This window comes from Streptomyces sp. NPDC043746, from assembly GCF_056436485.1.
Genome location: NZ_JBWKCM010000023.1, coordinates 1 through 113,796 on the forward strand (window position 1 = coordinate 1; position 113,796 = coordinate 113,796).

General features: G+C 71.7%; 100 protein-coding genes and 1 tRNA gene (1 of these 101 only partly in view). 45 read left to right on the forward strand and 56 right to left on the reverse strand.

Going from position 1 to position 113,796, the window contains the following annotated elements; genetic code table 11:
* From AC0682_RS22875 to kdpF, 6 genes are all read right to left on the reverse strand, one after another.
* A partial coding sequence (locus AC0682_RS22875; RefSeq protein ID WP_478534869.1) for a histidine kinase occupies positions 1-341 on the reverse strand: 341 nt, incomplete at its 3' end.
* A 33-nt stretch (positions 342-374) separates the two neighbouring features.
* Positions 375-1,058 carry a response regulator gene (locus AC0682_RS22880; protein WP_478534870.1) on the reverse strand — a complete coding sequence of 228 codons (684 nt, stop codon included), beginning with the start codon at positions 1,056-1,058 and terminating at the stop codon, positions 375-377.
* Positions 1,059-1,155: 97 nt separating this feature from the next.
* On the reverse strand, positions 1,156-1,827 hold the full coding sequence (locus AC0682_RS22885; RefSeq protein WP_478534871.1) for a potassium-transporting ATPase subunit C: 672 nt from the start codon (positions 1,825-1,827) through the stop codon (positions 1,156-1,158).
* A gap of 6 nt (positions 1,828-1,833) precedes the next feature.
* Entirely contained in the window at positions 1,834-3,933 is a 2,100-nt protein-coding gene (kdpB, locus tag AC0682_RS22890) for a potassium-transporting ATPase subunit KdpB (protein WP_478534872.1), read from the reverse strand.
* Positions 3,930-5,594, reverse strand: coding sequence for a potassium-transporting ATPase subunit KdpA (kdpA, locus tag AC0682_RS22895; RefSeq protein WP_478534873.1), 1,665 nt, complete (start codon positions 5,592-5,594; stop codon positions 3,930-3,932). Before kdpA ends, kdpB begins: the two co-directional genes overlap by 4 nt.
* A gap of 8 nt (positions 5,595-5,602) precedes the next feature.
* Positions 5,603-5,692, reverse strand: a complete 90-nt coding sequence (gene kdpF / locus AC0682_RS22900) for a K(+)-transporting ATPase subunit F (RefSeq protein WP_478534874.1) — start codon at positions 5,690-5,692, stop codon at positions 5,603-5,605.
* Positions 5,693-6,357: 665 nt separating this feature from the next.
* On the opposite strand from kdpF, the gene AC0682_RS22905 reads away from it, so the two are divergent.
* The 4 genes from AC0682_RS22905 to AC0682_RS22920 all read left to right on the forward strand — a co-directional run bounded on the left by AC0682_RS22905 (position 6,358) and on the right by AC0682_RS22920 (position 9,841).
* The gene (locus AC0682_RS22905; RefSeq protein ID WP_478534875.1) at positions 6,358-6,888 is read left to right on the forward strand and encodes a toxin-antitoxin system HicB family antitoxin; all 531 of its coding nucleotides are present in this window, start codon (positions 6,358-6,360) and stop codon (positions 6,886-6,888) included.
* Positions 6,889-7,126: 238 nt separating this feature from the next.
* Positions 7,127-7,969, forward strand: coding sequence for a DUF4097 family beta strand repeat-containing protein (locus tag AC0682_RS22910; RefSeq protein WP_478534876.1), 843 nt, complete (start codon positions 7,127-7,129; stop codon positions 7,967-7,969).
* Positions 7,970-8,051: 82 nt separating this feature from the next.
* Positions 8,052-9,053, forward strand: coding sequence for an ATP-binding cassette domain-containing protein (locus AC0682_RS22915; RefSeq protein WP_478534877.1), 1,002 nt, complete (start codon positions 8,052-8,054; stop codon positions 9,051-9,053).
* Complete coding sequence (locus tag AC0682_RS22920; RefSeq protein ID WP_478534878.1) at positions 9,050-9,841, forward strand: ABC transporter permease; 792 nt, start codon at positions 9,050-9,052, stop codon at positions 9,839-9,841. Before AC0682_RS22915 ends, AC0682_RS22920 begins: the two co-directional genes overlap by 4 nt.
* Before the next feature lie 270 nt (positions 9,842-10,111).
* On the opposite strand, the gene AC0682_RS22925 is transcribed toward AC0682_RS22920, so the two are convergent.
* Positions 10,112-10,960, reverse strand: coding sequence for a helix-turn-helix transcriptional regulator (locus AC0682_RS22925; protein WP_478534879.1), 849 nt, complete (start codon positions 10,958-10,960; stop codon positions 10,112-10,114).
* 247 nt (positions 10,961-11,207) lie between these two features.
* On the opposite strand from AC0682_RS22925, the gene AC0682_RS22930 reads away from it, so the two are divergent.
* The 10 genes from AC0682_RS22930 (at position 11,208) to AC0682_RS22975 (ending at position 19,751) form a co-directional block, all read left to right on the forward strand.
* Complete coding sequence (locus AC0682_RS22930) at positions 11,208-12,116, forward strand: NADP-dependent oxidoreductase (protein ID WP_478534880.1); 909 nt, start codon at positions 11,208-11,210, stop codon at positions 12,114-12,116.
* A gap of 142 nt (positions 12,117-12,258) precedes the next feature.
* Complete coding sequence (locus AC0682_RS22935) at positions 12,259-14,145, forward strand: AMP-dependent synthetase/ligase (RefSeq protein WP_478534881.1); 1,887 nt, start codon at positions 12,259-12,261, stop codon at positions 14,143-14,145.
* A 494-nt stretch (positions 14,146-14,639) separates the two neighbouring features.
* Positions 14,640-14,849, forward strand: a complete 210-nt coding sequence (locus AC0682_RS22940; RefSeq protein WP_189418471.1) for a hypothetical protein — start codon at positions 14,640-14,642, stop codon at positions 14,847-14,849.
* Positions 14,833-15,345, forward strand: coding sequence for a DUF6879 family protein (locus tag AC0682_RS22945; protein WP_478534882.1), 513 nt, complete (start codon positions 14,833-14,835; stop codon positions 15,343-15,345). Before AC0682_RS22940 ends, AC0682_RS22945 begins: the two co-directional genes overlap by 17 nt.
* Positions 15,342-16,175, forward strand: a complete 834-nt coding sequence (locus AC0682_RS22950) for a helix-turn-helix domain-containing protein (RefSeq protein WP_030743091.1) — start codon at positions 15,342-15,344, stop codon at positions 16,173-16,175. The genes AC0682_RS22945 and AC0682_RS22950 overlap by 4 nt, the downstream gene beginning before the upstream one ends.
* A 298-nt stretch (positions 16,176-16,473) precedes the next feature.
* Positions 16,474-16,596 (forward strand): hypothetical protein, encoded by a 123-nt coding sequence (locus AC0682_RS22955; RefSeq protein ID WP_478534883.1) that lies wholly within the window; start codon positions 16,474-16,476, stop codon positions 16,594-16,596.
* A 78-nt stretch (positions 16,597-16,674) separates the two neighbouring features.
* Positions 16,675-16,812, forward strand: a complete 138-nt coding sequence (locus AC0682_RS22960; RefSeq protein ID WP_173456875.1) for a hypothetical protein — start codon at positions 16,675-16,677, stop codon at positions 16,810-16,812.
* 14 nt (positions 16,813-16,826) lie between these two features.
* Positions 16,827-18,014, forward strand: coding sequence for a cupin domain-containing protein (locus AC0682_RS22965; protein WP_478534884.1), 1,188 nt, complete (start codon positions 16,827-16,829; stop codon positions 18,012-18,014).
* Positions 18,011-18,916 carry an aldo/keto reductase gene (locus tag AC0682_RS22970; RefSeq protein WP_478534885.1) on the forward strand — a complete coding sequence of 302 codons (906 nt, stop codon included), beginning with the start codon at positions 18,011-18,013 and terminating at the stop codon, positions 18,914-18,916. The genes AC0682_RS22965 and AC0682_RS22970 overlap by 4 nt, the downstream gene beginning before the upstream one ends.
* Entirely contained in the window at positions 18,897-19,751 is an 855-nt protein-coding gene (locus AC0682_RS22975; RefSeq protein ID WP_478534886.1) for a phosphotransferase, read from the forward strand. Before AC0682_RS22970 ends, AC0682_RS22975 begins: the two co-directional genes overlap by 20 nt.
* Positions 19,752-19,772: 21 nt before the next feature.
* On the opposite strand, the gene AC0682_RS22980 is transcribed toward AC0682_RS22975, so the two are convergent.
* The 4 genes from AC0682_RS22980 to AC0682_RS22995 form a co-directional block, all read right to left on the reverse strand.
* Positions 19,773-20,606, reverse strand: coding sequence for a recombinase family protein (locus AC0682_RS22980; protein ID WP_478534887.1), 834 nt, complete (start codon positions 20,604-20,606; stop codon positions 19,773-19,775).
* Positions 20,607-20,760: 154 nt separating this feature from the next.
* Complete coding sequence (locus AC0682_RS22985) at positions 20,761-21,480, reverse strand: HNH endonuclease signature motif containing protein (RefSeq protein ID WP_478534888.1); 720 nt, start codon at positions 21,478-21,480, stop codon at positions 20,761-20,763.
* 917 nt (positions 21,481-22,397) lie between these two features.
* A complete protein-coding gene (locus AC0682_RS22990; RefSeq protein WP_478534889.1) occupies positions 22,398-22,772 on the reverse strand; it encodes a hypothetical protein in 375 nt (124 codons plus the stop codon).
* 101 nt (positions 22,773-22,873) lie between these two features.
* On the reverse strand, positions 22,874-23,056 hold the full coding sequence (locus AC0682_RS22995) for a helix-turn-helix domain-containing protein (protein WP_478534890.1): 183 nt from the start codon (positions 23,054-23,056) through the stop codon (positions 22,874-22,876).
* 136 nt (positions 23,057-23,192) lie between these two features.
* Here AC0682_RS22995 and AC0682_RS23000 point away from each other — a divergent pair, with 136 nt between their 5' ends.
* Positions 23,193-23,756, forward strand: coding sequence for a hypothetical protein (locus tag AC0682_RS23000; protein WP_478534891.1), 564 nt, complete (start codon positions 23,193-23,195; stop codon positions 23,754-23,756).
* Positions 23,757-23,788: 32 nt separating this feature from the next.
* Positions 23,789-25,066 carry a tyrosine-type recombinase/integrase gene (locus AC0682_RS23005; RefSeq protein ID WP_478534892.1) on the forward strand — a complete coding sequence of 426 codons (1,278 nt, stop codon included), beginning with the start codon at positions 23,789-23,791 and terminating at the stop codon, positions 25,064-25,066.
* 88 nt (positions 25,067-25,154) lie between these two features.
* Here the strand turns inward: AC0682_RS23005 and AC0682_RS23010 are convergent.
* A tRNA-Leu gene (locus AC0682_RS23010) sits at positions 25,155-25,242 on the reverse strand.
* A 174-nt stretch (positions 25,243-25,416) separates the two neighbouring features.
* On the opposite strand from AC0682_RS23010, the gene AC0682_RS23015 reads away from it, so the two are divergent.
* On the forward strand, positions 25,417-26,721 hold the full coding sequence (locus AC0682_RS23015) for a DUF2254 domain-containing protein (RefSeq protein WP_478534893.1): 1,305 nt from the start codon (positions 25,417-25,419) through the stop codon (positions 26,719-26,721).
* Positions 26,722-26,751: 30 nt separating this feature from the next.
* Here the strand turns inward: AC0682_RS23015 and AC0682_RS23020 are convergent, their stop codons facing one another.
* From AC0682_RS23020 to AC0682_RS23095, 16 genes are all read right to left on the reverse strand, one after another.
* A complete protein-coding gene (locus AC0682_RS23020; RefSeq protein ID WP_478534894.1) occupies positions 26,752-27,837 on the reverse strand; it encodes a sugar phosphate isomerase/epimerase family protein in 1,086 nt (361 codons plus the stop codon).
* Positions 27,838-27,913: 76 nt separating this feature from the next.
* Entirely contained in the window at positions 27,914-29,335 is a 1,422-nt protein-coding gene (locus AC0682_RS23025) for an alkaline phosphatase family protein (RefSeq protein WP_478534895.1), read from the reverse strand.
* Positions 29,332-30,507 (reverse strand): metabolite traffic protein EboE, encoded by a 1,176-nt coding sequence (gene eboE, locus AC0682_RS23030; protein ID WP_478534896.1) that lies wholly within the window; start codon positions 30,505-30,507, stop codon positions 29,332-29,334. Before eboE ends, AC0682_RS23025 begins: the two co-directional genes overlap by 4 nt.
* A gap of 4 nt (positions 30,508-30,511) precedes the next feature.
* Positions 30,512-31,360, reverse strand: coding sequence for a TatD family hydrolase (locus tag AC0682_RS23035; RefSeq protein WP_478534897.1), 849 nt, complete (start codon positions 31,358-31,360; stop codon positions 30,512-30,514).
* Positions 31,360-32,055: an EboA domain-containing protein gene (locus AC0682_RS23040; RefSeq protein ID WP_478534898.1), complete on the reverse strand. Its 696-nt coding sequence runs from the start codon at positions 32,053-32,055 to the stop codon at positions 31,360-31,362. The genes AC0682_RS23035 and AC0682_RS23040 overlap by 1 nt, the downstream gene beginning before the upstream one ends.
* Positions 32,049-32,927 carry a sugar phosphate isomerase/epimerase family protein gene (locus tag AC0682_RS23045; RefSeq protein WP_478534899.1) on the reverse strand — a complete coding sequence of 293 codons (879 nt, stop codon included), beginning with the start codon at positions 32,925-32,927 and terminating at the stop codon, positions 32,049-32,051. The genes AC0682_RS23040 and AC0682_RS23045 overlap by 7 nt, the downstream gene beginning before the upstream one ends.
* Complete coding sequence (locus tag AC0682_RS23050; RefSeq protein ID WP_478534900.1) at positions 32,924-34,051, reverse strand: SCO3242 family prenyltransferase; 1,128 nt, start codon at positions 34,049-34,051, stop codon at positions 32,924-32,926. The genes AC0682_RS23045 and AC0682_RS23050 overlap by 4 nt, the downstream gene beginning before the upstream one ends.
* Before the next feature lie 158 nt (positions 34,052-34,209).
* Positions 34,210-35,388 (reverse strand): inositol-3-phosphate synthase, encoded by a 1,179-nt coding sequence (locus AC0682_RS23055; protein WP_478534901.1) that lies wholly within the window; start codon positions 35,386-35,388, stop codon positions 34,210-34,212.
* Between the two features lie 93 nt (positions 35,389-35,481).
* Complete coding sequence (locus AC0682_RS23060; RefSeq protein ID WP_478534902.1) at positions 35,482-39,201, reverse strand: ThuA domain-containing protein; 3,720 nt, start codon at positions 39,199-39,201, stop codon at positions 35,482-35,484.
* 272 nt (positions 39,202-39,473) lie between these two features.
* Positions 39,474-40,478: a sugar phosphate isomerase/epimerase family protein gene (locus AC0682_RS23065; RefSeq protein ID WP_478534903.1), complete on the reverse strand. Its 1,005-nt coding sequence runs from the start codon at positions 40,476-40,478 to the stop codon at positions 39,474-39,476.
* Positions 40,479-40,491: 13 nt separating this feature from the next.
* On the reverse strand, positions 40,492-41,733 hold the full coding sequence (locus AC0682_RS23070) for a Gfo/Idh/MocA family protein (protein ID WP_478534904.1): 1,242 nt from the start codon (positions 41,731-41,733) through the stop codon (positions 40,492-40,494).
* Between the two features lie 71 nt (positions 41,734-41,804).
* Positions 41,805-42,842, reverse strand: coding sequence for a substrate-binding domain-containing protein (locus AC0682_RS23075; RefSeq protein WP_478534905.1), 1,038 nt, complete (start codon positions 42,840-42,842; stop codon positions 41,805-41,807).
* Positions 42,843-42,904: 62 nt separating this feature from the next.
* Positions 42,905-43,957, reverse strand: coding sequence for an ABC transporter permease (locus tag AC0682_RS23080; RefSeq protein WP_478534906.1), 1,053 nt, complete (start codon positions 43,955-43,957; stop codon positions 42,905-42,907).
* Positions 43,954-45,477 carry a sugar ABC transporter ATP-binding protein gene (locus AC0682_RS23085; RefSeq protein WP_478534907.1) on the reverse strand — a complete coding sequence of 508 codons (1,524 nt, stop codon included), beginning with the start codon at positions 45,475-45,477 and terminating at the stop codon, positions 43,954-43,956. Before AC0682_RS23085 ends, AC0682_RS23080 begins: the two co-directional genes overlap by 4 nt.
* A gap of 321 nt (positions 45,478-45,798) precedes the next feature.
* Positions 45,799-46,980: an ROK family transcriptional regulator gene (locus tag AC0682_RS23090; protein ID WP_478534908.1), complete on the reverse strand. Its 1,182-nt coding sequence runs from the start codon at positions 46,978-46,980 to the stop codon at positions 45,799-45,801.
* A gap of 194 nt (positions 46,981-47,174) precedes the next feature.
* The gene (locus AC0682_RS23095) at positions 47,175-48,134 is read right to left on the reverse strand and encodes a beta-ketoacyl-ACP synthase III (protein WP_478534909.1); all 960 of its coding nucleotides are present in this window, start codon (positions 48,132-48,134) and stop codon (positions 47,175-47,177) included.
* A 325-nt stretch (positions 48,135-48,459) separates the two neighbouring features.
* On the opposite strand from AC0682_RS23095, the gene fdhD reads away from it, so the two are divergent.
* Positions 48,460-49,308, forward strand: coding sequence for a formate dehydrogenase accessory sulfurtransferase FdhD (fdhD, locus tag AC0682_RS23100; protein ID WP_478534910.1), 849 nt, complete (start codon positions 48,460-48,462; stop codon positions 49,306-49,308).
* Between the two features lie 56 nt (positions 49,309-49,364).
* On the opposite strand, the gene AC0682_RS23105 is transcribed toward fdhD, so the two are convergent.
* Positions 49,365-50,384, reverse strand: a complete 1,020-nt coding sequence (locus AC0682_RS23105) for a bile acid:sodium symporter family protein (protein WP_478534911.1) — start codon at positions 50,382-50,384, stop codon at positions 49,365-49,367.
* A 265-nt stretch (positions 50,385-50,649) separates the two neighbouring features.
* Between AC0682_RS23105 and AC0682_RS23110 the strand changes: the two genes are divergently transcribed.
* The 4 genes from AC0682_RS23110 (at position 50,650) to AC0682_RS23125 (ending at position 55,282) form a co-directional block, all read left to right on the forward strand.
* Entirely contained in the window at positions 50,650-51,537 is an 888-nt protein-coding gene (locus AC0682_RS23110; protein ID WP_478534912.1) for a LysR substrate-binding domain-containing protein, read from the forward strand.
* A gap of 396 nt (positions 51,538-51,933) precedes the next feature.
* Positions 51,934-53,733 (forward strand): AMP-dependent synthetase/ligase, encoded by a 1,800-nt coding sequence (locus AC0682_RS23115; RefSeq protein ID WP_478534963.1) that lies wholly within the window; start codon positions 51,934-51,936, stop codon positions 53,731-53,733.
* A gap of 144 nt (positions 53,734-53,877) precedes the next feature.
* The gene (locus AC0682_RS23120) at positions 53,878-54,714 is read left to right on the forward strand and encodes an aldo/keto reductase (protein WP_478534913.1); all 837 of its coding nucleotides are present in this window, start codon (positions 53,878-53,880) and stop codon (positions 54,712-54,714) included.
* Between the two features lie 88 nt (positions 54,715-54,802).
* Positions 54,803-55,282, forward strand: a complete 480-nt coding sequence (locus tag AC0682_RS23125; protein WP_478534914.1) for an RICIN domain-containing protein — start codon at positions 54,803-54,805, stop codon at positions 55,280-55,282.
* Positions 55,283-55,306: 24 nt separating this feature from the next.
* Here AC0682_RS23125 and AC0682_RS23130 read toward each other — a convergent pair whose 3' ends face one another.
* Positions 55,307-56,272, reverse strand: a complete 966-nt coding sequence (locus tag AC0682_RS23130; RefSeq protein ID WP_478534915.1) for a class I SAM-dependent methyltransferase — start codon at positions 56,270-56,272, stop codon at positions 55,307-55,309.
* 335 nt (positions 56,273-56,607) lie between these two features.
* On the opposite strand from AC0682_RS23130, the gene AC0682_RS23135 reads away from it, so the two are divergent.
* A complete protein-coding gene (locus AC0682_RS23135) occupies positions 56,608-57,570 on the forward strand; it encodes a LysR family transcriptional regulator (RefSeq protein ID WP_478534916.1) in 963 nt (320 codons plus the stop codon).
* Positions 57,571-57,642: 72 nt separating this feature from the next.
* On the opposite strand, the gene AC0682_RS23140 is transcribed toward AC0682_RS23135, so the two are convergent.
* A complete protein-coding gene (locus AC0682_RS23140) occupies positions 57,643-57,948 on the reverse strand; it encodes a 4a-hydroxytetrahydrobiopterin dehydratase (RefSeq protein ID WP_478534917.1) in 306 nt (101 codons plus the stop codon).
* Positions 57,949-58,012: 64 nt separating this feature from the next.
* On the opposite strand from AC0682_RS23140, the gene AC0682_RS23145 reads away from it, so the two are divergent.
* Entirely contained in the window at positions 58,013-58,849 is an 837-nt protein-coding gene (locus tag AC0682_RS23145; protein WP_478534918.1) for a helix-turn-helix domain-containing protein, read from the forward strand.
* Positions 58,850-59,085: 236 nt separating this feature from the next.
* Here the strand turns inward: AC0682_RS23145 and secD are convergent, their stop codons facing one another.
* The 5 genes from secD to AC0682_RS23170 all read right to left on the reverse strand — a co-directional run bounded on the left by secD (position 59,086) and on the right by AC0682_RS23170 (position 68,085).
* Positions 59,086-61,404 carry a protein translocase subunit SecD gene (gene secD / locus AC0682_RS23150; RefSeq protein ID WP_478534919.1) on the reverse strand — a complete coding sequence of 773 codons (2,319 nt, stop codon included), beginning with the start codon at positions 61,402-61,404 and terminating at the stop codon, positions 59,086-59,088.
* A gap of 35 nt (positions 61,405-61,439) precedes the next feature.
* Complete coding sequence (locus tag AC0682_RS23155) at positions 61,440-62,126, reverse strand: hypothetical protein (protein WP_478534920.1); 687 nt, start codon at positions 62,124-62,126, stop codon at positions 61,440-61,442.
* A 53-nt stretch (positions 62,127-62,179) separates the two neighbouring features.
* Positions 62,180-62,890, reverse strand: coding sequence for a rod shape-determining protein (locus tag AC0682_RS23160; protein ID WP_478534964.1), 711 nt, complete (start codon positions 62,888-62,890; stop codon positions 62,180-62,182).
* Between the two features lie 566 nt (positions 62,891-63,456).
* Entirely contained in the window at positions 63,457-65,805 is a 2,349-nt protein-coding gene (gene ligA, locus AC0682_RS23165; protein ID WP_478534921.1) for an NAD-dependent DNA ligase LigA, read from the reverse strand.
* 123 nt (positions 65,806-65,928) lie between these two features.
* The gene (locus tag AC0682_RS23170; RefSeq protein ID WP_478534965.1) at positions 65,929-68,085 is read right to left on the reverse strand and encodes a phage holin family protein; all 2,157 of its coding nucleotides are present in this window, start codon (positions 68,083-68,085) and stop codon (positions 65,929-65,931) included.
* 288 nt (positions 68,086-68,373) lie between these two features.
* Here AC0682_RS23170 and AC0682_RS23175 point away from each other — a divergent pair, with 288 nt between their 5' ends.
* Both AC0682_RS23175 and AC0682_RS23180 read left to right on the forward strand, forming a co-directional pair.
* Positions 68,374-69,150, forward strand: coding sequence for an MBL fold metallo-hydrolase (locus AC0682_RS23175; protein ID WP_478534922.1), 777 nt, complete (start codon positions 68,374-68,376; stop codon positions 69,148-69,150).
* On the forward strand, positions 69,147-69,785 hold the full coding sequence (locus tag AC0682_RS23180; protein ID WP_478534923.1) for a DedA family protein: 639 nt from the start codon (positions 69,147-69,149) through the stop codon (positions 69,783-69,785). The genes AC0682_RS23175 and AC0682_RS23180 overlap by 4 nt, the downstream gene beginning before the upstream one ends.
* A gap of 45 nt (positions 69,786-69,830) precedes the next feature.
* Here AC0682_RS23180 and AC0682_RS23185 read toward each other — a convergent pair whose 3' ends face one another.
* On the reverse strand, positions 69,831-71,036 hold the full coding sequence (locus tag AC0682_RS23185; RefSeq protein WP_478534924.1) for an aminotransferase class I/II-fold pyridoxal phosphate-dependent enzyme: 1,206 nt from the start codon (positions 71,034-71,036) through the stop codon (positions 69,831-69,833).
* A gap of 223 nt (positions 71,037-71,259) precedes the next feature.
* Here AC0682_RS23185 and AC0682_RS23190 point away from each other — a divergent pair, with 223 nt between their 5' ends.
* Both AC0682_RS23190 and AC0682_RS23195 read left to right on the forward strand, forming a co-directional pair.
* Positions 71,260-72,765 carry a phosphatase PAP2 family protein gene (locus AC0682_RS23190; protein WP_478534925.1) on the forward strand — a complete coding sequence of 502 codons (1,506 nt, stop codon included), beginning with the start codon at positions 71,260-71,262 and terminating at the stop codon, positions 72,763-72,765.
* A 112-nt stretch (positions 72,766-72,877) separates the two neighbouring features.
* The gene (locus tag AC0682_RS23195) at positions 72,878-73,702 is read left to right on the forward strand and encodes a methyltransferase domain-containing protein (RefSeq protein WP_478534926.1); all 825 of its coding nucleotides are present in this window, start codon (positions 72,878-72,880) and stop codon (positions 73,700-73,702) included.
* A gap of 21 nt (positions 73,703-73,723) precedes the next feature.
* Here AC0682_RS23195 and AC0682_RS23200 read toward each other — a convergent pair whose 3' ends face one another.
* Positions 73,724-74,221 carry an N-acetyltransferase family protein gene (locus AC0682_RS23200; protein WP_478534927.1) on the reverse strand — a complete coding sequence of 166 codons (498 nt, stop codon included), beginning with the start codon at positions 74,219-74,221 and terminating at the stop codon, positions 73,724-73,726.
* A gap of 106 nt (positions 74,222-74,327) precedes the next feature.
* Here AC0682_RS23200 and AC0682_RS23205 point away from each other — a divergent pair, with 106 nt between their 5' ends.
* Positions 74,328-74,681 (forward strand): VOC family protein, encoded by a 354-nt coding sequence (locus tag AC0682_RS23205; protein ID WP_478534928.1) that lies wholly within the window; start codon positions 74,328-74,330, stop codon positions 74,679-74,681.
* A gap of 177 nt (positions 74,682-74,858) precedes the next feature.
* Here AC0682_RS23205 and AC0682_RS23210 read toward each other — a convergent pair whose 3' ends face one another.
* The 8 genes from AC0682_RS23210 to AC0682_RS23245 all read right to left on the reverse strand — a co-directional run bounded on the left by AC0682_RS23210 (position 74,859) and on the right by AC0682_RS23245 (position 84,128).
* Positions 74,859-75,455, reverse strand: a complete 597-nt coding sequence (locus AC0682_RS23210) for a GNAT family N-acetyltransferase (protein WP_478534929.1) — start codon at positions 75,453-75,455, stop codon at positions 74,859-74,861.
* Positions 75,456-75,540: 85 nt separating this feature from the next.
* The gene (locus tag AC0682_RS23215; RefSeq protein ID WP_478534930.1) at positions 75,541-75,780 is read right to left on the reverse strand and encodes a lipopolysaccharide assembly protein LapA domain-containing protein; all 240 of its coding nucleotides are present in this window, start codon (positions 75,778-75,780) and stop codon (positions 75,541-75,543) included.
* A 109-nt stretch (positions 75,781-75,889) separates the two neighbouring features.
* Entirely contained in the window at positions 75,890-77,647 is a 1,758-nt protein-coding gene (locus AC0682_RS23220) for a CocE/NonD family hydrolase (protein WP_478534966.1), read from the reverse strand.
* A 186-nt stretch (positions 77,648-77,833) separates the two neighbouring features.
* A complete protein-coding gene (locus AC0682_RS23225; protein ID WP_478534931.1) occupies positions 77,834-78,802 on the reverse strand; it encodes a S66 peptidase family protein in 969 nt (322 codons plus the stop codon).
* On the reverse strand, positions 78,799-80,814 hold the full coding sequence (locus AC0682_RS23230) for a S9 family peptidase (protein WP_478534932.1): 2,016 nt from the start codon (positions 80,812-80,814) through the stop codon (positions 78,799-78,801). The genes AC0682_RS23225 and AC0682_RS23230 overlap by 4 nt, the downstream gene beginning before the upstream one ends.
* A gap of 55 nt (positions 80,815-80,869) precedes the next feature.
* The gene (locus AC0682_RS23235) at positions 80,870-82,213 is read right to left on the reverse strand and encodes a M20/M25/M40 family metallo-hydrolase (protein WP_478534933.1); all 1,344 of its coding nucleotides are present in this window, start codon (positions 82,211-82,213) and stop codon (positions 80,870-80,872) included.
* Positions 82,206-83,039, reverse strand: a complete 834-nt coding sequence (locus AC0682_RS23240; RefSeq protein WP_254811363.1) for a M55 family metallopeptidase — start codon at positions 83,037-83,039, stop codon at positions 82,206-82,208. The genes AC0682_RS23235 and AC0682_RS23240 overlap by 8 nt, the downstream gene beginning before the upstream one ends.
* A gap of 102 nt (positions 83,040-83,141) precedes the next feature.
* Entirely contained in the window at positions 83,142-84,128 is a 987-nt protein-coding gene (locus AC0682_RS23245; protein ID WP_478534934.1) for an aldo/keto reductase, read from the reverse strand.
* Positions 84,129-84,271: 143 nt separating this feature from the next.
* Here AC0682_RS23245 and AC0682_RS23250 point away from each other — a divergent pair, with 143 nt between their 5' ends.
* Positions 84,272-85,183, forward strand: a complete 912-nt coding sequence (locus tag AC0682_RS23250; RefSeq protein ID WP_478534935.1) for a LysR family transcriptional regulator — start codon at positions 84,272-84,274, stop codon at positions 85,181-85,183.
* 350 nt (positions 85,184-85,533) lie between these two features.
* Here AC0682_RS23250 and AC0682_RS23255 read toward each other — a convergent pair whose 3' ends face one another.
* A complete protein-coding gene (locus AC0682_RS23255; RefSeq protein WP_478534936.1) occupies positions 85,534-85,977 on the reverse strand; it encodes an SRPBCC family protein in 444 nt (147 codons plus the stop codon).
* Between the two features lie 149 nt (positions 85,978-86,126).
* On the opposite strand from AC0682_RS23255, the gene AC0682_RS23260 reads away from it, so the two are divergent.
* Entirely contained in the window at positions 86,127-87,164 is a 1,038-nt protein-coding gene (locus AC0682_RS23260) for an Rv2578c family radical SAM protein (protein WP_478534937.1), read from the forward strand.
* A 140-nt stretch (positions 87,165-87,304) separates the two neighbouring features.
* Positions 87,305-88,897, forward strand: a complete 1,593-nt coding sequence (locus tag AC0682_RS23265) for an alpha/beta hydrolase (RefSeq protein WP_478534938.1) — start codon at positions 87,305-87,307, stop codon at positions 88,895-88,897.
* Positions 88,898-88,949: 52 nt separating this feature from the next.
* Here the strand turns inward: AC0682_RS23265 and AC0682_RS23270 are convergent, their stop codons facing one another.
* On the reverse strand, positions 88,950-89,543 hold the full coding sequence (locus tag AC0682_RS23270) for an adenylosuccinate lyase (RefSeq protein WP_478534939.1): 594 nt from the start codon (positions 89,541-89,543) through the stop codon (positions 88,950-88,952).
* 359 nt (positions 89,544-89,902) lie between these two features.
* Here AC0682_RS23270 and AC0682_RS23275 point away from each other — a divergent pair, with 359 nt between their 5' ends.
* From AC0682_RS23275 to pssA, 10 genes are all read left to right on the forward strand, one after another.
* Complete coding sequence (locus tag AC0682_RS23275; protein ID WP_478534940.1) at positions 89,903-91,684, forward strand: 3-hydroxyacyl-CoA dehydrogenase family protein; 1,782 nt, start codon at positions 89,903-89,905, stop codon at positions 91,682-91,684.
* A 91-nt stretch (positions 91,685-91,775) separates the two neighbouring features.
* Positions 91,776-92,591 carry a TetR family transcriptional regulator gene (locus AC0682_RS23280; RefSeq protein ID WP_478534941.1) on the forward strand — a complete coding sequence of 272 codons (816 nt, stop codon included), beginning with the start codon at positions 91,776-91,778 and terminating at the stop codon, positions 92,589-92,591.
* A gap of 113 nt (positions 92,592-92,704) precedes the next feature.
* Entirely contained in the window at positions 92,705-93,505 is an 801-nt protein-coding gene (locus AC0682_RS23285; protein ID WP_478534942.1) for a GNAT family N-acetyltransferase, read from the forward strand.
* Positions 93,506-93,863: 358 nt separating this feature from the next.
* Positions 93,864-95,201 carry a crotonyl-CoA carboxylase/reductase gene (gene ccrA / locus AC0682_RS23290; RefSeq protein WP_478534943.1) on the forward strand — a complete coding sequence of 446 codons (1,338 nt, stop codon included), beginning with the start codon at positions 93,864-93,866 and terminating at the stop codon, positions 95,199-95,201.
* Between the two features lie 9 nt (positions 95,202-95,210).
* Positions 95,211-97,223: a protein meaA gene (locus AC0682_RS23295; RefSeq protein ID WP_478534944.1), complete on the forward strand. Its 2,013-nt coding sequence runs from the start codon at positions 95,211-95,213 to the stop codon at positions 97,221-97,223.
* Entirely contained in the window at positions 97,220-98,194 is a 975-nt protein-coding gene (locus tag AC0682_RS23300; protein WP_478534945.1) for an HpcH/HpaI aldolase/citrate lyase family protein, read from the forward strand. Before AC0682_RS23295 ends, AC0682_RS23300 begins: the two co-directional genes overlap by 4 nt.
* A gap of 2 nt (positions 98,195-98,196) precedes the next feature.
* Positions 98,197-98,700, forward strand: a complete 504-nt coding sequence (locus tag AC0682_RS23305) for a MaoC family dehydratase (RefSeq protein WP_478534946.1) — start codon at positions 98,197-98,199, stop codon at positions 98,698-98,700.
* Between the two features lie 49 nt (positions 98,701-98,749).
* On the forward strand, positions 98,750-99,955 hold the full coding sequence (locus AC0682_RS23310) for an acyl-CoA dehydrogenase family protein (protein ID WP_254811370.1): 1,206 nt from the start codon (positions 98,750-98,752) through the stop codon (positions 99,953-99,955).
* Positions 99,956-100,135: 180 nt separating this feature from the next.
* On the forward strand, positions 100,136-100,783 hold the full coding sequence (locus tag AC0682_RS23315; RefSeq protein ID WP_254811371.1) for a phosphatidylserine decarboxylase: 648 nt from the start codon (positions 100,136-100,138) through the stop codon (positions 100,781-100,783).
* A gap of 22 nt (positions 100,784-100,805) precedes the next feature.
* Complete coding sequence (gene pssA / locus AC0682_RS23320) at positions 100,806-101,633, forward strand: CDP-diacylglycerol--serine O-phosphatidyltransferase (protein ID WP_181006578.1); 828 nt, start codon at positions 100,806-100,808, stop codon at positions 101,631-101,633.
* A gap of 172 nt (positions 101,634-101,805) precedes the next feature.
* On the opposite strand, the gene AC0682_RS23325 is transcribed toward pssA, so the two are convergent.
* The 3 genes from AC0682_RS23325 to AC0682_RS23335 all read right to left on the reverse strand — a co-directional run bounded on the left by AC0682_RS23325 (position 101,806) and on the right by AC0682_RS23335 (position 104,530).
* Complete coding sequence (locus AC0682_RS23325) at positions 101,806-102,558, reverse strand: PIG-L deacetylase family protein (protein WP_478534947.1); 753 nt, start codon at positions 102,556-102,558, stop codon at positions 101,806-101,808.
* Between the two features lie 155 nt (positions 102,559-102,713).
* Positions 102,714-103,337 (reverse strand): DUF1796 family putative cysteine peptidase, encoded by a 624-nt coding sequence (locus AC0682_RS23330; protein WP_478534948.1) that lies wholly within the window; start codon positions 103,335-103,337, stop codon positions 102,714-102,716.
* A gap of 11 nt (positions 103,338-103,348) precedes the next feature.
* Positions 103,349-104,530, reverse strand: coding sequence for a hypothetical protein (locus tag AC0682_RS23335; protein WP_478534949.1), 1,182 nt, complete (start codon positions 104,528-104,530; stop codon positions 103,349-103,351).
* Positions 104,531-104,974: 444 nt separating this feature from the next.
* Here AC0682_RS23335 and AC0682_RS23340 point away from each other — a divergent pair, with 444 nt between their 5' ends.
* Entirely contained in the window at positions 104,975-105,820 is an 846-nt protein-coding gene (locus tag AC0682_RS23340; protein ID WP_478534950.1) for a hypothetical protein, read from the forward strand.
* A 69-nt stretch (positions 105,821-105,889) separates the two neighbouring features.
* The gene (locus AC0682_RS23345; protein WP_478534951.1) at positions 105,890-108,088 is read left to right on the forward strand and encodes a bifunctional serine/threonine-protein kinase/ABC transporter substrate-binding protein; all 2,199 of its coding nucleotides are present in this window, start codon (positions 105,890-105,892) and stop codon (positions 108,086-108,088) included.
* Positions 108,089-108,170: 82 nt separating this feature from the next.
* Here AC0682_RS23345 and AC0682_RS23350 read toward each other — a convergent pair whose 3' ends face one another.
* From AC0682_RS23350 to AC0682_RS23370, 5 genes are read right to left on the reverse strand one after another with little or no spacing between them, the layout of a single operon-like run.
* A complete protein-coding gene (locus tag AC0682_RS23350; RefSeq protein WP_478534952.1) occupies positions 108,171-109,421 on the reverse strand; it encodes an ABC transporter substrate-binding protein in 1,251 nt (416 codons plus the stop codon).
* Complete coding sequence (locus AC0682_RS23355; protein ID WP_478534953.1) at positions 109,418-110,602, reverse strand: branched-chain amino acid ABC transporter permease; 1,185 nt, start codon at positions 110,600-110,602, stop codon at positions 109,418-109,420. Before AC0682_RS23355 ends, AC0682_RS23350 begins: the two co-directional genes overlap by 4 nt.
* Positions 110,595-111,485 (reverse strand): branched-chain amino acid ABC transporter permease, encoded by an 891-nt coding sequence (locus tag AC0682_RS23360; RefSeq protein WP_478534954.1) that lies wholly within the window; start codon positions 111,483-111,485, stop codon positions 110,595-110,597. Before AC0682_RS23360 ends, AC0682_RS23355 begins: the two co-directional genes overlap by 8 nt.
* On the reverse strand, positions 111,482-112,294 hold the full coding sequence (locus AC0682_RS23365; protein ID WP_478534955.1) for an ABC transporter ATP-binding protein: 813 nt from the start codon (positions 112,292-112,294) through the stop codon (positions 111,482-111,484). The genes AC0682_RS23360 and AC0682_RS23365 overlap by 4 nt, the downstream gene beginning before the upstream one ends.
* Positions 112,291-113,088: an ABC transporter ATP-binding protein gene (locus AC0682_RS23370; protein ID WP_478534956.1), complete on the reverse strand. Its 798-nt coding sequence runs from the start codon at positions 113,086-113,088 to the stop codon at positions 112,291-112,293. Before AC0682_RS23370 ends, AC0682_RS23365 begins: the two co-directional genes overlap by 4 nt.
* 322 nt (positions 113,089-113,410) lie before the next feature.
* Between AC0682_RS23370 and AC0682_RS23375 the strand changes: the two genes are divergently transcribed.
* A protein-coding gene (locus tag AC0682_RS23375; protein WP_478534957.1) for a helix-turn-helix domain-containing protein crosses the window boundary here: on the forward strand, positions 113,411-113,796 show its 5' portion. Its footprint extends 1 nt past the window's final position; 386 of the gene's 387 nt are visible here — the first part of the coding sequence; the start codon lies at positions 113,411-113,413; its stop codon straddles the right edge of the window (only 2 of its three bases are visible, at positions 113,795-113,796).

Consider the following 113,796-nt stretch of genomic DNA (forward strand, 5'->3'; position numbering starts at 1 on the left):
TTCAGCAGCTCCTCGACGTCCTGCCAGCGCTTGGCGTTGCGGGCGCCGGGGACGTTGGTGTGGGCCAGCTCGTCGACCAGGGCGACGGCCGGGGCCCGGGCCAGCACCGCGTCCACGTCCATCTCGGTGAACACGGCTCCCCGGTACTCCAGTTCGCGCCGCGCGACGGCCTCCAGCCCGTGCAGCATCACCTGGGTGCGGGGCCGGTGGTGGTGCTCCACCCATCCGATGACCACGTCGGTGCCCCGCTCCCTCCTGCGGTGGGCCTCGGAGAGCATCGCGTACGTCTTGCCGACGCCCGGTGCCGCGCCCAGGTAGATCCGCAGCCTTCCGCGTCCCATGACGATTCCTTGTCCTTCTCGCGGTGGATGAGTTCAGGGCTCGAAGCGGTAGCCCATGCCCGCCTCGGTGATGAGGTAGCGCGGGTGGGCGGGATCGGCTTCGAGCTTGCGGCGCAACTGGGCCATGTAGACCCGCAGGTAGTTGGTGTTCTCCGCATACGTGGGGCCCCAGACCTCCCGCAGGAGGGAGCGCTGGGACACCAGGCGGCCGGGGTTGCTGACGAGTATGTCGAGCAGGTGCCATTCGGTCGGGGTGAGCCGTACGGAGTCGGCACCGCGCCGCACCTTCTTCGCCACCAGGTCGATGGTGAAGGCGTCCGTGGTGACCACGGTGAGGGCTTCGGCCTCGGCGGTCGCCTGCCGACGCCGCGTGGCCGCCCGCAGCCGGGCCAGCAGTTCGTCCATGCTGAAGGGCTTGGTCACGTAGTCGTCGGCTCCGGCGTCCAAGGCCCGCACCTTCTCCCCCGACAGGTGCCGCGCGGACAGGACCAGGATCGGCGCACGGCTCCTCCCCCGCATCATCGTGATCAGCTCGACGCCGTCCATGTCCGGTAGACCCAGATCCAGCAGGATGGCATCCGGCCGGCTGACCGCGGCGAGCCGGAGAGCCGTCTCTCCGTCGAATGCCTCCTCCACTTCGTAGGTACGCGCCTGCAAGTTGATCCTGAGAGCGCGCACCAGCTGCGCGTCGTCCTCCACCACGAGCACCCTGGGCATGAGCTGCGATTCTCCTTCGTCGCGTGCGGGCGGGCGGGCGGGCCGGTGGGGTGGGCGAGTCCCACCCCACCGGAGCCCGTCCCCGCTTTCGGATCCATCAGTTCTGGGTCAGGGCCCTGAGCGCGGTGTTCAGCTGGAGCACGTTCACCCGGGGCTCCCCCATGAAGCCGAGGACCCTGCCGGTGGTGTGATCGGCTACCAGGTTCTCGACCTTCTCGACGTCGAGACCGTTCCTCTCCGCCACCCGGTGGATCTGGAGCTTCGCGTACGCGGGCGAGATGTGCGGGTCCAGACCGGAGCCGGAAGAGGTGACGGCGTCGGCCGGCACGTCCGCGGGCCGCACCTGGTACGTGGCGGTGGAGTTGTCCTCGACCACGGCGCTCTTGGCGTCGGTCACCCACCGGAGCAGTTCCTCGTTGTCGCCGGAGCGGTTGGTGGCTCCGGAAAGGATCAGGGAGTACTGCGTGTTGACGCTGTTGCCGCCGAGGCCGTTGGACGGGCGCGGCTGGAACCACTTCAGGTCCGGGGCGGGGGCCTTCTCCCCCTCCCGGAGCGGAAGGTCGTACCGCTGGCCTATGAGGGAGGAGCCTACGACCTGCCCCTTGCTGTCCGTGATCTCGGAACCGTTGGCCCTGTCGCTGAACAGGGTCTGGGCGATGCCCGTCACGGCGAGCGGGTAGAGCAGCCCGCAGACGAGGGTGAGGACGAGCAGGGCGCGGAGACCTGCCCCGAGGAGGCGCGCGGTGGTGCTGACAGTGGTCTGGGTCATGGCGGATCAGCCGATTCCGGGAAGGAGGGAGAGGGCGAGGTCGATGAGTTTGATGCCGATGAAGGGGGCGACGAGTCCGCCGAGTCCGTAGAGGCCGAGGTTGCGGCGCAGCATCCGGTCGGCGCTCGCGGGCCGGTAGCGGACGCCCTTGAGGGCGAGCGGCACCAGCGCCACGATGATCAGCGCGTTGAAGATGACGGCGGAGAGGATCGCGGACTCCGGGGAGGCGAGCCCCATGACGTTCAGCTCGTCCAGTGACGGATAGGCCACGGCGAACATGGCGGGGATGATCGCGAAGTACTTCGCGACGTCGTTGGCGATGGAGAACGTCGTCAACGCGCCCCGGGTGATCAGGAGTTGCTTGCCGATCTCGACGATCTCGATGAGCTTGGTGGGGTCGGAGTCGAGGTCCACCATGTTCCCGGCCTCCTTGGCGGCGGAGGTGCCGGTGTTCATCGCCACGCCGACGTCCGCCTGGGCGAGGGCCGGGGCGTCGTTGGTGCCGTCGCCGGTCATCGCGACCAGCTTGCCTCCGGCCTGCTCGCGCTTGATGAGGGCCATCTTGTCCTCGGGCGTCGCCTCGGCCAGGAAGTCGTCGACCCCGGCCTCCTCGGCGATGGCCCGCGCTGTCAGCGGGTTGTCGCCGGTGACCATGACCGTACGGATGCCCATCCGGCGCAGCTCCTCGAACCGCTCCCGCATGCCCTCCTTCACCACGTCCTTGAGGTGGATCACGCCCAGGACGCGCGGACCGCACGCCTCCTCCACGGCCACGAGCAGCGGCGTGCCGCCGGCCTGCGCGATCCGGTCCGTGAGCGCCCGGACGCCCTCGGGCACCGTGCCGCCCCGCTCCTTCACCCATGCCGTGACCGACCCGGTCGCCCCCTTGCGGACCTTGCGCCCGGTGAGGTCGACACCCGACATCCGGGTCTGCGCGGTGAACGCGACCCACTGCGCGCCGCTCAGTTCGTCCTGGTCCCGTTCGCGTCGTCCGTACGCCTCCTCGGCCAGCACGACGACCGACCGCCCCTCGGGGGTCTCGTCGGCGAGCGAGGACAGCCGGGCGGCGTCGGCCAGTTCCGTCTCCGCCACGCCCTCGACGGGGACGAACTCGGCCGCCCGGCGGTTGCCCAGGGTGATGGTGCCGGTCTTGTCGAGGAGGAGGGTCGACACGTCGCCCGCCGCCTCGACCGCCCGCCCCGACATCGCCAGGACGTTGCGCTGCACCAGGCGGTCCATACCGGCGATGCCGATGGCCGACAGCAGGGCGCCGATGGTGGTCGGGATCAGGCACACCAGCAGCGCGGTCAGCACGATCAGCGAGGTCTGCTCGTCGGCGCCCGCGTAGACCGCGAACGGCTTCAGCGTGACGACGGCCAGCAGGAAGACGATCGTGAGGGAGGCCAGCAGGATGTTGAGAGCCGTCTCGTTGGGCGTCTTCTGCCGTGCCGCCCCCTCCACCAGGCCGATCATCCGGTCGATGAAGGTCTCACCGGGCTTCGTGGTGATCCTGATGACGATCCGGTCCGAGAGCACCTTCGTACCGCCGGTGACCGCGCTGCGGTCTCCGCCGGACTCGCGGATGACCGGAGCCGATTCACCGGTGATCGCGGATTCGTCGACGGAGGCGACGCCCTCGATGACGTCACCGTCGCCGGGGATGACGTCTCCGGCCTGGCAGACCACCAGGTCCCCGATGCGCAGGTCCGTCCCCGCGATCCGCTCCTCGTTCTTCCCGATGACCCTGCGGGCGACGGTGCCGGTCCTGGCCTTGCGCAGGGTGTCGGCCTGGGCCTTGCCGCGGCCTTCCGCCACGGCCTCCGCCAGGTTGGCGAAGACCGTGGTCAGCCAGAGCCAGGCGGCGATGGCCCAGCCGAACCAGTCCGTCGGGTCGACGAGGGCGAGCACGGTGGTGACCACCGATCCGACCAGGACGACGAACATGACCGGCGACGTGACCATCACCCGCGGGTCGAGCTTGCGCAGCGCGTCGGGGAACGACTTCAGCAGCTGCCCGGGGGCGGGCGTTCTCCTGCCGGCAGACCCCTGCCCACCGGTCGGTGACAGGTCTTCGCGGGGGGCGCGAGTGGGAGTGATGGTGCTCATGAGGCGAGCCCTTCGGCGAACGGCCCCAGCGCGAGGGCGGGGAAGTAGGTGAGTCCGGAGACGATGAGGACCGTGCCGACGAGCAGCCCCGCGTAGAGCGGCTTGTCGGTGCGCAGCGTGCCTGCCGTCTCGGGCACCGGCTTCTGCTCGGCGAGCGATCCGGCCAGGGCCAGGACGAACGCCATCGGCAGGAACCGGCCGAGCAGTATCGCGATGCCGATGGTGGTGTTGAACCACGGCGTGTCGGCGTCGAGCCCGGCGAAGGCGGAGCCGTTGTTGTTGGCGCCGGAGGTGTAGGCGTACAGGATCTCCGAGAAGCCGTGCGCGCCGGTGTTGGTCATCGAGTCGGCGGGGGTCGGCAGGGCCATGGCGACGGCGGTGAAGCCGAGGACCAGGGTCGGGGTGACGAGGATGTAGCAGGCGGCGAGCTTGATCTGGCGGGTGCCGATCTTCCTGCCCAGGTACTCCGGGGTGCGGCCGACCATCAGTCCGGCGATGAACACGGCGATGACCGCCATGATCAGCATGCCGTAGAGACCGGAGCCGACACCACCGGGGGCGATCTCGCCCAGCTGCATGCCCAGCAAGGTGATCCCTCCTCCGAAGCCGGTGTACGAGGAGTGGAACGAGTTGACCGCACCGGTGGAGGTGAGCGTGGTGGCGACGGCGAAGAGGGCCGATCCGGCGATCCCGAAGCGGGTCTCCTTGCCCTCCATGGCGCCGCCGGCGACCTCGAAGGCGGGCCCGCGGTGGGCGAATTCGGTCCACATCATCAGGGCGGTGAACCCGATCCAGATGGCGGCCATCGCGCCGAGGATCGCGTAGCCCTGTTTCGGTGAACCCACCATCCGGCCGAACGTCCGCGTCAGCGCGAACGGAATCAACAGGATGAGAAAGATCTCGAACAGGTTGGACAGAGGGGTGGGATTCTCGAAGGGGTGGGCGGAGTTGGCACTGAAATACCCGCCGCCGTTGGTGCCCAGCTCCTTGATGGCTTCCTGGGAGGCCACCGCGCCCCCGTTCCACTCCTGTGTGCCGCCCAGGAACTGGCCGACCTGGTGGATACCGGAGAAGTTCTGGATCGCCCCGCAGGCGACGAGGACGACGGCCCCGATCACCGATATGGGGAGCAGGATTCGGAAGGTACCGCGCACCAGATCGGTCCAGAAGTTGCCGAGCTCTCCGGTACGGGACCGGGAGAAGCCGCGCACGAGGGCCACCGCCACGGCCATGCCGACCGCCGCGGAGACGAAGTTCTGCACCGCGAGCCCGCCGGTCTGCACGACGTGCCCCATGGCCTGTTCGCCGGAGTACGACTGCCAGTTGGTGTTGGCCACGAAGGACGCGGCGGTGTTGAAGGCCTGGTCGGGGGCGATCGAGGAGAAGCCGAGCGAACCGGGCAGCGAGCCCTGCGCCCGCTGCATCACGTAAAGGAAGAGGACGCTCACGGCCGAGAAGGCCAGCACCGCGCGCAGATAGGCGGGCCACCGCATCTCGGCGGCCGGATCGGCGCCGATGGCCTTGTAGGCCCATTTCTCGGGCCGGTAGTGCTTTCCTGAGGAGTAGACCCGGGCCATGTACTCGCCCAGCGGACGGTACGCGAGGGCGAGCGCGGCTATCAGCGCGAGCAGCTGGAGCATGCCGGCGATCTGTGAACTCATATCGGCACTCAGAACCTCTCCGGGTAGAGGAGAGCCAGCACGAGATAGCCGATCAGGAAGACGGCCACCACGAGGCCGACGACGTTCTCGGTGTTCACAGCTTGGTCACCCCGCGGGCGACGAGAGCCACCAGCGCGAATACCGCGACCGTGGTGGCGACGAAGGCCAAATCGGCCATCGCGAGCTCCTGTGGTGAAGTGGGGAATCGAATCGGCCGTGTGGCCGACATCAGCAAACCCCCACTTCAAGCCGACCCTTGACCATCTTGACGGGGTTCATACGATCGTCGGGCATTCTTGACGTCGGCCTGACGCCACCCCTCACCCAGCGCCATGGTTCATGACCCACCGTGTCCGACCTCCGGCCACCCTCAAGGCCGGGCGGAGGCCGGACAGTGGCGACGGCACCCACCCGCCCCGCCCACGGGCGCCGCGGCGAGCCCGCCCACCGGGCTCTCCGGAGGCTTGCACGGGTCACCACCGTGCGGCGCGTGCGGTGACAGCATTCAGGACGCACTGGTTGCGGCCCCGCCGGGCCTCTCAGGGCTTCGGCACCGTCAGTGACGTCGACTGGCACCACCTGACACCGCATGGCATCAAAGCCCGCGCCACACTCGCACAAGATGGCGCGATGGAGCGGAATACCGTGAGCCGGACCGTCTCCATGCACCCAACCGGCCAAGGCGACCGGAGAAAGCCACCCCGCCCAGCGGGCGACGCCAGCGCGACTTGCAAAGGTGCCACGATGATGCCACTATGACGCCATGGACCTGACGCCCTATGTCGAAACCCTCCGCCGCGAACTGGCGGTCGCCGCCGAGGCCGGCGGGGACGATGCCCGCGAGCTGGCCGAAAGGCTCACCGCCCCCCTGGAGGCGGCAACTCGCCTCACCCTGCTGAACGTGCTTTCCGCGGCGATGGACGAGGTCACCCGCGAGCTCGCTCCCGGCTCGGTCGACGTCCGGCTGCGGGGGCTGGAGCCCGACTTCGTGGTGACCCCGCCGCCCGCCGACCGGGCCCCCACGGAGCCGGCCGAGCCCGTCGAACCGTTCACGGCCCATCCGTCCGCCCCGGCCGCGGAGGGCGACACCGAGGCGCCGGCCCGCATCAACCTCCGCCTGCCCGCCCACCTGAAGGCGCGAGCCGAGGAGGCCGCGAGCCGCGAGGGCCTATCGGTCAACGCCTGGCTCGTGCGGGCCGTGTCGGCCTCCGTCGACGGCGCCGCCCGTGCCCGTCCGCGCCCGGCAGACACGACCCGCAGCACCGGACAGCGCCTCACCGGCTGGGTTCGCTAAGGGCTGCCCCGCAGTCCCGGGCGGGCGCACGACGACAGTTACGGCGCCTCGCCTCGTTGCCGGAACGCCCGAATACATCCAGTATGCGGACGCCCCTCCGCCTTGCGGTGCACCGCATCCGACGCCGCGCGCTGATCCACCAGGGATTGCGGGACAGCCCTCAACCACACCCGCACCACTTCCCCTCCGCCCCACCTCCGGGCGGAGCAGCCCAACGAGCCATGAGGACGGTACAGCCATGCCTTCTTTCGACACCCCCGACCCGATCACGGTCACCGCCTACGTGTACAGCGGCTCCATCACGTTCACCGCGGGCGACCGCTCCGACACCGTCGTCGCCGTGACACCCCGGGACCCGAAGCGGGACCAGGACGTACGGGCGGCCGACCAGACCGAGGTCACCTACACGTCCGGCGCGCTGAACGTGAGGACACCCAAGGCCAACCTCGTCGGGCGCTCCGGCAACGTCGACGTGACGGTGGAGCTGCCCACGGGCTCACACGTCGACACGAGCGGCGCCGGGGTCCAGGTACTGGGCGAGGGCCTGCTCGGGGAGGTGCGGGTGAAGACCTCGGCAGGTGACGTCCGCCTCGACACGACCGGGCCGCTCCATGTGGCGGCCCAGCACGGACTGACCACCGTCGAGCGGGTCGAAGGACCGGCCGAGATCACCACCAGCACCGGGAATCTGCGCGTCGGCGTCGTGGACGGCCCCGCCACCCTCAAGAACGCGCACGGGACCACGACCGTCGGCACCGTGACCGGTGAGCTGCGGGTGAGCAGCTCGCACGGTGGCGTCGACATCGCCCACGCCGGGTCGTCGGTCACCGGGACCACCACCCACGGCCACCTCCGCGTCGCCGACGTCGCTCGCGGCACCGTCCGTCTGGAGACCTCCAACGGTTCCATCGAGATCGGCATCCGCGAGGGAACGGCAGCCTGGCTCGACGTCAGCTCCACCCGCGGGCAGGTACGCAACACGCTCGCTCCGTCCGAAGCGCCCGAGCGGAGCGTGGAGACCGTCGAGGTCCGGGCGCGGACGAACTGGGGCAACATCGACGTACTGCGGGCCAAGGCCTGAGCACCGAAGCCCCAAGCAGCCAGCTCCCCCACTTCTGAACCCACTCCAGCACCCGAGAGGGGCACTCATGCCTTCATCTGTCATGCCCACGTCCAGGCGGGGCGGCGAGGCTCCCTCGTCGACCGCCGTCTCCGCGGTCGGTCTGCGGAAGGCGTACGGCGACAAGACCGTGCTCGACGGGATCGATCTGCGTATCCCGGCCGGGTCCGTGTTCGCCCTGCTCGGGCCGAACGGTGCGGGGAAGACCACCGCCGTGAAGATCCTGTCCACCCTCGTCACCGCCGACGCCGGCGACCTGCGCGTCGGCGGCCACGACCTGGCCGTCGCCCCGCAGGCGGCACGCAGGGCGATCGGCGTCACCGGCCAGTTCTCCGCGGTGGACGGGCTGATCACCGGCGAGGAGAACATGCTGCTCATGGCCGACCTGCACCGTCTGCCCCGGGCCGAGGGGCGACGGGTCACTGCCGGGCTGCTGGAGCGCTTCGATCTGACCGAGGCCGCGAAGAAGCCCGCCCAGAGCTACTCCGGCGGCATGAAACGCCGGCTCGACCTCGCCATGACGCTGGTCGGCGCCCCGCAGATCATCTTCCTCGACGAACCGACAACCGGCCTGGACCCACGCTCCCGCCACACCATGTGGCAGATCATCCGCGGGCTCGTCGCCGAGGGCGTCACCGTCTTCCTCACCACCCAGTACCTGGAGGAGGCCGACGAACTCGCCGACCGCATCGCCGTACTCCACGACGGCAGGATCGCCGCCGAGGGCACAGCGGAGGAACTCAAGCGGCTCGTCCCGGGCGGGCACGTCCGTCTCCGTTTCACCGACCCGATCGCCTACCGGTCCGCCGTCACCGCTCTGCGCGAGGCCGCCCCCGAGGACGAGGCGCTGGCTCTGCGGCTTCCCAGCGACGGCAGCCAGCGCGAACTGCGCTCCCTCCTCGACCGGCTCGACACCGCCGGCATCGAGGCCGACGAACTCACCGTCCACACCCCCGACCTCGACGACGTCTTCTTCGCCCTGACCGACAGGGCTGAACCCCACCAGGCCCACCGGGCCCACCAGTCCAAGGAGACTGCTCGATGAGCGCCCTCACCCTGCTCGCCCGCGACTCGAACACGATGTTGCGCCGCAACCTGCTGCACGTACGGCGCTACCCGTCCCTCACCCTGAACCTGCTGCTCACACCGGTCATGATGCTGCTGCTCTTCGTCTACATCTTCGGCGACGTCATGAGTGCGGGCATAGGGGGCGGTGGCGCCGACCGCTCCGACTACATCGCCTACATCGTCCCCGGCATCCTGCTGATGACCATCGGCTCCACCGTCATCGGAGCCGCCGTGTCCGTCGCCACCGACATGAACGAAGGCATCATCGCCCGCTTCCGCACCATGGCGATCCAGCGCAGCTCCGTGCTGATCGGGCACGTCGTCGGCAGCGTCCTCCAGGTCCTCGCCAGCCTGCTGCTCGTCGGCGCGGTCGGCGTCGCCATCGGCTTCCGCTCCACCGATGCCACGGCCCTCGAGTGGCTGGCCGCGTTCGGGCTGCTCGCGCTGTTCGCCCTGGCCCTCACCTGGATCGCCGTAGGGATGGGCCTGGCAAGCCCGAACGCCGAGGCGGCCAGCAACATGGCCATGCCGCTGATCCTTCTCCCCCTCGTCTCCAGCGCCTTCATCCCCGCCGACACCATGCCCGGCTGGTTCCGGCCGATCGCCGAGTACCAGCCCTTCACCCCGGCCATCGAAACCCTCCGCGGTCTGCTCCTGGGCACCGAGATCGGCCACAACGGCTGGCTCGCGATCGCCTGGTGCCTGGCCCTGTGCGCCCTCGGCCACTTCTGGTCCAAGGCGCTCTTCGACCGCGACCCGAGGTAGCTCGGCGACCCCGTGGACACGGTCGTACGGCAACGCTCCCGCCCGCGGCGAACGGGTGGGAGCGGAGCTGCGTGCGGAGCACGGCCGCACCCTCGGCGTCGCCACCGTGCGGGTGCGGGCGGCCGAAGGCAGGCCGGATCCACGACCGGCGGCCTGCGGTGCGGGCCGACCCGGCCTGTCGCACCTGGTCCAGAAGAGGGGCACGACGGGACACACCGATATGGCCGGAGCTCGGGGTCCGACGCCGTATGCCCCTGTCCGTAAGGCTCCTTACAACTGGGGGCAGGGGGCCGGCGAACCCCTCAGCCGCTTCAACGCGCTCTCCGCGGTGCCGTCGACAGCCGTGAAGACGACCAGCGACTGGCCCTCGTTGCCGGGGAGGGAGAGGGTTTCGTACGCGAGGTCGAACCTCCCGGCCAGCGGGTGGTTGAAGCTCTTGGTGCCGTACGTCTTCTCCCGGACGTCCTGGGCGGCCCACAGGATCCGGAACTCGGGGCTGTGCGCACTGAGTTCGGCGACGAGGTGCCCCAGACGGGAGTGGTGTGCGTGACGTGCGGCGGAGAAGCGCAGGTAGCCGATGGTCTGACGGGCGAGCTGATCCCACTGCGGGTACAGGCTGCGTGCCGAGGTGTCCAGAAAGATGTGACGGGCGATGTTCGGTCCGCCCGCCGACCCACCGGTCAGGCCGGGGACCAGGGCCAGGGCGAGTTCGTTGGCGGCGAGAACCTCCATACCGGGGTCGAGGACGTAGGCGGGCACGGCGCCCACGGCATCCAGCAGCCGACGGACCTCCGCACGGACCCGTCGGGTCTCGGGGTGCGGCGACTCGGTCGGCCTGCGCCGCGGAAGGTGCGCCAGATCGTGCAGGTGGGCCCGCTCGGTCGCGTCCATCCGCAGCACACGGGCCAAGGCATCCAGCACCGCGTCTGAGGGGTTGGTCGCCCGCCCCTGCTCCAGGCGCGTGTAGTAGACGGTACTCACTCCGGCGAGTTCCGCCACCTCCTCGCGGCGGAGTCCCGGCACCCGCCGTCGGCCCAGCACCGAAACGCCCGCGGCCTCAGGCGTGACGTGCGACCGTCGTGAACGAAGAAACCGGCCCAGCTCACGTGCCTGCTCCACGGCTCCTCCGGATCCTCTCGGCACAGCGGGACACCGTCCGCCCGCGCGCCTCCGGCGTCAGTATGCCCTCCCCTGGGCGCGCTGCCCTGTACCCCGTCAGTACCCCCTTACTCACCGCGCACAGGGGGGTACTGACGGGGTACTGGTCGGCCGGGTGCCCCGGGGCCACGGTTGAGCTCAGTGCGCATCGCGCACAGCCGTCGCCGCCAGCGGTGTCGGCTCGTTCCCACCCCTTGGAGCACCGGTCATGCGAGCAGTAACCATCTCCCGCCACGGCGACGAAAGCGTCCTGGAACTGACCGAGCAGCCGGTACCGGCCCCTGCGGACGGGCAGCTCCTGATCCAGGTGCGGGCCGCCGGGGTGAACCCCGTCGACTGGAAGTTCCGGGAGGGAGCGGTCGGCACGGACCGCCTCTTTCCCCTGGGTATGGGCTGGGATGTGGCGGGCACGGTCGCAGCGACGACCACGGCCGACGGCCCGGCTGTCGGTGACGAGGTGTACGGCATGCTCCCCCTGCCGTACGCCGGGGCCTACCAGGAGTTCGCCGTCCTCTCGGTCTCAGCCGTGGCCCCCAAGCCCGTCGAGCTGTCGTTCGCCCAGGCGGCGGCCGTCCCGCTGGCGGCCCTGACCGCCTGGCAGTCGCTCGACGCCGCACAGGTGACCGCAGGTCAGCGCGTCCTGGTCCACGGTGGCGCGGGCGGGGTCGGGCACTTCGCCGTTCAGCTCGCCAAGGCCCGCGGAGCACATGTCACGGCCACCGCTTCACCGCGCAACCTCGGTTTTCTGCGCCGGCTCGGCGTCGACGAGCCCCTGGATCGCACAGCGGACGGCCGGCACGGCATCGAGCCGGTCGACGTCGTCATCGACACCGTCGGCGGCCGGACGCAGCAGGAGTCGTGGCGACTGCTGCGTCCGGGTGGCGTGCTCGTCACTCTGCCGGAACCGATCGACGAGACGTACCGCATCCCGGGTATCACGGGGCTGCGCGTCATCGTCGCTCCGGACGGCGAGGCGCTGCGCCACATCGGACAGCTCATCGACTCGGGAGCGGTCCGGGTCGAGGTCCAGGACGCCCTGCCCCTGGAGAAGGCGGCCGAAGCCCAGCTGATCAGCAGGACCGGCCAGGTCCGCGGCAAGCTCGTGCTCAGCCTCTGACCGGGGATCGGAGAGAGCTCGGCCCCAGCGGGCTGCTCCCAGCCCCTTACGCGCAGGCAGTCTTCCCCATAGTGTGACCACCGCTTGCGAGTTACCCGTCAGTAGACCACTCGAACATGGGCGCCCCGGCCCGGAGGCCAATGTGAGTTCCGCGCAGTCCCTAGTCGACAACCGCCCGGTATCCGTGGCGCATCTCTTTCTCTCACGGGTCGAGGCCACGCCCGGCCAGGAGGCCTACCGCTATCCCGTGGCGGCCGACGACGGCACCGGAGGCGCCGAGCAGTGGCGCTCCCTGACCTGGGCGCAGACCGCCGAACGCGTCCGCGCGATCGCAGCCGGCTTGCTGGCCCTGGGAGTGCGGCCCGAGGAGCGGGTGGCGGTCTCCTCCTCCACCCGGGTGGAGTGGATCCTGGCCGACCTGGGCGCGATGTGCGCGGGGGCCGCGACCACCGCCGTCTACCCCAGTACCCACGCCGACGAGACGGTGTACATCCTCTCCGACTCCGGCAGCCGGGTGATCTTCGTGGAGGACGCGGTCCAACTGGAGAAGGTCGCCTCCGGCCTCGAGCGCCTGCCCGGGCTGGGCCACGCGATCCTCTTCGATGCCGGGGCGGACCTCCCTCGGGTGGAGGGGCTGGAGGTACTCTCCCTCGCCGAGCTGGAGAAGCGGGGTACGGCGTACCTGGACGAGCACCCGGACGCGGTCGAGGAGGCGGTCCGGGCCATCGAGCGGGAACAGCTCGCCACTCTGATCTACACCTCGGGCACCACAGGCCTCCCCAAAGGCGTTCGCCTGGTGCACGACTGCTGGTCGTACCAAGGCGTCGCCCAGGAGGCCAGTGGCCTGCTGCGCTCCGACGACGTGCAGTTCCTGTGGCTGCCGCTCTCCCACGTGTTCGGCAAGGCACTGATCGCCGGCCAGGTCAGCACCGGCCATGTGATGGCGGTGGACGGGCGGATCGACCGGATCATCACCAACCTGCCCGCCGTCCGGCCCACGCTGATGGCGGCGGCGCCCCGGATCTTCGAGAAGGTCTACAACGGCATCGCGGGCCGGGCACGAGCCGAGGGAGGCGCCAAGTACAGGATCTTCCTCTGGGCTGCGAAGGTCGCCCGCGACTACGCCCGGACAGAACAGGAGAGCAGGGCCGCGACCGGACGGCGCGAGGTGCCTCTGCCACTCGTCGTGCGGCACGCCGTCGCCGACAGGCTGGTGTACGGCAAGATCCGCGCGGCCTTCGGGGGCAACCTGCGCGGCAGCGTCTCGGGCAGTGCCGCCCTCGCTCCCGACATCGGCTACTTCTTCGCCGGCGCCGGCGTGCACATCCTGGAGGGCTACGGCCTCACCGAGACCAGCGCGGCCTGCACCGTCAATCCCGTCGACGACTACCGGGTCGGCACGGTCGGCAGACCGCTGCCCGGCACCGAGGTCCGCATAGCCGCGGACGGCGAGGTCCTGTTGCGAGGCCCCGGCGTCATGCGCGGCTACCACAACCTTCCGGAGAAGACCGCGGAGGTGCTGGAGAGCGACGGCTGGCTCCGCACCGGCGATATCGGGGAGGTGGACAAGGACGGCTACATCCGGATCACCGACCGCAAGAAGGACGTGTTCAAGACGTCGGGCGGCAAGTACGTGGCACCCACCGAGATCGAGGGCCGCTTCAAGGCCGTCTGCCCGTTCGTCAGCAACATCCTGGTCGTCGGCGACGGGCGCAACTTCTGCTCCGCCCTGATCGCCCTGGACGAGACCACGATCACGTCATGGGCAGCGTCCCAGGACCTCGGCAACCGCACGTACACCGAGATCGTCTCCTCGCCGCAGGTCCACGAGCTGATCGACGGCTTCGTCCAGCGGGTCAACGGCGACCTGCAGCGGTGGCAGACGATCAAGAAATTCGCCGTACTCCCGCGTGACCTCGATATCGAGCACGGCGAACTCACCCCGAGTCTCAAGGTCAAGCGGCCCGTCGTGGAGCGTGAGTACGCCCACGTCATCGAAGAAATGTATGAGGGGGCCCGCGAGGCCTGACGCGCCGAGGGCCAGATCACGTCCACAAGAACAACGAAGCCGGTCAAAGCGACACTGTGTCGCTTTGACCGGCTTCATTTGGTCGGTTGACCCTGGTGTCCGAGGGGGGACTTGAACTCTCCTCTCGGGCACCAGCCCACAACCGCTCTGACCTGGGAAAATGCCCGTCGACAGGCTTGATTTCGGCGGGCGTTTCTCCTGTTCTTTCCTGCTGTTTCAGGCCCTCTCGGGCCCCTGTTGGTCGTGCGTTGGTCACGTGACCAACCCTCCTCCGAGGCGTCCGTCCCTGGTCAGGCTTCCAGGACGGCGCCACGGGGCTACGCCCAGTCTGCACGGGCACGTGCGCGACCACGTACCGGGGTGGCGCCGGGGTGGCCGACGCCCTGTTTATGCAAGGACACGCATAGTCGCGTTCGCGCATAGACGCGTGACACCGCCCCCTCTAGTGTCGTTGGGCAGGCGGCCCAAACGGGGCCAGAGCAAGGGGGTTTGGCATGTCCGAACGTTCGGCACTCACCCGACTCACGGGCAACGGCAACGGGGAGTGCGGAGAGAAGGACTGCCCGAACGTGTACCGCACGGCTACCGGGTCGTTCGTGGTGCAGGGCGACGTGTCCGACGCCTTCACCCCGCCCTCCGGGGAAGGGCTCGTGGAAATCCCGGAGGCAGTTCTCAGGGAGGCGTTCCGTGCACTTGGATGGTGACGCGTGGAATGGCTGCTTCGATTCCATGGAGCGTGAGGCGTGGCGACTAGAAACGCTGCCCGTCTACACCATGCCCCAGGAAGCGGAGAAGCTGAAGCGCTTTCTCGCCGGGGAGAAATCCCCCGACGATTACACGTCGGCCTGGATGGACGAGGTTCGGCAATGGACCTCGGAAGGAAAGAGCGTCGGCAGGGTGCACGTCGTGACCCGCCCGCTCTCGGACTACCTTCGGTTCGAGTTCGAGTATTACTACCGGCACCACGTGAAGGTGGGCGAGGATATCCGCATCCTCGACCTCACCGACCGAGAGAACCCGGGACTTCCGGATCAGGACTTCTGGATGTTCGATGAGTCCAAGGTGGCCCTGATGAACTACCGGGCGGACGGGACGCAGATAAACCGGGAGCTCTACGAGGGTGATCCCGAACCGTACCGGCAGTGGAAGCGAATTGCCGTGGCCGAGTCGGTTCCATTCCTGGAGTACGTGAGCGGGTGACGTTCGACCCTGAGCAGATGGGCCAGCCGAAACAGGAACTGGCGGCCCTGCTGAAAGAACTACGCAAGCGAGCCGGCCTCACTGGGGACCGGCTCGCTCGGCGTTGCAACATGTCCCAATCGAAGATCAGCCGGATTGAGAACGGGAAAGCTCAGCCGAGCCTACTGGACCTGGAAAGAATCCTACGAGCCGTCGTGGCTCCACCCGAGGTCATCGAGGAGGTCGTCGCCCTCGCGCGGCTGGCCAACACTGAATGGCAAGACTTGCGCTCGCTGCGCCGTAGGGGCCTGGAGAAGAAGCAGACTGAACTTGCAGCCCTCGAATCCTCATCTACGGACTTCCGCTTCTTCCTGCTCTCGATGATTACAGGACTGCTGTCCACCCCTGAGTACATCCGGGCCAGCCTTGCCCATTCCCCGGCCGATGTCACTAAGACGATCGCGAGGAAGCTGGAGCGGCAGGAGGTTCTTTACGACACGAAGAAGCGGTTTACCTTCATCCTGACCGAGCAGGCTGTGAGGTGGCCGCTCCTGCCCCCGGCTGCGATGGCAATGCAGATTGACCGACTGGCCTCGCTTACCCACCTTACGAACGTGAAGCTCGGCGTTATCCCAATCGCGGGATACAAACCCATGGCGCCTATGGACACCTTCACCATCTATGACAACACGCTGGCCACTGTGGAGAACACGACCGGTGTCGTGATCCTGAGAGATCCGAGAGACATCGAAATGCATCTCGAACTGTTCTCCACGCTGGAGGGGTACGCGTTGTTCGGGGAGGAAGCGCGAGCGTTGTTGGCGGAGTGGTCTGCCGCTTGCCGTTCATGATCTTTAGTCCATGACGGGAAAGAACTACACAGCCCCCGCTTTCCAGGTCAATGATTTCCCCCATGGCGGCGACCGAGCGAGACGAAACGAGAAACGACGGCGGACGCATGACCCTGCGGGTGTCATACGACGGCGGCCGGACGTACGGCCCGGTTCGTGAGGTGCAGGTGGACCCGCGCAACGCAGTGATCTTGGGTTCACCGACCAAGTACCCGCCCTGCGGGTGCCCTCGGTGCACAAGCCGCAGCTCGCCGTCTGTGAGTGATCTCCGCCCTGTCGCGGCGGAGCAGAAGACGGCGTGAGTCGCGGCCTGGGCCGCTGGGTGCTGCGCCACTTCGGCCGGTACGCGGGGTCGCTGTACCTGGCCGTGATCCTCGGCGGCTGTGCCGTGGTTCTCGCCGGAGCCCTGGCGATCCGGTAACCGCCGGGCTCGCCGTTGTCCCCCTTTGCTTCCCGCCTGATCCCGGGCGGGAGTCCCCGAGAAGAGAGAGGTAGTCCGATGGTGGAAGAGAACACCGGTTCCGTGGCCCCCGAGGGGGGTGGCCTGCTCATCGCGAAGCGGAAGATCGTGGCCGCGCGCACTCGTGCCGAGCAGGAGTCGGACGTCAGCGGTGGCCGTTCCGACGGCAACGACTGACGGGAGCGCCCACGTTGCTTGATGCAGCCTCGTGGGCGGGGTGTCTGGGCGGGGACAAGTTCCTCGCCCAGACGTACCACCGCTCCTACGCACACATCCCCGGAGCCGCCGACACGGCGGGCCTGTTCTCCTGGGACGACCTGAATCGGATCATCGCCACACAGCGGCTGGAGCCGCCCCGGCTGCGCCTCTCGGTCGACGGCGGGATGGTCCCGATCCACCGCTACGCCATCCCCACCACGAACCGCCGAGCGGTCACCTGGTCCCGCATCCAACCGTCCGACTTCCACGCCCAGCTCAGAGACGGGGCGTCGCTAGTCCTCGACGCGGTGGAGAAGATCCACCCCGCTGTGGGGGCGGCTGCGGAGGGGCTGGCTCGCTTCCTCGGGACTTCCGTGCAGGCCAACGTGTACGCCTCGTGGACCGAGCGGGAGGGCTTCGGCCGGCACTGGGACGACCACGACGTGGTGGTGGTCCAACTGCATGGCTCGAAACGGTGGCGCCTGTGGGGGATGACCCGCGAGGCGCCCACCTTCCGGGACGTGGAGTCGCCGGAGGAGCCGGAAGGCGACCCCGTGGCGGACCTCGTTCTGTCCCCGGGTGACGTGCTCTACCTGCCGCGCGGCTGGTGGCACGCGGTCACCGCTGACCAGGGGACGGAATCCCTTCACCTCACCTTCGGCACGGTCACGCACACGGGCGCTGACCTGATGCTCTGGGTCGTGGATCAGCTCCGGGCGTCCCTCGCGCTCCGCAGGGACATCCCGCGCTTCGGCTCGCTGACGGAACAGGCGGACTTCACCGACGCGCTGCGCCGTGAGGTGGCCGACATGATGGCGGACCCGCGCCTCGTGGAGCGGTGGGCGGAGTCGATCGACACGACCGACCTGGGCCACGCGATTCCGTCCCTGCCCTACGTGGACGGGCTCCCTGCACGGGGCGAGATCACGGTCAAGCTCACCGCTCCGAGGGGCCGCCTGACGGCGAACCGCGAACAGGGCACGGTCACCTTCTCGGCGGCCGGTACCGCGTGGGACTTCGCCGAGTCCGCTGCTCCCGCACTGGGCACGCTGCTGACCAACCAGCCGACCACGCTCGGCGAGATGGCCGACTCCGCCGGACTGGAGGTCAAGGACGTAGCCGAAGTGGTCTCCGTCCTCATCGACGGCCACGCCGTCGCAGTCGTGGGGACGGCGCTGTGACCGCCGCGCTCTCCCTGGGGACATACCGCGTGCGTGCCGTCAGTCAGGCAGCACGCACCGCCCTGGCCGCCGGTAGCCCCTGGGTGGACACGGCACCCAACTACGCCCACGGTCGGGCGCACGAGGAGCTGCGCCCGCTTCTCCGGGAGTACCCGACCGTTCGGGTAGCCACGAAGACGGGGTTCTTCACGGAGGAACAGGGCCGCAATGCCATGGCTGACGGCGTGCTCACCAGGGAAGAGGGGGCCGGTAGGCACAGCCTTGAGCGGGGCTTTGTCCGCTGGCAGACGGAGCGCTCGTTGGCCGCGCTCGGGCGCGTGGACCTGGTGTTCGTGCACAACCCGGAGCACGACGGCCAGGGCCTTGACCGTACGGCTCTGCACGGGCGGGTGCGGGAAGCCTTTACGGCGCTGGAGGAGTTCGCCCGCACGGGCAGGATCGGCGGGTACGGCGTCGCCACTTGGTCGGGTCTGACCTCCGGGGCGTTCAGCGTGCCCGAGTTGCTCGCGCTCGCGCGGCAGGCGGCGGGTTCCGCCGAGCACCACTTCACGGGCTTGCAGATGCCCGTCAGCCTGATCATGGATGCCCCGATCACACAGGCCCTGAACGGCGGCGGACCACTGGTGCAGGCGAAGGACGCGGGGCTGATCACGTTCGGCTCCGCGCCCCTGCACGGGGGCGCCCTCCTCGATGCCATGACGCCCGAACTGGTGAACCTCATCCGCCCTGGCTTGTCGGCCGCAGCCGCTGCCCTGCTGGCCGCTGGCTCGTGCCCTGGCCTCGATGTCGTCCTGACTTCCGCGAGCACCCGTGAACACTGGGACGATGCGGCGAAGGCTCTGGCTGCGCCTCTGACGGCCCAGGAACTCAGGAGGGTGACGGATGAACTCGCCAGTGAATGAGGAGGTGCAGGCCCTGATGGAAGCCGCCCACGGCCGGGCGGCCAAGGCACTGGGTCTCACCTGTACGGGGCCGCTGGCGTGGGGCTTCCTTGGTGTCACCCTCGGACGCCGAGCGGGGGACCGGTGGCTGCGGGTGAGTCGGACGGCGAGGAGGAACGCGGGCAGGAAGCGGGGGGAGGGCATCGTCGGCGCCTCTGAGGTGGTACCTGACGGCGTCCCTCGTCCCCGACTGTACGAGGTGCACGACTGGACTGACGGGGAGTGGGCTTTCGAGGCGGAAGTCCTCGACTACGTGACGCAGCCGATCGTGTCTCCCGACCGGGCCGACATCGACCGTGACCCGGGGTTGCCTGACGAGTGGTGGGCGGACCTTCGCCAAGCTCTTGCCCTGCTCGCTGAAGTGGAGGGTGTGAAGACGACCGTCCGGGATGGGTGGATCGAACGGGCCTTCCCCCAGTTCCTTGGCATCCCGGCCCCCGCCAAGGTGCAGCGGGTGACCGGTCACGGTGACCTGCACTGGGGCAACCTCACCGTTGCGCCCCTGTGCCTGTTGGACTGGGAGCGGTGGGGCTTGGTGCCCTTCGGCTATGACGCGGGGCTCCTCCACGCCAACAGCCTGCTCGTTCCCGACGTAGCCGCTCGCATCCGCAGGGAGTTCGCGCCGACCCTCGACACCCCGGCCGGCCGAATCGGGGAACTCGCAGCGCTGGCGGAGATGCTGCAAGCCGTAGCCCGTGGCTGGTATCCCGACCTTGCACCCCGGCTCGTTGCCCGTGCGGAGGCGCTCACCAGTGTTCGCCCACCCGTTCCGGTGCGCTCCGAGGTGAGCGCCTGACTGCGCCCCTGTACGCCTGTCTCAGGCGCTCTCACCGATGTGCCGGTACAAAGTCGCACGGGAGATCCCCAGCGCCTTGGCGATGGCGGTGACGCTCTCTCCCTTGGCGTGCCGGGCACGGGCTACGGCTAGCTTGTCGTCGTCCACGACGGAGGGGCGTCCACCGTGGTTGCCCTTGCGGGCCGCAGTGTCCAGCCCCTCCAACGTCTTCTCCCGGATGCCTTCCCGCTCCACCTCGGCGGCCACGGCCAGGACGGCGAACACGATGGCTCCCGCCCCGTTCGGGTCGTAGACCCCCTGCAAGGGACCGGAGAGGAGTTCCAGTTGGATGCCGTCCGCTTGCAGGGTGGAGGACAACGTCATGAGCTCTGCCGCGTTGCGGGCAAGGCGCTTCATCTCCACCACCGTGAGGATCACCGGTTGGTTCGGAGCGGCTGTCTTGAACTCCCGCGCGAGAGTGAGGGCCTTCTCCAGTTCCGGCCGCTCCTTCACGCGGGTACTGATCTTCTCCGAGAAGACGCGGTTGCAGTCGGCACGGGCAAGCATGTCCAACTGGGACTGGAGTTCCTGCCCGACCGTGGAGCAACGGGCGTAGCCGATCCGTATCGCTGCGCCCGGCACGGCTTCGGCCACCACGGGCACGGGCTCACCCTGCACCCACCGCTTACCGGGGTTGCGGTCGGCTGGGGTCTTCACGGTGAGTTCCGCCTTCAGAGACGGCACGAGGGCGAAGCGGCCCGTGTGGTAGTTCGCTGCCACCTTGCCCGCTCCCGTACGGCAGGGGCTACCGGCGGGGGCTTCGCACTTCGGGCAGGGGTGACGCTCGACCTGATCGGCCGGGGTGTTCGTGGTCATGACCAGACCGTCTCATAAACGTGTCTCGAAAGCCAGTCGTGAGACGGATCTTTTGAGACGGGTTTCGAGACGCGAGAGTGAGGGCGAAACGGACATGGCCCGGAGTCCGGCGGATCGTCTCACTATCGAAGGTTATTGAGACGCCCTGTCGTGATCACTCGCCGTCACGGGCGGCGACCTCACGCCCGCCGTCGCCACGTTCGACCGGGTAGGTCTTCACGAGATGGCTGAGGAGATCGGGCACACTCAGGCCCTTGCGGTACGCAGCTTGCGCGAACGCGCGACGCTCATCCTTGGTAGTAATGATCCACTCAAACCAGGCGTCAGGATGTGTGTACCCACAGCACACCCGTCGCGTGCATCGGCCAGGGGAGTCCTTCACCTCTGGGTATGTCCACGGAGGGTATGGGTAGCCCTGCAGTTCCTCCGCGCACTCCTCTACCCGCTCCAGGGTCTCCCTCCTCAGTCGCGGCTTCTTCTGATCGCCGTAGTGATTTTCGAACCACTGGAGCCGAGCGGGATCCTGTATCTGTCGCTGCACAAGATCCACCCGCTCCTTCATCCCTTTCACCACCCGCATCGGGAGGGTGTTCCTGGCGAAGCCCGCTTTGGGGTGTAAGTGCTGCATCTTCATGTTGAACTGCCACATGGTAGCGGAGGACTTGTGCTTCCAGCTGTTGCACCTGTCGCAGGCTGGAACCAGGTTCCACCAGATGTCCCGCCCCTTAGTGGCCAGCGGAGTCTCGTGCTCCAGCGTTTGAGACTGCTTCTCTTCGCAGTAGGTACAGAGCCTGTCGTGAGCCGTCAGGACGGCGAGCCACACCCACAGTGGTTGCTCTCCCCTCGTACGACGAACGATGGCTTCCTTGTCCATAAGTACTCGCCCCCTGCAGTCACGCTGATATGCGCGAGGAGGGTAACGGTGGCCACTGACAATCCGGCACCCTCATCGACAGCGGGAGCCTCCCTCAGAACGGGCCCATCGAACGATGCAGGGGTGGGGGTTGACCCCTTGGCGCCGAAGTCGAGGACCGGCATGTCTTAGCAGCTCAGATCCTGCCACGGTTCCAGACCTCGTCAGGGCAGCGGCGAGGTAAGGCAGCGGCTGAGAAGTAGCAGGTGGAAGCGCTGCGCCTAGCCCGGCCGGCACTCGGAGCCTGCACAGGAATGAAGCCTTCGGGGCTTGTCGTAAGTGGCTTCGCTCCGTGGCCGCGTAAGCGGCCCACTCCCCTTGCTGCAAGTCGAAGGGGCTTCGCACTATGGGGGCGCGGCAGCGCCCCACCTGGCTAGCTTCCTGGTCTTCCTGGTGTCGGCCCCCTTCGGGGCCGCCCTGTCGAAGCGGCTTCCGGCTGTGCGGCCGGAGGCCGCCCCTGTTCCTCACCTCTTCGCCGCTGCACGTAAGTACGTAAGTAGCTTCGGGCTGAGCGGCCGAACGGCCGCCCTCTCTGCTCACGCCTTCGCCGTTGCGTCCTCGCTCATGGGGGCGCTGCGCGCCCTGCTTCCCTTCGCCGCTGCACGTAAGAACGTAGGTGGCTTCACGCTGTCGGCCCCTTCGGGGCCGCCCAGACGTAGACGGCTTGACGACGTGGCGGCCGGACGGCCGCCCCTTGGGGTGGCTCCTTGTGAGTGTCGCTTTGACGTACTTCGAGACTTACCAAGAGAGAATAAGAAGGAGCGGCACATCACTCCAGGTCGCAGCGTTGCAGCGACACAGGGCATCTGTCGTTGAGCCCCTGATCGACAGACCTCCTGTGTCGCTGCCCCGATGGACCGACACACCTCACGTGTCGGCTACCGCCTGAAGCGCTTGGCCGGACGGATGCCGTGCTCGTCGCAGGTCTCGTCTCCGATGCCCTTCTGAAACCGGTACTCCGGCAGCACGAGGCACCGGCGGTTCGACTCCGCCTCGATGAGACCCCACTCCTTCGCTCGGCGCACGTGGTTGTTCACGGCGTCCTTGCTGGGCACGATGCCGTCCTTGTCGGCCAGGATCTTGTTCAGCTCACCCGGCGGGAACTCGGCGTGCCCGATCAGGTTCGCCCATCCCATGGCCGCGAACTCGACGCGGTGGCGGTAGTCGAAGCGAGGGTCTCGCGCCCGCTGCTTGTACTCCTCCTGAAGTACGGCGGCGAAGTCGCCCTCCATCTGGATCGGCCTACGTCCCACGCGGACAGTCCCCTTTCTGAGTGGCGCTGGGTGCGCCAGTGACGCCCGCCGGACGGCGGGACATGCGCCTCCCTTCTTGAGGCGGTGAATAGTCGTCGCCGTCAGGCGACCGCTCGGCAGTCCCGCTCGATCCAGCGGTCCACCTCCGAGGGGCGGAAGCGGAGGTGACCGCCGATCTTGCAGGCGGGGATGTTGAGTGCTCGGTGGTTGTTGTAGACCCACGCGGGCGTCACGCCCAGGTACTCGGCCAGGTCGGTGACGCTCATCAGGCGGGTGTTCTGCAAAGGACGGCTCCTCGGTTAGCGGAGGGGGTGGTTCCCCTCGGGCTGCCCATCCTGAGCTATCAGTCTGGCTCCGTCAAACCCGGATGCGTCACACCTTGACTTGCCTGTTGTGGTTGAGTTCCGTACGTTGTCGGCCATGACGAACACCAACGATCACGAGGGCAGCGCTGCGCCCCGTGCAGGCGTCGAATCGGTCCAGCGCATCGGGGCATGGAAGGTCACCATGTGGATGCCGCTCGACTCCACCTCGGGTAACCCCCGCGAAATCCGGATCGAGCCGCACGAGGAAGCCGACCAGCAAGAGGCAGCGCGCGGCATCACCAGCACGATCCTGCGGCAGATCGACACGGCCGCGTTCGCGGAAGAGATGAGGCCGCTGGCAAAGCTCGCCCGCGCTGGCCAACGGGAGGTGGAGAAGTTCCGGCGGGAGCTGGCCGGCCTGCCCAAGGGGGTCACTGACGAGTACCTCGCAGTGATCTCCGCCCTGTACGTGCGCTTCGTCAACTCCGGACGGACTGCACCCGCCCAAGACCTTGAGGCGTGGACCCAGACCAAGCAGGCCACCTTGAAGGGCCACCTTCGAGCGGCGCGACAGCGCGGCTTCCTGACCAAGGTCGAAGGCAAGGCGGGCGGACAGCTCACGGACAAGGCGATCGAGATTTTGAAGAGGACGAGTGTCAGCAACGTGCGACTGCCGTAGCGGACAGGGCAGAACGAGGGGGAACTAGCTAGGTGGCAAAGCGCGGCAACGGGCTCGGTGGGACTCCGGTGGAGATCCCGCGCACGGGCCGACCGAACACCTGGGGCGTGCGGACGCCCCTGCACTTCGACCCGGCGACGGGCAAGAGGGGGCGCTACTGGATAGGCCGGGAGTACAAGACCAAGACGGAGGCGGAACGGGCGCTGCGCAAGTGGCACACCGACCACGAGGCAGGCACCCTCACGCCCCGCTCCGGCATGACCATGGCCGAGCTCATGGAGGGCTGGCTTGCCAAGCATCGGGGCGAGGACACGACCAAGGAGGGGTACGAGCCGAAGATCCGGCTGCACATCAAGCCGCACATAGGCAAGGTCAAGGTGGTGGAGGTGACGGACGAGCGGCTTGATGAGCTGTACCGGCTCTTGGAGGCCACGCCCATCGAGGCGAACGGGAACAAGCCGCTCGGGCCTAAGAGCGTCCGCCACATTCACAACATCATCTCGGCTGCGCTGGACTCGGTGACCGGACCGAGGAAGCTCCTCGCGGTCAACCCGGCCCACACTGCCAACCCGCCGACCGAGCGGCAGATCAAGGCGGCACAGCCGGACTTCCCCACCCTCAATGACCACGAGACGGCGCACTTCCTCAAAGAGATATGGGAGCCGTGCGGCAACCGAGCGTGCGACGACGGGCGGACCCACCACTGTCTTCGGGATGCCCCGCTGTGGACCGCTTACGCGGCCACCTCGTGTCGCCGTAGCGAAGTGCTGGGGTGGAAGTGGTCGCTCATCCACTGGGATGAGTGCGCCATCGAACTGGCCTGGGTCGTGGTCGAGGAGGGCAACAGCTACCGGCTGCGGAAGCTGACCAAGGACGGAGACGACAACGCGATCATCTACGTAGACCAAGGTCTGATGAACGTCCTGAAGTGGCAGAAGGAACGCCAGGACGCGGAGCGGGAACGCCTCGGGGATCTCTGGGTGGACCATGACCTTGTGTTCGCTCGTGACGGCTTCAAGCTGTACCGGGGCGAGGCAGGCGGACCACAGGACCCCGAGAAGGTGTCGGCCCGCTGGCGGACGGCACGCAACCGTCTGCACCTGCCGGACAACTTCCGGCTGCACGACTGGCGGGCATCGAAGATCACGAACGATCTCGACAACCACGAGAACCCGGTAGAGGTCTCGGCCAACGCCCGGCACCACTCGCCGGGCTACACGATGGCGCGGTACGGCAGGCGTCGCGCCGAGGGAGCGAAGAAGCTGGCCGCTTCCAGCGCTGCCCGTATCGGCCTGTCATCCCTGGTCTGACCAGGAAGTTCGCTCGGCTGTTGGTCACGTGGTTGGTCACGCCACAGCCGGAGAAACAGAAAAACCCCAGATCAACTGGGGTCTCTGCTGGTGTCCGAGGGGGGACTTGAACCCCCACGCCCGATAAAGGGCACTAGCACCTCAAGCTAGCGCGTCTGCCATTCCGCCACCCGGACAAGGTGTCCGTCGTTCGCGGTGTGTTCCCCGCGGCGACAGAGAAGACAATACCAGGGGTTCGGAGTGCGTTTCACCTGCGTATCGGTGGCATACCCGGTGGTCAGTGGGGTGCGGCGTGCCGTGGTGGGCGGCCTTGCGGGGTCCGGGGAGGTCTGCGGGCTACCTTCGCGTCCATGAGTGATCGCGGCTACCGTCGGCCCCGTCCGCTGTCCCCCCTGCGCGAGCATCTGCGCGACGCGTTCTGGTTCGCCCCGACCGTGGGGTTCGTCTGTGTGTTCCTGCTGTGGCTGGTCGCGTCCCAGGCCGATGACGAGATCGTCGCCTTCCTCCGGCGCGAGAAGGCCTACGACGAGTTGGAGACCCTCATCTCCTTCGCCCAGGGCGCGAAGACGATCGTCACCCAGGTCAGCTCGGCGATGATGACCTTCATCGGTGTGGTGTTCAGCATCTCGCTGGTCGCGGTGCAGATGGCCAGCGGGCAGCTCACCCCCCGGGTGGTGCGGATCTTCGTCCGCAGCCGGATCAGCAAGGCCACGCTGACGGTGTTCCTGGCGACGTTCCTCTTCTCGCTGCTGGTCCTGGCCTCGTACGAGGGCGAGACCGACCCGCGCCGGGTGGTCTCGGTCCCGCTGTTGCAGAGCCTGCTCACGCTGGTGCTGGTCGGGCTGAGCCTGCTGCTGTTCGTCATCTACGTGGGCTCGACACTGCGGCTCATGCAGGTCGGGCCGGTCGTCGACCGGATCGCGCGGGACTCGTTCCGGGTGCTCGGCCGGATGCCCCGGGGGCCGGGCGGGTCCGAGGGGCTGGGCGCGCAGACCGGACAGGTGGCGTACGAGGGACGTGCCGGCGTGCTGCGGGACGTGAACACGGCGCGGCTGGTCCGGACCGCCCGGCGGCAGGGCGTCGTCCTGCGGCTGATCCCCCGCATCGGGGACTTCGTGGTGCCGGGGACCCCGATGTTCGCCGTCCACGGCGGGACCCCGCCCCCACGGCGCCGGCTGCGGTCGGCGGTCTCCGTCTCGGTGGAGCGCACCCTGCACCAGGATCTGGCGTTCGGGCTGCGCCAGCTCTCCGACATCGCGCTGCGGGCCCTGTCGACGGCCGTGAACGACCCGACCACCGCCGTCCAGTGCCTGGACCGCAGCGTGCAGTACCTCGCGGTCCTGGTGCGGCTGCCGCTCGGCACGGTCCACCACCGGGACCGGGCGGGCACGGTACGGCTGGTGCAGGAGGGGCCGGGGTGGGAGGACCTGGTGGATCTCGCCTTCGAGGAGATCCGGTGGTATGCGGCCGGGAGCCCTCAGGTGTCACGGCGGCTGCTCGCGGGGCTGGACGATCTGCTGCTGCTCGCGCCGGAGGAGCGGCGGAAGCCGCTGGTCCGGCATCGGGCCCTGCTCGTCGAGGCGGTGGAGCGGAGTGTTCCGGTGGCCGCCGACCGGGAGTTCGCCCTGCTGCCGGACCGGCAGGGCATCGGGTAGACCCCGCCGGTCCCGCAGGCGCCCCGCACGTCAGTCGCCGCAGCGGCCCGCGCGGAGGGAGTGCAGGTGCTCGCTGGACTTGCGGGCGAAGGCGAGCGAGTCGACCGGGTTGTCGTGCTCGGCCTGCCAGTGGTGGTAGGTCCGGCCGTGGTGGGTCCGGCTGGTCACCTTGGACAGGAACGTCCTGTAGTCGATGTCCCCCTCGCCCACGTCCGTCATGCGGTAGCCGTCGCGCGTCGTGTCGTCGCGCACGCCGTCCTTGACGTGGAAGAGCGGGTAGCGGTGGGGGTACTTAAGGACGTACTCCAGCGGGTCGAGCGGGGCCCGGGTGCCGTCCACGCGCCTGCTGAACCGGAACTGGGCGCAGTACGCCCAGTAGATGTCCATCTCCAGGTAGACCAGGCCCGGATCGGTCTCGGCGAGCAGGACGTCGTAGAGGCGCACGTTCGGCTTGTCGGTGGCGAAGGAGAACTCCTCGGCGTGGTTGTGCTGGTAGAACTTCATCCCCCGCTCGCGGGCAGCGGCGCCGTAGGTGTTGAAGTCGTCGGCCGCTCGCTTCCAGCCGTCCACCGTGGAGCCGTAGCGGAACGGGCCGGAGGCCGTGCCGATGTGCTTGAGGCCGAGGGCCTGGGCGTCGTCGAGCACCTTCTCCAGGTTCTGGGCGAAGGTGTAGGCGCCGGGGTTGTTGTCGTCGTGGTAGCCGACGTGGCTGCCGATCGGGTTGAGGCCGTGGTCCTTGGCCAGCCGCTTGAGCTGCGCGAGGGTGATGGGGCCGGCCGAGCCCTGGGTGTAGCCGGCCAGTTCGATCTCGTCGTAGCCGTACTTCTCCAGCTCGGCGAAGACGGGGGCGAAGCCGAGCGTGGAGATCTTGTCGCGCAGGCTGTAGAGCTGGATGCCGAGGCGGCCGGGGGGCAGGACGGGCTTCCCCTTGCCGTGGCCGTGCCCGTGCCCGTGGTCCTGGCCGAGGCCGGGGCCCTTGGCAGGTCCCTGGGCCGCGGCGGCCTGGGCGGTCGCCGTGCCGATGATCGTGGCGGCGGTGGCTCCGGCGGCGACGCCGAGGATGTCGCGGCGGCTCAGTCTGCGGGCGAGTTCGGTGTCCTTGGAGGTGCGGCTCATGTTCGCGTGGCTCCCTTGGATGACGTGACGGGACATGGGGTGAGCGGTGCGGTGCCGGGTGCGCGACGGGGGATTGTCAGTGCAGTCCGGCAAGCTGGAGGAGCAGGGACTTCACCTCGGTGGCCCTGACCCGGTCGGTGAACGCGTGGGGGGTGGAGCAGAGGATGAGCGGACCTTCGTCGTCGCTCTCGGGGAGGCGGCCGTGGCTGCCGCGAATAGGTGAGGGGTCCAGGGGGACGACCGCCATGCGGTAGCGCATCCCGAGCTTCTTGCGGGCGACCGCCGAGACGGCCTTGAGCCGTACGTAGGGGTCCTCGGGGTCCATGAAGAGCTCGACGGGGTCGTAGCCGGGCTTGCGGTGGATCTCGACGAGCTGGGCGAAGTCGGGGGCGCGGGCGTCGTCGAGCCAGTAGTAGTACGTGAACCAGGCGTCCTTCTCCGCCACGGCCACCAGCTCTCCGGAGCGGGGGTGGTCCAGGTGGTTCGCCTTCTTGCCCTCGTCGTCCAGGAGCTGGTCGATGCCGGGCAGGTCCGCGAGCGCCTCCCGGACCGCTTCCAGGTCCTCGGGGCGGCGTACGTAGACGTGGGCGAGCTGGTGGTCCGCGACGGCGAAAGCGCGGGAGGCCATCGTGTCCAGGTACTCCATGCCGTCCTGGGTGTGCACCTCCAGCAGCCCCGCGCGGCGCAGCGCCCGGTTGATGTCGACGGGGCGGCTGACGCGGGTGATGCCGTATTCGGAGAGCGCGACGACGGTACGGCCTTCGGCGCGGGCGTCGGCGAGCAGCGGGGCCAGGGCCCGGTCGAGGTCGGCGGCGGCCCGGTGGGAGCGGGGGTCGTCGGGGCCGTGGCGCTGGAGGTCGTAGTCCAGGTGCGGCAGATAGCACAGGGCGAGGGCGGGGGTGCGGGTGGTGATGATGTGGCGGGTGGCGTCGATGATCCATTGGGAGGAGACCAGGTCGGCGCCGGGGCCCCAGAAGTGGAAGAGGGGGAACGTGCCGAGTTTCTCGGTCAGTTCGTCGTGCAGGGCGGGGGGCCGGGTGTAGCAGTCGGGTTCCTTGCGGCCGTCGGCGTAGTAGACCGGGCGTGGGGTGACGGTCCAGTCGGTGTCGGCGCCCATCGCGTACCACCAGCAGATGTTGGCGACGGTGTAGCCGGGGTGGGCGCGGCGGGCGGCGTCCCAGAGCTTGTCGCCCTCGACGAGCCCGTTGTGCTGGCGCCAGAGCAGGACGTCACCCAGTTCGCGGAAGTACCAGCCGTTGGCGACGATGCCGTGTTCGGCGGGCATGGCCCCGGTGAGGAAGGTGGACTGGGCGGCGCAGGTGACGGCGGGCAGGACGGTGGAGAGCGGAGCCTGCGCGCCCTGCTTCCCGAGCGCCGTGAGGTTGGGCATGTGGGCGAGGAGTTGCGGGGTGAGGCCGACGACGTCGAGGACGAGGAGGGGGGTGGGGCCCTGGTGGTCTGCCGTGCCCGGGGTGGTTCCGGGGGCGTCGTTGCTCATGGCAGCTCCTTGAGGCCGAGGTCGACGAGGAGGTCGCGGGCGAGGGTGAGTTCGGCGGCGATCCCGTCCGCGAGCCGGGTGCGGGTGCGGGGGCGCAGTTCGGCGGGGAGCGCCTGCCAGGTGTACGTCTCCACCTCCAGGTGCCGGGTCAGCGGCACGGCTCCCCCGACGAGCCGGGTCAGTGCCGTGCGGAGCACGGGGAGCGTGGAGGTGAGCGGGGGCGCGGGCGGGGCGTGCAGCGGCACGTGGAAGTGGGCGCGCCAGGGGGTGGAGTCGGGGAGCGCCCCGCCGGCGATCGCCTCGTCCAGGTCGTCGGTGCCGCGCAGCCCGGCGGCGGTGCGCATGCGGGTCTGGTGGAGGAAGCGCGGTTCGGCGAAGGCGGCGAGCGCGGTGCGGACCTCGGGCAGGTGGGGGTGTTCGGCGTGCAGGGCGGCGGAGAGCTGGGACTTGACGACCGGGATGCCCGCCGCGGTCAGGGCGTCGAGCGCGGTGTCGGGGTCCTCGAAGGAGGTCGCCAGGTGGCAGGTGTCGACGCAGATGCCGATGCGTTCGTGGCCGACGTCGGTGAGCGGGGCGATGGCGTCGGCGGTGGTCTCCACGGTGCAGCCCGGCTCCGGTTCGAGGCCGACGCGGATGGACTTGCCGGTGAGTTCGGCGAGGGCGTCCAGGCGCTGGGCGAGCGTGGTGAGGGCGGTGCGTGCGGTGCGGGGGGCGCCGGGGTCGGTGGCGTAGGGGGTGCGCCAGGCGAGCGGGAGGGTGGAGATGGTGCCCTCGGTGACGTCGTCGGGGAGGAGGGCGGCCAGGAGGCGGGCCAGGTCGGTGGTGTGGGCGAGGCGGTCGGGTTCGGTCCAGTCCGGCCGGTAGACCCGGTACTTGACCTCGTCGGCGCCGAACCCCTCGTACGGGAAGCCGTTGAGGGTGACCACTTCGAGGCCCCGGCTGTCGAGTTCGGCGCGGAGGGCGCGGAGTTCGGCGGGGTCGTCGGTCAGGGCGCGGGCGGCGTCCCGGGCGAGCCAGAGGCCGATGCCGAGCCGGTCCCGGCCGAGCCGGCGGCGTACGGGCTCGCAGTGGTCGCGGAGCTGGGCGCGGACGCCGTCCAGGGTCTCGGCGGAGTGGACGTTGGTGCAGTACGAGAGGTGGACGACGGACCCGTCCGGGTGGCGGAAGCGCATGGCCTCACTCCCCGCCGCGCAGGATCGAGTTGCCCTCGTGGAGCGCGTCGGGGGCGGGGGTGTCCAGCTGGAGGCGGCCGCTCTGCCCGTAGAAGGCGACGGGGTTGCGCCAGAGGACCTGGTCGACGTCGTCCTCGGTGAATCCGGCCTTCAGCATGGCGTCGGCGACCTTGCGGGTCTTCAGCGGGTCGCTCTTCCCCCAGTCGGCGGCCGAGTTGACGAGCATCTTCTCGGTGCCGTGGTTCTTGAGGATGGCGACCATCCGGTCCTCGTCCATCTTGGTGTCCGGGTAGATGGAGAACCCGGCCCAGCAGCCGCTGTCAGTGGCGGCCTTTACGGTTGTCTCGTTGAGGTGGTCGAGCAGGACGAACTCCGGGGGGAGGTTCGATTCGCGGATGACGTCGATGGTGCGGTGGAGACCGGCGAGCTTGTCGCGGTGCGGGGTGTGGACGAGGGCGGGCAGCCCGTGGTCGGCGGCGAGCTGGAGCTGAGCGGCCAGCGCGTGGTCCTCGGCCGGGGTCATGGAGTCGTAGCCGATCTCCCCGACGGCGACGACGGAGTCCTTGACCAGATAGCGGGGCAGGGCCTCTAGGACGGGGGTGCAGCGGGGGTCGTTCGCCTCCTTGGGGTTGAGGGCGAGTGTGCAGTGGTGGGCGATGCCGTACTGGGAGGCGCGGAAGGGCTCCCAGCCGAGGAGGGCGTCGAAGTAGTCGTAGAAGCTGGCGGGCGAGGTGCGGGGCTGGCCGAGCCAGAAGGAGGGTTCGACGAGGGCGCGGACGCCCGCGTCGTACATCGCCTGATAGTCGTCCGTGGTCCGGGACGTCATATGGATGTGGGGGTCGAAGATGCGCATCAGGACTCCTCCGTGGGGGCGGCGGGGGTGGCCCGTTCGGGTGCCGGGGCGTGCTCGGGCGAGCCCGGTGGGACGGTGCGCCCGGGAGCCGGGGCGGTGAGGGCGAGGACGGTGCGCAGGTCCGGCGGGACCTCACGGCCCGCGGCGGTCCGTTCGGCGGCGAAGTCGGCCAGCATGCGGGCGAGTTCGGCGTCCCCGTGGGCCCGTTCCCCGAGCCGGGCGACGGCCTCCACCGGCACCCCGGTGAACAGGCACTTCAGTAATGCGTGGCGCCAGGCGTGCGGGGGGAGGTGGGCCGCTCCGTACGGGCCGACGGCGGCGGCGACCAGTCGGGGGTCGTTGGTGCGCAGGGCGTCCTCGACGAGCGGCAAGGCGGTGGCGCCGAGGGCGAGGCGGTCCAGGGTCAGCAGGACGGCGCGGCGTTCGGCGGCGGTGCCCTGTTCGTAGAGCCGGGTGAGGGAGGGCAGCGGGGCGCGGGCCTCGATGAGGAGGAGGGAGCGTACGGAGTCGGCGTGCCGATGACCGCAGTGCCGGCCCGCGGCGGCGAAACGCAGCTCCCACGCGGGGGTGGCGGTCCCGTCGGCGGCGGGCCCGTCGGGCGTGGCGTGGTGCGCGGCCTCGGTCAGGGCCTCGTGGAGCCAGGCGCGGGCGGGGGCGTCGAGTTCGGTGTCGAGTTCCTTGCGGGTCTTCAGCACGGTACGCCGCCCTTCTTCCTGCCGCTCCCGCTCCCGGTCAGGGCGTTGCGCAGGAAGGCGAGGGAGGTGCGGGCGAGTTCGGGGCCCGCGTGGGAGTGGCGGGGCAGCTCGACGACGGTGAGGCCCTGGTAGCCGGTGGCGGCGAGGGCGGCGAGCACGGGCGGGAAGTCGATCTCGCCGTCACCGAAGGGGAGGTGCTCGTGGACGCCGCGCCTCATGTCCTCGATCTGGACGTGCCGGAGCCAGGGGGCGGAGTCCCGGACGCACTGCGCGGGGGTGGCCTCCTCCAGGCACTGGCAGTGGCCGATGTCGAGGGTGAGGCCGAGGGACGGCGGATCGCCCAGGAGGCCCCGGAGGTGGTGGAAGTCCGCGAGGGTGGCGAGGAGATGACCGGGTTCGGGCTCGACGGCGAGGGGGATGCCGGTCCGGTCGGCGGCCTTGAGTACGGGGGTGATCGCTTCGGTCAGCCGTTTCCAGGCGGTGTCCGGCGCGGTGCACGGCGGGGTGATGCCGCTGAAGCAGTGGACGGCGTGCGCGCCGAGCCCGGCGGCCACGTCCACCGCCCGGACGAGCAGCGCGGTGCGGGCGGCCCGGGCCTCGGGGTCCGGGTCCAGGAGGGAGGGGCCGTGCTTGCGGCGCGGGTCCAGGACATAGCGGGCCCCGGTCTCGACGGTGACGCGGAGCCCGAGGGAGGTGAGCCGGCGGCCGACGTGGCGGGTCCGCTCGGTGAGGTCCGGGGCCAGGGGGTCCAGGTGCATGTGGTCGAGCGTCAGCCCGACGCCCGCGTAGCCGAGGTCGGCGAGGAGCCCGAGGGCGTCGTCGAGGCGGAGGTCGGTGAGCCCGTTGGTGCCGTAGCCGAGGTGGAGGGTCATGTGGGGCTCACCTTACGGGCGAGGGAACGGGACAGGGGGACGAGCGCCATCACGGCGAGACCGGAGCCGGGCGCTCCGTTGCGGGCGGCGAGCGCCGCCTGGAGCGGGATCATGGCCCGGATGCCCCCGCCGACCGCCCGCTGGGTCAGGGGCGGGGACGGGTTGAGTGCGGCGTGCAGGAGGGGTGGCCCAGCGGTACGGAGGTAGGCGCCGGTGAACGCGGTGAGCAGGAGGTCGGCGGGGGTGAGGTGGTGGGGGCGGGTGGGCCGGTGTGCCCCTGGGCCTCCTGCCCGTACGGACCCGTGCTCCCAGGGCCCTTGGGTCAGTACCGGGCGGTGTGCCCCCGGCCCTCCTGTCCCTGCGAGCCGGTGCTCCCCCGGGCTGTTCGTCCGGGCCGCCCGGTGCTCCCCCGGTCCCCCGGTCCGGGCTGCCCGGTGAGCCGGTATCGAGGTCCGGCCTGCCCCGCCCGCCGTGAGCACGGCCGTGCCGAGCGCCGCCGTCGTGGCCAGGATCGCGAGCGGTACGGCGGTGGAGCCGCCCTGTGCCTCGTGGCGGGAGACCGCGGTGACGCCGTAGGTGTGCGCCCCGAGCGCGAGGGCGGCGGGGAGGGGGCCGCGTACGAACGCGATCCGCGCGGCAACGTTGTCGCCCCCGCCTCGCGCGGTCGCGGCCGTCCCGCTCCCCGCTGCCGTCGCCGTCGCTCCCAGCAGCAGGTCCAGGGAGCGGGCCGCGGCCATCGCCGCCGGGCCCGCCTTCGTGTGCTTCAGGCGGAGGTCGTAGGCCCAGACCGTGGCGGCCAGGCCGGTGGCGACCGCGAGCGCCGGGCGGCCGGCCCGCGCCGCGAGGGCCAGGCCCGCCGCCGTCAGGACCCCGGCCGCGCCCAGGGCGGCGGCCGGGCTGACGCGGCCCGAGGGGATCGGCCGGTGCGGGCGGTCGACGGCGTCCTCCTCGCGGTCCGCCCAGTCGTTGAGCGCCATCCCCGCCTCGTACAGGCAGAGCGAGGCGCCGATCGCGAGTGCCGTGCCCCGGCCGGGACCGCGGCCCACCGCCGCGGCCCCCGCCAGTGCGTCACCCGGCACGGAGAACAGTGCGGAGACCCGGAACAGTTCGCTCCAGGCCCGCACGGCGTCCCCTCTCCCCCGTGCGGGGGACGGCTTGAGCCTGTCCGGTGCGGGCGCAGTCCCACCCGTACCGGACAGGCCGTCTTCAGGAGGGCGACCCGGGGTTCTCCAGGGCACCCGCAGGCCGGCCCCGAGCAGCGGCAGGGCCCGCGGCAGCCGCCTCACGCCATGCCCCGCAGCCGCTCGGCGAAGGCCAGCAGGGTGGCGTACTGCTCCGCGAGCGCGGCCGATGTGCCGCCGTCCGGGTCCTTGAAGTAGAAGCCCAGCTCCGGGCGGGGACCGCTGAGCCCCGCCTCGTGGGCGCGGGCCAGCAGCCGGGCCAGGTCCAGGACGAGCGGGGCGGCCAGGGCCGAGTCGCAGCCCTGCCAGGTGGTCTGGAGGATCATCCGGGAGCCCAGGAAGCCGTCGAAGGCGATGTGGTCCCAGGCCGTCTTCCACTCCCCCATCGCGGGGACGTCGTCGATGTGGACCTCGCCCTCGGGGGCGGTGCCGAAGGTGTCGGCGAGGACGCGTTCCTTTCCCGCGTTCTTGGCGGCGGCCGCCGCCGGGTCGGCCAGGGCCGCCCCGTCCCCGCCGCCCAGCAGGTTCGACCCGGACCAGGCCCGTACGGGCAGGGCGCGCTGGAGGAACATCGGGGCGAGCACGGAGCGGAGCAGCGTCTGGCCGGTCTTGCCGTCGCGTCCCGCGTGGGGAAGTCCGCAGGCGGCGACATCGTCGGCCAGCTCGGGGGCGCGCAGGCCGGTGGAGGGGGTGAAGTTGACGTAGGAGCAGCCTGCCCGGAGGGCGGCGGCGGCGTAGAGGGAGCTGGCGGGGAGCCTCGGGTCGTCGGGGCCGGGGGCGGGTTCGGTGGAGGCGACGTTGACGACGACGGTGCGGGCCAGGTCGTGGCGGTGGGCGAAGTCGGTGAGGTCGGCGGCGAACGCGGCGATGAGCTGCTGGTCGGTGCGGGTGTCGCCGGGGAGCGGTCCGCCGGGGCGGATCTCGGCGTCGGCGGCGTCGAGTTCGGACCGTACGGCGGTGGGGAGGCGGTGGGGCAGTACGCCGGCTTCGGCCAGCGCCTCGGCCCGTTTGGTGAGGGGGCAGTCCAGGGTGTCGTGGCCGCCGAAGACCAGGGAGGTCAGGGGCGGCAGCCCGGTGTCGGCGAAGGGGGGCGTCTCGGTGACCATGCCGGTGGGCGGGTGGAGGCCCGCCGCGATGGCCGCGCACCCCGCGGTGGCGGTCGTGGCGACGGAGCCGCGTGCTCCGATGAACCAGACGCCCGTCCGGTGGCCCGGGCTGTCGGCTCCACGGTGTGAACTCTCCGTGGGCGTTAGGCCTTCACGAGCGGCGTGTGAGGTCACGGGCTGCCTCCCTGGGGGATGAGGGGGTGGAAGACGGCAGGCGGGGGAAGGTCGGGGTGATCCCCCCGCCCGTCGTCGGCAGAGGCGGCCGCCCTACGTCGAGGGCAGCTCCTTCAGTTGGATGTTGCGGAAGGACACCTGGTCGTCGGCTCCGTGGTTCTGGAGGCCGATGTAGCCGTCCTTCAGGCTGCGGGCCGGGTCGGTGTTGGTGAAGTCGTTGATCTTCGCTCCGTTGAGGAAGACCTGCAGACGTTCGCCCTGGACCTTGATCTCGTAGCTGTTCCACTGGCCCGGGGGCCGCAGGACGCGGTCACGGGCCTTGATGTTCGCGGACTTGAAGCCGTAGACGGCTCCTGTGGTGCGGTCGGCGGCATCGGTGGCGTCGATCTGGATCTCGTAGCCGTTGTTCACCGCCGACCAGGGGTCGTCGGACTCCGGGAAGCCCACGAAGACACCGGAGTTGTCGTCGCCGGCCATCTTCCAGTCGAGCTTGAGCGAGTACGCCTTCAGCTCCTTGGCCTGGTAGTAGAGGAGGCCCATGCCGCCCTCGGAGTGCAGGGCGCCGTCACTGACGGTGAACTTGCCGGGGCCCGCCTGCTTCCAGCCTTCCAGCGTCTTGCCGTTGAAGAGGGGCCGGTAGTCCTTGCCGGGCTTGCAGTCGGCCTTCACCTGGCCGGTGGCGTAGCGCAGTCCGCCCGACAGGTGCTGGCGGAAGGCCGGTTCGGCGTAGGACTCCTTGGTGTGGCCGAGGCCGGTGTAGAAGGAGCGGCCGCCCTGGTAGGTCTGGCACCAGGAGATCGGGTGGTCCCCCTTCATGTTGCCGCCGGTGTAGGTGGTCTCGTCGAGGGTCGCCAACACCTTCGCCTGGTCACGGGGGTTGGTGCGGTAGTTGTACCACTCGTCGGTGCGCTCCCACTCCTCGTCCAGGTGCGCGGTGGCCGGATGGTCGTGGTCCTCGACACGGATCGTGGCGGGCTGGATGTGCGGGTGGGAGTCGAAGTAGGCGCCGACCAGGCCGCCGTAGAACTCCCAGTCGTACTCGGTGTCGGCGGCGGCGTGGATGCCGACGTAACCGCCGCCGGTGGCCACGTAGTGCTCGAAGGCCTTCTGCTGCTCGTCGTTGAGGACGTCACCGGTGGTGGAGAGGAACGCGACCGCGTCGTAGCGGGCGAGGTTGCTGGTGGTGAACTGGGCGGCGGACTCGGTGGAGTCGACCGTGATGTTGGTGTCCTTGCCGATCTCCTTCAGCGCGGCGATGCCGGCCGGGATAGAGTCATGGCGGAAGCCGGCGGTCTTGGAGAAGACCAGGACGCGCTTGGCGGTCTTGTCGACGGGGGTGTCGGAGAGTTCGAAGTCGTCGATGTCGTAGAGGGCGCCACTACCGCCCTTGAAGACGAGGAAGAGTTCGGTCTGCTTCTTCGGCGCTCCGCGCAGCGGGATGTCGATGTCCTGGAAGGCGTCCCAGCTGCCGGTCACCGGGACCGGGCCCGAGCCGAGGATCCTGCCGGTGGGCGATCCGGTGCGGACTTCAAGAAAGCCGCCCGAACCGGCCGACGAGATCCGGGCGGTGAGCTTGGTGGTGCCCGCCAGGACGTAGGTCCTGAAGGAGATCCAGTCGTCGTTGTGGATGTCCCCGACGGTCTTGCCGCCGTGGGCGCTGGACTTGCTGGGGGTGGTGACGCCCAAGGAGTCGTCGAAGTGCTCGGCCTGCCGGTGCCGGGGCTGGAGGCGCGCCTGGTCCTTGCCGGTCAGCCTGGCCTGGCCGCCACCGCCGTTGTCGGTGTAGGTGGCCGAAATGCCGCCGTAGATATTGGCGTTGGGGTCGTGTCCGCCTTCCATGGCGGTCTTGATGGTGCCTTCGCAGCCGTGTTCGGTGGTCATGTCGTGGCCGTGGCTGTCGTGGCCCAGGATGAACTTGACCTCGACCTTCGCGCAGTCGATGGCCCCGTCCTCGGGGTCGCTGACGTTCACCTTGAACGGGACGGAGTCACCGAACTCGAAGAGCTGGCCGTCCTGGGGGAGCACCAGCTCCACGGTCGGGGCGGTGTTGCCGACGGTGATGTGGACGCTGGCGGAGCCGGTGCGGCCGGTCGGGTCCTCGGCGGTGAGGGTCGCCACGTACGTGCCGTTCTTCTTGTACGTGTACGTGGGGTCGGCAGCTGTGGAGGTGCCGCCGTCACCGAAGTCCCAGGAGTACGTGAGCGGGTCGCCGTCGCTGTCGGAGGTGCCGGCCGAGGAGAACCTCACCTTCAGGGGCGCGGTGCCGGAGGTCTTGTCGGCAGAGGCCTCGGCAATGGGTGATCGGCCACCGGTGGCGTTCTCGATGCGGTAGAGCGCGGAGTTCTCGTCGCCGCCGAACCAGGCGAGGCCGTAGTCCAGGACGTACAGCGCCCCGTCGGGGCCGAAGGCCATGTCCATGATCTGGGTACCGGACCACGGCACGTCGTTGATGGACCGGACCGTGCCGTCGGCATCGTGCTCGATGCGCTTGATCCACCGGCGGCCGAACTCCCCGGCGAAGAAGTCGCCGTCGTACGCCTCGGGGAACTTGACCGGCGAGTCGAGGTCGGCGTCGTAGCGGTAGACCGGTCCGCCCATCGGGGATTCCGAGCCGGAGCCGAACTCGGGCAGTGAGTCGCCGTCGTACGGGATCCAGGCGGCTTCCGCGGGCGGCAGGTCGACGAGGCCGGTGTTGTGCGGTGACTCGTTCTTGGGGTTGGCGCAGTCGAAGGGGGCGCCGGAGACCTTGGTGGCGAAGTCGTAGTCGATGTACGGCTCGTTGTCACCGACGCAGTACGGCCAGCCGAAGTTGCCGGGCTTCGTGACGCGTGCGAACTCGACCTGGCCGGACGGGCCGCGCTGGGCGTCGGCCGCACCCGCGTCGGGGCCGTAGTCACCGACGTACAGGGTGCCGGTGGCCTGGTCGACGGAGAAGCGGAACGGGTTGCGGAAGCCCATCGCGTAGATCTCGGGGCGGGTCTTCTCCGTGCCGGGCTCGAAGAGGTTGCCCTCGGGGACGGTGTACGAGCCGTCCTCGGCCACCTTGATCCGCAGGATCTTGCCGCGCAGGTCGTTGGTGTTGCCGGAGGTCCGTTGCGCGTCGAACGCCGGGTTGCGGCTGGGGCGTTCGTCGATCGGGGTGAATCCGTCGGAGGCGAAGGGGTTGGTGTCGTCGCCGGTCGAGAGGTAGAGGTTGCCGTCCTTGTCGAAGTCGATGTCACCGCCGACGTGGCAGCAGATGCCGCGCGAGGTGGGGACGTCCAGGACCTGCTTCTCGCTGGCGGTGTCGAGCGTGCCGTCCTCGTTGAGCACGAAGCGGGAGAGCCGGTTGACGCCTTCGAATTTCGCGAAGTCGGCGGCGGTGCCGGTCTCCGGTGCGTCGCCGGGCGGGGTGTCCAACGGGGGTGCGTAGAAGAGGTAGATGGCCCGGTTCTCGGCGAAGTCGGGGTCGACGCCGACGCCTTGCAGGCCTTCCTCGTCGTGCGTGTACACGGGGAGGGTGCCGGAGATCCTGGTGTTGCCGGCGCTGTCGGTGATCCGCAGCTCGCCGCCGCGCGAGGTGTGGAGGACGCTGCGGTCGGGGAGGACGGCGAGCGACATGGGCTCGCCGGTCTCCTCCACGCCCTTGGCGAGGGTGACCTGCTGGAAGTCCTCCGCCGCGGGCGCGTCGTGGCCCGGGTGGCCCGGGTGGGCGGTGGCGCCGGGGGCGGAGCCGAGGGTCAGGGTCGCGGCGGCGAGCAGGCCGCCGGTGAGGAGCGCGAGCGTTCTACGGACGCGGGTCCGGGCCAGGAGCCGCTTTCTGGTTCTGTGCACGTAGGTCCTCCGGAGGGTGCCGGTTGTACGGGCGGATGCAGCCGTGCCGCGCGGGGACTGCCGCGCGTGTGTCACCGGGGTCGGGAGCGGCCCCGGTGACGCGAGTCATGTCGTGTACACGCTGAGGACGGTAGACCTGTTCGTCCGGGACGGAAAGCCCTTGTGCAGGGCTGGGCCGAACTTCTGCTTCCGTCAGGACAAAGGGGCTTCGGGGCAGGGCGCGGCAGCCCCGGGGCACCTCGTGGAGCACCCGGGGCTGCGCTGCCGCGGGCCTACGCGCCGCCGCCGAAGGCCGCGTCGAAGGAGGCCGAGGGCGGGTCGAAGTCGTACCGCTTCAGGTCGGCAAGCGCTTGCGGGGCGCCCGTCAGCCGGTCCATGCCCGCGTCCTCCCACTCCACCGAGACGGGCCCCTCGTAGCCGATGGACCGGAGCATCCGGAACACGTCCTCCCAGGGCACGTCGCCGTGCCCGGCGGAGACGAAGTCCCAGCCGCGCCGGGGGTCGCCCCACGGCAGATGCGAGCCGAGGCGCCCGTTGCGGCCGTCGAGCCGCTTGCGGGCCTCCTTGCAGTCCACGTGGTAGATCCGGTCCCGGAAGTCGTAGAGGAAGCCCACCGGGTCCAGGTCCTGCCAGACGAAGTGGCTCGGGTCGAAGTTCAGCCCGAACGCGGGCCGGTGGTCGACCGCTTCGAGGGCGCGCTTGGTGGTCCAGTAGTCGTACGCGATCTCGCTCGGGTGCACCTCGTGGGCGAAGCGCACCCCCTCCGCGTCGAAGACGTCCAGGACCGGGTTCCAGCGCTCCGCGAAGTCCTCGTAGCCGCGCTCGACCATGTGCGGCGGGACCGGCGGGAACATCGCGACCAGGTGCCAGATCGAGGAGCCGGTGAACCCGACGACGGTGTCGACCCCGAAGGCGGCGGCCGCCCGCGCGGTGTCCGCGATCTCGGCGGCGGCCCGCTGCCGTACGCCTTCGGCCTCCCCGTCGCCCCAGATGCGGGCGGGCAGGATGCCCTGGTGGCGTTCGTCGATCGGATGGTCGCAGACGGCCTGGCCCACCAGGTGGTTGGAGATGGCGAAGCACTTCAGGCCGTACTTGTCGAGCAGTTGGCGCCTGCTCTTCAGATAGCCGGGGTCCGCGAGCGCCTTGTCGACCTCGAAGTGATCGCCCCAGCAGGCGAGTTCGAGCCCGTCGTAACCGAAGTCGCGGGCGTGCTTGCAGACCTCCTCCAGCGGGAGGTCGGCCCACTGGCCGGTGAAGAGGGTGAAGGGGCGGGGCATGGGCGGGAACCTCCTAGGAGGGGACGGCGGTGTGTACGGAGTTCTTGGCGGCGCTCTCCTCGACGGCGGCGAGCACCCGCTGCACCTGGAGGCCGTCCGCGAACGAGGGCCGGGGCTCGGTGCCTTCGGCGATCGTGCGGATCACGTCACGGGCCTGGTGGACGAAGGTGTGCTCGTAGCCGAGGCCGTGGCCCGGCGGCCACCAGGCCTCCAGGTAGGGGTGTTCGGGCTCGGTGACCAGGATGCGGCGGAAGCCGGAGGTGGCGGCGGGCTCGGTGTGGTCGTGGAAGGACAGCTCGTTGAGCCGCTCCAGGTCGAAGGCGAGCGAGCCCAGCTCCCCGTTGACCTCCAGCCGCAGCGCGTTCTTGCGGCCCGCCGCCATCCGGGTGGCCTCGAAGGAGGCGAGCGCCCCGGAGGCGAGGCGACCGGTGAACAACGCGGCGTCGTCCACGGTCACTTCGCCCAGCTCGGCCGTGTCCGCGCGGCCCGAGAGCCCTGCCGAGGCCCCGGCCAGGAGGGGCCGCTGCCGTACGAAGGTCTCGGCCACGGCGGAGACGCCCGTCAGCGACTCCCCCGCCAGGTACTGGGCGAGGTCGACGATGTGCGCCCCCAGGTCGCCCAGGGCGCCCGACCCGGCATGCTCGCGCTTGAGCCGCCAGGTGAGCGGCGAGGACGGGTCGACCAGCCAGTCCTGGAGATAGCTGGCGCGTACGTGGCGCAGGGTGCCGAGGCGGCCGTCGGCGATGAGCTGCCGGGCGTAGGTGACGGCGGGGACCTTGCGGTAGTTGAAGCCCACGATCGCCACCTGGCCCCGGGCCTTCGCCGCCTCGGCGGCACGGACCATCGCCTCCGCCTCCGCCACCGAGTTGGCGAGCGGCTTCTCGCACAGCACGTGTTTGCCCGCCTCCAGGGCGGCGATGGCGATCTCCGCATGGCTGTCGCCCGGGGTGCAGATGTCGACCAGCTGCACGTCGTCCCGGGCTATCAGCGCCCGCCAGTCGGTCTCCGCGGCCGCCCACCCGTGCCGGGCGGCCGCGGCGTCGACCCGCGCCCGGTCGCGTCCGCAGATCGCGGCGAGAGCGGGGCGCAACGGCAGGTCGAAGACGTGTCCGGCGGTGCGCCACCCCTGGGAGTGGGCGGCGCCCATGAACGCGTAGCCGACCATGCCGACCCCGAGCGTCCCGCGCGCCTGCCTCGGGGGCGGCGCCGGTGTCCCGGTCTGCGCTTCCGTCTCCTGCTCTTGCCTACGGGCCATGCGGACTTCCTCCTCGTCGTTGTGCGGTAACGGGCCGGGGGACGCGCTCGCCACATCCCCCTCAGTCCCGGTCAGTTGAAGCCCGTCGGCAGGTACTGGTCGATGTTGTCCTTCGTCACCACCGCCGAGTACAGGGTCAGGGAGGTCGGGATCTCCATCTCGGAGAGGCCGCCGACGCCCTTGCCTTGGCCGAGCGCCCGGGCCAGGTCGATGGCGGACGCGGCCATCGTCGGCGGGTAGAGGACGGTCGCCTTGAGGACCGAGTTGTCGGCCTTGATGGCGTCCATCGCGGACTTGGCACCGGCGCCGCCGACCATGATGAACTCGTCGCGGCCCGCCTGCTGGATGGCGCGGAGCGCACCCACGCCCTGGTCGTCGTCGTGGTTCCACAGGGCGTCGAACTGCTTCTGCGCCTGGAGGAGCTGGGCCATCTTCGCCTGGCCCGACTCCACGGTGAAGTCGGCCGCCTGACGGGCCACCAGCTTGATGTTGGGGTAGTTCTTCAGCGCGTCCTTGAACCCCTGGCTGCGCTGCTTGGTCAGCTCCAGGTTGTCGATCCCGGCCAGCTCGACGACCTTGGCGTCCGCCTTGTCCTTGAGCTGTTCGCCGATGTAGTGACCGGCGTTGAGCCCCATGCCGTAGTTGTCGCCGCCGACCCAGCAGCGGTACGCCTGCGGGGAGGCGAAGATCCGGTCCAGGTTGACGACGGGGATGCCCGCCGTCATCGCCTCCAGGCCGACCTGGGTGAGCGCCTTGCCGTCGGCGGGGAGGATGACGAGGACGTCGACCTTCTTGTTGATGAGGGTCTTGACCTGGCCGATCTGGGCGGCGGTGTCGTTGGAGCCCTCGGTGATCTCCAGCGTCACCTCGGAGTACTTCTCCGCCCGGGACTTGGCGTTGAGATTGATGGCGTTGAGCCAGCCGTGGTCGGCCTGCGGTCCGGCGAAGCCGATGGTGACGGGCTTGCCCGGCTTGTCGTCGGCGGCGGGCTGGCTGTTGCCGGCGGGCTGGGCCCTCTTGGGCTCGTTGCTGGTGCAGGCGGTCAGGAGCGCGCCCGCGGAGAGGGCGGTGGCTCCGAACAGCAGCCCTCTGCGGCTGGTCTCTGGCATGGCGGTGGAACCCTTCATCCGGTGGGTGACGTACGGAGTGCGGCTCTCGGTGAGGCGGTCGGTCAGGTGTCGGCGCCGCGCAGGGTGCGGCGCTGGACCAGGACGGCGGCGACGATGATGGCGCCCTTGGCGATCTGCTGGACGTCACTCTGGAGGTTGTTGAGCGCGAAGATGTTGGTGATGGTGGTGAAGATCAGGACGCCGAGGACCGAGCCGACGATGGTGCCGCGCCCGCCGCTGAGCAGGGTGCCGCCGATGATCGCGGCGGCGATGGCGTCGAGTTCGTACAGGTTGCCGTTGGTGTTCTGGCCGGAGCCGGAGAGCACGATCAGCATGAAGGCGGCGATGCCGCAGCAGAGCCCGGAGAGGACGTAGAGGTAGAGGCGCTGGCGGCGGACGTCGATCCCGGCGAGCCGGGCCGCCTCGGCGTTGCCGCCGACGGCGACCGTGCGACGGCCGAAGGTGGTGCGGTTGAGGATCAGCCAGCCGATGACGGTGACGGCGGCGAACATGATGACCAGCGGCGGGACGCCGAGGATGTAGGAGTTGGGCAGTCCCAGGCTCAGGACCGGGTCGACGGTGACGATCTGGGTCCTGCCGTCGGTGATCATGAGGGCGAGGCCGCGCGCCGAGGCGAGCATGGCGAGCGTCGCGATGAACGGGACCATCCCCCCGTACGCGATGAGCACGCCGTTGACCAGTCCGGCGGCGACACCGACGATCACGGCGGTGAAGGCGATGCCCGCGAAGCCGTACTCCTGGGTGGCCAGCGTGGTCGCCCAGACCGAGGCGAGGGCGACCATCGCGCCGACGGAGAGGTCGATGCCGCCGCTGGTGATGACGAAGGTCATGCCGACGGTGACGACCCCGATGACGGAGGCCTGCGTCAGGATCAGCTGGAGGTTGCCGGTGTCCAGGAACGCGTCGGGCTCGGTGATGCCGCCGACCAGGACCAGGGCGGCGAGGACGCCGAGCAGGGACAGGATCCGGACGTCGAGCCGCAGTCCGAGGCCGGGCTTGCGGCCACCGGTCTTCGCCGGGGGCGGGGCGGCCGGGCCGGTGAGGCCCCGCTTCTCCGGCCCGTTGTGCTGCGCCGACGGGGCGGGCTGTGTCATGGCGTCGGGCTCCCTTCCATCACGAGGTCGAGTACGCGGTGCTCGTCCAGCTCCTGGGCGGGGGCCGCGTGCACGACCCGGCCCTCCCGGAGCACCAGCACCCGGTCGGCGAGGCCCAGCACTTCGGGCACTTCGCTGGAGACGAGCAGGACGGCGAGGCCTTCGTCGGCCAGCCGGCGGATCACGGCGTACAACTCGGCGCGGGCACCGACGTCGACGCCCCGGGTGGGTTCGTCGAGCAGCAGCACCCGACAGCCGCGCAGCAGCCAGCGGGCGAGGACGGCTTTCTGCTGGTTGCCGCCGGAGAGGGTGCGGATCAGGGCCTCCGGGATGTCCGGGCGCAGGGAGAGTTCACGGGTGGCCTCCCGCGCGGACCGCCGCTCGCCGCCCCGGTCGATCCAGCCCAGCCGGGCGAACCGGGACAGGGAAGACACGGAGACGTTGCGGGTGACGGACTCGGTCATCAGCAGGGCCTGGGCCTTGCGCTCCTCGGGGGCGAGCCCGATCCCGGCGGCGACGGCGGCCCGGACGCTGCCGGAGCGCAGCTGCCGGCCCGCGACCGTGACGGTGCCGGTGGTCGCCCTGCGGGCGCCGTAGATCGTCTCCAGGATCTCGGAGCGGCCGGAGCCGACGAGACCGGCGAGGCCGACGATCTCACCGGGCCGTAGTTCGAGGTCGACGGGCGCGAACTCCCCTTCACGGGAAAGCCCTTGGACTCGAAGGACGGGTTCGGCGGTGGCCGCGGCGGCCTCCTCGGGACGCGGCGGGAAGACGTACTCGACATCGCGGCCGGTCATCATGGCAACGATGTCGCGGGTCGGTGTCCCGGCGGCGGGGAGCCCGACCGCGACCGCCCGGCCGTCCTTGAGCACGGTGACCCGGTCACCGATGCGGCGGATCTCCTCCAGCCGGTGCGAGATGTAGACGACGGCGACCCCGTCGGCGGTGAGGCCGTCGACGATCCGGAAGAGGTTGTCGACCTCGTCGGGGTCGAGTGCGGCCGAGGGCTCGTCCATCACGATGAGCCGGACGTCGTGGGAGAGCGCCCGCGCCATGGAGACGATCTGCTGCTGGGCGGCGGAGAGCTGCCCGACGGGACGGGCAGGGTCGATCTCCGGGTGGCCGAGCCGGGCCAGCAACGCCTGCGCGGCGAGACGCCCCTCCCCCGTACGGACGACGAAGCCCGCGCTGGTCGGCTCGTGACCGAGGAAGACGTTCTCGGCGACCGACAGCCCTTCCACCAGGTCGAGTTCCTGGTAGATCGTGGCAACTCCCAGCCGCATGGCGGCGATCGGGGACTTGAGCCGTACGGCTTCGCCGCGCCAGGTGATCTCACCGCCGTCGGGTTGGTGGGCCCCGGCCAGCACCTTGATCAGGGTGGACTTGCCCGCGCCGTTCTGGCCGAGGAGACAGTGGACCTCACCGGCCTGGACCTCCAGGTCGACGCCGTCCAGGGCGCGTACGCCGGGGAAGGACTTGGTGATGCGGGACATGGTGAGCAGGGGCGGTTCCGGTGCCATGACGAATCCCCTCGGCGGATGGGCCTCCCCCGCCCCCGGCTGGTGCCGGGCGTGCGGGGAGGGCCGGTGAGCGGGCGGGGCGCGCAGGGCAGGCGGTGCCGTGGAGCCGGCGGCACCGCGAGCGGCTGCTGCCGCTGACGGGGTACGTGACGCCGACGAGGACGTGACGCGTACCTGACCAGTGCGGTGGTGCGTACGGTGATGGGTGCGGGCGCTTGGGGCGGGGCGGTACGGGTTCGGCGCGGGGCGCTGGGGGCGGTGCGGGGTGCGGTGGTGCGTTCGAGTTCGGCGGTGGCGCGGGGCGCTCTCCGGCCCGGCGGCCTAGGCCGGAGAGAAGAGGTGGTCGCTGATGAGGCGGGCCGCGCCGATCACTCCGGCGGTGGGGCCCAGCTCGCCCAGCACGATGGGGAGGTTGCCGGTGGCCAGGGGCAGGGACTGCCGGTAGACCTGCGTACGGACACTGGCGAGGAGGTTGTGACCGAGGCCGGTGACCCCGCCGCCGATCACCACCAGACCGGGATTGAAGAAGCTGACCAGGCTCGCGATGACCTGGCCGAGCCGGTTGCCGCCTTCGCGGATCAGGTCGAGCGCCGCCGCGTCCCCGGCCGCGGCGGCGGCGGCCACATCGGCGGCGGTGAGACGGCCGGCCGACTCCAGCCGGGCGGCCAGCTCGGGCGAGCGGCCCTCACGGGCGGCGCCCTCCGCGTCGCGGGCCAGGGCGGCCCCGCTGAAGTGGGCTTCCAGGCAGCCCTTGTTGCCGCAGGCGCAGGCCCGGCCGTCGGGGTCCACCCGAATGTGCCCGATGTCCCCGGCGCTGCCCGTCGTCCCCCGGTAGACCTCACCGCCGACGACGATCCCGCAGCCGATCCCCGTACCGATCTTGACGCAGAGGAAGTCGCCCACGGAACGGGCCACGCCCGCGTGCTGCTCCCCCATCGCCATCAGGTTCACGTCGTTGTCGACCCTGACCGGGCAGCCGAGATCCTGGCTGAGCGCCTCACGGACCGGGAACCCGTCCCAGCCGGGCATGATCGGCGGGGCGACCGGCACACCGTCGGGGAAGCGGACGGGGCCGGGGACCCCGATGCCCGCACCGTCGAACCCCTCGGCGAGGCCCGAGGCGCGGAGCTTGGCCGCCATCGCCAGGACCTGCTCGAAGACGGCGATGGGCCCCTCGCGTACGTCCATCGGCTGGTTGAGATGCCCCAGGACCTCCAACTCCGCGTTGGTGACGGCGACATCGATGGACGTGGCTCCGATGTCGACCCCGAGGAGGCGCAGTTCGGGGGCGAGCCGGATGTTGTGCGAGCGGCGCCCGCCGCGGGATGCGGCGAGCCCGTCCGCCACCACGAGACCGGTCTCCAGCAGCCGGTCCACCTCGACGGCGAGCTTGGAACGCGAGAGGTCGACCTGATCGCCCAGCTGAGCACGGGAGTTGGGTCCCCCGTCGCGCAGCAGCCGGAGCAGCCGTGCCTGATGCGCGTTCGCGGGTCGTGCCGTCATGCGTCTCACGTGTCCCTCCCCGCCACATCCGGCCGGTCCGTCGGGCTTTCGAGGGAAACGTAGCAGCGCCTTCCCGGAGTGGGAAGAAGTTGCGCGGGAATCCACCCCAACTTTCTCCACACCCAGGACAAAGCTGGGGCGAGGGCGGTCGGGGCAGGCGAGGGGGAGCGATCAGGGAAGTGCGCCGGGAGCGGTCAGGGACAGCGGATGACCTGCCCGGCGTACGAGAGGTTCCCACCGAAGCCGAAGAGCAGGACCGGCGCTCCGGCGGCGACCTCACCGCGCTCGACGAGCTTGGAGAGTGCCATCGGGATGGAGGCCGCGGAGGTGTTGCCGGAGTCGACCACGTCGCGCGCGATGACCGCGTTGACCGCGCCGATCTTCCGGGCCACCGGCTCGATGATCCGCAGATTGGCCTGGTGCAGGACGACGGCGGCCAGCTCCTCCGGGGCGACCCCCGCCCTCTCGCAGACCTGCCGGGCGATGGGGGGCAGCTGGGTGGTGGCCCAGCGGTAGACGGACTGCCCCTCCTGCGCGAAGCGCGGCGGCGTCCCCTCGATCCGTACGGCGTTGCCCATCTCCGGCACCGACCCCCACAACACCGGCCCGATCCCGGGGCCGCCGGGCGTGTCGGGGGCGGACGCGTCGGCGGTCACGACGGCGGCGCCCGCGCCGTCACCGAGCAGGACACAGGTGGAGCGGTCGGTCCAGTCCGCGATGTCAGCCATCTTGTCGGCGCCGATGACCAGCGCGCGGGTCGCCGCCCCGGCCCGGATGGTGTGGTCCGCCATGGCCAGGGCGTGGGTGAAGCCCGCGCAGACGACGTTGATGTCCAGCACGGCCGGTGACCCCATGGAGAGCCGGGCCGCGACCCGGGCCGCCATGTTCGGGGAGCGGTCGATCGCGGTGGAGGTGGCCACCAGGACCAGATCGATGTCGCAGGGCTGGAGGCCCGCCGAGGCCAGCGCCTTGGCTGCGGCATGCGCGGCCAGCTCGTCGACCGGCTCGTCGGGGCCGCCCACGTGCCGGGTCTTGATCCCTACCCGGCTCGTGATCCACTCGTCGCTCGTGTCGACCATGGCCGCCAGGTCGTCGTTGGTGAGCACCTTGGCGGGCTGGTAGTGGCCGAGCGCCACGACACGTGAGCCGGTCATACGGGTTCCCCTCGTTACGTAGGGCAGGAATCACCCAGTCTTGGTGGCTACCGCCCGGTACGGGGGCACGTGATCCCACAGGAATCCAGCCCGCGCGTTGGAGCATTGGCAACAGGCCCGCGCCCGTGGTGGGGCGCTTTCCCCCGTTACGGGAGAGGCGTGCCCCGGCCAGGGAGAGGTTCGCGTTCCGGCCACGGCGGGATTCCGGCCCGGTGCTGCGACAGGGTGGTGCGGGTGCAGGACAATGGCGGGGCCTGGCTTCGGCTCCACCCACGGCCGAAGCTCCGAGCACCGCATGGTCACCGACAGAATCGGATGCAGCCTCATGGGACGGGTCACCGAGCGCCGCCGCACCCTCCGTATCCGGGAGGGTGTCGTCTCCTCCCGCCCCGACACGCTCGTGGCGGAGGAGCCCCTGGAGATCCGGCTCAACGGGAAGCCGCTGGCCATCACCATGCGCACGCCCGGTGACGACTTCGCACTGGCCGCCGGTTTCCTGGTCAGCGAGGGCGTGATCGCCGACGGGGACGAGGTGCAGTCGATCGTCTACTGCGCCGGGGCGACCGCCGACGGGGTGAACACGTACAACGTGGTGGACGTGAAGCTGGCCCCCGGTGTCGTCGTGCCCGACATCACGCTGGAGCGGAACGTCTACACCACCTCCTCCTGCGGCCTGTGCGGCAAGGCCAGCCTGGACGCGGTCCGGACGAGCACCCGCCATCCGGTCGGTGACACCCCCCCGGTCCGCCTCACCCCCGAGCTGCTCGCCGCCCTACCGGACCGGCTGCGGACCGCGCAGAAGGTGTTCGACCGGACCGGGGGGCTGCACGCGGCGGCGCTCTTCTCCGAGACGGGCGAGCTGCTGGACGTACGGGAGGACGTGGGGCGTCACAACGCGGTCGACAAGCTGGTGGGGCGGGCCCTGACGGACGGACGGCTGCCGCTGTCGCGGGCGCTCCTGCTGGTCTCGGGGCGGGCCTCGTTCGAGCTGGCCCAGAAGGCGGTGATGGCCGGGATCCCGGTGCTCGCGGCGGTCTCGGCGCCGTCCTCGCTGGCCGTGGACCTGGCGGCGGAGAGCGGGCTGACGCTGGTGGGGTTCCTGCGGGGCGGGTCGATGAACGTGTACGCGGGTGAGCACCGGATCGCGCTGGAGGCGGAGGTCGGGCGGGGCTGAGGGCCCCCCGCCCCGGACTCCGCCTCCGGCGCCTCGGACTCGGGGACGCCCGCCTCTCAGCGGGCCGCGGTCGGTGCGGGCTCCCGGTGTGAAGGCCGCTCCGGGTCGCGCGAGCGGCGTTTGGCGATGACCGCGCAGACCATGAGCTGCATCTGGTGGAAGAGCATCAGCGGCAGTACGGCGAGGCTCGCGTGCGCCCCGAAGAGCACGCTCGCCATCGGCAGCCCCGCCGCCAGGCTCTTCTTCGACCCGGCGAACTGGATGGCGATCCGGTCCCCCCGGTCGAAGCCGAGCCGCCGTGCTCCGTACCAGGTCAGGGCGAGCATCACGGCGAGCAGGACCGCCTCGGCCGCGAGCAGGGCGCCGAGCCGGGCGGGGGTGATCCGGCTCCAGATGCCGGCGGCCGTGCCCTCGCTGAACGCGGTGTAGACGACCAGCAGGATCGAGCCACGGTCCACCAGCCCCAGCACCTTCTTGTGCCGGGCCAGGAAACCGCCGACGCAACGGCGCAGGAACTGCCCCGCGAGGAACGGCACGAGCAGCTGGACCGCGATCCTCAGCAGCGAGTCCGCCGAGAACCCGCCCCCCGTGGAGCCGAGGAGGAGCGCGGCGAGCAACGGGGTGAGGAAGATCCCGGTGAGGCTGGAGAAGGACCCGGCGCAGATCGCGGCGGGCACATTGCCCCGGGCGATCGAGGTGAAGGCGATCGAGGACTGGATCGTCGACGGTACGAGACAGAGGAAGAGGAAGCCCGCCTGGAGTTCGGGCGTCAGGACGTACGGCACCAGTCCCCTGCTCGCCAGCCCAAGCACCGGGAAGACCAGGAACGTGCAGGCCAGGACGGTGAGGTGGAGCCGCCAGTGCTTCAGCCCGTCGAGCACCTCGGCCGTGGAGAGCCGGGCCCCGTAGAGGAAGAAGAGCAGGGCGACCGCCCCCGTGGACGCCCCGCCCGCCACCTCGGCCGCGGTGCCGCGCGCGGGCAGCAGGGCGGCGAGGACGACCGTGCCGACCAGCGCCAGGATGTACACGTCGACCGGCAGCCAGGACGGCGGGGCAAGGGTGCGGCGGCGGCTCATGGGCTCCGGTTGCCTCTCTGCGACGCGTGGGCGGCTCGGGCCTCTTCGGCCCTGTCGGCTGCTGCGGCCTCTCGCGGACCATCGGCTGCTGCGGCCCCCTGGCGCGGTCCATCGGCTGCTGCGGCCTCTCGGGCTCGTCGGCGGCTGGGGGCCACCTGTTGCGCCCACCATCCTGCCCCGCACCGGGCGATCGGGAATCCCTCACACTGCTCTGACTGCCATCACGTAACGCGATAAGCAGGGTGGACGCCGTTAGCGTGGGGCCGTGGACACCTCGTACGACCCCACCCAGCTCCGTACCTTCCTCGCCGTCGCCCAGACCCTGAGCTTCACCCAGGCCGCCCGTCGGCTCGGGATCCGGCAGTCCACGGTCAGCCAGCATGTGCGGCGGCTGGAGGAGGCGGCCGGGCGGCAGCTCTTCGCCCGGGACACCCACCGGGTCGATCTGACCGAGGACGGCGAGGCCATGCTCGGTTTCGCGCGGACGATCCTGCGGGCGCACGAGCGCGCCGCCGCCTTCTTCGCGGGCACCCGGCTGCGCGGCCGGCTCCGCTTCGGGGCCTCCGAGGACTTCGTGCTGACCCGGCTGCCGGAGATCCTGGAGTCCTTCCGCCGCGACCACCCGGAAGTCGAACTGGAACTCACCGTGGAGCTGTCCGGAACCCTGCACCGGCAGTTGGAGGCGGGGCGGCTGGACCTGGTGCTGGCCAAGCGGAGGACCGGGGACAGCCATGGCGAGCTGGTGTGGCAGGACGCGCTGGACTGGATCGGCGCCCCGCACCTGCGGATCGACCCGGAACGGCCGGTGCCGCTCATCGTCTTCCCGCCGCCCGGCATCACCCGCGCCCGTGCCCTGGAGGTGCTGGAGGAGCACGGACGGTCCTGGCGGATCGCCTGCACGAGCACGAGCCTGAGCGCCCTGGTGGCGGCGGCACGGGCGGGACTCGGCGTGATGGTGCACTCGCGGGGACTGATCCCGCCGGGGCTCGCACCGGTTCCGGGCCGGGCGGGGCTGCCGGAGCCCGGCGGCGTGGACTTCGTCCTGCTCCACGGGGACCGGCGGGGCGCGGCCCAGGAGGCGGCGGACGCACTGGCCGGGGCGATCCTGGCGGGCGGGGACCGGCTGCACCGGGGGCTCGGCGGCCGGGAGTGACATCCGGGGCCGGGCCGGGTGGATCCGGTGGAGGTGCGAGGTCCTCGGGGCCCGGCCCGGTCGGGGCACGGGGCCTCGGGGCCCGGTCCGATCGAGTCGGAGGGGCCCCGGGGCCGGATCCCGTCGAGATGGGCGGGCGGTCCCGGGGGTGGATCGGGCAGGGAGTGCCGCCGGTCGTCGGATTCGGTGGAGATTTGGCCGCGAGCCGCTTACTCCGCCGTCAGAAGCGCGCCCGAGCCCTGCCCATCTGGCCGGATTTCGACGGTTGACCTCTGCGAATGCCACGTTTTACGCGGAGTTCGGCCACTCCCGCGGGGCCCCCGCTTGGGGTAGCGTCGCGGCGCTGTGCGGAGCGCCCGGAGGAGCAGGCCATTGCGTGAATTCACTGTCCCACCCCTGGCCGCGGCGCCTCTGGCAGGGGGTCTGGCCGATACGGTCTTCGACCACGCGGAGGACGATCCGCAGCGGGTCGCGTTCGGCCGCAAGGGCGCGGGCGGACGGTGGCGGGACGTGACGTCCCAGACGTTCCGCGACGAGGTGCTGGCCCTGGCCAAGGGGCTGATCGCCCAGGGGGTCCGGTTCGGCGACCGGGTCGCGCTCATGTCCCGTACCCGCTACGAGTGGACGCTGTTCGACTTCGCGCTCTGGTCGGTGGGCGCCCAGTCGGTGCCCGTCTACCCGACCTCCTCCGCCGAGCAGGTCTTCTGGATGCTGCACGACGCCGACGTGGTGGCGGTGATGGTCGAGCACGAGGACCACGCGATGACCGTGGGCTCGGTGATCGACCGGCTGCCGCGTCTGAAGCGGCTGTGGCAGCTGGACGCGGGCGCGGTGGACGAGCTGTCCGGCGCGGGCGCGACGGTCGACGACGAGGTGGTGCACCGGCACCGGCGGGCGGTGACGCCCGAGTCCGTGGCGACGGTGATCTACACCTCGGGCACGACGGGCCGCCCCAAGGGGTGCGTGATCACGCATGCGGGCTTGATGTTCGAGAGTGACACGATGGTCGCCCGCTGGGAGCCGGTGTTCCACTCCCGGCCCGGTGACGAGGCGGCCACGCTCCTCTTCCTCCCGCTGGCGCATGTCTTCGGCCGGATGGTGGAGGTCGCGGCGGTACGCGGCCGGGTCCGGCTCGGCCACCAGCCGGAGCTGTCGGCGAACGCGCTGATGCCGGACCTGATGACGTTCCGGCCCACCTTCGTCCTGGCGGTGCCGTACATCTTCGAGAAGATCTTCAACGGTGCCCGGCGCACGGCCGAGGCGGAGGGCAGGGCAGGGCCGTTCGACAAGGCCGTGGACATCGCGGTGAAGTACGCGGAGGCGCTGGAGCTGAAGGCGTTCGGCCTCGGTCCCGGCCCGTCCGCGGGGCTGCGGGTGCAGCACCAGTTCTTCGACAAGGTCGTGTACAAGAAGGTCCGCGACGCGATGGGCGGCCGGGTGCGGCACGCGATGTCGGGCGGATCGGGCATGAACCGCCGGCTCGGCCTGTTCTTCGCGGGCGCCGGGGTGGCCGTCTTCGAGGGGTACGGGCTGACCGAGTCGACCGCCGCCGCCACCGCCAATCCGCCCGAGCGCACCCGCTACGGCACGGTCGGGCAGCCCGTCCCCGGCACCTCGGTGCACATCGCGGACGACGGGGAGGTGTGGCTGCACGGCCCGAACATCTTCTCCGGCTACCTGAACAATCCGACGGCGACCCGGGCCACGCTCCAGGACGGCTGGCTGGCCACCGGGGACCTGGGTTCCCTGGACGAGGACGGCTATCTCACGATCACCGGGCGGAAGAAGGAGATCCTGGTGACGTCCGGCGGCAAGAGCGTGTCCCCGGCCGGCCTGGAGGAGCGCGTACGGGCCCACCCCCTGATCGCCCAGTGCATCGTCGTCGGCAACGACCGCCCGTACATCGCGGCCCTCGTCACCCTCGACCAGGAGTCCGTGGACCACTGGCTCGCCATGCAGGGCCGCGGCGCGCTGCCGCCCGCCGACCTGGTGCGCGACCCGGACCTGGAGATGGAGGTCCGCCGGGCGGTGGTGGCCGCCAACACGACGGTGTCGCAGGCCGAGTCCATCCGTACGTTCCGGATCCTGGCCCACCCGTTCACCGAGGAGCTGGGGCTGCTGACCCCCTCGCTGAAGCTGAAGCGCAAGGCGATCGAGACGGCGTACGCGGTCGAGGTGGACGCGCTCTACCACTGACCGCCGGGTCGACGCGCTCCACCACGGACGGTGCCCGCCACCAGCGATGCCCGGTCATTCCGGATCATGGAAGGGGAATGCCTCGGCGCACCCGCTCGTTGTCGTACGGAGTACGACAACCGACGACGTTAGGATCGACCGCTCGTGAGCCAGGTCCCTTCCCTCACCCTCAACAACGGCCTCGACATGCCGCAGCTCGGTTTCGGCGTCTGGCAGGTGCCGGACGACGAGGCGGCGAAGGCGGTCGCGAAGGCCATCGAGTCCGGGTACCGGTCCATCGACACCGCCGCCGTCTACGAGAACGAGACGGGCACCGGCAAGGCCGTCGCCGCCTCCGGTGTCGCCCGTGACGAGCTGTTCATCACCACGAAGCTGTGGAACAGCGATCAGGGCTACGACAGCACGCTGCGCGCCTTCGACGCCTCGCTCGACAAGCTCGGCCTGGACTACGTCGACCTGTATCTGATCCACTGGCCGGTCCCGGCCAAGGACGCCTACACCGACACCTACCGCGCGTTCGAGAAGATCTACGCCGACGGTCGCGCCAAGGCCATCGGTGTGTCGAACTTCCCGCCCGAGCACCTGAGGCGGCTGCTGGACGAGACCTCCGTGGTCCCCGCCCTCAACCAGATCGAGCTGCACCCGCAGTTCCAGCAGGCCGAGGCGCGCGCCTTCCACGCCGAGCACTCCATCGCCACCGAGGCCTGGTCGCCGCTGGGCCAGGGCAAGGGCCTCCTGGAGGTGCCGACGGTCGTCGCCATCGCCCGGAAGCACGGCCGGACGCCGGCCCAGGTCGTCCTGCGCTGGCATCTGCAGACCGGCAACATCGTGATCCCGAAGTCCGTGACCCCGTCGCGGATCGAGGAGAACATCGACGTGTTCGGATTCGAGCTGGACGCCGACGACCTCGCCGCCTTCGCGGCGCTGGACGAGGGCAAGCGCCTCGGCCCGGACCCGGCGGAGTTCAACCTCGACGCCTGAGCACCAGGCACCCCCGGCGCTCCCACCCTCGCGGTGGTGGGGGCGCCGTCGCCGGTCCACAGCCCCACGTCCTCGGAGTGAGCAGAGCATGAGCAGTGATCCGGCGCCCGTCGTCGAGGCGGGCACGTACCGCCTGCGCAATGTCGGCAGCGGCCTGGTGCTGGAGGTGTACGGCGCGGCCAAGGGCAGCGGTGCCCGGGTGCAGCAGGGCCGGGAGGAGGACGGGACCGCGGCCCACCAGCGGTGGCGGCTCTCCCCGGTCCACGAGGGCGCGTCCCTCTACCACCTGGTCAACGCGCACAGCGGCAAGCGGCTGGACGTCGCGAACGCCGACACGGCGAACGGTGTCCGCATCCAGCAGTGGAAGGCCAACAACTTCGGCGCCCAGGAGTGGCTGATCGAGCAGCATCCCCAGGCTCCGGGGACGGTGACGCTGGTGAGCTTCATCAGCGGGCTCGTCATGGAGGTCGCGGACGGTTCGTCCGAGGAGGGCGGGACGATCCAGCAGTGGGAGGACACCGACTCCCCCTTCCAGTGGTGGCGGCTGGAGCCGGTGCCGACGCCCTGACGGAGGCCTGGGCCGGGTCGTCCCTCAGTCCTCCCGGCGGCCGAGGTGGACCGTACGGGCGGTGAGCAGGTAGACGTCCGGCCGCTGGTGGACACCGGCCGGGTCCTCCGGGTCCAGCAGCCGTTCCAGGACGGCACGGTCCTCGGGGTCGAGGAGTTCACCGAAGACCTCGTACTCCCGGCTCAGCTTGGTGATCACATGCTCGCGGGCGGGCGCGGAGAGCGGGGCCGGGAGGTCCAGCAGGAAGCTGCGGGTGCCCTGCGGGGTCAGCCCGACCGCCTCGATCAGGGCCCTCCAGTCCTCCGTCTCCCGCCTGCTGTCCGGGAGTTCGGTCCGCATCCGGTCGAACCGGGCGGCGGAGGCCACGTCCAGCCGGGCCTCCAGGCCGGGCCGCCCGATGCCGATGTCCCGGGGCAGCCGCCGGGTGGGCAGTCCGCCCTCCAGGAGAGCCACAGTCCCGCCGGGGCGCAGGAGTTCGGCGAACTGGGCGAGGGCGGCGCGCTGGTCGCCCATGTGGTGCAGGGAGTTACCGGCCCAGACGAGGTCGGCCGCGCCCAACCGGTCGGCGTCCTGCGGGAGTTCGGCCTTCATCGTACGGACCCGGTCGCTGATGCCGAGCCGCCGGGCGCGGTCCTCGGTCCGCTCCAGCAGGGCGGGCGCGGGGTCCACGGCGACGACCTCGGCCTCGGGGAAGACCTCGGCCAGCAGACAGGTGACGACACCGGGGCCGCTGCCGATGTCCAGCACCCGGCGCACCCGGGGCGCGGTCGGCAGAGCGGCGATCCAGCGGGCGGCCTCCTCGTACGGGCCGCTGTTCAGCTCGGCCTCCTGCTCCAGCATCGGCCCCATGACGCCCCAGTCGAACTCCGTACCGGCGCCTGCGGCGCTCGATCCGTGCGGGTGAGCGTGGGAGTGGCTGGGGCCGTGGCTGTGGGAACGGGTTCGGGCGTGCGGGTCCTGGTGGCCGTCTCCGGCGTGGCTGCTGCTCATGGCGCCACCTTCGCCGGAGGTCAGCGTCCGGGCAAGTTCTGTTGCCGCTCCGGCAAGTCGCCGCGGTGCTCCTGCGGGCTCAGTCCCCCCGGGCGCCCTCCGAGCGCCGCCCCGAACGCGAACGGGGCGCCGTAGCCGACCTTCCCGTCCGCACGAGGTCCCGCACAGCGTCCCGGGCGACGCCGCGCACGACGTCGCGCACCGCTGAACTGGAGCGGAGCCCTTCGACCCCTACGGGTCGGAGGATACATCGGCGGTACAGCGCGGAAACATTGCTCCAACAGAAGAGTGGCCGACATATTGCTAGGGCGGGCCGGTGGCCATAACTTGCCATTATGGAGCTGGAGTTGCGCCATCTGAGAACCGTCCGAGCCATCGCCGACACCGGCAGCCTGACCAAGGCCGCCGCCACACTGGGCCTCGCCCAGCCCGCTCTCAGCGCCCAGCTGCGGAGGATCGAGAAGGCCCTCGGCGGCGCGCTCTTCGAGCGTGACCACACGGGCGCGCGCGCCACGCCGCTCGGTGAACTGGTGCTGGAGCGGGCCCGGGTGGTGCTGCCCGCGGTGAGCGAACTCCAGGCGGAGGCGGTGCGGTTCGCCAATGCCACCGGGCCGCTGGAGCGCTTCCGGCTCGGCGGGACCCACGGCCCGCTGCTCGGCGGCCTGGTCGACCGGATCGCCACCGCGAACCCGGCCGCGCCGGTCTCGACGTACACCTCGTGGTCGGTGGACGAGATCGCCGCCCTGACCATCGACGGGCGCCTCGACTTCGCGCTGATCGGCACGTGCGGCGAGAGCCCGCCGCCCCTGGCCGAACGGCTGGTCTGGGAGGTGGTGGGGGTGGACCCGGTCTTCGTGATGCTGCCGGACGACCACCCGCTGGCCGGGGAGAAGGAGCTGGAACTCGCCGCGCTGGCGGACCAGTGCTGGGCGGACGTTCCCGGGGACGGCTGTTTCGCCGACTGTTTCGCCACGGCCTGCGCCCGGGCGGGCTTCACCCCGGTATCGGTCTACGAGACGGACACCTCCTCCGTCGTCCATCTGGTGCAGGTCGGGCGGGCGATCGGGCTCTGCCGGGCCACCTTCCCGCCGGTCCCCGGCCTCGTGACCCGGCCGCTCGCCGGTGCGCCGCTCAGCTGGCGCCATCTGCTGGGCTGGCACCCGCACTCCCCCGCCGCGGACGCCGCCGCGGCCGCGGTGGCGGGGCAGACCAGGACGGCGTACGCGGAAGCCGTGTCACGCAGCCCCGGCTACGCGCAGTGGCTGGGGGAGAACCCGCGCTTCGGGCTGGTCAGCTGAGGGCCGGGACGCGGGGTACGCGCAGCCGGAGCCGCACCCGTACGCGTGCGCGTCGCGGCTCCGACGTGCGGGTCACTTCGCGCCGTGGGCCGGCGCGGCGGCCTCCACCCGCGTGGCCAGCTCCAGGTCCTTCTCCGTGACCGCGCCGCCCGCGTCGTGCGTATGGACGGAGAGAGCCACGGTGTTGTAGCCGAGCGTCAGATCGGAGTGGTGGTTCAGTTCCTCCTGGATCCCCGCGATGTGCATGGTCAGCGCGGCGGCGGCGACGTGCGAGGGCAGCCGGTAGGACCGGGTGATCCGGTGGCCCTCCCGCGCCCAGCCGGGCAGCGCCTCCAGCCGGTGTTCGATCTCGGTCCTCGACAGCGGTTCGGCGGACATGGAGCGGCTCCCACGAGTCTCGGATGTCGGTGTACGACCGGTCGTCCGACGTTACGGTCTTCTCATGACCACTGTCTCCCCCGACACGGGCGTGGGGCCACTGCTGCGCGGCTGGCGGGAGCTGCGGCGGATCAGCCAGCTGGATCTGGCGCTGCGCGCGGACTCCTCGGCCCGCCACATCTCCTTCATCGAGACGGGCCGCTCCCGCCCGAGCGAGGAGATGATCCTGCGGCTGGCCGAGCACCTGGACATCCCCGTACGGGAACGCAACGCCCTCCTGGTGGTCGCCGGATACGCGCCCCGCTATCCGCAGACCCCGCTCGACAACCCCGCGATGGCATCGGTGAGGGACGGGCTGGAGCGGCTGCTCGCGGGGTACGAGCCGTATCCGGCGCTCGTCGTCGACGGCACGTACGACGTGGTGGCGGCCAACCGGGGCATCGCGCTGCTCATGGAAGGAATCGCCGAGGAGCTGCTCGTCCCGCCGCTCAACGCCATGCGGATCACCCTCCACCCGGCGGGGCTCGCGCCGCGCATCCTGAATCTGCCGGAGTGGCGGGCGGATCTGCTGGCGCAGATGGAACGGCAGATCGCGCTCGTACGGTCGCCCGAACTGCGCATGCTGTACGAGGAGGTGTCCGCCTACCCGGTGCAGGACCGGGGAGCCGGAGATGGGGGCAAGGGCGGCGTGGGGACCGGGATCGAGGAGCGGGGCCGGGGGCGTACGCCGTCGTTCGCCCTGCCCCTGGTGATCGGGCACGAGGGCCGGGTGCTGTCGTTCATCGCCTCGATCGCCACGTTCAACACGCCCATGGACGTGACCGTGGCGGAGCTGGCCATCGAGACGTTCCTGCCCGCCGACCGGGAGACCGCGGCCTATCTGCGCGAGCGGCTCCCGTAAGGGCTGTCCCGCACTCCCTGGTGGATCAGCGCGCGGCATCAGATGCGGTGCATCGCACGGCGGAGAGACGTCCGCATACAGGACGTATTCGGGCATTCCGCCCCTGCGGTGAGGCGCCGTGGCTGTCTTCGGGCGCCCGCCAGGGATTGCGGGACAGTAGCCGTGGGCGTCGGCCGTAGGCCCCTGCCGTGGCCGTCACGGCAGGGGCCTACGGGGTCGAGCAGAAGTGCACGGGGTCAGACGCGGGCCCCGTTGTCCACCGGTTCGCGTCGGGGTGTGCGGGCGCGCCCCGACCGGGAGGACTTCCCCGGCGTGGGCGGCGGTGCGCTGGTGGTGCGCTCCAGGACGAGCGCGACCGGTACGGCGGTGAAGACCGACGACCAGGAACCCACCACGACCCCGATGAGCAGGGCGAGCGCGAAGTCCGTCAGCGTGTCGCCGCCCAGCACCGCGAGGGCGATCAGGATGAAGAGCGCGCCCATCCCGGTGTTGACCGTACGCGGAACGGTCTGGAGGACCGCCCTGCGCGCAACCGTGGCCAGGGGTGTCTTGCGGTTGCGCCCCCACAGCTCCCGCACCCGGTCGAAGACCACCACCGAGTCGTTGACCGAGTAGCCGATGACGGTGAGCAGGGCGGCCAGGAAGACACCGTCCACGGGCCGCCCCAGCCAGGCGAAGGCCCCCACCAGGATGATCACGTCCTGCACCATCCCGGCCACCGACCCCACGGCGAACGTCCAGCGGAACCGGACCGCCAGATAGGCCAGCTGCACGAGCACGGCGACGCCCAGGGCGATCAACGCGTTGCGCCGCAGCTCGTCACCGAGGCTCGGGCCGATCAGCTCGTCCCGGATCTTCGTCGTCTCACCGCCCTCGGTGGCCAGCGCCTCCCGCAGGGCGTGCTCGCCGTCGTTGTCGAGCTTTCCGCTGCGTACGGAGATGTCGCCGTCGCCCGCCGTGGTGATCTCGGCGTCCCCGAAGCCCGCGGCGGCGAGCGTGGAACGGGCCGTCTCGACGTCGACCGGCCGGCTGGTGGAGTACTCCACCAGCCGGCCCCCGGTGAACTCGACCCCCAGGTCGATCCCGCGCACCACGATCCCCGCCACCGCGACGGCGACCAGGGCGGTGGAGACGACGAGCCAGCGGACCGGCCTGCGGAAGAGCTGCGGATCCTTGCGGGTGAGCCAGGTCCGTACGCTGCCGGGGCTCGCGACGCCGTTGACGCCCCGGTAGTCGCTGACGAAACGGGAGCCCGCCGCGATCTCGGTGAGCGCGCGGGCGATGACCAGCGCGGAGAACATCGAGGCGAGCACACCGATGGCGAGGGTGACACCGAAGCCCTTGACCGGGCCCGAGCCCAGGAAGAACAGCAGCCCTGCGGCGAGGAGCGTGGTGATGTTCGAGTCGGCCACGGCGCTGAACGCCTTCTGGAAGCCGGTGGTCAGCGCAGAGCGCAGAGAACGTGTCGGCTGGGCCTGACACTCCTCTCTGGCCCGTTCGAAGACCAGGACGTTCGCGTCGACCGCCATCCCGATGGCCAGGACGAACCCGGCGAGGCCGGGGAGCGTGAGTGTGACGCCGAGGCCGACGAGTGCGGCGTACGAGATCACTCCGTACGCGGCGAGGGCGACGGCGGCCAGGGCGCCGAAGAGGCGGTAGACGAAGATGATGAAGAGCGCGGTGGCGGCGGCGCCGATGAGCGCCGCCTGGGTGCTGGCGTCGATGGCCTGGGCGCCGAGCGTCGGGCCGACCGTCCGCTGTTCGATGATCTCGACGGGCACGGGCAGGGCGCCGCCCTTGATCAGCAGGGCCAGGTCACGGGCCTCCTTGGCGCTGAAGGAGCCGGTGATCTGGGTGCCGCCGGACGGCAGTCCGGCCTGGCAGCCGACCGAGGGGTCGACCTGGGGCGAGGAGATGACCTTCTCGTCGAGGACGATCGCGACGCGTCGGCGCTCGTCCCCGGCGGGGTGGCAGGCGGCCTCACCGGTCAGCTTCGTCCAGTCCTTGCCCGCGTCCTTGTGGAAGTCGAGCTTCACCGTCCAGCCCGCCGCCTGCTGCGCCTCGAAGTAGGCGGTGGCGTCCTTGACGCCCGCGCCGGAGAGCCGGGAGGGGCCGAGGTCGAGCTGTGCGCCCTGTTCGTCGGGGAGGGTCAGCCGCTTCTCCCCGGTCTCGGGCTTGGCGGCGGGGTCGGTGCCGGGGGGCGCGGCGCCGAGGACCGCGTGGAAGCTGAGCTGGGCGGTGCGGCCGATGACCGCGGCGGCCTGGCGCGGGTCCTGGACGTCGGGCAGTTCGACGATGATGCGGTCCTCGCCGGAGCGGGTGAGGACGGGTTCGGCGACCCCGAGGGAGTCGATGCGCTGGCGCAGGACCTCCAGGGTTCGGTCCGTGGTCTCCCGGTCCGCCTGGACGGTGGCGGAGTCCTTGGCCTGGAGCACCATACGGGTGCCGCCCTGGAGATCCAGGCCGAGTCTGGGTGACATGGTCAGCGAGATGAAGACGGCGACGAGCAGCACGGCGGCAGCCAGGACCGCTCGCACCGTGGTGGCGCGAGTCATGGAGATCCTCCGGTGGGGCGTCGGCCGCCCTCACCTCAGCGAGGACGCGACGCCGGATCGGCAGAACAGCGGGACGGGTGGCCGGTACCGGCCGAACAGCTGGACCGGTGACCGGTCGGGGAACCGGCGGTCGTGCTGTCCGGAGGACCCCGCACACCGGGCTGGGCGCCCCGGCGGCCGGAGGGTGTGGCGGAGGCGGCCACCGTGGACCGCGTCGTACGGCCGTACGGCAGGATCGGGCCGGCCGGGGAGGGCAGGAGCCCTTCGTACGAGGGTGGCGGCGCGTGGCCCGTGAGGTGGGCGCGGCCGATCCCGGCCCGGGGGTCCCGTGTGGTCGGCTCGCCGGCGGCCAGTGACCGCTCATGGAGGGTCTGGGCCTGAGGATGGTGCTTCTGGGACTGAGGCTGCGGGTGCTTCGGGGTCTGGGGCCGGGCGGGGCCGGTCCGGACGGTGGGGTGCTGGTGGCCGCGGGCGTTGCGGCCCCCGGGGCCGGGGACGCTCGGGGCCGTCCGCGTACGCCGGAGATCGTGGTGCGGGCCACCGGGGTGGGCGGTGCGGTCGGTCCGCGGGGCGGGCGCCGGGACACTCGGTGTGTACGCGACCGCCGACGCGAGGCTGCCCAGGGCGCCGACGGGCAGCGCGGCCCCGGCAGCGGGGGCGCCGCCGACCAGGGTGAGCACGGCGAGGACCAGCGCGGCCAGCACCCGTCGGGTCGCCTGCACCGGGCCCGGCGGCACCGGGAGCGCGTTCCCCCGGGGCGTCCCCGGGTGCGGGGTCACCTCGCCGGGCCGGGCAGGAGGGCGGCGGGCGTCGCCCCGTGGCGGAGCACGGAGCTAAGGATCTGTCCGGCGCCCCGGACGACGGTGGTGGACGGGTCGTCCGCCAGCCGCACCGGCGTGCCCAGGCACCGGGCGATCCGGTCGGTGACCTCGGGGCGCAGCGCCCCGCCGCCGGCGAGCACCGGGCCCTTGCGCAGGGCACCACGGATCGCGCCGTGCCGGTCCTGGCGCCACATGGACTGCACCATGTCCAGGACCGTACCGACCAGGGTGGCGGGCAGCGTCGCCGGGTCCAGGTCGCTGAGCCCGGTCTCGGCCTGCCGGGCGTCCGCCATCCTGCCGCCGACGAGGAGCGTCACCTCGGTCAGCTCGGCGCCCATGTCGACGACGAGCAGCGGACCGGCGTCGCGCGGCCCGGCGTACGCGGCGGCGGCCCGGGCGCTGCTGAGGACCAGGACGCGGGTGGGCCCGAGCCCGGCGAGCAGTTCGCGCGCGGCGTCGCGGTGGACGGCTCCGGCGAGGACGGGGTGGCTGAGGACGATCACGCTGTCCGTCCGGTCGGGCCCCAGGGCGGCGTCCGCGAGTCGGCCGAGGAGCCGCCCGCACGAGTCGGGGTCGACGATGCGTCCGCGGCGGACCGGCCGCTCTCCGTCCCCGTCGGGGCCGCTGCCGAGGAGCGGGTCCGCGACCAGGCCGTGGCCGGGCACCCAGGCACGGGTGCGGGAGCTGCCGAGGTCCAGGGCGAGTCCCCGGGCCGCCACGGTCCTGCCGCCGAGCCGGCGGTGTCCGTGGCACACCCGGGGCGCCCCGGGCTCACGCCCGGCCCCGGACCTCCCGACCGCGCTCCCGTCACGAAGCGGTCCGGAACGTCCTCCGAACGGCCGGGGCCTCTCATCGAGGGGCCCGGCATCCCCGAGCGGCCCAGGATCGGGCCCGGGTCCGAGCCCATGTCCGGCCCCGGGTCGCTCACCGCTCGGCCCAGGACCGCCGAGCGGCCTGCGATCCCCGAGCGGTCCGGCCTCCTCGGCGAACCGGCCGGGTGCGGCGCCGAGCGGGCCGCGCGCCTCGCCGGGCCACCCCGGCCGGGGGACGGCACGGCCGCGTCGCTGTCCGTCGTACGGAGAACGCATCGCCCCTCACCCCCGGCCGGCCGTCCCCAGCCGCCCACGCACCCATCGGCCCGCTGACAGCGAGGCACGACCAAGCCCTCACTATGCAATACCGGGTGAGGGAAAGCCACTTCCTCCCCGGTGCGCAGGCACTCCCGGCCTGCTCAGACGTCGACGCCGCCCTCCATGGACCCGACCACCTCCCTGACCTGCGTAGTCGGCACGGCCCGCACCGGCAGGGCCCGCACGACCTCCGCGCCCCCGGCGCCCCGCCCGGCCCCGGCCCCGGTCTCGGCCACCACGCCGTCGGCCCCGGCCGACGCCTCGGCCACGGCGTCCTCGGCCGCCTCCACAGCAACCTCCGCCACCGCAACGGCCCCCGCCCTCTCGCCGGTCTCCCCGGGCGCCACCGTCTCCGTGACCGCCGCGCCCTCCTCCGCCAGGAAGTCCGCCAGCAGCTCCGCGAACTCCTCCGGCCCCGCGATCCGGATGCCCAGCTCCGCCGCCTTGTTCCGCTTCGACCCGGCCTTCTCCCCCGCGACCAGCAGACTGGTGCGCGCGGAGACACTGGAGGACGCCTTCCCGCCTGCCCGCTCGATCAGCTCGTTCATCTGATTGCGCGACAGCTTCTCCAGTGCCCCGGTCATGGCCCCCGTGACCACCACCTTCATCCCCGCCAACGGCAGCTCCGCACCGGCCCCCGCGCCCTGCTGCTCCTCCGTGCCGGGCTCCGGCGGCGGGGTGGCCCCCGGCTCCGACATCGTCACCCCGGCCCGGACGAGCTTCTCGATCAGCGGGGCCAGCTCCGCCAGCTCCTCGACGACCGCAGCGGCCTTCTCCTTGCCGATGCCGTCCACTCTCTGGAGGGACTCGGCGTCGGCGGCGACGATGTGGTCCATGGTCGCGAAGTACCGTGCGATCCGGCGGGACATGGAGCGCCCCGTCCCCCGGACGCCAAGGGCGCAGAAGACCCGGGAGAGCGGGCGGGAGCGGGCGGACTCGATGGCGGCGAGGAGATTGTCGGTGGAGGTCTCCCCCATCCGGTCCAGGGCGAGGAGTTGCTCCCGCTCCAGGGTGAACAGGTCGGCGAAGTCCGTGACCAGGCCTGCCTCTACGAGCTGGACGACCCTGGTCGACCCCAGCCCCTCGATGTCCAGCTGGTCGCGGCCCGCCGCGTACGAGACGGAAGCGACGAGGCGGCAGTGGCGGCCCCGGGTACAGCGCCAGCGCTGCTCGCTCGTGTCGATCTCGGAGCCGCACTGCGGGCAGCTCTCCGGGAATTCGATCGGTGTCTCGTCCCCGGTGCGCAGATGGGCGACGGGGGCCTCGACGCGCGGGATAATGTCGCCCGCCTTGTAGACCATGACCTGGTCGCCCAGGCGCAGATCGCGGCGGGTGATGTCGGCCGGGTTGTGCAGGGTGGCGTACCCGACGGTCGATCCGTCGATCTCGACGGGCTCCAGGACCGCGCGCGGCGCGATGATGCCGGTGCGGCCCACGTTCCACTCGACGGAGAGGAGGCGGGTGATCTTCTCCACGGCGGGCAGCTTGTGGGCGATGGCCCAGCGCGGCGCCCGGGTGCCGGAACCGGCCTCGCGCTGGTCGGCCGCGAGGTCCGCCTTGATCACGACGCCGTCGATACCGAACGGCAGCGCGGCCCGGAGGGCGGCTATCTCCTCCACCCGCGCCCGCACCTCCTCCACGGTGGACACCCGGACCGGCGCCGCCTGCGTGGCCGCGGCCGTGTGCACGCCGAGCCCCGCGACGTACGCGAGGAGTTCGCTGTGGGGCAGCTCGGTGAGGGTCTCGGCGATCTCGCCCGAATCGGCGAGCGGCAGGGCGCCGTAGGCGAAGAACGTCGTCTCCACGCGGTAGGCCCGGTCCTTGGCGCGCAGGGTGCCCGCCGCCCCGTTGCGCGGGTTGGCGAAGGGGGCGCCGCCGTGCTCCGTACGGATCGCGTTGCCCTGCTCGAACTGCTCGTCGGTCATGAGGATCTCGCCGCGCACCTCCAGCGTGACCGGTGCGTCCAGCCGCTCGGGCAGGCCGACGACCGCGGCCGCCGCATGCGTGACGTCCTCGCCGGCCGTGCCGTCGCCCCGGGTGATCAACTGCTCCAGGCGGCCGGCCCGATAGCGGGCGGCGACCGCGAGGCCGTCGAGCTTCGGCTCCACGCTCCAGGCCGCGACCGGTCTGCCGATGCGCCGCTCCAGCGAGGCGGTCCAGCTCACGAACTGCTCGGCCGAGAACACGTTGTCCAGGGAGAGCATCGGCGCCGTGTGCGGAACGTCCCCGACAGCGGCCCCGCCCGCCACCTTCCCGGTCGGTGATGACTCGTGTATCTCACCAGGGTGCTCCGCCTCGTATGCGGCGATCCCCCGCGCCAGCCGGTCGTAGGCGTCGTCGTCGAGGGTGCTCTCGCCCGTGGCGTAGTACGCGGCGGCGGCCCGGGAGGCCTCTTCGACCGCGGCGGCATAGGCGGCGGCATCGGCGAGCACAGCGGCTGAGTTCGTCATGGTGACCATCCTGCCGCCCACCACTGACAACACCCCGGCAGCGCCTTCCCCCACCCCTTCCCGCGCCTCCCTGCCCAGCCGCGGAACGGTCGACTCCACCAACCACGCCAGGGAGCCGGCCGCTCACACCGCCGTCCCCCGCCCCGGAATCGGCTCGTCCGCGCGGGGGGTGCCCGGGGGCCCCTCCGATCGCACCGGCACCTGGGGCCCGGAGAGCTCCGTCAGCCAGCGGTCGAGCACCCGGTGCACCGCCTCCGCGCCCACCAGCCCTCCGCCCGGCATCGGGGGCACGCCCTCGGCGGTCTCGGCGGTCTCGGCGGTCTCGGCGGTCTCGGCGGTCTCGGCGGCCAGGATGTCGAGCGGGTCGGTCATCCCGCGCGGCCAGAGCAGGAAGGGCCGGGACTGCTCGCCGCCCAGGCCGCCGTGCGAGCCGATCTGCTCCTCGAAGGCGTGCACGGTGCCGGAGTCGGGGTCGTACATGGAGTTGACCATGATGTCGGCGACGTGCGGGAAGGTGTCGGTACGCCGCACGGCTGCCGCCGCGCCGGTGCCGAAGGCGGCGATCGGGCCCTCCCCGTCGGCCAGTGCGTCCACCGGGACCTCGGCGCCGCCCGGCCCCAGCACCACGGAGCCGTGTTCCTCGCTGCGTACGAGGAGGAAGCCGATCCCCGGGTGGTTGGCGAGGGTGGAGAGCAGGGCCGGGTTGCGGCGGTCGATCTCCTCGCGGGAGGCGCGCCCCTCGATGTCGGGGAAGGAGATCAGGCCGAGGTTGCCGGAGGCCAGCACGATCGGGTCGGAGCGCCTCGCCGGGTGCTCCGCCTCCGGTTCCTCCGCCTCGGGCGGCCGGTGCAGGGCGATCCGAACGGCGTCGCGCGCCTCGGAGGCGCTGTGGGTGCCCCGGGCCCGCCGCCGTACGGGCAGCCCGCAGCCCGCCCGTACGAGGTCCTTGAGCGTCAGCCCGTACCGTCCGGCGAAGGTCTCCCCGGGACTCTGCCCGTGGTCGGAGAGGAGCACGATCCGGTACGTACGCGGGGTGTGGTCCGCGATCTTGGCGATCAGCGCGAGCGAACGGTCGAGCCGCTGGAGGACCTTCTCGGCATCGCGGCTGTGCGGTCCGGAGTGGTGGGCGACCTCGTCGTAGGCGACCAGATCGGCGTAGACCGCGGTACGGCCCGCGAACATGTCCCCGATCACGGCGGCGACGACCACATCGCGCTCGACGACGGTGGCGAAGGCCCGGATGAAGGGGTAGAGGCCGCCGCGCTTGACCCGGGGGGCGACCTTGCGGGCGCGGGCCCCGGTCGACTGGCCGATCTCGCGGCCGACCTCGGCGGCGAAGGAGAGGGCGGTGCGGACGGCGTTGGCCGGGTCGGAGAAGTAGGCGAAGTACCCGGAGCGGGAGCGGCGGCCCTTGCCGCGCCGGGCGGCCATGGAGAGGACCAGGGCGAGCTGGCCCGCGCCGCCGCTGAAGAGGTTGCCGCGGCTCGCCCCGTCGATGGTGAGGAGGCCGCCGTCCCCGGTGCGGGCGATGGCGCGGCGCTGCATCTCCAGGGCGCTGGCGGGGCGGCTGGAGACCATGATGGTGCCGGTCTCCTTCTCGTACCAGCGGAAGGCGGGGACGTCGTGGTTGGAGCCGTGCAGCAGGGCGAGCTGGCTGGCGCCCGTCTGACTGGACCAGTCGGTGCGCCAGGGGGTGAGGCGGTGCCCGCAGGGGTCGGCGAGCCAGCCGGCGACGGTGGGCATCAGCCCGTCGGCCGCCGCCTTCACCAGGACGTCGTGGCCGACTCCGTCGAGCTGGAGGAAGACCGTGCCGGGCGGTCCGTCGCGGTCGGGCTCCACGGTGTTCGGGGAGCCGCGTCTGCGGCGCCGGTCGGCCAGGCGGGAGAGCCTGCGGCGGTAGGCCTCGTCGTCGCGGACGGCGAGCGCGGTGGAGGTGGCCGAGGCGACGGCGGACATCACGGCGGCGACCACGACGGCGGTCTCGGGGGCGGCGTCGCCCCGCCCGTCCGGGATCAGGCTCAGCGCGATCAGCAGCAGCGAGCCGTTGAGGAAGAAGACCAGCGCGCCGAGCACGAGCGCGGGCACGATGAGCAGGGCGCGGACGAGCACGGGCCACACCAGCGCGGAGAGCAGGCCGAAGGCGCCCGCTCCCCAGGCCGCCGTGAACGCGGTACGGGTGATGGTGTCGCCGTCGTCGGACTGGAGCCGGAAGTCGGGCAGGATCCCGGCGAGCGCGAGCATGGTCAGGGTGGAGACCGCCCAGACCGCGACGATCCGCATCAGCGCGCCACCGGCCCTGCGCCACCCCGCCGTACGCCGCTCGGGCGCGGGCCGTCTCCGCTCGTCCACGCCGGTCCCCTTCGTCCCCTCCCGGTCCACCTCATGCCCTTCTCCGCCTGCGGGCCCGTGCGGTCGAAAGGCCCGCTCCCCAGCCTTTCACAGCGCCGGTCCCCGTCACCGGCCGTCGTGGGGGGCGCGGGGGGCGCTTAGGCTCGTACCACCGGCGCCTGCCTCGGGGAGGTGGGCGTGGGAGTCGCACAGGCCGAGCGAGGAGGCGGGACGTAACCGGTGGAGGTCACCTGGTGGGGTCACGCCACCTGCACGATCGAGGACTCCGGCGTACGGGTGCTGACCGACCCCCTGTTCGTACGGCGCCTCGCGCATCTGCGGCGGCGCCGGGGCGAGGTGCCGCCGCCGCGGGCCGCCCTCGCGGAGGTGGTGCTCGTCTCGCATCTGCACTCCGACCATCTGCACCTCCCCTCGCTCTCCCGGCTGGCCCCCGGCACCCGGCTGGTCGTGCCGAGCGGCGCGGTCGCGGCGGTCCCCGGGCTGCGGTCGCTGCACCGGAAGCTGGACCTGCGGATCACCGAGGTGCGGGCGGGCGACGAGGTCCGGGTGGGTGAGGTGCGGGTGCGGGCGGTCCCCGCGCTGCACGACGGCCGCCGACTCCCCCTCGGTCCGCGCCGGGTGCCCGCGCTGGGTTACGTGGTCGAGGGCGAGGCCCGTACGTACTTCGCCGGGGACACCGGGCTCTACGACGAGATGGCCGAGGCGGTGGGCGCGGTGGATGTGGCGCTGCTGCCGGTGGGCGGCTGGGGCCCGTATCTCGGGCACGGGCACCTGGACGCGTCCCGGGCCGCCCAGGCGCTGCGGCTGCTGGAGCCGCGCTCGGCGGTGCCGGTGCACTTCGGCACGTACTGGCCGATCGGTCTGGACGGGGTGCGGCCGCACGAGTTCCACGGGCCGGGTGACGAGTTCGTACGGCAGGCGGGCAGGCGGGCGCCGGAGGTGGCGGTGCATCTGCTCTCCCACGGCGAGCGGGTCCGCCCGGAGGCCGGGCGGTGATCCAGGGGTTCCAGTCGGTGGTGCGGGAGCTGCCCACCGAGTCGGCCCAGCAGGCCGTGGGGTATCCGACGCTGTTCCTTCTGGTGGCGCTGGGGTCGTTGGTGCCGGTGATCCCGACGGGGGCGCTGGTGAGTTCGGCGGCGGTGGTGGCGCTCCACCAGTCGTCGCCGTTCCCGCTGCTGTTCGTCTTCGTGGTGGCCTCGGCGGCGGCGTTCCTGGGCGATGTGTGCCTGTACTGGCTGGGCCAGCGGGGGGTGCGCTCGAAGAACGGTTCGAAGTGGCTGCAGGCGCTCACCCGCCGCGCCGCGCCGGAGCGGCTCACGCAGGCGCGGGAGAGGCTGGCCGGGCACGGCGGGACGGTGCTGCTGCTCTCCCGGCTGGTACCGGCGGGGCGCATTCCGGTGATGCTGGCGTGTCTGCTGGGGAAGATGCCGCTCAGGACGTTCGCCCGGGGCGATGCGCCGGCGTGTCTGGCCTGGGCGGCGACGTACCAGTTGATCGGGATACTCGGCGGCTCGCTCTTCCCGGAGCCGTGGCAGGGTGTGGTCGCGGCGGTGGCGCTGACCGTGGTGGTCAGCGGGGCACCGGCGGTGTGGCGGAAGCTGCGGGCGCGGTTCGGCCACGGGACGGCCTGAGGCCGCCCGGGGCTGCCCGAACCCGCTGCGCGCGGGCCCCTCCGCTCACCGCAGCTCGTCGAAGGCCGCCGCGAACCGGCTCAGCGCCCGCTCCACATGCGGCAGCTCCAGCGGCTCCGCCGCCCTCAGGGACTCCCGCTGCTCCTCGGGTGTGGCGCCCAGCAGGGGCCCGGTGGAGAGCCGTACGCGCAGGGCACCCAGCTCGTCCCCGAAGCGGTGGCCGCCCGGGGTCGGCGCGCCCAGCCGGTCGGTGAGGTGCTCCTCCAGCTCCATGGAGTCCGTGACGCCGAGCGAGGCCAGCCGGGCGCGGAGCGGGCCGAGGTCCGCGTAGAGGTGTCGGCCCGCCTGCGGGGGGCGGGCCAGCGCACCGGCGCCGAGCACCGCGCGGTGGACGGCGGCTGCCACCTGGGCGTGGAGCCGCGCGGCCTGGCGGACTCGTTCCCGTACGGCCTCCGGTTCGCCCAGGGCGTGGGCGGCGGCGGGAGCGAGGGGTCCGGCGACCAGGGCGCCGAGGGCGGTGAGGACGTCGAGCGTACGGGCCCGGAGCACCGCTCCCCGCCCGGTGCCGGGGAAGCGGGCGACGGCGAGGGGCCAGGCGGCGGGGGCGAGGGCTCCGGAGAGGTCGCTGATCACCGTGACGTCGTCGGGGCACATCTCGGCGGGGCTGAGCAGGACCGTGTCGCGGGGCCGGTGCACGGTGTCGCGCCAGGTCTCGTCGCTGATGATGTGCATCCCCTCCCCGACCGCCGCCTCGCAGGCCTCCCGCACCAGCTCGGGCGGGGCGACGGTGGCGGTGGGGTCGTCGGCGACGGAGAGCACCAGCAGCTTGGGCCGGCCGCCCTCGGCCCGCACCCGGCGGACGGTCTCCAGCAGGGCGTACGGGTCGGGGACGCCCCCGCACTCCGCGGGCGTCGGCACCTGGTAGGCGGGCCGGCCGAGCAGCCGGGCCTGAGGCATCCAGGTGGCCGGGCAGGGGCGGGGCATCAGGACGTCACCGCCGTGGGCGGCGATCAGGGCGAGGAGGAACGGCTGGTCGCCGGGGGCCGCAACGATGTCCTCCGGGCCGCCGTGCAGCCCCCGCCGGTCCCAGTAGCCCCGGGCCGCCTCGCGCAGGGCGCGGCCGCCGCCGAGCGGCTCGGCACGGGTGCGGTCCGCGGAGGCGGCGAGGACGGCGGCCAGTTCGGGGAGGACGGGGAGGCCGGGGTCGGGGGCGGGCGGCCCGTAGCGGACGGGCCCGTGGTCCTCGTGCATGGTCCGGCCTCCTCGCTCCCCGGACGGCCGTCCGCCGTTCCGGGGCGCCCTCTGGGCCCTTTATACGGAGATCCGGGCCGGGGCGCCCGTTCACCCGCGCACCCGGGCGAGCCGGGGGCGGCCCTGGGCCGTTGTGCCGGTAGTCGGTGGAGCGTGGTGGGGCTCTCAGCGCGCCTGCTGGTTCATCGGCGGGCAGCCGGGTATTCGCTGAGCCATGTCGCCCATGTCGTCATCACGCACTTCGTCCGCCATGCCCGCCGCCGACCGGGTCCGGCACTGGCTGCAAGGACGGGATCTGGCCGCCTTCCACGGCGTCGCCGGCCGGCACTGGCCGGGCGCCGACCCGCTGCTGCCCAAGCTGAGCCGGAGCGCCAACCACGGGCTGCTCTGGTTCGGGACGGCCCTCGGTATCGCGGCCCTCGGCTCCAGCGCCCGGTCCCGGCGCGCGGCGCTGCGCGGGGTCGCGTCGCTGGCCGTGGCCTCGGCGGCGATCAACACGGTCGGCAAGGGCGCGGTCCGCCGGCAGCGGCCGATACTCGATCAGGTGCCGGTGATGCGGCAGCTGAAGCGGCAGCCGCTGACCACCTCGTTCCCGTCCGGTCACGCCGCGTCGGCCGCCGCCTTCGCCACCGGGGTGGCGTTGGAGTCGAAGGGCTGGGGCGCGGTGGTCGCGCCCGTCGCGGCGGCGGTGGCCGCTTCCCGCGTCTACACCGGGGTCCACTACCCGAGCGACGTGCTGGCCGGGGCCGCGCTCGGCATAGGGGCCGCGTTCGCCCTGCGCGGGGTCGTCCCCACCCGGGGGCAGCTCCCGGCGCCCGGCCGCCCGCCCGGTGAGGCGCCCGCGCTGCCCGGCGGCAAGGGGCTCGTGGTCGTGGTGAACAAGGCCTCCGGAACGGCCACCGCGACCGCGTCGCTGGTGCGTGAGGCGCTGCCGCGGGCCGAGGTGGTCGAGTGCGCGCCCGAGGACCTGTCCACCGCCATGGAGAAGGCGGCGGGCCGGGGCAGGGCGCTGGGGGTCTGCGGCGGCGACGGCACGGTCAACCTGGCGGCCTCCGTCGCGGCGACGCACAGCCTGCCGCTGGCCGTCTTCCCGGGCGGGACGCTGAACCACTTCGCCTACGACCTGGGCATCGAGACGGTCCAGGGAGCGGCGGCGGCGCTCACGGCGGGCGATGCCATACAGGTCGACCTGGGCCGCTTTCGCCCCGGCCCGAAGGGGCCCGAGGGGGCGGACGGCTACTTCCTCAACGCGTTCAGCCTGGGTGTCTATCCGGAGCTGGTGCGGACCCGGGAGCACTGGTCGCCCCGGATCGGCGGCTGGCCCGCGGGGGTGCTCGCCGCCCTCCACCTGCTGCGCGGACGGCGACCCCTGGAGGCCGAACTCCAGGGGCGCAGACGCCCGTTGTGGCTTCTCTTCGTCGGCAACGGCCTCTTCCAGCGGGTCGGCCCGGCGCCCGGTCGGCGCCACAACCTGGCGGACGGGCTGTTGGACGTGCGGGTGGTGCACGGCGGCCGGACGCCCGCACTGCGGCTGCTGGCGGCGGCGGTGGCCGGCCCCCTGACCCGCTCCCCCGCCCATGCGGCGGTGCGGCGGCGCCGGGTGCGGATCGCCGGTCTGGCACCGGGGACCCCGTACGCCTACGACGGCGAAGTGGCCCACTCCGGGACGGAGTTGCTCATCGACAAGCTGCCGGAGGCGCTGACCGTCTACTGCCCGATGCCCCTCTGACACCCACCCGCACGGTCCATTATTCAAGACACTCATCTCAGTATCCGGCATGGCGGCGTACGGTGGCCGCAGCGCGCAACCGCCGTACCGAGAACCGAGAGAGGACTCCGCCATGCCGGACGCCGCCCCGCCGAAAGAGACCGCCGTCTACACCCACGGCCACCACGAGTCGGTGCTGCGCTCGCACCGCTGGCGGACCGCCGCCAACTCGGCGGGCTACCTGCTCGGTGAACTGCGGCCCGGCATGGCGGTGCTGGACGTCGGCTGCGGACCCGGCACCATCACCGCCGATCTGGCCGCCCTGGTCGCGCCGGGCCGGGTGACGGCCATCGACACCGGCACCGGCATCCTGGAGCAGGCAGCGGCGGTGGCCACCGAACGCGGCCTGGAGAACGTGGAGTTCGCCGTCGCCGATGTGCACGCGCTGGACTTCCCCGACGACTCCTTCGACATCGTCCACGCACACCAGGTGCTCCAGCATGTGGGCGACCCGGTGCGGGCGCTGCGCGAGATGCGGCGCGTCTGCCGGCCCGGCGGGGTGGTGGCCGCGCGGGACAGCGACTACGCGGCGATGGCCTGGTACCCGCAGACGCCCGGGCTGACGGAGTGGCAGGAGGTGTACCGGCGGGTGGCCCGCGCGAACGGCGGCGACCCGGACGCCGGCCGGAAGCTGCTGTCCTGGGCACGGCAGGCCGGGTTCACCGACATCACCCCGACCGCCGCCGCCTGGTGCTTCGCCACCCCGGAGACCCGGGCCTGGTGGAGCGGGCTGTGGGCGGACCGTACGACGGACTCCGTCTACGCCGAACTGGCGGTACGGGGCGGCCATGCGAGCACCGGGGAGCTGACGGCCATCGCGGAGACCTGGCGCGGCTGGGGAGCGGAGGACGACGGCTGGTTCCTGGTCCCGCACGGCGAGGTGCTGTGCCGAGCGTGACCGCCGGGGCCGCTCGCGGCCTCAGGGCCGGTGCCACTCCATGACGTGTCCGGTCGCCGCGAACCGTTCGTTCCCGGCGAGCTTCCCGGTCTTCGTCTCCACGACCGTGAACCCCGCGCTCTCGTAGAGGGCGCGGGCGTTGTCGTTCCCGGCCAGCACGGTGCACTCGATCCGGTCGGAGTCGTCGGCGCTCAGCACATGGCGGAGCAGGATCCGCCCGACGCCCTGGCGGTAGCGGGCGGGATCGACGTACAGCCAGGTCAGTTCGGCGTCCGCGAACGCGGCGAACCCGGCCACCTGGGGCCCCTCCCCCGTGCCGTCGTCCGCCTCCGCCACCCAGAGGTCACCGTCGAAGAGCCCCTCCTCCTCATGGGTCTCGGCGAGCGTCAGGAAGGCCTCGACGCCGACGGTGGACCGCAGTTCGTCCAGCCGCGCGAGGTCGTGGATGCGGGCGATGGCGTCCCAGTCCTGCGGCCGGTAGGGCCGGACGGTGAGCTTCGGCGGCGTACGTCGTTCCATGACGCGACCCTGGCACCGGACCCGCACCACGGCAACCGAATTCCGCCGGGCCGGAGCGGATCCGAATCGATCACACCAGCGGCGCTAGCCAATTACCCTCGTGCGCATGGAGATTCTCGGAACCACGCTGCGTATCTGCGTCGACGACCTGGAGGCCGCGGTGGCCTTCTACGAGGGGCTGACGGGCACCCCGGCCCAGCGCTTCGAGCGCGGCGGGGTGTCGGTCGCCGCCATCGGCTGCTTCCTGCTGATGAGCGGCCCCGCATCCGAGCTGGAGGTGCTGCGCAAGGTGGGGGCGACCATCGCCGTGGAGGACGTCGACGAGGCGAACGCCGCGCTCACCCGGGCAGGGGCGCGGATCGTCGCGGGGCCGGTGCCGACCCCGGCGGGCCGCAACCTGATCGCGCTCCACCCGGACGGCTCGGTCTTCGAGTACGTGGACCGCAAGGTCACGGTCTGAGCCGCGTATCCCGATCGGGGCAGACGCGTCAGGCCTGCGGTGCGAGTGCTCCGACGACGAGGTCCGCGAGGAGGGCGCCCGCCGTCGCGCCCGGGTGGACCGCGCTCTTCGATCCGCCCGCGCGGATGCGGGTGGAGCGGGCGACGGCGTGGCGGACCGCGTAGCGGCTTGCGGGGCTCAGGGCGTTGGTGCGGTGATCGCCCAGCGTTCGTGGTCGCGCCAGGCGCCGTCGATGTGGAGGAAGTCGGGCGAGAACCCCTCCAGGCGGAATCCGGCCCGCCGGACCAGGGCGATGGAGGCCGCGTTGCCGGGCTGGATGTTGGCTTCCAGGCGGTGCAGGCCGAGCGGCCCGAAGGCGAGGTCCATGACCAGGCCGAGCGCCTCGCCCATCAGTCCGCGCCCGGTCGCGTGGGCGAAGGCCCCGTAGCCGAGGGCGCCGCAGCGAAAGCCGCCGAGGACGATGTTGTTGATGTTGATGAACCCGGCGATGGCGCCGTCCGCACCGCCCTCCCCCCGGTCGCCCCCCTCGCCCCGCTCGCAGACGAGGAAGCCTTCGCGGGCCGGGTCCCGGGCGAGGGTCTCGGCGTACGCGGCGTAGGTGTCGGGCCGCTCGGGCGGGAAGAGCCACGGGTGGTGGTGGGCGCGGCTCTCCCGGGCGCGGGCGGTGAACTCCGCCGCGTCGGCCTCGGTGAAGCGGCGCAGGGCGGTCCGGGGGCCTTCGGCGAGGTACGGGCCGGTGCCGGTCGGTGGCCGGTGGCCGTTCGGATCTGGCATCGCCCCAGCGTACGACGGGTACGGGCGCCGGGCGGGGAGATGCGCTCCGCCGGGTGCCCGTACCGTCACACACCCGTACGCCGCGTCACTTGCCCTTGCGGCGGAACACGTAGCCGCCGCAGACCAGCCCGATGAGGAACATGGCGAGCAGGGCGAGCCAGAGGGGCATGGTCACCTCGGGGATGATCACCCGGATGGTCACCTTCTGGGTGTTCACGCAGATGAACACGATGACCAGTGCGATCAGCGCCGCGACGGCGACGCGCCCCGGGGTCCACAGCCCGGTACCGCGCCTGCCGCCGCTCGTCACGTCCTTGGGACTCATGGCCGGGTCCTTCCGCCGCCGCCCCCGGAGATTCCCAGCATGGCCCGGCGCCGGGCCCGAAGGGCGGTGGTGTTCGACCATTCGGGTGAACGCCACCGCGAGGACGGGGTCAGCCGGCCGGGACCACCGGGAGCTCCAGGACACCGGTGTCCTCGGGGGCGCTGACCACGGTGACGGGCTTGATGCCCCGGTTGCCGAAGTACGCGGTGTCGCTGGCGGCGATCACGAACTCCAGCCGGTGCCCCTTCCCGTACCGGTGGACGATGCCGGGCAGCTCCACCGTGAAGGGCCGGGTCACATCGGGGACCCGGACCGGCGAGACGAGCCGGTTCACCAGGGTCCTGGTGCCGTCGGGGGCGACGTCGTACACCTTGGCGAAGAGGACGAGCTTGTCGGAGGCGTCCCCGCTGTCCTGGACCCGCTCCGCCTTCGGGGAGACGACCTTGAGGGTGGCCTTCGGGGCGCCGACCACATCGAGGGGCGCGGTGAGCGGGGCGCTGCGCCAGCCGAGGTAGGTGCCCTTGGTGTCGTACGGCTTCGGGTCGGGCAGTCCGATCAGCGGGGCGATCGAACTCTCCGAATGGCTCGTGGGGACCGGCCAGTTGGTGTACTGGCGGCTACCCCGGACCACCTTGGAGCGGTTGTCGACGAGCTTGCCGTCGCCCGAGAGGTACAGCTGCTGGGAGAGGGCGGGCAGTCGGTCGGCGGTGCCGTAACCGCTCTGCCAGGAACGGTGGTAGGCGAACTCGGGTCCGGTGTCGGTCTCCGTCTTCCCCTGGAGGTACCGGTCGAACCAGGCGAGCACCCGCTGTCCGACGTAGCTGGCCTCCAGATTGCCTTCACTCAGGTCGAGTTCGCCGGGGGCCAGACCGCCGCTGTGACCCCAGGACTGCCAGATCATCTTGGCCGGGGTGCCCTGCGCCTTGAGGGTCCGGTAGGTGGCGGTGGCCTCGTTGAGGTTGAAGAGGCTGTCGGCCTGGCCCTGGACGACGAGGGTGGGGGCCTTGACCCGGTCGAGGTAGGAGACGGGCGAGACGCTGCGCGCGTAGGCGAGCATCGCGTCGGCCTTGTCGGCCGGGTAGCGGCCGGAATTGAGGAGGCGGACGGTCTCGCAGGCCTGGGCGGCGAAGTGGAGGCAGTCCAGGCGGTTGAAGCGGGAGGGGTCCAGGCTCGGGTTGAGGAGCGGCTGGCCCTCGCCGATCAGGTAGAACCCGTTGGTCCACTGCCACTTGAAGACGCCGGGGGTGTCGGAGGTGACGCCGGTGCGCGCCCCGGTGTTGTTGGGAGCGAGCGCGTAGGCGAGGTCGTTCCAGGTGATGAGCGGGACGAGGGCGTCGAGACGGGGGTCGACGGAGGCGGTGGCGAGCTGGATGGCGCCGCCGTAGGAGCCGCCGATCATGCCGACGCGCGGGTCGCCCTCGCCGTCCTTCACGACGTAGTCCGCGCGGGTGCCGTCGTCCGCCGCGCGAGTGCCGCCGAGGAAGTCGAGGAGTCGGCTCGCGGCCTTTCCGTCGATGGCGGGATCGTCCAGGGTGATCAGGCAGCCGGACCTGCCGAAGCCGAGGCCGGAGTAGACGAGCCCGACGTAGCCCCGGGTGGCGACGGCCCTGCCGATGGCGTCGGTCGAGCCGTCGGACTTGCTGCCGCCGAAGCCGTTGGTGGCGAGGACGGCGGGGGCGGGGCGGTCCGCGTCGACGCCCGCCGGGCGGTAGAGATCGGCGTCGACCGTGCAGGAGCGGGCGCCCGCCTGGACGGTGAACTTCAGCGGGGTGACGGTGTACGGGGCGGGCTCGGCGTGGGCCGGGCCGGCGAGGACGAGGGGGGCGGCGAGGGCGGCCGCCGCGAGGGCGACGAGCGGGTTGCGCACGCCGGGAACAGCACCTGACACGTAGACCTCCACACCGGGGACACCATACCGACCGGTTAGTACTGGACCGCGCTCATGCTGTGACACGTGTCATAGCCGTGTCAACGCTCAGGACGGCGGTTGTTGACGGACCTTCACATGGCCAGGGCCACCCCCGACGGCGCTCGGGCCGGGCCCGGGGAGTGCCTAGAGGAGCGCGGGGACCTCGACGGTCAGCGTGCAACGGCCGCCGTCCGCGGGGGCGTCGAGCACGGCCGGCACGCCCAGCGGCACCGTCAGGGCGGTCGGCCCGTGACCGAACCCCAGCTCCTCGATCACGGGTATGCCCTGCGGCCCGAACCGGTCGGCCAGCACCGCGCGGACCTTCTCGTACGGTCCGCACCCCTGCCAGGAGCCGCAGACCACGCCGGTCAGGCCGTCCAGGGAACCGGAGCGAAGCAGCCGGGTGAGGATGCCGTCGAGCCGGTAGGGCTCCTCCCCCGTGTCCTCGATGGCCAGCAGCCCGCCCCGGGCGTCGGTCCGGGCGTGCGGGGTGCCGATGGCGGCGGCGAGGAGGCTGACGCAGCCGCCGTACAGGACGCTTCGGGCCCGCCCGGGGACGAGGGCGGCGGCGGTTTCCAGGCCGAGGGTGCGGACGTTCTCCGGCTCGAAGAGCGTGGCGCGCAGGTGCTCCCGGGTGGCCGCGTCCTTGAGGAACGTCTCGGTGGCGACCATCGGGCCGTGCAGGGTGGCGTATCCGGCGCGCAGCGCGAACGCCTCGTGCAGCGCGGTGATGTCGCTGTAGCCGACGAAGACCTTGGGCCCGGCCGCCCGGATGGCCGCCCAGTCGAGCAGGTCCACCATCCTGGGCGCGCCGTACCCGCCGCGAGCGCAGAGGACGGCGTCCACGGACGGATCGCACCAGGCGGCCTGGAGGTCGGCCGCCCGGTCCGCGTCAGCCCCGGCGAGATAGTCCAACTCCGGGTGCACGTCGTGGACATGGGGTGCCACGACGGGCTCCAGGCCCCAGCCGAGCAGCACGTCGACCCCTGCCTCCAGCCGGTCGGCGGGGACCGGTCCGCTGGGTGCGACGACGGCGACCCGCGCCCCGGGGCGCAGCCGGGGCGGCCGGGCCAGGGGGGCCGAGGGGGCCACCCGCCCGGGGCCCTTCGTCACGTCCTCAGCTCCAGCGGCTCCACATCACTCCGGTCGATACCGAATGTCTGTACGTAGAGGGAGAGTTCGGCCTCCAGCGCCCGGACCAGGGTCTCCGCCCGCCGGAACCCGTGCCCCTCCCCCTCGAAGGCGATGTACGCGTGCGGTACGCCGCGCCCTTCGATGGCGGCGAGGAACCGGTCGCACTGGGCGGGCGGGCAGACCAGGTCGTCCAGCCCCTGGAGCAGCAGGAACGGGGCGGTGAGCCGGTCGGTGCCGTTGATCGGCGCGCGTTCGCGGTAGCGCTCGGGCGCCTCGGCGGCCGGGCCGATCAGCGACTCCGGGTACTGCGATTCGAAGTCGTGGGTGCCCTCGGTGGACCAGCCGTCCAGGTCCAGGACCGGGAAGAGGATCGTGGCGCAGGCGTAGCGGTCGGTGTTGACGAGCGAGGCAGCGGCCGTCCAGCCGCCCGCGCTGCCGCCCCGGACCGCGAGCCGCCGGGGATCGGCCGCGCCCTCCGCGACCAGGGCGTCGGCGACGGCCTCGCAGTCCGCCACGTCGACAACTCCCCACTGTTCGCGGAGCCGTTCACGGTAGCGGCGGCCGTAGCCGGTGGAGCCGCCGTAGTTGACGACGGCGACCCCGATGCCGCGCGAGGTGAAGTAGGCGATCTCCAGGTCGAGAACGAGCGGGGCGTGCGCGGTGGGTCCGCCGTGCGCCGCCACGAGGTAGGGGGGCAGTTCGCCCTGGGGGCCGGTGCGTTCGGGGTGGTGCGGCGGGTAGATGTGGGCGTGGATCTCGCGGCCGTCGGAGCCGGTGAACGTCCGGTCCTGCGGTACGGGGAGGTAGGCCGGGTCGACCGCGTCCCGGTGAGCGGAACCGATGACCCGGGTGCGCCCGGTGGCGGTGTCCAGTTCGACGACCTCGTAGCCGGTGTGCGGGCTCGCCGCGACGCCGACGACCCGGCTGCCGTGCACGGCGAGGGTCTCGGCCCAGGCGGTCCAGTGGCCGGGGACGTCGGCGAGTTCACCGGTCTCCGGGTCGAGGATGCCGAGCCGCTGGGAGCCCCGGCCGTGCAGGACGGCGATCAGCCCGTTCTCCAGCGGGTGGAACCAGCGCAGCCCGATCTTCCACAGCGGCCCGCCGAACTCCTCGCCCCGGGGCGGCAGAAGACGGCTGCTGGGCACCACGCCCCCGGCCACGGCGTCGGGACGGATGCGCTGGAGTTCCCACCAGTCGGCCAGGTCGGAGACGAAGAGGAGGCTGCCGTCGGCGTCCCACTCGACCTGGCAGACCGACTCGTCGACGTCGCCCACCAGGGGCCGTACACCGGTGAACTCACCGTTCTCCGTGATCTCCGCGAGCATCACCACCGTGCCGTCCCACGGCATCCGGGGGTGGTCCCAGGCGATCCAGGCGGCCCGCCGACCGTCGTGCGAGACCCGGGGGCCGGTGACGAACCGGTGCCGCCCGTCGGAGAGTTCACGTACGGCGGAGCGGTCGTCGGCGGCCGAACCGTCCAGCGGTACGGCCGCGATCACCCGGCGTACGTCGGTGGGCCCGGGGCCGGTGAACTCCTCCATCACGCACCAGACTTCGCCGTGCTCGCCCCGGTCCGGGCGCACCTGGGGATCCACCCAGCGCAGTCCGCCGCCGAGGTCCGAGACCGGGGTGAGGGGCCGGGGCGCGTCCGGGCCGTCGGGGGCGTACGCGTACAGCCGCTGGTCCGCGAAGTCGACGAACACGAGAAGCGGCCCTCCCTCCTCGCGCACCACGCCCGCCCAGGGCTGACCGCCGTACTCGATCACCCGGCTGCGCGGGTTCCACGGGGCGGGCAGCACGGGCTCGGTGGTGCCGTCCGGGCGGCGGCGCACCAGGGCGCGGCGGCCGCCCTCGGCCGGGCGCGGCTCGGTCCACCACACCTCGTCCCCGACGGTGGAGAGGTGGTCGGGGCGGCCGTCGTGCGAGGCGGCGAGGGCCGAGTCGATCGGTGACGGCCAGGAACCGTACGGGGCTTCGGGCACGGTGTTCACGGTGGAGGTCCCCCCTGGAGCGGTCGGGCGGTGCGCGGGAACGGAGCGGTGCTGGTCAGGCGGTGCGCAGATAGTGGTCGAGGACGCGGACGCCGAAGTGGAGGGCGTCGACGGGGACGCGCTCGTCGACGCCGTGGAAGAGCGCCTGGTAGTCGAAGCCCGGGGGCAGCTTGAGCGGCGAGAAGCCGTAGCCGGTGATGCCGAGCCGGGCGAACTGCTTGGCGTCGGTGCCCCCGGACATGCAGTACGGGACGGTGTGCGCTGCGGGGTCGAACTTCTCGACGGCGGCGCGGAGTTTGGCGTACGTGGGTGAGTCGACCGGGGCCTGGAGGGCCTGTTCGCGATGGTAGAACTCCCAGGAGACGAGGGGGCCGGTGAGCCGGTCCAGGGTCTCGTGGAACTCCTCGTCGCCGCCGGGCACCGTGCGCCCGTCGATGAAGGCGGTGGCGTGGCCGGGGATGACGTTGACCTTGTAACCGGCGTTCAGCATCGTCGGGTTGCTGCTGTTGCGGATGGTGTTCTGGACGAGGGCGGCGGCCGGGCCGAGCTTGGCGAGGAGTTGGGGGACGTCGAGCCCGGGGTCGTCCAGGTCGACGGCGATGCCGTGCAGGGCGGCGATCTCGGTGATGGCGGCGCGGACGGTCGGGGTGAGGCGGAGGGGCCACTCGTACGCACCGATCCGGGCGACGGCGGCGGCCACTGCGGTCACCGCGTTCTCCTGGTTGACCTTGGAGCCGTGTCCCGCCCGGCCCTCGGCGGTCAGCTTCAGCCAGCCGGTCCCGCGTTCGCCCGCCGCGATCGGATAGAGGGACAGGCCGTGTCCGGCGTGGAAGGTGAACGCCCCGGACTCGCTGATCCCTTCCGTACACCCTTCGAAGAGTCCGGCGTGCCGGTCGGCGAGGAAGCCGGAGCCGTCGACGGCGCTGTCCTCCTCGTCGGCGGTGTAGGCGATGACGATGTCCCGCGGCGGCCGGAATCCCTCGCGGGCCCAGCCGCGGACGACGGCGAGGACCATCGCGTCCATGTTCTTCATGTCGACGGCCCCGCGCCCCCACACCACCCCGTCGCGGACCTCTCCGGAGAACGGGTGGACGGACCAGTCGGCGGGCTCGGCGGGCACCACGTCCAGGTGGCCGTGGACCAGCAGTGCGTCGGCGGACGGGTCGGTTCCGGGGATCCGGGCGACGACGTTGGTCCGGCCGGGGGTGCGCTCCAGCAGCACCGGCTCGATCCCGGCGTCCGCGAGCCGCTCGGCGGCGTACTCGGCGGCCGGGCGCTCCCGGCAGTCACCGCCGCCCCGGTTGGTGGTGTCGATCCGGATCAGCTCGGAGGTGAAGGTCACCACCTCGTCGAGCGCCTGCCGGTCCACGGGGCCGAGCGGGTCGGTGGTCTCAGCCATACTGTTCCTCCACGGCGGCCGACACGATCGTCGTCACCGCCTTGAACGTGCGAATACCTTCGTGCATCGTCGCGCTCGTGTAGGCGACGCGTCTCTCGCCGCTGGGCGCCACACCGGGCACCACGGTCGCGGCGGCGGCCAGATGCTCGGCGTCGAACTCCAGCTCCACGGTGTACGCCGCACCGGTGACGGGCGTCCGCGGTCCGGCGAGCGCGGTGGCCTCCCGCGCGGCGGCACGGATGTCGGCGGCGGTACGGGCGGGAGTGCGGCAGACGGCCGCGTACCGCGACACATAGTCCTTGACGGCCACCTTGCGGGCCCCGGGCGCGTACCCCTCGGCGTCCACGCAGGTCAGGTCGTCGCCGGTGACGAGGACGACGGGCACGCCGTATTCGGCGGCCACGTGCGCGTTGAGCAGTCCCTCGCTCGCGCGGACCCCGTCGAGCCAGACGCCGGTGATGGAGTTGGCGAGGTAGGTGTGGGCGAGGACCCCCTCCGTACCAGCCCCCGTGTGGTAGCCGACGAAGGCGACCGCGTCCACGTCCCCGTGCTGGATGCCCTCCACCATGGAGAGCGACTTGTGCCGGCCGGTGAGCATCTGCACCCGGTCGTCCAGCTGCTCCAGCAGGAGGTTGCGCATCGACCAGTGGGCCTCGTTGACCAGCACCTCGTCGGCGCCGCCGTCGAAGAACCCGAGGGCGGCGGCGTTCACGTCGGAGGTGAACATCGGTCGGCAGCGCTCCCACTGCGGGGTGCCCGGCAGCACGTCGGCCGGCCAGGTCACTCCGGTGGCGCCCTCCATGTCGGCGCTGATGAGGATCTTCATGCCGCCACACCGTACGCCCCGCGCGCGGTGGGGGCCAGGGAGGGTCGGCCCGGGGGAGGTCCGGTCGGCCGAAGCTCTCCCCCGTGGGCGCCGGGCGACCCTTCAGGGAAGCAGCTTCTCGATCCGCTCCAGCTCGTCCGCCGTGAACTCCAGGTTCCCGACGGCCCGGACGCTGTTCTCCAGCTGGGCGACGCTGCTCGCCCCGACCACGGCCGAGGTGAGCCGCCCCCCGCGCAGCACCCATGCCAGGGCCAGCTGGGCGAGGGACTGGCCGCGCTCCCCGGCCAGGGCGTCGAGGGCGCGCAGCCGCTCCACCAGCGCGGGCGTGACCGCGTCGGCCGTCAGGAACGGGCTGTCGCCCGCCGCGCGGGAGTCGACCGGGATGCCGTCGAGATAGCGGTCGGTGAGGATGCCCTGTTCCAGCGGGGAGTACGCGATGGAGCCGACGCCCAGCTCGTCGAGCGCGGTGAGCAGCCCGTCCTCGGGGCGGCGGTCGAGCATCGAGTAGCGCGGCTGATGGATCAGGAGGGGCGTGCCGAGGTCCTCGAGGATCGCGGCCGCCTGACGGGTCTCCTCGGCGCCGTAGTTGGAGAGGCCGACGTAGAGGGCCTTGCCCTGGCGTACGGCGGTGGCGAGGGCGCCCATCGTCTCTTCGAGCGGAGTGTCGGGGTCGGGGCGGTGGGAGTAGAAGATGTCGACATAGCTGACGCCCAGCCGCCGCAGGCTCTGGTCCAGGGAGGCACGCAGGTACTTCCGCGAGCCCCACTCCCCGTACGGTCCGTCCCACATGTGGTAGCCCGCCTTGGTGGAGATGACGATCTCGTCGCGGAGGTGGGCGAAGTCGGTCGCCAGGGCGCGGCCGAGGGCGAGTTCGGCGGAGCCGGGCGGCGGGCCGTAGTTGTTGGCCAGGTCGAAGTGGGTGATGCCGAGGTCGAAGGCGCGGCGCAGGATGGCGCCCTGCGCCTCGGGGGTGCGATCGCCCCCGAAGTTGTGCCAGAGGCCGAGAGAGAGCGCGGGCAGCAGCAGGCCGCTGCGGCCGGTGCGCCGGTAGGGCATGGCGGAGTAGCGGTCGGCGGACGGCAGGTACATGGGCGGGCTCCGCTGGAGAGGTCCGGGGCGTACGAGGGTGCCGCGCCGGGAACCGGCGCGGGGGCGGGTCCCAGGCTTCCGTAGATCGATCCAGCGGTCCAACAGGAGATTCCGCTCGGATTCATCGCCTACATTGCTCAATCATGGAACTGCGTCAGCTGGAGCACTTCGTCGCCGTGGCCGAGGAGCAGCACTTCACCCGCGCCGCCGAGCGCCTCGCCGTCTCGCAGTCCGGGCTCTCCGCCTCGGTGCGGGCGCTGGAGCAGGAGCTGCGGACGCCGCTGTTCAGCCGCACCACGCGGACGGTCCGGCTCACCGAGGCCGGGCGGGCGTTGCTGGTGGAGGCGGAGCGCACGCTGGCGGGGGCGCGCGCGGCGCGGGACGCGGTCGACGCCGTGCGGGGACTGCTGCGCGGGACGCTGACGGTGGGGGTCGAGCAGTGCGTGGCGGGGGTGAGCCCGGCCCGGCTGCTGGCCGCGTTCCACCGGGCCCACCCGCAGATGGAGCTGCGGCTGCGCCAGGAGGGGACGAGCAGCCTGCTGGAGGGGGTGGCCGGGGGGCGGCTCGACCTGGCGTTCGCGGCGACGGTGGACCCCGCAAAGTGGCGCGGGGAGCTGATGGAGCTGGCGCGGGAGCCGATGGTGGTGCTCTGTGCGGCGGGGCACCGGTTCGCCGGGCGGGCCGAGGTGGCATGGGAGGAGTTGCCGGGTGAGTCGTTCATCGACTTCCACCCGGACTGGGGGCCGAGGCGGGCGGCGGACGCGGCGTTCGCGGCGGCGGGGGTCCGGCGGACGGTGGGCCTGGAGGTCAGCGACGTGCACAGTCTGCTGGAGCTGGTAAGGGAGGGGCTGGGCATCTCGGTGGTGCCGCACCACTTCTCCCGTAAGCCGGAGGCCGCCCGGCTGGTGGCGGTGGGCGTTGCCCCGGCGGGCGGGCGGCGGGCGGTGTACGAGAGCGTGGCGGTGCTTCCGGCGCCGGGGAGCCTGAGCCCGGGGGCGCGGGCGCTGATGCGGCTGGTACGCCAGGAGGCGGTACGGGACGCCGAAGCGCGCTGAGCCCACCGGGAGAGCGGCCGAACGGAAGGCGGGGCACCGGCCCTTCCGCGTGCCGCTCCCCTCGGTCGCACGCATCCGCGCCGCCCACGTGTCGCTCCGGGCGGCACAGCGGGGCAGACGTGACCAGGGGCGCGCAGGGCGCGCACGAAGGGCTCACGCGTCGGCCGGAGCCACTACGGCGCACCACCGGCCGCCCCGGAAGAACCACTCGTTCCGGTGAGAGCGGCCGACCGGCGGGACCGGGGACGACCGCGGGGCGGGCCCGGGGGCCATGGCGGGCCGGGCCAGGAGCGGCCCGGGGGTGGGGGCCAGTGCCGTTCGCCGGCCCGGCCTCCGCCCCCGCGCATGTCCTACTTCTCGACCTCGGTGGCGAGGTTCTGGAGCAGCTCGTCGTAGATCCGGCCGAGGCCCTTGGGGGCGAAGGTCCGCTCGAAGAAGCCTCCGATGCCGCCCGCGCCGTCCCAGACGGTGGTGACGACAGCCTTGGACTTCCCTTCCCCGGCCGGGGTGACGGTCCAGGTGGTGACCATCGAGGAGTTGCGGTCCTTCTCGACGAGCTGACCGTCGGTCGGCTCGCTGACCTCCAGCAGGCAGTCGCGGACCCGCTTGCTCGTCGCCTGGAGCTTCCAGTGGACGACGGTGCCCTCGCCGTCGCCGCCCTCGCGGACCTCGTACTCGCTGAAGTGCGCGGTCAGCACCTTGCCGCGGACGTCCTTGTAGTCGGCCAGCGCGTCGAACACCGTCTCCGCGTCCGCCGAGATGATCCGCTCCGTGGTGGCCTCGACCTGCGCCATGGCTGTTCCTCCAGCAGTCCGTAGTTCGGGGGGTGAGCTGAGCCAACCACCTCGGGCGGGGCCGCTCAAAATCGGGGTCGGCGGGCCGGTCCGCATGATCATGGGAACACATGTTCTATTCTGTGGACAGTGCTACCGAGGAGGCGTCCATGCGCTGGGACAATCTGGTCGAAAACCGCGCCATGACCGGCAACAGCGCGCTCTTCGCCGCGGACGCGGTGACCACGCGCACCTTCGACACCCCGGAATTCCGGGGCATGACGTTCCACGAGATCCGGGCCCGTTCGATCCTGAACCGGGTGCCCGGGGCCTCGCGCATGCCGTTCGAATGGACGGTGAACCCCTATCGGGGCTGCTCGCATGCCTGCGTGTACTGCTTCGCCCGCAGGACCCACAGCTACCTGGACCTCGACACCGGCGTCGGCTTCGACTCCCAGATCGTGGTCAAGACCAACGCCGCCGACCTGCTCCGGCGGGAGCTGGCCTCCCGGCACTGGCGGGGCGAGCACGTCGCGATGGGCACCAACGTCGACTGCTACCAGCGGGCGGAGGGCCGCTACCGGCTCATGCCGGGGATCATCACGGCCCTGCGCGACCGGGCGAACCCCTTCTCGATCCTGACGAAAGGCACCCTGATCCTGCGGGACCTGGAGCTGCTGCGGCAGGCCGCCGAGGCCACCGAGGTCGGCGTCTCGGTCTCCGTCGGCTTCACCGACCGCGAGCTGTGGCGCACGGTGGAACCCGGCACCCCCTCCCCCGACCGCCGCCTGGATGCCGTCCACACGCTGACCGAGGCCGGGATCGGCTGCTCCGTCCTGATGGCGCCCGTCATCCCCTTCCTCGGCGACAGCCCGGAGCAGCTGCGCGCCACGGTCTCCGCGATCGCGGCGGCCGGGGCGGTCTCGGTGACCCCGCTCGTCCTGCATCTGCGTCCCGGCGCGCGCGAGTGGTACCTCCGCTGGCTCGGCCTGCACCACCCGCAGCTGGTGGAGCGGTACGAGCGGATGTACGGGGACGGGGCGTACGCCCCCACCTGGTACCAGCGCCGGATCACACGTCAGGTCCACGAGCTGGCGGACGAGTTCGGGATCGGCCCGGCGCACCGGGGCGGGGCACGGCGGATCGCGCCCGCGAGGACGGTGGAGGCGGCCGACGAGCCGGGGCCGACCCAGCTGACGCTCCTGTGACGGGGACGGCTCCGGCAGGGCCGATGGCGTGACCGTACGGGTCGATTCCGCGCGGAATCGGCCCCCGGCCCGGTGATCTCGGGGAGCATGCGGCGGGGACCGGCCATCCGCCGCCGTGTCCCTCCACCTCGGGAGGCCCCATGACGAAACGTGCAGCAATTCTGGTCGCCGCCGGTGCGACGGTCGCCGGGCTGCTGGCCACCGCGCCGGCCCCGGCCGCCGCTTCCCCGGCGAGCACGCCGCCCGCGCCGGGGCTCGCCTGGACCGACTGTCCGACGGAGAACCACCCCACGCTCCAGTGCGCGAAGGTCACCGCCCCGCTGGACCACGCGGACCCGTCGGGCCGGCGGATCACCCTCGCCCTCTCCCGGGTGCCGCACACCGCGAAGACCTTCCAGGGCCCGCTGCTGGTCAACCCCGGCGGGCCGGGCGGCAGCGGGCTGTCGCTGGCGGGGTTCGTGGCGTCGGCGCTGCCGAAGAAGGTGGCCTCGCAGTACGACGTGATCGGGTTCGACCCACGCGGGGTCGGGAAGAGCAGCCCGCGGCTGGACTGCCTGCCGGGCCACTCCGCCCCCGTACGCCCCGACTCGGTGCCCGCCTCCACGCGGGACGAGCGGATCAACCGCGACCGGGCCGCCGCGTTCGCCCGCGCCTGCGGGGAGAAGCACGGCGACGTGCTGCCGTACATGGACACCGTCAGCGCGGCGAAGGACCTCGACGTGATCCGGCGGGCGCTGGGTTCGGAGAAGATCAACTACTTCGGCTACTCCTACGGTACGTATCTGGGGGCCGTCTACGCCAAGCTGCACCCGGAGCGGGTGCGGCGGCTGGTCCTGGACTCGGTGGTCGGCCCGGACGACGTCTGGTACCAGGGCAATCTGAACCAGGACTACGCCTTCGACGACCGCCACAAGGCGTTCGCGGCGTGGGTGGCGAAGCACGACGCGACCTACGGGCTCGGCACGGACCCGGCGGGGGTCGAGGCCGCCTGGTACCGGATGCGGGCGGCCGTCGCGGCCGAGCCGGCGGGCGGCAAGGTCGGGGCGAGCGAGCTGGAGGACACCTTCCTGCCCGGCGGCTACTACAACGGCTACTGGCCCTACCTGGCCGAGGCGTTCGCCGCGTACGTCAACGACCGGGACGCCGAGGCGCTGGCGACGGCGTACGAGAACTTCGGCGCCACCGGCCCCGGCGGCGACAACAGCTACTCCGTCTACCTCGCCGTCCAGTGCCGCGACGCGGGCTGGCCCCGGCACTGGTCGACCTGGCGCAACGACGCACGCCGGATCCACGGCAAGGCGCCCTTCATGACCTGGAACAACACCTGGTACAACGCGCCGTGCGCCACCTGGCCGGTGGCACCGCTCACCCCGGTCCCGGTCGCCAACCACCGCCTCCCGGCGGCCCTCATCCTCCAGGCCACGGGCGACGCGGCGACCCCGTACGCGGGCGCGGTGTCCATGCACCGCAAGCTCCAGGGGTCCAGCCTCGTGGTGGAGGAGGGCGGCGGCAACCACGGCATCTCGCTGAGCGGCAACGCCTGTCTGGACCAGCACCTGACGGCCTATCTGACCGACGGGACCGTCCCGCGCGGCCGGGGCGCGGGCGAGGCCGACGCGGCCTGCCCGGCGCTCCCGGACCCCAAGCCGCTGCCTGCCGCGAAGGCGGCGGCCCAGTCCGTGGACAACAGCGCGGGCAGCCGCCTGCACGGGCTGCTGGGGCCGCGCCACTGAACCCCGGCCGTCACCCCGGAGCCACCCGGAGACCGGCAGAGCCCGGGGATCCTCACGGCAGCCGTCCCAGTGCCTCCTCCGCCGCCCTGCCCAGGCGCGGATGCGGAAGAGCTGCCGTGAGGACCGGGCGGGCGCGGGAGTCGCCGAGGTGACCCAGGCCCTCCACGCAGGCCAGGGCCACGCGCCAGTGCGGGTCGCCGGGGGCCAGCAGGCGTTGGAGGGTGGCGACCAGGGCCGGGACCGCCTCGGGGGCGCGCAGGGTGGTGAGCAGGCGCACCGGGTGCACGGCATACGCGGTGCGCAGGGTGTTGGTGGCGAGCGCGGCGGCGGCCCTGGGGGTGCGGGGGTCGTTCAGGCGGGCCAGGGCGTGGGCGGCGGAGACGCAGCGCTCCGGGTCGCGGTGGTTGAGCAGGAGCACCAGCGCCTCGAAGGCCCGCCGGTCGCCCGCACAGCCGAGCCGGAACGCGGCGATCTCCCGGGCCCAGAGCGGCCGGCCCGGCTCGACCAGGACCCGGGCCAGCACCTCGTGGTCGTCGGTGGCCACCAGCAGTTCGTACGCGGTCGGGTCGTGTGCGGCCCCGTCGGCCGGCCCGGCCGCCGCCTCGTCCCGTAACCGGTCCGTCAGTGAGCGCAGCTCCTCATCCATGACGCTCAGCGTATCCACGCACACACTCCGTACAGAACACGGCGGTCGGGTCGATGTGGTCCAGCGCACAAAGACTCAGGGGTGGCGCGCTCGTTACTGGCCGGTTAATCTCATCTGAGCGGGGACACACTCCCCCGCACGCTCCGGTGGCCTGGTGACGCAGCCGCCCGGAGTGCTTGTCGGTTCGGCAGTACCAGTGCGACGCGACTCCGGGACAGAGTCCGTCACCCCTCCCGGCCGGGCGTGCTCCAGCGCCCCCGGCCCCGCGCTTCACGACACGCATCACGCAGGCCGTGCGCCGCTCCCTCATCGCCGCGCGCGCCTGCTCCCACAGTCGTCACTCACCCTGGAGTCCCGTGATGGACACCCCGCTCTCCACCATTGCCGTCGTCGGCCTCGGCACCATGGGCACCGGCATCGCCGAGGTCCTGGCCCTCGCGGGCCGCGAGGTCATCGGCATCGACATCAGCGAGGCGGCCGCCCGGCAGGCCCTCTCCTCCCTCGAAGCCTCCACCGCACGGGCCGTCGGGCGCGGGCGGATCACCGAGCAGGAGCGGGCCGACGCGCTCGCCCGGTTCCGTATCTCCGACGCCCTCGCGGCGGCTGCCGATGCCGAGCTGGTCATCGAGGTCGTGCCGGAGTCGTACGAGCTCAAGCAGCAGGTGTTCCGGGAGCTGGACACGATCGTCGCGCCCACCGCGATCCTCGCCACCGGGACGAACGCCCTGTCGGTGACCCGGCTCGCCGCCGAGTCGCAGCGCCCCGAGCGCGTGCTCGGCCTGCACTTCTTCAACCCGGCGCCCGCGATGAAGCTGGTCGAGGTCGTCTCCTCGGTGCTCACCGCGCCGCCCGCCGTCGAGGCCGTCACCAAGCTGGCCCGGGAGCTGGGCAAGGAGCCGGTCGCGGTCGGGGACCGGCCCGGGTTCGTCGCCGACGGCCTGCTCTTCGGCTACCTCAACCAGGCCGCCGCGATGTACGAGGCCAACTACGCCTCCCGCGAGGACATCGACGCGGCGATGAAGCTGGGCTGCGGACTGCCCATGGGCCCGCTCGCCCTGCTGGACCTGATCGGCATCGACACCGCCCGGACGGTCCTGGAGGCCATGTACTCCGCCTCCCACGACCGGCTGCACGCCCCCGCCCCCGTCCTCGGCCACCTCAGCGAGGCCGGGCTGACCGGGCGCAAGGCGGGGCGCGGCTTCTACACGTACGAGGCTCCGGGCAGCCAGACCGTGGTGCCCGACGCGCTCACCCCGTCCGCGGAAGCCGCGGCCGGTGTGGGGCGCTCCGTCGCCTCCGTCGGTGTCGCGGGCTCCGGGACCATGGCCTCCGGGATCGCGGAGGTCTTCGCCAAGGCCGGGTACACCGTGGTCCTCGCGGCGCGCAGCCAGGAGAAGGCGGATGTCGCCAAGGGCCGGATCGCGAAGTCGCTGGAGCGCTCGGTCAGCAAGGGGCGGCTGACGGCCGAGGCGCGGGACGAGACGCTGGGGCGGATCACGGCGGCCGGTTCGCTGGACGCGTTCGCGGAGGTCGACCTCGCCGTGGAGGCGGTCGCGGAGGACCTGGAGATCAAGCAGCAGCTCTTCGCGGCCCTGGACAAGGTCTGCCGGCCGGGCGCGGTCCTCGCCACCACCACCTCGTCGCTGCCGGTGGTCTCGATCGCACGGGCCACCGCGCGGCCCGAGGACGTGATCGGGATGCACTTCTTCAACCCGGCGCCCGCGATGAAGCTGGTGGAGGTCGTCCGTACGGTCCTGACCGCCGACGACGTCCACGCCACGGTCCGTTCGGTCTGCGCGAAGATCCGCAAGCACCCGGTGGACTGCGGGGACCGGGCCGGGTTCATCGTCAACGCGCTGCTGTTCCCGTACCTCAACAACGCGATCAAGATGGTCGAGGAGCACTACGCCTCGCTGGACGACATCGACGCGGCCATGAAGCTGGGCGGCGGCTACCCGATGGGCCCGTTCGAACTGCTGGACGTCGTCGGGCTGGATGTCTCCCTCGCCATCGAGAAGGTGCTGCACAAGGAGTTCCGCGACCCGGGGCTCGCCCCGGCGCCGCTGCTGGAGCACCTGGTGGCCGCGGGCTGCCTCGGCCGCAAGACGGGCCGGGGCTTCCGCGAATATGCCCGGCGCTGACCCGGGAGCCGGGTGGGGCGGGCTGCTGGGACCCCCCGGCGGTCCGCCCCCGAAGGCGCGCTCTCCTGCACCGATGCGTTACGTTCATGCCATGTCCCAGCCCGCCAAGTCACCCCGTGCCACCGCCGCGCCCGACGCCCCGGAGACCGCCGCGGGGTCGCGCGCCGCCGCCCAACGGCTCAAGATGCGCCGCGAACTGGCCGCTGCCGCGATGGAGCTCTTCGCCACGAAGGGGTACGAGGCGACGACCGTCGACGAGATCGCGGGCGCCGCGGGCGTCGCCCGGCGGACCTTCTTCCGGCACTTCCGCTCCAAGGAAGAGGCCATCTTCCCGGACCACGACGACACCCTCGTCAGGGCCGAGGCCGTCCTCAACGCCGCCCCCGCGCACGAGCATCCGCTCGACACCGTGTGCCGCGGCATCAAGGAGGTCATGAAGATGTACGCGGCCAAGCCCGCCGTCTCCGTGGCCCGTTACAAGCTGACCCGTGAGGTACCCACCCTCCGGGAGGCCGAGATCGCGTCGGTGGCCCGCTACGAGCGGCTGTTCACCCGCTATCTGCTGGGCCACTTCGACGAGCGCGACCACCACGTGGGCAACGACGACCCGCTGCTGGCGGAGGTGGCAGCGTCCGCGGTGGTCACCGCGCACAACCACGTGCTGCGCCGCTGGCTGCGGGCCGGGGGCCAGGGCGATGTGGAGGCCCAGCTCGACCGCGCCTTCGCCATCGTGCGGGAGACCTTCGGCTCCGGCATCGGGGCGGGCCGGACCGCCCCGGCCGATGCCACCAGGACCCCGGCGGCGACGGTCGCCACCGAGGGCGAGGTACTGGTCGCGGTGGCCCGTACGGACGCCCCCCTGGACGAGGTCATGCGGACCATTCAGCAGGCGCTCAAGGAGCGCTGAGCCGGGGGCCGACTCCCCGGCGGGTCTTCGACGCGTCCGGGCCGAGCCGTTCGACGCGCGCGGCGGCCGGGAATCCGCTGGCCCGCCGGGCACCACTGTGCTGATGTGCACGGATGCGATCATCCGAGAACGCCATCCGTCACCTCTTCGACCGCGAGATGCGGGAGCACGCCCGCCCCGACGGGCCCGGCGTACGCGTCGAGCGCGCCGGCCCCGTCGTCCGCCAGGTCGGCGGCCCGGACGACTGGAACGGGGTGGTCTGGTCGGACCCGGGGCTGGACGCCCGGGGGGCCGACGCCGCCGTCGCCGCGCAGATCGAGCACTGCACGGCGCTCGGCCTGCCCGAGTTCGAGTGGAAGCTGTACGCCCACGACTCCCCCGCCGACCTGGGGGAACGGCTGCTGGCCGCCGGGTTCGCGGCTGAGGAGCCGGAGGCACTGCTCGTGGCTCCCGCGGAGCCGCTGGCCGGGCCGGTCGAGCTGCCCGAGGGGGTGAGCCTGCGGCCGGTGACCGATGCGGCGGGCGCCGGGCTGATGGCCCGGGCCCACGAGCAGGCCTTCGGCACCGACGGGAAGCGCCTGCTCCACCAGGTGGTGAAGCGGCTGGAGGAGGCGCCCGAGGACTTCGTGGCGGTCATGGCGGTGGACGGCGGGGGCGAGCCGGTCTGCTCCGGGCGGATGGAGCTGCATCCGGGCACGGGCTTCGCCGGGCTCTGGGGCGGAGGCACGGTGACCGCCTGGCGGGGGAAGGGCGTCTACCGGGCGCTGGTGGCGTACCGGGCGCGGATCGCCGCGGAGCGCGGCTACCGGTACCTCCAGGTCGACGCCACCGACATGTCGGCCCCGATCCTGCGCCGACTGGGCTTTCTGGAGCTGGGGACGACGACGCCGTATGTGTACCGACCGGCACGGTAACCGCCCGGCAGCAGGACAGAACGTCTCGTAACGCCCATCGTGTTGCTCATGCGTGCCTACGAGATGACAAGTGAGAGAAATTGTTGGCACTGGGTGCCTTGTCAGCTGTCACGGAGTGCCATACGTTGAAGGTGTCCGGGCGGCCGGCGTGCTGGGGATGTCCCGTACGCCGGCTGTCCCCGCAACCACCGTGCTGCGCGCCCGGACGCCTGCGTCACAGGCACCCTTCTGCTCCACCCGAGCAAAGCCGAAGCTCCACTCGCCGAACCGACGGCAACACACCTCCACACCGCACCGCTCCCCTGCCAGCAGGGCCCTACAAGCGTTCCCTCGACGCCGCATCACCGGAGGCAACACCGTGAAGGAAATCCTGGACGCCATCCAGTCCGAGGACAGCACGGCCGCGGACTTCGCGGCCCTGTCCATCCCCGAGTCCTACCGCGCGATCACCGTGCACAAGGACGAGGCGGAGATGTTCGCCGGGCTCGCGACCCGCGACAAGGACCCGCGCAAGTCGCTCCACCTCGACGAGGTCCCGGTCCCCGAACTCGGCCCCGGCGAGGCCCTCGTCGCCGTGATGGCCAGCTCGGTGAATTACAACTCCGTCTGGACCTCCATCTTCGAGCCGGTCTCGACGTTCAGCTTCCTGGAGCGGTACGGGAAGCTCAGCGAGCTCACCAAGCGCCACGACCTGCCTTACCACGTCATCGGCTCCGATCTGGCAGGCGTCGTCCTGCGCACCGGCCCCGGCGTGAACGCCTGGAACCCGGGCGACGAGGTCGTCGCACACTGCCTCTCCGTCGAGCTGGAGTCCTCCGACGGCCACAACGACACGATGCTCGACCCCGAGCAGCGCATCTGGGGCTTCGAGACCAACTTCGGCGGCCTGGCGGAGATCGCGCTCGTCAAGTCCAACCAGCTGATGCCCAAGCCCCGGCACCTCAGCTGGGAGGAGGCGGCGGCCCCGGGCCTGGTCAACTCGACCGCGTACCGCCAGCTCGTCTCCCGCAACGGCGCCGGGATGAAGCAGGGCGACAACGTCCTGATCTGGGGCGCGAGCGGTGGACTCGGCTCCTACGCCACGCAGTTCGCGCTGGCCGGCGGCGCCAACCCGATCTGTGTCGTCTCCTCCCCGGAGAAGGCCGACATCTGCCGCTCCATGGGCGCCGAGGCGGTCATCGACCGCAACGCGGACGGCTACAGGTTCTGGAAGGACGAGCGCACCCAGGACCCGAAGGAGTGGAAGCGCTTCGGCAAGCGCATCCGCGAGTTCACCGGCGGCGAGGACATCGACATCGTCTTCGAGCACCCGGGCCGCGAGACCTTCGGCGCCTCGGTCTACGTCACCCGCAAGGGCGGCACGATCACCACCTGCGCCTCCACCTCGGGCTACATGCACGAGTACGACAACCGCTACCTGTGGATGTCGCTCAAGCGCATCATCGGCTCCCACTTCGCCAACTACCGCGAGGCGTGGGAGGCCAACCGCCTCATCGCCAAGGGCAAGATCCACCCGACGCTCTCCAAGACGTACACCCTGGAAGAGACCGGCCAGGCCGCCCACGACGTCCACCGCAACGCCCACCAGGGCAAGGTCGGCGTCCTGGCACTGGCACCCCGTGAAGGTCTGGGCGTGCGCGACCAGGAAATGCGCGAGCAGCACATCGACGCCATCAACCGCTTCCGCAACGTCTGAGGTTCTCCCATGACCGAACGTCAGAAGGACCGGCCCTGGCTCATGCGGACGTACGCCGGTCACTCGACCGCCGAGGCGTCCAACGAGCTGTACCGCCGCAACCTCGCCAAGGGCCAGACGGGTCTCTCGGTCGCCTTCGATCTGCCGACGCAGACCGGATACGACCCCGACCACATTCTCGCCCGCGGCGAGGTGGGCCGTGTCGGTGTGCCCGTCTCGCACCTCGGTGACATGCGCCGGCTGTTCCAGGACATCCCCCTGGAGCAGATGAACACCTCGATGACGATCAACGCGACCGCCATGTGGCTGCTGGCGCTCTACCAGGTGGTCGCGGAGGAGCAGGGGGCCGACCCCGCCAAGCTCCAGGGGACCACGCAGAACGACATCGTGAAGGAGTACCTCTCGCGCGGGACGCACATCTTCCCGCCGGTGCCCTCGCTGCGGCTGACCACCGACATGATCACGTACACGGTCAACCGCATCCCCAAGTGGAACCCGATCAACATCTGCAGCTACCACCTCCAGGAGGCGGGGGCCACCCCGGTCCAGGAGATCGCGTACGCCATGTCGACCGCCATCGCGGTGCTCGACGCGGTCCGCGACTCGGGCCAGGTCCCGGAGGAGAAGTTCGGTGACGTGGTCGCCCGGATCTCGTTCTTCGTGAACGCGGGCGTCCGCTTCATCGAGGAGATGTGCAAGATGCGCGCCTTCGGCCGTATCTGGGACCGTGTCACCCGCGAGCGGTACGGCATCACCGACGCCAAGCAGCGCCGCTTCCGCTACGGCGTCCAGGTCAACTCCCTCGGTTTGACCGAGGCGCAGCCGGAGAACAACGTCCAGCGCATCGTCCTGGAGATGCTGGCCGTCACCCTCTCCAAGGACGCCCGCGCCCGCGCGGTGCAGCTCCCGGCCTGGAACGAGGCGCTGGGGCTGCCCCGGCCCTGGGACCAGCAGTGGTCGCTGCGGATCCAGCAGGTGCTGGCGCACGAGAGCGATCTGCTGGAGTACGAGGACATCTTCGCCGGTTCGCACGTCATCGAGGCCAAGGTGGACGCCCTGGTCGAGGAGTCGCTCGCGGAGATCGACCGCATCCAGCAGATGGGCGGCGCGATGGCGGCCGTCGAGTCCGGCTATCTCAAGTCGGAGCTGGTCTCCTCGCACGCGGCCCGCCGGGCCCGGATCGAGGGCGGCCAGGAGAAGATCGTGGGTGTCAACATCTACGAGACGACCGAGCCCAATCCGCTCACCTCCGACCTCGACGGCGCGATCATGACCGTCGACCCGGCGAACGAGGCCCGGGTCGTCACCGCCCTGCACGCCTGGCGCGACAACCGCGACGAGGCCCGCGCGACCCAGGCGCTGGCCGCGCTGAAGAAGGCCGCGGCGGGCACCGAGAACATGATGGAAGCCACCGTCGAGTGCGCCCGCGCGGGCGTCACCACCGGCGAGTGGTCCTGGGCGCTGCGGGACGTCTTCGGCGAGTTCCGCGCGCCGACCGGGGTCTCCTCGGCCCCGGTGGCGGTCACCGCCGAGCCGGGCAGCACGCTCGCGCTGGTCCGCGAGAAGGTCACCCGTACCGCCGCCGACCTGGGTGTGGGACGGCTGCGCCTGCTGGTCGGCAAGCCGGGTCTTGACGGGCACTCCAACGGGGCCGAGCAGATCGCCGTACGAGCACGGGACGCCGGCTTCGAGGTGGTCTACCAGGGGATCCGGCTGACCCCCGAGCAGATCACCGACGCGGCGCTCGCCGAGGACGTGCACTGCGTGGGGCTCTCCATCCTCTCCGGCTCGCACGCGGAGCTGGTGCCCGATGTGCTGCACCGGCTGCGCGAGGCCGGGGCGCCGGACATCCCGGTGATCGCGGGCGGCATCATCCCGTCGGCCGACGCCGCGGCGCTCATCGAAGCCGGCGTGGCCGCCGTCTTCACCCCGAAGGACTTCGGCATCACGGAGATCATCGGCCGTATCGTCGACGAGATCCGGAAAGCGAACAAGCTCGACCCTCTGGAGGTCTCCGCATGACCACGCCCACCGCCCCCGTGAACCGGCTGCGCCCCCGCCGCTCGTGTCTGGCCGTACCCGGCTCCAACCCGCGCTTCCTGGAGAAGGCCCAGGGCCTCCCGGCCGACCAGGTCTTCCTGGACCTGGAGGACGCCTGCGCGCCCCTCGCCAAGGAGGGCGCCCGCCACCACATCGTGGACGCGCTGAACAACGGCGACTGGAGCGGCAAGACCCGGGTCGTGCGGGTCAACGACTGGACGACGCACTGGACGTACCGGGACGTCGTCACGGTCGTCGAGGGCGCGGGCCCCAACCTCGACTGCATCATGCTGCCGAAGGTCCAGGACGCCCAGCAGGTCGTGGCGCTGGACCTGCTGCTGACCCAGATCGAGAAGACGATGGGCTTCGAGGTCGGGAAGATCGGCATCGAGGCGCAGATCGAGAACGCCAAGGGCCTGGTGAACATCGACGAGATCGCCGCCGCCTCGCCGCGCCTGGAGACGCTGATCTTCGGCCCGGCCGACTTCATGGCCTCGATCAACATGAAGACCCTGGTCGTCGGCCAGCAGCCGCCCGGCTACCCGGCGGACGCGTACCACTACATCCTGATGCGCATCCTGATGGCGGCCCGCAGCCACGACCTCCAGGCGATCGACGGCCCGTTCCTCCAGATCCGCGACGTGGACGCCTACCGCGAGGTGGCCGGCCGTGCCGCCGCCCTCGGCTTCGACGGCAAGTGGGTGCTCCACCCCGGCCAGGTCGACGCGGCCAACGAGGTGTTCTCGCCCTCGCAGGAGGACTACGACCACGCCGAGCTGATCCTCGACGCCTACGACTGGTGCACCTCCGAGGAGGGCGGCAAGAAGGGCTCCGCGATGCTCGGCGACGAGATGATCGACGAGGCCAGCCGCAAGATGGCCCTGGTCATCGCGGGCAAGGGCCGGGCCGCCGGAATGCAGCGCACGTCCAAGTTCGAAGCCCCGGAGGCCTGATCATGCAGTTCGGACGCACTTTTGAGGAGTTCGAGGTCGGTGCCGTCTACAAGCACTGGCCCGGAAAGACGGTCACGGAATACGACGACCACCTCTTCTGTCTGCTGACCATGAATCACCACCCGCTCCACATGGACAGCAACTACGCGGAGAGGACGACCGACTTCGGGAAGAACGTCGTCGTCGGCAACTACGTCTACTCGCTGCTGCTCGGCATGTCGGTGCCGGACGTCTCCGGAAAAGCCATCGCCAATCTGGAGGTCGAATCGCTCAAGCACATCGCACCGACCTTCCACGGCGACACCATCTACGGCGAGACCACCGTCCTGGACAAGACCCCGTCGAAGTCCAGGAGCGACCGCGGAATCGTGTACGTCGAGACCCGGGGCTACAAGCAGGACGGCACCATGGTCTGCGTGTTCCGCCGCAAGGTGATGGTCCCCACCGAGACGTACATCAAGGAGCGCGGCGGCGAGCAGCCCGGCCGCCCGACGCCCGCCAACTAACCGTGCAGGGCCGTGAGGCCATCCGCGTGAAGCCACAGGAGATGCAGCCATGACGCGACTCGCCCAGACCGCCGGTCTGAACGACGTCCAGCGGGAAATCCTTTCCACGGTCCGGGATTTCGTCGACAAGGAGATCATTCCGGTCGCGACCCAGCTGGAGCACCGCGACGAGTACCCCACGCAGATCGTGGAAGGGCTCAAGGAACTCGGCCTGTTCGGGCTGATGATCCCCGAGGAGTACGGGGGTCTGGGCGAGTCGCTGCTCACCTACGCACTGTGCGTGGAGGAGATCGCGCGCGGCTGGATGAGCGTGTCCGGGATCATCAACACGCATTTCATCGTGGCCTACATGCTCAAGCAGCACGGCACCCAGGAGCAGAAGGACACGTTCCTGCCGCGTATGGCACTCGGTGAGGTGCGCGGGGCCTTCTCGATGTCGGAGCCGGCGCTCGGCTCCGATGTCTCGGCGATCACGTCGAAGGGCGTCAGGGACGGCGACGAGTACGTTCTCAACGGCCAGAAGATGTGGCTGACGAACGGCGGCACGTCGACGCTGGTGGCCGTTCTCTGCCGAAGTGACGAAGGCCACCCCGAGGGCACCGCACCCCACAAGTCGATGACGACCTTCCTGGTGGAGAAGGAGGCCGGCTTCGGAGAGGTCCGGCCCGGCCTGACCATCCCCGGAAAGATCGACAAGATGGGGTACAAGGGCGTCGACACGACCGAACTCATCATGGACGACCTGCGCATTCCGGCCAACCGGGTCCTGGGCGGCACCACCGGCCGAGGGTTTTACCAAATGATGGACGGTGTCGAGGTCGGGCGGGTCAATGTCGCCGCCCGTGGCTGCGGCGTCGCTCAGCGTGCGTTCGAGCTGGGCGTTTCGTACGCCCAGCAGCGCCAGACCTTCGGCAAACCGATCGCGCAGCACCAGGCGATCCAGTTCAAATTGGCCGAAATGGCCACCAAGGTCGAGGCCGCTCATGCGATGATGGTGAACGCGGCACGCAAAAAGGACTCCGGGGAACGTAACGACCTGGAGGCAGGGATGGCGAAGTACCTCGCCTCCGAGTACTGCAAGGAAGTCGTCGAGGACGCCTTCCGCATCCACGGCGGTTACGGCTTCTCCAAGGAGTACGAGATCGAGCGCCTCTACCGCGAGGCCCCGATGCTGCTGATCGGCGAAGGTACCGCCGAGATCCAGAAAATGATCATTGGCCGGCGCCTCCTGGAGGAGTACCGATTCCAGGGCTGAATGTCCCTTTCGAGGTGATTTGGTGGCGAACAACATCACACCGGGTCACCCTCGGCGGGTGCCATTCGGCAGTCCGACTCGGCTGCTGGCTTGCCCAGTTGCGCCCGGCAACCGATAGCATCGCCGGAAAGCCGCCGTCCCCCGTTGCCAGCGCGGCATCATCCGCTACGAAGGTCATCCATGCCCGACAGCCCTACCTCCGCACACCGCGGCGGGGTCCGCATCGCCCGCGGAGCATCGCCGTGGCTCCTCCCGACCGTCGCCACCGCGGCCCTCAGCCTCGCCCGCGCCCGCAAGTCCGGGCGCTGGGCGGCTGCGGCCGTGCCCACCACCGCGCTCGCGGCGGGCATGCTGTGGTTCTTCCGTGACCCCGAGCGCGAGATCGCCGAGGGCCGGGTCATCTCCCCGGCCGACGGTGTGGTGCAGAGCATCATGCCGTGGAAGGACGGGCGGACCCGGGTCGCCATCTTCATGAGCCCGCTCAACGTCCACGTCAACCGCGCGCCGCTGGCGGGCACCGTGACGTCGGTCGAGCACGTCCCGGGCGGGTTCGTTCCGGCGTTCAACAAGGAGAGCGAGAACAACGAGCGCGTTGTCTGGCACTTCGACACCGAACTGGGCGACATCGAGATGGTGCAGATCGCGGGAGCGGTCGCCCGTCGTATCGTGCCGTACATCCCGCAGGGCACGAAGGTGGAGCAGGGCGAGCGCATCGGCCTGATCCGCTTCGGCTCCCGGGTCGACATCTACCTTCCGGAAGGTATCGATGTCGCGGTCGAGGTCGGCCAGGCCACCACCGCGGGGGTGACTCGAATTGACCGTAGTTGATCCGGATACCAAGGTCGGCTGGGTGCCCGAGGCCGAGCAGGAGAGCGACGCCGACGGCGCGGAGGACATGCCGCTCTCGCTTCGGCTGTCGATAGCGGACACGCTCACTCTCGGTAACGCCACGTGCGGATTCATGGCGGTGTACTTCACCACCACGGGGATCCTCATCCCGCACCTCACGGGCAGCGAGGAGACGGGCATGGCCCGTCACTCGGCGGCCACCGCCGTGATCCTCATGCTGATGGCGGCGATCTTCGACCTCTTCGACGGGCTCGTGGCGCGCAAGCTGCGGTCCTCGCCGATGGGGGCCGAGCTGGACAACCTCTCCGACCTCATCAGCTTCGGGCTCGCCCCGGCCTACTTCGTCCTCGTGTACGGGATGGTCGCGGACGACGCCCACCAGCGGGTGTCGGCGCTGGCGGCGATCGTGGTGCTGCTGGCCGTGGTGCTCAGGCTGGCCAGATTCTCCTGTGTGACCTTGAAGGACGGCATGTTCCAGGGCATGCCGAGCCCCTTCGGAGCGCTGACGGTCGTCTCGATCGTGCTTCTGGAGCTGCCCTTCATCCCGACGCTGCTGGCGATCGTCGGGGTGGCGTGGCTGATGGTGAGCCGGGTCGAGTACCCCAAGCCCCGTGGCATCCTCGCGGTGGCGATGCTCAGCTGGATCGTGAGCGCGATGGGACTGCTCGCCGCATGGGCCTTCGACGCCCCGGGCGGGCAGCTGCTGCTCCAGACCGGCTGTGCGCTCCAGGTGGTGCTGGGCGCGGTGATCCCGCTCTTCGCCACGGCGCGACGGGTCAACACGTTCCGTGACAACCGCCGCGAGGCGCGGGCGGCACAGCTCCCGTAGCGGGTACGTACGCGGACGTACGCAGAACAGGGCGAGGGCCCGGATGCTCCCCGGCATCCGGGCCCTCGCGCATGTCCCGGTGTGCCGCCCCCTCCCCGCGTCGTCCCCGGGTGTCCCCTCGCCCCCGGGCGTTCCTTCTCAGCGCCCCCGCCGCAGGCTCCAGGCCGCGGCCTCACCGGCCGGGGTGCGGCTCCAGGCTCCAGATCAGCTCGGCGTGGAGGGGGCCCTGACGGGCGAGGAAGGCACCGTGGTCGGGGGAGAGCGCGGCGAGCTGGGAGGCATGGCTGAGGACCGCCGCGCGCTTGGCCGCCCACTGCTCGTCGGAGAGCACCAGTTCGTGGCGGACCGTGACACGGTGGTGACGGGTCAGCTCCTGGTAGGCGGCCCCCCACTTCTGGTCGGCAGCCAGCGCCGCGGAGGCCCGGGGGGTGCCCCACTCCGGCAGGTGGCCGGTGTAGGGCAGGTCGGCGTAGACCCAGGGGGCGGGGGCGCCGGTCGCGGCGAGGGCGCGTTGGGCGCGGAGCCGTACGGCCTCGTGGTCGGGCTGGTTGGTACCGAGCGGGAGGAGGACGCGGGTGGTGGGGGCGAGGGTACTCAGGAGGGCGTCGAGCGCGTCGGGGCCTTCGCCCTCCAAGACGTACGGGCCGTCGGGGTGGTCGATCAGGAGCTGCTCGGCGCCCAGCAGCTCGCAGGCGCGGGCGTCCTCGGCGCTGCGGACCCGGTGGGCCTCGGCCGCGCTGGTGAAGCCGCAGGTGGAATCCCACCAGGAGACGGGGGCGCCGGGCGGCGGGGGACCGCCGTGGACGGTGACGAGGGCGAGGGGGCCGGGCAGGGTGGGCAGCAGCCCGGCGAGGGAGAGCGCGGCGTCGTCGAAGTGCGGCGAGACGACGAGGGTGCGCCAGGGGGGCGGTACGGGGGCGGGCACGGTTCCTCCGGAGGGGCGGGGCTGTTCGGGGCCCGGAAGCGGGCGGTCGGGGGTGCGAAGGCGGCGGTAGGGGCCGGGCGGGGTGCCCACGGGCTCCCGGGGGGGGAGGCCCGGTCGGGGCGCGGGGCGTGGGGTCGGGCCACCCGGGTGTGTGGTCAGGGCGCCGGAGCCCGGCGGGGGATGTCCAGCGCGGCGAGGGCCGCGTCCCAGGCCGTGTCGCTGCCCTCCCAGCGGCCGGGCTGGGCGGCGACGGTCCCCCAGGTGACCCCGGGCGGGAGTGCGGGGGTGGTCCGCGGGGGCGTACGGCGCAGCCAGAGCAGGTCGAAGTCGTGGTCCGGGTAGCGGGAGCGCAGGAGGCCGTGGAGGGCCGCCAGGTCGTCGGCGCCGCTCTCGTCGAACGCGTCGTGGTGGACGTACAGGACCCGGGTGCCGGAGGCCGCCAAGTCCCGCCAGCGGGTGGCGAGGTGGGCGAACTTCTCCCGGACCCTCGGATACTGCTCCGCGATGACCTCCGGAGTCAGCGGGGTGCCCCCGGGAGCATGGAAGTCGTGGAAGAAGCGGATGTTCGAGCCCCGGTCCCGTACGCAGAGGCCGTTGCTGAAGGGTTCGCCCATGCCGGGGCGGAGGACGTTGGCGAAGTCGGCCGCGATGGTCTCCCGTACGGCGACGAGATCGAGGTCGAGCCAGTCGAAGAAGTGCGCCCGCTCCCTGCCGGTGATGCGGCGGAGCTGGTAGGTGGACTCGCAGTGGTAGCCGAGCCCGACACAGACGTCGTACATGGCGGGCTCCGTCAGACGCCGGTGCGCCGGAGCAGGACGCCGACGCTGCCGCGCTTGCCGAGGTAGGCCCGGCCGCCGCAGACCGTCTCCAGGGCCGGGCCGACGAGCGGGGTCTCGTCGGCCTTCCGCCAGTGCGGGGAGGTCTCCAGCCAGGGGGTCAGCCGGGTGGCCAGCGTCTCGGGTTCGAGGGCGACGAGGACCAGGTCGGTCGGGAGGCGGTCCAGCAGGGCGAGGTCCTGGCCGTAGTAGAGCATCTCGATGAGGAGGTAGGCCGCCGCGGGCAGCCCGCGGCCGGCGGCCAGCTCCTCCAGCGCGTCGGGGCGGACCCGGGCGGTGTCCCCGACCCGCTCGGCCAGGCGGCGGCGGAAGGCGGGATTGGGTTCGGTCGCGTGGACGGTGAAGCCCTTCTCCGCGAGCCGGGTGGTGAGCGCCCCCTCACAGGCGCCGACCTCGACGAGCGGGCCGCCGCCGGGCGGGCAGTGCCCGGCGATCCACGCCACGGTGGCGTCCAGCCGCTCCGCCTCGTACGCGGAGGTGGCGAACTCCCACGGGTCGGCCACCGTGGCCGCGTCCTCGTCGAGGCTGGCCAGCAGCGCGAACAGCCGCTCCCGCTCCTGAGCCGACCCCGCGGCGAAGAACCGCTCGGTGGCGTGGACCCGCCCGGTCCGGACGACGTACTCGGCGGACTCGGTGCGCAGCAGATGGCCGCAGTGCCGGTTCACGAAGGCGAGCTTGGCACCGGCCTCGGCCCGTTCGAGCGGCCGGTCGAGGTCGCTGATGAACTGGAGGTACGGCGAGTGGCCGACGGCGTGCAGGACGGTCGGCCCGCCCGGAGCGACGGCAGCGGCGGCATCCCGGCCGAGGCGGCCTCTGGTGCGCCGGGTGTCGGCGGGCGAGTGGGTCCAGAGCCGGGCCTCGACGCCTCGGGCCGCGGCCTCGATCAGGGCGGCCAGCGCCTCCGGTCCTGGCGACGGGGTGCGCTCGTCGACGGGCCGGACGTGCCGGGCCACGGCGTCGAGCCGCTCGGCCGTCGGCAGGTCGGCCGGGAGCACCAGGTGTTCGGCGGTGTCGCCGAGGAGGACGTGGACCTCGCGGCCCGGCTCCGGCCTCCGGGCGGTCCCGGAGCCGGTGAGCACGGAGAGGAAGTCGAGTACGGCGTCCTCGGCCCTGAGTACGGCCACGATGTCGATCACGGGATGGATCCCCTCAGCAGGACTCGGGCAAGCGGTGGACATACAGGGTCTGAACGGGACGGGGCACGCTCGGCGGCCCCCTCGTCCGAGGTCGAGCCAACCACCCCCCATCCAGGTGGTCCAGACCAATTTTCCGCCGAACACGGAACCCGCGCACGGCGGTTACGGGGCGTCCGGACCCCCGATACCGCGCCCGCCCTACAGGACTCACACCCCCCTCCATGGCCGGATTTCAGCCACCGAAGCCCCCTGTCGACGGCTCGTACCACGGCCCGCTCCCCCGCACCAGAGGCAGCCTCCTCCCGGTGACTGGGAAGTTCCGGCAGCGGAATGAGTACGGGGATCCTGTCAACCCGGCGCGCCCGGCTTCTAGAATCACCTCGCATCCGACGCCCCGACGACTCGGGCCGGGACGCGGAGCAGGGGGACGACGGGGGTCCGACGATGACGAAGCACAGGCTCGGCGCGGGACGCGCGGTGGCGGTCGCGGCGGCGGGCGTCCTGCTCGCGGGCTGCGGAAACGCGGGGACGAAGGGCGGGGAGGGTCCCGAGCCGAAGCCGTCCGCCTCGGTACGGCAGGCCGGGGGGTCCGCGGAGCCGTCCGGGGCGCCGGAACCGGAGAAGCCCGCGGAGTCCGCGGAGCCGGGGGCGCTGCCCAGCGCGTACGACTTCACACCCGCCCCGGACCGGGTCCCGAAGACGGCGGCCGAGGCGCGCAGGCTGACGCGCAACGCCTCTCTCGGGGAGGACGACTGGGCGGCGGGCATGGTACGGGGGACGCCGTACGAGACCGCCGGGACCTGGACCGTACTGGCCGATTCCTGTGTCTGGAGCCGCAGTGCCCTGCCCGACGGGGTGCTGGACTCCTACACACGGCGGCTCGACCTCCCGGCCCAGGACGGCAAGGGGCGGGTCATGGGCTCGGTGACCGTGACGGTGCACAGGAGCGTCGAGGGTGCCGACCGGGAGATCAAGGACACCGTCCAGGAGAGCTTCCGCTGCCCGTCGCAGGAGCTGGGCGGCGGGCAGCGGCTGAGCGGGCTGATGTCGCTCCAGTTCGACCAGAAGGACGTGCGCAACGCGGACGCCTCGCTCTTCGAGGCCGGGAAGTACTCCGGCCCCGGCTCGGACGGCACCCAGGACTACGTCTGGTCCAAGTCCCGGATCGGGCCGGTCACCACGGCCGTCTCGGTCAAGGGCGCCCAGGGGTACGAGACCACGGACCTGCTGCGCATCGCCGCCGAGGGCGGGGCCAAGGTGCTCTACCGGGTCGAGCTGGAACTCACGTGAGCGCACCCCCGTAGGCGCGGGGAGCCCCCGGAGGTAGGACACGATCACGATGCAGGGACGTAACCGCTGATGGAACCGCTCCGCTCCACCGATCCGGCGCGGATCGCCGGATACCGCGTCCTCGGCCGGCTCGGCGCCGGGGGCATGGGCGTGGTCCTGCTGGGCCGTTCGCCCGGTGGCGCGCTGGTGGCCATCAAGCTGATCCGGGCCGAGTACGCGGACGACGCCGGGTTCCGCGCCCGGTTCCGGCGCGAGGTGGCGATCGCCCGGCAGGTGCGCAACCGGTGGGCGGTGCCGGTGGTCGACGCCGACACCGAGGCGCCCGCGCCGTGGCTGGCCACCGAGTTCGTGCCGGGGCCGCCGCTGAGCGAGGCCGTGGGCGGCGGGGGGCCGTTGCCCGAACGCAGTGTGCGGGCGCTCGGTTCGATGCTGGCGGAGGCGCTGGAGGCCGTCCACGGTGCGGGGCTGGTCCACCGGGACGTGAAGCCCGGCAACGTGCTGCTGGGGCTCGACGGCCCCCGGCTGATCGACTTCGGGATCGCGCGTGCCCTGGACGACACGGTCCTCACGGCGACGGACGCGATCGTCGGCTCCCCCGGCTTCCTCTCCCCGGAGCAGGCGCAGGGGCGGCGGATCGGCCCGCCGAGCGACGTCTTCTCGCTGGGCTGTGTGCTGGTGTACGCGGCGACCGGCGGGCGGCCGTTCGGCAGCGGACCGGTGGAGGCGATGCTCTTCCGTACGGTGCACGACCCGGCGGAGCTGGGCGCACTGCCGCCGGGGCTGCGGCCGGTGGTGGAGGCGTGCCTGTCGAAGGAGCCGGAGGGGCGGCCGACCGCCGGGGACATCCGGCGGGCCTTCGCGCCGGAGGCGCCGGGGGGCGGCTGGCTGCCGGGTCCGGTGACCCATCTGATCGCGGAACGGTCGGCCCGGATGCTGGCGCTGCCCGACATCGAGGCGACCAGCCTGGACGCGGGTGCCACGGGGCAGGCGGGCTTCACCGCGGACCCCGGCGCCACCCCGGCTGTCGGTGCCGGGGGCCGGGACTCCACCGCCGTCCCGCGCTCCCTCGGCCGTCGGCGGTTCCTCACGTACGTGACCGGCGGCGCGGCCCTCGCGGCGGCGGGCGGCACCACCGCCTGGCTGGCCACGGCATCGGGCGGCGAGAAGGACCCGGGCGGGGACGGCACGGGGCGCGGGGATGCGACGGCCGCCCGGCCCGAGCTGCGCATCGGGCTCCAGGCCGACCTCAGCGGCCCGTCGGCGTCGACCGGCAGGGGCCAGGAGCGGGCGGCCCTCCTGGCGGTCGAGGAGCACAACGCCCGCGAGGACGCGCCGTTCACGCTGCGCCTGGTGGTGGCCGACGACGGCGGTGACGGGGAGAAGGCGAAGGCGGCGGTGCGGCGGTTCGCGGAGGACCCGCTGGTGGTCGCGGCCATCGGGGCGACCGGTGCGGACGCGGCGCGCGAGGCGCTGGTCGCCTACGACGAGGTGGCGCTGCCGCTGCTGAGCGTGGTCGACGGGGACACCCGGAACCTGAACCGCATCTTCCTGTGCGCCCGGCCGCGCAACGACATGCAGATGCTGCCGGTGGCGCAGTACCTGGGGGCGAAGGGGCTCCACACCGTGGCGCTGGTGGACGACGGGACCGAGTACGGCCGCCAGACCACCCGGTTCCTGGACGCGGGGCTGCGGGGCAACGGCCGTACGGTCTTCGCGGAGACCGTACGGGAGGGCACCGCCGATCTGGACACGGAGGCGGGGCGGATCGTCGCGAAGAAGCCGGGCGCGGTGGTGTACGGGGGCGGGTGGCGGGATGCGGCCCGGTTCGCGCGGGCGCTGACGAAGGCCGGGTTCCGGGGGGCGACGCTCGGCACCCAGGCCGTGCACGATCCCCGGTTCCTGGCGGAGGCGGGCGAGGACGCGGCGGGGTGGCTGGTGGTGTCGACGGCCGCCGACCCCGCCTCCGTACCCTCGGTGGAGGCTTTCGCGGCGGCCTACCGCAAGCGGTTCGACGGTGCGCCGCCGCTGCTGGCCGCCGAGGCGTACGACGCGGTCGGGCTGATCGCGGCCTGCGCGGAGGGGACGGGCCGGACGTCGATGACCCGGCAGGACATGCTGCCCGTGCTGCGCACGACCCGGTACAAGGGCGTGTCCAAGAGCTATGCGTTCGAGCCCGCCAACGGGATGTACGCGGGGACCGGGGTCTTCGTCTACCGCGTGGAGCGGGGGAAGTTCCGGTACGTCGGGATGGACGGCCGGGAGGTCTGAGGCCGGGCACGGGCCACGAGGGCCGGCCCGCCTTCGTCGGCGGGACCGGCCCCCGTATCCACGTTGCTTCAGCGTGCCCGCGTCACTTCAGCGTGTACGACTTCGCCGCCGGGGAGACCGACGCCGGGCTGATGACCTTCAGCCCGCCGGGCGCCGTGGCGTCGGGCTTCATGATGACGCTCTCCCGGGTGGAGGGCGCCTTGGGGTCGGAGAAGTCGTGCGTGACCCCGAACTCGGTGCCGTACCCCTTGATCGTGAGGAGCGCCTTGCCGATGCCCTCGCGGGTGAGGTCCTTCTCGTCGCAGGCCTTGTCGAGCGCCTCACCGAAGACGGAGGCGGCCGTCCACCCCGCGACGACGCCGTTGTCGAGGACGTCGTTCGGGTACTGCGAGGCGTACTCCTTGCGCAGGAGTGACGGCCCGTCACCAGGGTCCCCGATGGGCAGGGTCGAGGACGCTATGTAGTAGTCCTTCAGCAGAGCCGGGCCGGCCTGGGTCTTCAACAGCTGCGGTGCGTAGGCGGAGTTGTTTCCCACTACGGGGACATCGAAGCCGGTGGCCGCGGCGACACCGACGAGCGAGGCCGCCTGGCGCGGACCGGCACTGACGACGACGGCCTTCACCCCGGCCTGCTTGAGGGCGGCGACCTGGGCCGTCATGTCGTTGTCGGTCGGCTTGATCTTCTGCTCGACGACGGTCAACCCCGCTTCCTTCGCGGCGTACTTGGAGCCGACGAGCGCGTTCTCGCCGTAGTCGCCCTCGAAGTAGACATGCCCGATCCGGTCGCCCTCGGCGATCCGCTTCTCCTTGAGCAGGTGGTCGATCAGGTTGATGGTCTCGACGTCGTACGTGGCGCCGATGACGCGGATGTACGGGGAGCCGACCAGGCTGGCCGACCAGGCCTGCGGCAGCACGAGCCCCTTGTCCTTCCCGTCGATCCGCTGCTCGACGGCGGCGACGAACGGGGAGCCGATGAACTGGGTGAAGCCGAGCACCTTCGGTTCCAGCTCGGTGTAGCCGGCGATCGCCTTCTGCGGGTCGTAGCCGTGGTCCCGCACGGTCAGCTCGATCTTCCGGTCGCAGATGCCTCCCTTGGCGTTGATCTGCCGCGCCCAGAGCTGCTGGGCCTGGGTGACGCTCTTGCCGAGCGAGGCGTACACCCCGGTCATGTCGGTGAGGACACCGAGCGAGATCGTCGAGGAGGTGACCCCGGGTCCGGTCTTGATCCCGGCCTCGTCCTGTCCGTCCCCCTTTCCTCCGGCCGCCTTGCCGCTGCACCCGACGAGGGTGACGGTGAGGGCCGCGACCACGGCCGTGAGCGCTCTGAGTCTCATTTCTTCTCCCCTGATTTCTTCGGACGCATGACTCGACGCGCGCGGGCGACGCCTGGGCGCGGACGGGCGAGGCCCAGGCGGGCGAGGCCGCCGGGCAGGAACAGGACCACGGCGACGACCGCGGCGCCGTACAGATAGCGCGACGCCTCACCGGGTGCCAGACCGCCCGTGCCGGGGGCGGAGACCAGCGGGAGGGAGTCGCTGTAGTGGGTGAGCACCTGCGGGAGCAGCGAGACGAAGGCGGCGCCGATCACGGCCCCCGCGACACTGCCGAGCCCGCCGATGACGATCATGGCGAGGTATTCGAGGGACAGGATCATGCCGAAGTACTCGGGCACGGTCCGCTGGAACACGAGGGCGAGCAGGACGCCCGCGAGACCGGCGTACATGGAGGAGAGGACGAAGACCCCGGCCCGGTAGCGGGCCACCGGCACGCCCATGACTCCTGCCGCGATCCGGTGGTCGCGGATGGCGTTCATCGCCCGGCCGGGGCGGCCCCGCAGGACGCCCCGGGCGAACAGGGAACTCAGCAGCAGCGCGGCGAGCCCCAGATACCAGAGCTTCTCCGACGATCCGAACGGGACTGCCGCTACGAGGAGTTCGCTGTCGTCGAAGGTGAACCCGAAGAGGGAGAGCGGGGGGACGGCCCTCCCGTTGTAGCCACCGGTCAGGGACCCCGCGTTGAACAGGACGTGCTGCCCGATGAAGATCAGTGCGAGGGTGGCGATACCGAGGTAGGCCCCGCGCAGCCGCCCGGCGATCGGGCTGAACACCCCTCCCGCGACACCCGCGAGGAGGACGGCGAGGAGTGCGGCCAGCCAGGTGGGCAGTCCGAGTCCGGCCAGGGCGTGGCCGTTCTCGGTGCTGGACTCCCCCGCCAGGACGCAGTAGCCGTACGCGCCGACGGCGAGGAAGAAGGCATGTCCCATGGAGAGTTGGCCGGTGGCTCCGGTGAGCATGTTGAGCCCGATGGCACCGATCGCCGCCGCCATCGCGAACAGCCCGGCCTGGAGCCAGAAGCGGTCCAGGTAGAAGGGGAGGACGAGGAGCACGAGGGAGCCGGCGAGGACGGCGTACGTACGGGGTCGGCGCAGCCGTTCGGTGAGGCCTTGCCCGCCAACAGGTTCGGGAGCGGGAGCAGTTGTCCTCTCCGGTGCGGCTTCGGCGGTGGTGTCAGACACGGGCCAGCTCCTTCGTGCCGAAGAGTCCGGCCGGGCGGATCAGCAGGACCGCGACCATCACCAGATAGGGCGCCAGGTCCCCGATGCCCCGGCCGAGGAAGGAGAGGTCGCTCTGGTAGCCGGTGGCGAGCGCCTCGGTGACACCGACGATGAGCCCGCCGGCCAGTGCTCCGGTGGTGGAGTCGAGCCCACCGAGGATCGCGGCCGGGAAGGCCTTGAGCGCGGCGAGTGAGGTGGCCCGTTCCAGTCCGGGGGTCGGGAAGACGGTGAGGAAGAGCGCGGCGACGGCGGCCAGCGCCCCGGCGACGGCCCAGGCGGCGAGGGAGACCCGGCCCAGCTTGATGCCCATGAGGGCGGCGGTCTGCGGGTTCTCGGCGGCGGCGCGCATCGACACGCCCCACGAGGTGTAGCGGAAGGCCAGCAGGAACACGGTGATGAGGAGACCGGCCGCCAGGAACGCGGCGATCCTGGTCTGGGCGAGGGTGATCCCGCCGATGTGGACCACCTCGTTGCCCCACGGGTCCCCGAGCGCGAGGACGTCCGTGCCCATGCGGCGGGTGAGTTCGGTGATGAGGAGGATGTCGACGCCGATGGTGACGATGGCCAGGACGCTGTGGTCACTGCCCCGGTAGCGGCGCATCACGAAGAACTCGATGGCCGCCCCGACGGTCGCGGCCCCGGCGATCCCGACGAGCAGCGCGGGCCAGAACCCGATGTCGTCATGGAGCACGGCGGTGACGTAGCCGCCCGCCAACAGCAGGGAGGCGTGGGCGAAGTTGACGACCTCGGTGGCCTTGAAGATGACGACGAACCCGAGGGCGATCAGCGCGTAGACCGAGCCGATCGACAGGCCGCCGAGGAGGAGTTCGACGAACGTGGTCATTCAGGTGCTCCCAAGTAGGCCTGGACGACGGCCGGATCGTTCTGGACCTCGGCGGGCGTGCCGCCCGCGATCCTGCGTCCGAAGTCGAGTACGGTCACCGCGTCCGCGAGCTTCATCACCACCCCCATGTCGTGCTCGACCATCACGATGGAGATGCCGAGGCTGTCGCGTACGTCGGCGACGACGGCCGCGGTACGGCGTCGCTCGTCGGCGGTCATGCCCGCGATCGGCTCGTCCAGGAGCAGGACCTTCGGCTCCATGCACAGCGCGCGGCCCAGCTCGACGAGTTTCTGCTGCCCGTACGGGAGTGAGCCCGCCGGACGCTCCAACTCCCCTGCCAGACCGATGAATCGGGCGATCTCCCGGACCCTTGCCAGGTGGCGCCGCTCCTCGCGGGCGGCGGAGGGAAGCCGCAGTCCGGTGGCGAGGAACCCGGAGCGGGTGAGCCGGTGACGGCCCAGGAGCAGACTGTCGGCAACGGTGGCGTGGGGCGGGAGCGCCAGGTTCTGGAAGGTGCGGGCCACTCCGAGGGCGGCGATGGCGTGCGGCGCGAGCCCGGTCAGCTCGGTGGCACCGAGGTGGACGGTGCCAGTGGCGGCCCGGTAGACACCGGAGAGAACGTTGAAGCAGGTGGACTTGCCCGCGCCGTTGGGGCCGATGACGGCGTGCACGCTGCCGGGTTCGACGGTGAAGGAGACGCCGTCCAGGGCGGTGAGCCCGGCGAAGCGGACGGTCACATCGGTGACGGTGAGCGGGGCCGGGGCACTGTCCACGGGGTCGGCCGCGGGCACGGGGGCGGGGGCGGTCATGCCGACCACCTGCTCAGGGTGCGGCGGTGGCGGGAGGCCGCCTCGGCGTCGGCCGCGGCCTCCTCGTCGACCACGCCGAGATAGCGCCGACGCACCTCGTCGGATGCGGCCAGTTCGGCGGCGGGCCCGCGCAGGGCGACCTCCCCGACGTCGAGGACGTACGCCGTCGAGGCCAGGCGCAGCGCGATGGCCGCGTTCTGCTCGACGAGCATGACGGAGGTGCCGCCCGCGTTGATCTCCTGGACGGTCTCCGCGATCCTGGCCGCCATCAGCGGGGCGAGGCCGAGCGAGGGCTCGTCCAGCAGGAGCAGCCGGGGCCCGGCCATCAGGGCGCGTCCCATCGCCAGCATCTGCTGCTCGCCGCCGGAGAGGAGCCCGGCGCGCTGATGGGCTCGGTCGGACAGGACCGGGAACAGGGCGTGGACGCGTGCCAGTGCGGCGCTCGTCTCCTTGCGCCCGCCACGCGCCCCGAGTGCGCCCGCGCGCAGGTTGTCGGCCACCGTCATCCGGGCGAAGACCTGCCGGCCCTCCGGGACCTGGACCACTCCGGCGGCCACCACCTGGGCGGGCCTCAGCCCCTCCAGGGGGCGGCCGTCGAACCGGATGGTGCCGGTGCCGGTACCCCGGTGGAAGCCGAGGGTCCGCGACACGGCCCGCAGCAGCGTGGTCTTGCCCGCGCCGTTCCCGCCCAGTACGGCGGTGATCGCGCCGTCCGGCACATCGACGGAGATGTCGTGCAGGGCCCGGACCGGTCCGTAACCCACGGACAGTCCGCGGATCTCCAGCGTTGCCATGCGTCCTCCTCCTTCCGCCTTCTCGTGTCGTGCTCATCGGTGAGGGTGTGGCTTCGTGTGGTGCCACAGACCAGCACCGGCGGGAGCGCGCGTCCACGGCCCGGGGCGGACTCGATGCGCTGGACCAGCGATCGAAGGGCCTCGTTGTGCACGTGCACAGAGCCGGTGCCGGACCGGCTCGCGCCCCGCGCGCCCGGTGGCATCCTCATCGGTCACCGGGGAGACCGGCCCCGGCGGCCGCCTCCGCGGCGGTGTCCCGTCGGCTGCCCCGGCAGCGCCGGGCGAAGGGCGCCGGTCGCCGGTCCGGCGGACGGAGGCGGGGATGGGGAGGGAGGCCGGGGGCGGGGAGCGGGCACGGGCCGCCGAAGACCCACCGGGGGCCGGGGGCATGGGGGCCGGGGAGTGGCCGGCGGTCCTGGTGGCGGGCGCGCCGGAACTCTCCGCTCGGCTGCTCGCGGAGGTGTTCGGCCCGCTGCTGGCCCTGGCCCCGGCGGAACGGGCACTGCTGGTGGGGACGTTGGACGCGTGGCTGGAGTGCGGGGGCTCGGTGGGGCGGGCGGCGGTACGGCTCCGGTGCCACCGGAACACGGTGTTCAACCGGCTGCGCCGCCTGGAACGGCTGACCTCACGGTCGTTGTCGCACCCCCGCGGGCTGGTGGAGACGGTGCTGGCCCTGGAGGCGCTGCGGTGGGCGGCGGGGCGGGGGTG

What these genes read in the sequence shown, in the direction of transcription:
- AC0682_RS23340 (WP_478534950.1), top strand. Translation starts at nt 104,975, where the DNA reads ATGACGAAGCACAGGCTCGGCGCGGGACGCGCGGTGGCGGTCGCGGCG.
- AC0682_RS23350 (WP_478534952.1), bottom strand. Translation starts at nt 109,421, where the DNA reads ATGAGACTCAGAGCGCTCACGGCCGTGGTCGCGGCCCTCACCGTCACC.
- AC0682_RS23245 (WP_478534934.1), bottom strand. Translation starts at nt 84,128, where the DNA reads ATGTACCTGCCGTCCGCCGACCGCTACTCCGCCATGCCCTACCGGCGC.
- AC0682_RS23140 (WP_478534917.1), bottom strand. Translation starts at nt 57,948, where the DNA reads ATGTCCGCCGAACCGCTGTCGAGGACCGAGATCGAACACCGGCTGGAG.
- AC0682_RS23240 (WP_254811363.1), bottom strand. Translation starts at nt 83,039, where the DNA reads ATGAAGATCCTCATCAGCGCCGACATGGAGGGCGCCACCGGAGTGACC.
- AC0682_RS23215 (WP_478534930.1), bottom strand. Translation starts at nt 75,780, where the DNA reads ATGAGTCCCAAGGACGTGACGAGCGGCGGCAGGCGCGGTACCGGGCTG.
- AC0682_RS22885 (WP_478534871.1), bottom strand. Translation starts at nt 1,827, where the DNA reads ATGACCCAGACCACTGTCAGCACCACCGCGCGCCTCCTCGGGGCAGGT.
- AC0682_RS23015 (WP_478534893.1), top strand. Translation starts at nt 25,417, where the DNA reads ATGAGTGATCGCGGCTACCGTCGGCCCCGTCCGCTGTCCCCCCTGCGC.
- AC0682_RS23135 (WP_478534916.1), top strand. Translation starts at nt 56,608, where the DNA reads ATGGAGCTGGAGTTGCGCCATCTGAGAACCGTCCGAGCCATCGCCGAC.
- AC0682_RS23360 (WP_478534954.1), bottom strand. Translation starts at nt 111,485, where the DNA reads ATGACCACGTTCGTCGAACTCCTCCTCGGCGGCCTGTCGATCGGCTCG.
- AC0682_RS22985 (WP_478534888.1), bottom strand. Translation starts at nt 21,480, where the DNA reads ATGGACAAGGAAGCCATCGTTCGTCGTACGAGGGGAGAGCAACCACTG.
- ligA (WP_478534921.1), bottom strand. Translation starts at nt 65,805, where the DNA reads ATGACGAACTCAGCCGCTGTGCTCGCCGATGCCGCCGCCTATGCCGCC.
- AC0682_RS23195 (WP_478534926.1), top strand. Translation starts at nt 72,878, where the DNA reads ATGCCGGACGCCGCCCCGCCGAAAGAGACCGCCGTCTACACCCACGGC.
- AC0682_RS23125 (WP_478534914.1), top strand. Translation starts at nt 54,803, where the DNA reads ATGAGCAGTGATCCGGCGCCCGTCGTCGAGGCGGGCACGTACCGCCTG.
- AC0682_RS22975 (WP_478534886.1), top strand. Translation starts at nt 18,897, where the DNA reads ATGAACTCGCCAGTGAATGAGGAGGTGCAGGCCCTGATGGAAGCCGCC.
- AC0682_RS23260 (WP_478534937.1), top strand. Translation starts at nt 86,127, where the DNA reads ATGCGCTGGGACAATCTGGTCGAAAACCGCGCCATGACCGGCAACAGC.
- AC0682_RS23075 (WP_478534905.1), bottom strand. Translation starts at nt 42,842, where the DNA reads ATGCCAGAGACCAGCCGCAGAGGGCTGCTGTTCGGAGCCACCGCCCTC.
- AC0682_RS23370 (WP_478534956.1), bottom strand. Translation starts at nt 113,088, where the DNA reads ATGGCAACGCTGGAGATCCGCGGACTGTCCGTGGGTTACGGACCGGTC.
- AC0682_RS23080 (WP_478534906.1), bottom strand. Translation starts at nt 43,957, where the DNA reads ATGACACAGCCCGCCCCGTCGGCGCAGCACAACGGGCCGGAGAAGCGG.
- AC0682_RS23045 (WP_478534899.1), bottom strand. Translation starts at nt 32,927, where the DNA reads ATGACCCTCCACCTCGGCTACGGCACCAACGGGCTCACCGACCTCCGC.
- AC0682_RS22980 (WP_478534887.1), bottom strand. Translation starts at nt 20,606, where the DNA reads ATGACCACGAACACCCCGGCCGATCAGGTCGAGCGTCACCCCTGCCCG.
- AC0682_RS23025 (WP_478534895.1), bottom strand. Translation starts at nt 29,335, where the DNA reads ATGAGCAACGACGCCCCCGGAACCACCCCGGGCACGGCAGACCACCAG.
- AC0682_RS23345 (WP_478534951.1), top strand. Translation starts at nt 105,890, where the DNA reads ATGGAACCGCTCCGCTCCACCGATCCGGCGCGGATCGCCGGATACCGC.
- fdhD (WP_478534910.1), top strand. Translation starts at nt 48,460, where the DNA reads ATGGGACGGGTCACCGAGCGCCGCCGCACCCTCCGTATCCGGGAGGGT.
- eboE (WP_478534896.1), bottom strand. Translation starts at nt 30,507, where the DNA reads ATGCGCTTCCGCCACCCGGACGGGTCCGTCGTCCACCTCTCGTACTGC.
- AC0682_RS23105 (WP_478534911.1), bottom strand. Translation starts at nt 50,384, where the DNA reads ATGAGCCGCCGCCGCACCCTTGCCCCGCCGTCCTGGCTGCCGGTCGAC.
- AC0682_RS23020 (WP_478534894.1), bottom strand. Translation starts at nt 27,837, where the DNA reads ATGAGCCGCACCTCCAAGGACACCGAACTCGCCCGCAGACTGAGCCGC.
- AC0682_RS23070 (WP_478534904.1), bottom strand. Translation starts at nt 41,733, where the DNA reads ATGGCCCGTAGGCAAGAGCAGGAGACGGAAGCGCAGACCGGGACACCG.
- AC0682_RS22915 (WP_478534877.1), top strand. Translation starts at nt 8,052, where the DNA reads ATGCCCACGTCCAGGCGGGGCGGCGAGGCTCCCTCGTCGACCGCCGTC.
- kdpA (WP_478534873.1), bottom strand. Translation starts at nt 5,594, where the DNA reads ATGAGTTCACAGATCGCCGGCATGCTCCAGCTGCTCGCGCTGATAGCC.
- AC0682_RS23280 (WP_478534941.1), top strand. Translation starts at nt 91,776, where the DNA reads ATGTCCCAGCCCGCCAAGTCACCCCGTGCCACCGCCGCGCCCGACGCC.
- AC0682_RS23285 (WP_478534942.1), top strand. Translation starts at nt 92,705, where the DNA reads ATGCGATCATCCGAGAACGCCATCCGTCACCTCTTCGACCGCGAGATG.
- AC0682_RS23235 (WP_478534933.1), bottom strand. Translation starts at nt 82,213, where the DNA reads ATGGCTGAGACCACCGACCCGCTCGGCCCCGTGGACCGGCAGGCGCTC.
- AC0682_RS22880 (WP_478534870.1), bottom strand. Translation starts at nt 1,058, where the DNA reads ATGCCCAGGGTGCTCGTGGTGGAGGACGACGCGCAGCTGGTGCGCGCT.
- AC0682_RS23190 (WP_478534925.1), top strand. Translation starts at nt 71,260, where the DNA reads ATGTCGTCATCACGCACTTCGTCCGCCATGCCCGCCGCCGACCGGGTC.
- AC0682_RS23305 (WP_478534946.1), top strand. Translation starts at nt 98,197, where the DNA reads ATGCAGTTCGGACGCACTTTTGAGGAGTTCGAGGTCGGTGCCGTCTAC.
- AC0682_RS23265 (WP_478534938.1), top strand. Translation starts at nt 87,305, where the DNA reads ATGACGAAACGTGCAGCAATTCTGGTCGCCGCCGGTGCGACGGTCGCC.
- AC0682_RS23300 (WP_478534945.1), top strand. Translation starts at nt 97,220, where the DNA reads ATGACCACGCCCACCGCCCCCGTGAACCGGCTGCGCCCCCGCCGCTCG.
- AC0682_RS23210 (WP_478534929.1), bottom strand. Translation starts at nt 75,455, where the DNA reads ATGCCAGATCCGAACGGCCACCGGCCACCGACCGGCACCGGCCCGTAC.
- AC0682_RS23275 (WP_478534940.1), top strand. Translation starts at nt 89,903, where the DNA reads ATGGACACCCCGCTCTCCACCATTGCCGTCGTCGGCCTCGGCACCATG.
- AC0682_RS23065 (WP_478534903.1), bottom strand. Translation starts at nt 40,478, where the DNA reads ATGCCCCGCCCCTTCACCCTCTTCACCGGCCAGTGGGCCGACCTCCCG.
- AC0682_RS22940 (WP_189418471.1), top strand. Translation starts at nt 14,640, where the DNA reads ATGTCCGAACGTTCGGCACTCACCCGACTCACGGGCAACGGCAACGGG.
- AC0682_RS23255 (WP_478534936.1), bottom strand. Translation starts at nt 85,977, where the DNA reads ATGGCGCAGGTCGAGGCCACCACGGAGCGGATCATCTCGGCGGACGCG.
- AC0682_RS23250 (WP_478534935.1), top strand. Translation starts at nt 84,272, where the DNA reads ATGGAACTGCGTCAGCTGGAGCACTTCGTCGCCGTGGCCGAGGAGCAG.
- AC0682_RS23170 (WP_478534965.1), bottom strand. Translation starts at nt 68,085, where the DNA reads ATGCGGATCGTCGCGGTCTGGGCGGTCTCCACCCTGACCATGCTCGCG.
- AC0682_RS23145 (WP_478534918.1), top strand. Translation starts at nt 58,013, where the DNA reads ATGACCACTGTCTCCCCCGACACGGGCGTGGGGCCACTGCTGCGCGGC.
- kdpB (WP_478534872.1), bottom strand. Translation starts at nt 3,933, where the DNA reads ATGAGCACCATCACTCCCACTCGCGCCCCCCGCGAAGACCTGTCACCG.
- AC0682_RS22920 (WP_478534878.1), top strand. Translation starts at nt 9,050, where the DNA reads ATGAGCGCCCTCACCCTGCTCGCCCGCGACTCGAACACGATGTTGCGC.
- AC0682_RS23205 (WP_478534928.1), top strand. Translation starts at nt 74,328, where the DNA reads ATGGAGATTCTCGGAACCACGCTGCGTATCTGCGTCGACGACCTGGAG.
- AC0682_RS23310 (WP_254811370.1), top strand. Translation starts at nt 98,750, where the DNA reads ATGACGCGACTCGCCCAGACCGCCGGTCTGAACGACGTCCAGCGGGAA.
- AC0682_RS23365 (WP_478534955.1), bottom strand. Translation starts at nt 112,294, where the DNA reads ATGACCGCCCCCGCCCCCGTGCCCGCGGCCGACCCCGTGGACAGTGCC.
- AC0682_RS22910 (WP_478534876.1), top strand. Translation starts at nt 7,127, where the DNA reads ATGCCTTCTTTCGACACCCCCGACCCGATCACGGTCACCGCCTACGTG.
- AC0682_RS23295 (WP_478534944.1), top strand. Translation starts at nt 95,211, where the DNA reads ATGACCGAACGTCAGAAGGACCGGCCCTGGCTCATGCGGACGTACGCC.
- AC0682_RS23185 (WP_478534924.1), bottom strand. Translation starts at nt 71,036, where the DNA reads ATGCACGAGGACCACGGGCCCGTCCGCTACGGGCCGCCCGCCCCCGAC.
- AC0682_RS23330 (WP_478534948.1), bottom strand. Translation starts at nt 103,337, where the DNA reads ATGTACGACGTCTGTGTCGGGCTCGGCTACCACTGCGAGTCCACCTAC.
- secD (WP_478534919.1), bottom strand. Translation starts at nt 61,404, where the DNA reads ATGACTCGCGCCACCACGGTGCGAGCGGTCCTGGCTGCCGCCGTGCTG.
- AC0682_RS23130 (WP_478534915.1), bottom strand. Translation starts at nt 56,272, where the DNA reads ATGAGCAGCAGCCACGCCGGAGACGGCCACCAGGACCCGCACGCCCGA.
- AC0682_RS23270 (WP_478534939.1), bottom strand. Translation starts at nt 89,543, where the DNA reads ATGGATGAGGAGCTGCGCTCACTGACGGACCGGTTACGGGACGAGGCG.
- AC0682_RS22930 (WP_478534880.1), top strand. Translation starts at nt 11,208, where the DNA reads ATGCGAGCAGTAACCATCTCCCGCCACGGCGACGAAAGCGTCCTGGAA.
- AC0682_RS22960 (WP_173456875.1), top strand. Translation starts at nt 16,675, where the DNA reads ATGGTGGAAGAGAACACCGGTTCCGTGGCCCCCGAGGGGGGTGGCCTG.
- AC0682_RS23000 (WP_478534891.1), top strand. Translation starts at nt 23,193, where the DNA reads ATGACGAACACCAACGATCACGAGGGCAGCGCTGCGCCCCGTGCAGGC.
- AC0682_RS23035 (WP_478534897.1), bottom strand. Translation starts at nt 31,360, where the DNA reads ATGCGCATCTTCGACCCCCACATCCATATGACGTCCCGGACCACGGAC.
- AC0682_RS23085 (WP_478534907.1), bottom strand. Translation starts at nt 45,477, where the DNA reads ATGGCACCGGAACCGCCCCTGCTCACCATGTCCCGCATCACCAAGTCC.
- AC0682_RS23315 (WP_254811371.1), top strand. Translation starts at nt 100,136, where the DNA reads ATGCCCGACAGCCCTACCTCCGCACACCGCGGCGGGGTCCGCATCGCC.
- AC0682_RS23200 (WP_478534927.1), bottom strand. Translation starts at nt 74,221, where the DNA reads ATGGAACGACGTACGCCGCCGAAGCTCACCGTCCGGCCCTACCGGCCG.
- AC0682_RS22905 (WP_478534875.1), top strand. Translation starts at nt 6,358, where the DNA reads ATGGACCTGACGCCCTATGTCGAAACCCTCCGCCGCGAACTGGCGGTC.
- AC0682_RS23090 (WP_478534908.1), bottom strand. Translation starts at nt 46,980, where the DNA reads ATGACGGCACGACCCGCGAACGCGCATCAGGCACGGCTGCTCCGGCTG.
- AC0682_RS23095 (WP_478534909.1), bottom strand. Translation starts at nt 48,134, where the DNA reads ATGACCGGCTCACGTGTCGTGGCGCTCGGCCACTACCAGCCCGCCAAG.